General features: G+C 29.3%; 105 protein-coding genes and 2 tRNA genes (1 of these 107 cut by a window edge). 40 read left to right on the forward strand and 67 right to left on the reverse strand.

Translation table 11 applies throughout. From position 1 onward, the window contains the following. The first annotated feature begins 86 nt into the window (after positions 1-86). Together HALO113_RS12130 and HALO113_RS12135 are read left to right on the forward strand one after the other, a co-directional pair. Entirely contained in the window at positions 87-449 is a 363-nt protein-coding gene (locus HALO113_RS12130; protein WP_159779264.1) for a DUF2200 domain-containing protein, read from the forward strand. 44 nt (positions 450-493) lie between these two features. Then, positions 494-1,036, forward strand: a complete 543-nt coding sequence (locus tag HALO113_RS12135; protein WP_159779265.1) for a DUF1003 domain-containing protein — start codon at positions 494-496, stop codon at positions 1,034-1,036. An 82-nt stretch (positions 1,037-1,118) separates the two neighbouring features. On the opposite strand, the gene HALO113_RS12140 is transcribed toward HALO113_RS12135, so the two are convergent. The 6 genes from HALO113_RS12140 to HALO113_RS12165 form a co-directional block, all read right to left on the reverse strand. Further along, complete coding sequence (locus tag HALO113_RS12140) at positions 1,119-1,355, reverse strand: YdcH family protein (protein WP_159779266.1); 237 nt, start codon at positions 1,353-1,355, stop codon at positions 1,119-1,121. 136 nt (positions 1,356-1,491) lie between these two features. Continuing rightward, positions 1,492-2,481, reverse strand: a complete 990-nt coding sequence (locus tag HALO113_RS12145) for a metal-dependent hydrolase (protein ID WP_159779267.1) — start codon at positions 2,479-2,481, stop codon at positions 1,492-1,494. Between the two features lie 6 nt (positions 2,482-2,487). Continuing rightward, a complete protein-coding gene (locus tag HALO113_RS12150) occupies positions 2,488-3,015 on the reverse strand; it encodes a hypothetical protein (RefSeq protein WP_159779268.1) in 528 nt (175 codons plus the stop codon). A 17-nt stretch (positions 3,016-3,032) separates the two neighbouring features. Then, positions 3,033-4,346, reverse strand: coding sequence for a 30S ribosomal protein S12 methylthiotransferase RimO (gene rimO / locus HALO113_RS12155; protein ID WP_159779269.1), 1,314 nt, complete (start codon positions 4,344-4,346; stop codon positions 3,033-3,035). A 221-nt stretch (positions 4,347-4,567) separates the two neighbouring features. Then, complete coding sequence (locus HALO113_RS12160) at positions 4,568-6,049, reverse strand: OmpP1/FadL family transporter (protein WP_159779270.1); 1,482 nt, start codon at positions 6,047-6,049, stop codon at positions 4,568-4,570. A 114-nt stretch (positions 6,050-6,163) separates the two neighbouring features. After that, on the reverse strand, positions 6,164-7,183 hold the full coding sequence (locus HALO113_RS12165; RefSeq protein WP_159779271.1) for a hypothetical protein: 1,020 nt from the start codon (positions 7,181-7,183) through the stop codon (positions 6,164-6,166). 99 nt (positions 7,184-7,282) lie between these two features. On the opposite strand from HALO113_RS12165, the gene proS reads away from it, so the two are divergent. The 6 genes from proS (at position 7,283) to HALO113_RS12195 (ending at position 11,842) form a co-directional block, all read left to right on the forward strand. Next, entirely contained in the window at positions 7,283-8,761 is a 1,479-nt protein-coding gene (gene proS / locus HALO113_RS12170) for a proline--tRNA ligase (protein ID WP_159779272.1), read from the forward strand. Positions 8,762-8,840: 79 nt separating this feature from the next. Beyond that, positions 8,841-8,912: transfer RNA gene (locus HALO113_RS12175), tRNA-Glu, on the forward strand. 15 nt (positions 8,913-8,927) lie between these two features. Next, positions 8,928-8,999, forward strand: a tRNA-Glu gene (locus HALO113_RS12180). A 159-nt stretch (positions 9,000-9,158) separates the two neighbouring features. Then, the gene (rpsT, locus tag HALO113_RS12185; protein ID WP_159779273.1) at positions 9,159-9,410 is read left to right on the forward strand and encodes a 30S ribosomal protein S20; all 252 of its coding nucleotides are present in this window, start codon (positions 9,159-9,161) and stop codon (positions 9,408-9,410) included. Between the two features lie 146 nt (positions 9,411-9,556). Then, entirely contained in the window at positions 9,557-11,353 is a 1,797-nt protein-coding gene (gene typA, locus HALO113_RS12190; protein WP_159779274.1) for a translational GTPase TypA, read from the forward strand. Between the two features lie 48 nt (positions 11,354-11,401). Continuing rightward, the gene (locus tag HALO113_RS12195; RefSeq protein ID WP_159779275.1) at positions 11,402-11,842 is read left to right on the forward strand and encodes a hypothetical protein; all 441 of its coding nucleotides are present in this window, start codon (positions 11,402-11,404) and stop codon (positions 11,840-11,842) included. 30 nt (positions 11,843-11,872) lie between these two features. Here HALO113_RS12195 and HALO113_RS12200 read toward each other — a convergent pair whose 3' ends face one another. Genes HALO113_RS12200 through HALO113_RS12210 form a run of 3 tightly spaced genes read right to left on the reverse strand, consistent with a single transcriptional unit; the run spans position 11,873 to position 15,372 of the window. Next, the gene (locus HALO113_RS12200; RefSeq protein ID WP_159779276.1) at positions 11,873-12,862 is read right to left on the reverse strand and encodes a tetratricopeptide repeat protein; all 990 of its coding nucleotides are present in this window, start codon (positions 12,860-12,862) and stop codon (positions 11,873-11,875) included. A 51-nt stretch (positions 12,863-12,913) separates the two neighbouring features. Continuing rightward, complete coding sequence (locus tag HALO113_RS12205) at positions 12,914-14,740, reverse strand: chloride channel protein (protein WP_159779277.1); 1,827 nt, start codon at positions 14,738-14,740, stop codon at positions 12,914-12,916. Positions 14,741-14,787: 47 nt separating this feature from the next. Then, on the reverse strand, positions 14,788-15,372 hold the full coding sequence (locus tag HALO113_RS12210) for an ACP phosphodiesterase (RefSeq protein WP_159779278.1): 585 nt from the start codon (positions 15,370-15,372) through the stop codon (positions 14,788-14,790). Positions 15,373-15,479: 107 nt separating this feature from the next. Here HALO113_RS12210 and glmM point away from each other — a divergent pair, with 107 nt between their 5' ends. Continuing rightward, positions 15,480-16,880 (forward strand): phosphoglucosamine mutase, encoded by a 1,401-nt coding sequence (gene glmM, locus HALO113_RS12215; RefSeq protein ID WP_159779279.1) that lies wholly within the window; start codon positions 15,480-15,482, stop codon positions 16,878-16,880. A 139-nt stretch (positions 16,881-17,019) separates the two neighbouring features. Here the strand turns inward: glmM and HALO113_RS12220 are convergent, their stop codons facing one another. Then, a complete protein-coding gene (locus tag HALO113_RS12220; protein WP_159779280.1) occupies positions 17,020-17,406 on the reverse strand; it encodes a hypothetical protein in 387 nt (128 codons plus the stop codon). A 182-nt stretch (positions 17,407-17,588) separates the two neighbouring features. Between HALO113_RS12220 and HALO113_RS12225 the strand changes: the two genes are divergently transcribed. The 5 genes from HALO113_RS12225 (at position 17,589) to HALO113_RS12245 (ending at position 22,531) form a co-directional block, all read left to right on the forward strand. After that, on the forward strand, positions 17,589-18,455 hold the full coding sequence (locus tag HALO113_RS12225; RefSeq protein WP_159779281.1) for a T9SS type A sorting domain-containing protein: 867 nt from the start codon (positions 17,589-17,591) through the stop codon (positions 18,453-18,455). Positions 18,456-18,587: 132 nt separating this feature from the next. Further along, positions 18,588-19,589, forward strand: coding sequence for a glycosyltransferase family 2 protein (locus HALO113_RS12230; protein WP_159779282.1), 1,002 nt, complete (start codon positions 18,588-18,590; stop codon positions 19,587-19,589). Beyond that, entirely contained in the window at positions 19,586-20,173 is a 588-nt protein-coding gene (gene coaE, locus HALO113_RS12235; RefSeq protein ID WP_159779283.1) for a dephospho-CoA kinase, read from the forward strand. The genes HALO113_RS12230 and coaE overlap by 4 nt, the downstream gene beginning before the upstream one ends. Before the next feature lie 71 nt (positions 20,174-20,244). Then, positions 20,245-21,828: a sensor histidine kinase KdpD gene (locus HALO113_RS12240; protein WP_159779284.1), complete on the forward strand. Its 1,584-nt coding sequence runs from the start codon at positions 20,245-20,247 to the stop codon at positions 21,826-21,828. A gap of 4 nt (positions 21,829-21,832) precedes the next feature. Next, positions 21,833-22,531 (forward strand): response regulator transcription factor, encoded by a 699-nt coding sequence (locus tag HALO113_RS12245; RefSeq protein WP_159779285.1) that lies wholly within the window; start codon positions 21,833-21,835, stop codon positions 22,529-22,531. A 95-nt stretch (positions 22,532-22,626) separates the two neighbouring features. Here HALO113_RS12245 and HALO113_RS12250 read toward each other — a convergent pair whose 3' ends face one another. The 9 genes from HALO113_RS12250 to HALO113_RS12290 all read right to left on the reverse strand — a co-directional run bounded on the left by HALO113_RS12250 (position 22,627) and on the right by HALO113_RS12290 (position 31,497). Further along, positions 22,627-23,007 (reverse strand): response regulator, encoded by a 381-nt coding sequence (locus tag HALO113_RS12250; protein WP_159779286.1) that lies wholly within the window; start codon positions 23,005-23,007, stop codon positions 22,627-22,629. 133 nt (positions 23,008-23,140) lie between these two features. Then, the gene (locus tag HALO113_RS12255) at positions 23,141-23,884 is read right to left on the reverse strand and encodes an acyl-[acyl-carrier-protein] thioesterase (protein ID WP_159779287.1); all 744 of its coding nucleotides are present in this window, start codon (positions 23,882-23,884) and stop codon (positions 23,141-23,143) included. Beyond that, a complete protein-coding gene (miaA, locus tag HALO113_RS12260; RefSeq protein ID WP_159779288.1) occupies positions 23,885-24,805 on the reverse strand; it encodes a tRNA (adenosine(37)-N6)-dimethylallyltransferase MiaA in 921 nt (306 codons plus the stop codon). Between the two features lie 122 nt (positions 24,806-24,927). Continuing rightward, on the reverse strand, positions 24,928-25,764 hold the full coding sequence (locus HALO113_RS12265) for an ion transporter (RefSeq protein WP_159779289.1): 837 nt from the start codon (positions 25,762-25,764) through the stop codon (positions 24,928-24,930). Positions 25,765-25,781: 17 nt separating this feature from the next. Next, positions 25,782-27,143, reverse strand: a complete 1,362-nt coding sequence (locus tag HALO113_RS12270; protein ID WP_159779290.1) for an exonuclease domain-containing protein — start codon at positions 27,141-27,143, stop codon at positions 25,782-25,784. A gap of 59 nt (positions 27,144-27,202) precedes the next feature. Next, complete coding sequence (locus HALO113_RS12275; protein ID WP_159779291.1) at positions 27,203-27,883, reverse strand: YggS family pyridoxal phosphate-dependent enzyme; 681 nt, start codon at positions 27,881-27,883, stop codon at positions 27,203-27,205. 51 nt (positions 27,884-27,934) lie between these two features. After that, positions 27,935-29,161, reverse strand: a complete 1,227-nt coding sequence (locus HALO113_RS12280) for a DUF1015 domain-containing protein (RefSeq protein WP_159779292.1) — start codon at positions 29,159-29,161, stop codon at positions 27,935-27,937. Positions 29,162-29,226: 65 nt separating this feature from the next. After that, a complete protein-coding gene (locus HALO113_RS12285) occupies positions 29,227-30,120 on the reverse strand; it encodes a 3-hydroxyacyl-CoA dehydrogenase family protein (RefSeq protein ID WP_159779293.1) in 894 nt (297 codons plus the stop codon). A gap of 405 nt (positions 30,121-30,525) precedes the next feature. Continuing rightward, a complete protein-coding gene (locus HALO113_RS12290) occupies positions 30,526-31,497 on the reverse strand; it encodes a Gfo/Idh/MocA family protein (RefSeq protein ID WP_159779294.1) in 972 nt (323 codons plus the stop codon). A gap of 132 nt (positions 31,498-31,629) precedes the next feature. On the opposite strand from HALO113_RS12290, the gene HALO113_RS12295 reads away from it, so the two are divergent. Next, the gene (locus HALO113_RS12295) at positions 31,630-32,271 is read left to right on the forward strand and encodes a protein-L-isoaspartate(D-aspartate) O-methyltransferase (protein WP_159779295.1); all 642 of its coding nucleotides are present in this window, start codon (positions 31,630-31,632) and stop codon (positions 32,269-32,271) included. On the opposite strand, the gene smpB is transcribed toward HALO113_RS12295, so the two are convergent. Continuing rightward, complete coding sequence (gene smpB, locus HALO113_RS12300; protein WP_159779296.1) at positions 32,268-32,720, reverse strand: SsrA-binding protein SmpB; 453 nt, start codon at positions 32,718-32,720, stop codon at positions 32,268-32,270. The two genes, HALO113_RS12295 and smpB, sit on opposite strands and share 4 nt — an antisense overlap. Before the next feature lie 169 nt (positions 32,721-32,889). Here smpB and HALO113_RS12305 point away from each other — a divergent pair, with 169 nt between their 5' ends. Both HALO113_RS12305 and HALO113_RS12310 read left to right on the forward strand, forming a co-directional pair. Further along, a complete protein-coding gene (locus HALO113_RS12305; RefSeq protein WP_159779297.1) occupies positions 32,890-34,407 on the forward strand; it encodes a S8/S53 family peptidase in 1,518 nt (505 codons plus the stop codon). 128 nt (positions 34,408-34,535) lie between these two features. Then, complete coding sequence (locus HALO113_RS12310) at positions 34,536-34,817, forward strand: hypothetical protein (RefSeq protein WP_159779298.1); 282 nt, start codon at positions 34,536-34,538, stop codon at positions 34,815-34,817. A 41-nt stretch (positions 34,818-34,858) separates the two neighbouring features. On the opposite strand, the gene HALO113_RS12315 is transcribed toward HALO113_RS12310, so the two are convergent. From HALO113_RS12315 to HALO113_RS12395, 17 genes are all read right to left on the reverse strand, one after another. Beyond that, positions 34,859-35,707, reverse strand: a complete 849-nt coding sequence (locus HALO113_RS12315; protein WP_159779299.1) for an aldose 1-epimerase family protein — start codon at positions 35,705-35,707, stop codon at positions 34,859-34,861. A 1-nt stretch (position 35,708) separates the two neighbouring features. Beyond that, the gene (locus HALO113_RS12320) at positions 35,709-37,208 is read right to left on the reverse strand and encodes a hypothetical protein (RefSeq protein WP_159779300.1); all 1,500 of its coding nucleotides are present in this window, start codon (positions 37,206-37,208) and stop codon (positions 35,709-35,711) included. Between the two features lie 12 nt (positions 37,209-37,220). After that, entirely contained in the window at positions 37,221-38,363 is a 1,143-nt protein-coding gene (locus tag HALO113_RS12325; protein ID WP_159779301.1) for an ATP-binding cassette domain-containing protein, read from the reverse strand. Between the two features lies 1 nt (position 38,364). Beyond that, positions 38,365-38,928, reverse strand: a complete 564-nt coding sequence (locus tag HALO113_RS12330) for a GNAT family N-acetyltransferase (protein ID WP_159779302.1) — start codon at positions 38,926-38,928, stop codon at positions 38,365-38,367. 189 nt (positions 38,929-39,117) lie between these two features. Continuing rightward, positions 39,118-39,498 carry a hypothetical protein gene (locus HALO113_RS12335; RefSeq protein WP_159779303.1) on the reverse strand — a complete coding sequence of 127 codons (381 nt, stop codon included), beginning with the start codon at positions 39,496-39,498 and terminating at the stop codon, positions 39,118-39,120. A 261-nt stretch (positions 39,499-39,759) separates the two neighbouring features. After that, positions 39,760-41,649, reverse strand: a complete 1,890-nt coding sequence (locus HALO113_RS12340) for a DUF349 domain-containing protein (RefSeq protein ID WP_159779304.1) — start codon at positions 41,647-41,649, stop codon at positions 39,760-39,762. A 256-nt stretch (positions 41,650-41,905) separates the two neighbouring features. Then, positions 41,906-42,667 (reverse strand): shikimate dehydrogenase, encoded by a 762-nt coding sequence (locus tag HALO113_RS12345; RefSeq protein ID WP_159779305.1) that lies wholly within the window; start codon positions 42,665-42,667, stop codon positions 41,906-41,908. 6 nt (positions 42,668-42,673) lie between these two features. Next, positions 42,674-43,642, reverse strand: a complete 969-nt coding sequence (locus tag HALO113_RS12350) for a DUF368 domain-containing protein (RefSeq protein ID WP_159779306.1) — start codon at positions 43,640-43,642, stop codon at positions 42,674-42,676. A gap of 70 nt (positions 43,643-43,712) precedes the next feature. Next, positions 43,713-45,107 (reverse strand): lipopolysaccharide assembly protein LapB, encoded by a 1,395-nt coding sequence (locus HALO113_RS12355; protein ID WP_159779307.1) that lies wholly within the window; start codon positions 45,105-45,107, stop codon positions 43,713-43,715. Between the two features lie 167 nt (positions 45,108-45,274). Beyond that, positions 45,275-46,453, reverse strand: coding sequence for an aspartate aminotransferase family protein (locus tag HALO113_RS12360; RefSeq protein ID WP_159779308.1), 1,179 nt, complete (start codon positions 46,451-46,453; stop codon positions 45,275-45,277). Between the two features lie 27 nt (positions 46,454-46,480). Next, the gene (locus HALO113_RS12365; protein WP_159779309.1) at positions 46,481-48,184 is read right to left on the reverse strand and encodes an OstA-like protein; all 1,704 of its coding nucleotides are present in this window, start codon (positions 48,182-48,184) and stop codon (positions 46,481-46,483) included. 104 nt (positions 48,185-48,288) lie between these two features. Continuing rightward, the gene (locus HALO113_RS12370) at positions 48,289-49,560 is read right to left on the reverse strand and encodes an adenylosuccinate synthase (protein WP_159779310.1); all 1,272 of its coding nucleotides are present in this window, start codon (positions 49,558-49,560) and stop codon (positions 48,289-48,291) included. 39 nt (positions 49,561-49,599) lie between these two features. Beyond that, positions 49,600-50,049 carry a Fur family transcriptional regulator gene (locus tag HALO113_RS12375; RefSeq protein WP_159779311.1) on the reverse strand — a complete coding sequence of 150 codons (450 nt, stop codon included), beginning with the start codon at positions 50,047-50,049 and terminating at the stop codon, positions 49,600-49,602. 127 nt (positions 50,050-50,176) lie between these two features. Next, complete coding sequence (locus HALO113_RS12380; RefSeq protein ID WP_159779312.1) at positions 50,177-52,396, reverse strand: bifunctional (p)ppGpp synthetase/guanosine-3',5'-bis(diphosphate) 3'-pyrophosphohydrolase; 2,220 nt, start codon at positions 52,394-52,396, stop codon at positions 50,177-50,179. A 135-nt stretch (positions 52,397-52,531) separates the two neighbouring features. Next, positions 52,532-53,320 carry an RNA methyltransferase gene (locus HALO113_RS12385; protein ID WP_159779313.1) on the reverse strand — a complete coding sequence of 263 codons (789 nt, stop codon included), beginning with the start codon at positions 53,318-53,320 and terminating at the stop codon, positions 52,532-52,534. Positions 53,321-53,432: 112 nt separating this feature from the next. Continuing rightward, entirely contained in the window at positions 53,433-54,728 is a 1,296-nt protein-coding gene (locus tag HALO113_RS12390) for an amidohydrolase family protein (protein WP_159779314.1), read from the reverse strand. A gap of 20 nt (positions 54,729-54,748) precedes the next feature. Then, positions 54,749-57,772 (reverse strand): amidohydrolase family protein, encoded by a 3,024-nt coding sequence (locus HALO113_RS12395; RefSeq protein ID WP_159779315.1) that lies wholly within the window; start codon positions 57,770-57,772, stop codon positions 54,749-54,751. 272 nt (positions 57,773-58,044) lie between these two features. Between HALO113_RS12395 and HALO113_RS12400 the strand changes: the two genes are divergently transcribed. Continuing rightward, a complete protein-coding gene (locus HALO113_RS12400) occupies positions 58,045-60,642 on the forward strand; it encodes a T9SS type A sorting domain-containing protein (RefSeq protein WP_159779316.1) in 2,598 nt (865 codons plus the stop codon). A gap of 122 nt (positions 60,643-60,764) precedes the next feature. Here the strand turns inward: HALO113_RS12400 and HALO113_RS12405 are convergent, their stop codons facing one another. The 16 genes from HALO113_RS12405 to HALO113_RS12480 form a co-directional block, all read right to left on the reverse strand. Further along, a complete protein-coding gene (locus tag HALO113_RS12405; RefSeq protein WP_159779317.1) occupies positions 60,765-61,292 on the reverse strand; it encodes a hypothetical protein in 528 nt (175 codons plus the stop codon). Continuing rightward, positions 61,289-62,407 (reverse strand): acyltransferase, encoded by a 1,119-nt coding sequence (locus HALO113_RS12410; protein WP_159779318.1) that lies wholly within the window; start codon positions 62,405-62,407, stop codon positions 61,289-61,291. The genes HALO113_RS12405 and HALO113_RS12410 overlap by 4 nt, the downstream gene beginning before the upstream one ends. 90 nt (positions 62,408-62,497) lie before the next feature. Further along, positions 62,498-63,091, reverse strand: a complete 594-nt coding sequence (locus tag HALO113_RS12415) for a hypothetical protein (protein ID WP_159779319.1) — start codon at positions 63,089-63,091, stop codon at positions 62,498-62,500. Beyond that, positions 63,088-63,588: a hypothetical protein gene (locus HALO113_RS12420; RefSeq protein WP_159779320.1), complete on the reverse strand. Its 501-nt coding sequence runs from the start codon at positions 63,586-63,588 to the stop codon at positions 63,088-63,090. The genes HALO113_RS12415 and HALO113_RS12420 overlap by 4 nt, the downstream gene beginning before the upstream one ends. A gap of 334 nt (positions 63,589-63,922) precedes the next feature. Beyond that, complete coding sequence (locus HALO113_RS12425) at positions 63,923-64,468, reverse strand: hypothetical protein (protein WP_159779321.1); 546 nt, start codon at positions 64,466-64,468, stop codon at positions 63,923-63,925. 233 nt (positions 64,469-64,701) lie between these two features. Then, complete coding sequence (locus HALO113_RS12430) at positions 64,702-65,115, reverse strand: VOC family protein (RefSeq protein ID WP_159779322.1); 414 nt, start codon at positions 65,113-65,115, stop codon at positions 64,702-64,704. A 175-nt stretch (positions 65,116-65,290) separates the two neighbouring features. After that, positions 65,291-65,869, reverse strand: a complete 579-nt coding sequence (locus HALO113_RS12435) for a hypothetical protein (protein WP_159779323.1) — start codon at positions 65,867-65,869, stop codon at positions 65,291-65,293. Positions 65,870-66,015: 146 nt separating this feature from the next. Next, positions 66,016-66,693, reverse strand: coding sequence for a DUF4919 domain-containing protein (locus tag HALO113_RS12440; RefSeq protein WP_159779324.1), 678 nt, complete (start codon positions 66,691-66,693; stop codon positions 66,016-66,018). A gap of 23 nt (positions 66,694-66,716) precedes the next feature. After that, positions 66,717-67,007, reverse strand: a complete 291-nt coding sequence (locus tag HALO113_RS12445; RefSeq protein WP_159779325.1) for a hypothetical protein — start codon at positions 67,005-67,007, stop codon at positions 66,717-66,719. Between the two features lie 329 nt (positions 67,008-67,336). Beyond that, positions 67,337-68,176, reverse strand: coding sequence for a hypothetical protein (locus HALO113_RS12450; RefSeq protein ID WP_159779326.1), 840 nt, complete (start codon positions 68,174-68,176; stop codon positions 67,337-67,339). 285 nt (positions 68,177-68,461) lie between these two features. Continuing rightward, positions 68,462-69,796 carry a DUF58 domain-containing protein gene (locus tag HALO113_RS12455; RefSeq protein ID WP_159779327.1) on the reverse strand — a complete coding sequence of 445 codons (1,335 nt, stop codon included), beginning with the start codon at positions 69,794-69,796 and terminating at the stop codon, positions 68,462-68,464. A 32-nt stretch (positions 69,797-69,828) separates the two neighbouring features. Next, positions 69,829-70,827: an AAA family ATPase gene (locus HALO113_RS12460; protein WP_370519383.1), complete on the reverse strand. Its 999-nt coding sequence runs from the start codon at positions 70,825-70,827 to the stop codon at positions 69,829-69,831. Positions 70,828-70,984: 157 nt separating this feature from the next. Then, a complete protein-coding gene (locus HALO113_RS12465) occupies positions 70,985-72,163 on the reverse strand; it encodes a DUF4350 domain-containing protein (protein WP_159779329.1) in 1,179 nt (392 codons plus the stop codon). Continuing rightward, the gene (locus tag HALO113_RS12470) at positions 72,163-72,942 is read right to left on the reverse strand and encodes a DUF4129 domain-containing protein (protein ID WP_159779330.1); all 780 of its coding nucleotides are present in this window, start codon (positions 72,940-72,942) and stop codon (positions 72,163-72,165) included. Before HALO113_RS12470 ends, HALO113_RS12465 begins: the two co-directional genes overlap by 1 nt. Then, the gene (locus HALO113_RS12475) at positions 72,935-73,876 is read right to left on the reverse strand and encodes a hypothetical protein (RefSeq protein ID WP_159779331.1); all 942 of its coding nucleotides are present in this window, start codon (positions 73,874-73,876) and stop codon (positions 72,935-72,937) included. The genes HALO113_RS12470 and HALO113_RS12475 overlap by 8 nt, the downstream gene beginning before the upstream one ends. Before the next feature lies 1 nt (position 73,877). Next, positions 73,878-74,840 carry a stage II sporulation protein M gene (locus HALO113_RS12480; RefSeq protein WP_159779332.1) on the reverse strand — a complete coding sequence of 321 codons (963 nt, stop codon included), beginning with the start codon at positions 74,838-74,840 and terminating at the stop codon, positions 73,878-73,880. Between the two features lie 21 nt (positions 74,841-74,861). On the opposite strand from HALO113_RS12480, the gene HALO113_RS12485 reads away from it, so the two are divergent. Further along, positions 74,862-75,602, forward strand: a complete 741-nt coding sequence (locus HALO113_RS12485) for an RDD family protein (protein ID WP_159779333.1) — start codon at positions 74,862-74,864, stop codon at positions 75,600-75,602. Here the strand turns inward: HALO113_RS12485 and HALO113_RS12490 are convergent, their stop codons facing one another. Next, complete coding sequence (locus HALO113_RS12490) at positions 75,603-77,342, reverse strand: gliding motility-associated C-terminal domain-containing protein (RefSeq protein ID WP_159779334.1); 1,740 nt, start codon at positions 77,340-77,342, stop codon at positions 75,603-75,605. Between the two features lie 168 nt (positions 77,343-77,510). Here HALO113_RS12490 and HALO113_RS12495 point away from each other — a divergent pair, with 168 nt between their 5' ends. The 6 genes from HALO113_RS12495 (at position 77,511) to HALO113_RS12520 (ending at position 84,992) form a co-directional block, all read left to right on the forward strand. Further along, positions 77,511-78,458, forward strand: coding sequence for a FemAB family protein (locus HALO113_RS12495; RefSeq protein ID WP_159779335.1), 948 nt, complete (start codon positions 77,511-77,513; stop codon positions 78,456-78,458). Beyond that, positions 78,455-79,594 carry a DegT/DnrJ/EryC1/StrS aminotransferase family protein gene (locus HALO113_RS12500; RefSeq protein ID WP_159779336.1) on the forward strand — a complete coding sequence of 380 codons (1,140 nt, stop codon included), beginning with the start codon at positions 78,455-78,457 and terminating at the stop codon, positions 79,592-79,594. Before HALO113_RS12495 ends, HALO113_RS12500 begins: the two co-directional genes overlap by 4 nt. A gap of 2 nt (positions 79,595-79,596) precedes the next feature. After that, complete coding sequence (locus tag HALO113_RS12505) at positions 79,597-81,045, forward strand: oligosaccharide flippase family protein (RefSeq protein ID WP_159779337.1); 1,449 nt, start codon at positions 79,597-79,599, stop codon at positions 81,043-81,045. After that, complete coding sequence (locus HALO113_RS12510) at positions 81,042-81,770, forward strand: transferase (RefSeq protein WP_159779338.1); 729 nt, start codon at positions 81,042-81,044, stop codon at positions 81,768-81,770. The genes HALO113_RS12505 and HALO113_RS12510 overlap by 4 nt, the downstream gene beginning before the upstream one ends. Before the next feature lie 166 nt (positions 81,771-81,936). Beyond that, positions 81,937-83,175: a hypothetical protein gene (locus tag HALO113_RS12515; RefSeq protein ID WP_159779339.1), complete on the forward strand. Its 1,239-nt coding sequence runs from the start codon at positions 81,937-81,939 to the stop codon at positions 83,173-83,175. Positions 83,176-83,186: 11 nt separating this feature from the next. Then, complete coding sequence (locus tag HALO113_RS12520; RefSeq protein WP_159779340.1) at positions 83,187-84,992, forward strand: T9SS type A sorting domain-containing protein; 1,806 nt, start codon at positions 83,187-83,189, stop codon at positions 84,990-84,992. Positions 84,993-85,088: 96 nt separating this feature from the next. On the opposite strand, the gene HALO113_RS12525 is transcribed toward HALO113_RS12520, so the two are convergent. Then, positions 85,089-85,964 carry a glycosyltransferase gene (locus HALO113_RS12525; protein ID WP_159779341.1) on the reverse strand — a complete coding sequence of 292 codons (876 nt, stop codon included), beginning with the start codon at positions 85,962-85,964 and terminating at the stop codon, positions 85,089-85,091. A 52-nt stretch (positions 85,965-86,016) separates the two neighbouring features. On the opposite strand from HALO113_RS12525, the gene HALO113_RS12530 reads away from it, so the two are divergent. The 3 genes from HALO113_RS12530 to HALO113_RS12540 are packed head-to-tail and all read left to right on the forward strand — an operon-like array spanning position 86,017 to position 88,480. Next, the gene (locus tag HALO113_RS12530) at positions 86,017-87,096 is read left to right on the forward strand and encodes a glycosyltransferase (RefSeq protein WP_159779342.1); all 1,080 of its coding nucleotides are present in this window, start codon (positions 86,017-86,019) and stop codon (positions 87,094-87,096) included. Beyond that, on the forward strand, positions 87,075-87,485 hold the full coding sequence (locus tag HALO113_RS12535; protein WP_236554676.1) for an FdtA/QdtA family cupin domain-containing protein: 411 nt from the start codon (positions 87,075-87,077) through the stop codon (positions 87,483-87,485). The genes HALO113_RS12530 and HALO113_RS12535 overlap by 22 nt, the downstream gene beginning before the upstream one ends. Continuing rightward, complete coding sequence (locus HALO113_RS12540; protein WP_159779343.1) at positions 87,485-88,480, forward strand: bifunctional 2-polyprenyl-6-hydroxyphenol methylase/3-demethylubiquinol 3-O-methyltransferase UbiG; 996 nt, start codon at positions 87,485-87,487, stop codon at positions 88,478-88,480. Before HALO113_RS12535 ends, HALO113_RS12540 begins: the two co-directional genes overlap by 1 nt. Here HALO113_RS12540 and HALO113_RS12545 read toward each other — a convergent pair. The 4 genes from HALO113_RS12545 to HALO113_RS12560 are packed head-to-tail and all read right to left on the reverse strand — an operon-like array spanning position 88,477 to position 91,718. Beyond that, complete coding sequence (locus HALO113_RS12545; RefSeq protein WP_236554678.1) at positions 88,477-89,418, reverse strand: glycosyltransferase family 2 protein; 942 nt, start codon at positions 89,416-89,418, stop codon at positions 88,477-88,479. The two genes, HALO113_RS12540 and HALO113_RS12545, sit on opposite strands and share 4 nt — an antisense overlap. After that, entirely contained in the window at positions 89,415-90,146 is a 732-nt protein-coding gene (locus HALO113_RS12550; protein ID WP_159779344.1) for a bifunctional 2-polyprenyl-6-hydroxyphenol methylase/3-demethylubiquinol 3-O-methyltransferase UbiG, read from the reverse strand. Before HALO113_RS12550 ends, HALO113_RS12545 begins: the two co-directional genes overlap by 4 nt. Then, the gene (locus HALO113_RS12555) at positions 90,139-91,035 is read right to left on the reverse strand and encodes a glycosyltransferase (RefSeq protein ID WP_159779345.1); all 897 of its coding nucleotides are present in this window, start codon (positions 91,033-91,035) and stop codon (positions 90,139-90,141) included. Before HALO113_RS12555 ends, HALO113_RS12550 begins: the two co-directional genes overlap by 8 nt. Beyond that, positions 91,035-91,718, reverse strand: a complete 684-nt coding sequence (locus HALO113_RS12560; protein ID WP_159779346.1) for a cell division ATP-binding protein FtsE — start codon at positions 91,716-91,718, stop codon at positions 91,035-91,037. Before HALO113_RS12560 ends, HALO113_RS12555 begins: the two co-directional genes overlap by 1 nt. A gap of 189 nt (positions 91,719-91,907) precedes the next feature. Here HALO113_RS12560 and HALO113_RS12565 point away from each other — a divergent pair, with 189 nt between their 5' ends. From HALO113_RS12565 to HALO113_RS12610, 10 genes are all read left to right on the forward strand, one after another. Then, positions 91,908-94,919: a tetratricopeptide repeat protein gene (locus HALO113_RS12565; protein WP_159779347.1), complete on the forward strand. Its 3,012-nt coding sequence runs from the start codon at positions 91,908-91,910 to the stop codon at positions 94,917-94,919. A gap of 61 nt (positions 94,920-94,980) precedes the next feature. Then, the gene (locus tag HALO113_RS12570) at positions 94,981-96,738 is read left to right on the forward strand and encodes a TonB-dependent receptor (RefSeq protein WP_159779348.1); all 1,758 of its coding nucleotides are present in this window, start codon (positions 94,981-94,983) and stop codon (positions 96,736-96,738) included. Positions 96,739-96,855: 117 nt separating this feature from the next. After that, complete coding sequence (locus HALO113_RS12575; RefSeq protein WP_159779349.1) at positions 96,856-97,248, forward strand: hypothetical protein; 393 nt, start codon at positions 96,856-96,858, stop codon at positions 97,246-97,248. Positions 97,249-97,300: 52 nt separating this feature from the next. Then, a complete protein-coding gene (locus HALO113_RS12580) occupies positions 97,301-97,750 on the forward strand; it encodes a GreA/GreB family elongation factor (protein ID WP_159779350.1) in 450 nt (149 codons plus the stop codon). A 238-nt stretch (positions 97,751-97,988) separates the two neighbouring features. Continuing rightward, entirely contained in the window at positions 97,989-99,671 is a 1,683-nt protein-coding gene (gene asnB, locus HALO113_RS12585) for an asparagine synthase B (protein WP_159779351.1), read from the forward strand. A 278-nt stretch (positions 99,672-99,949) separates the two neighbouring features. Then, positions 99,950-101,890, forward strand: a complete 1,941-nt coding sequence (gene gyrB, locus HALO113_RS12590; RefSeq protein WP_159779352.1) for a DNA topoisomerase (ATP-hydrolyzing) subunit B — start codon at positions 99,950-99,952, stop codon at positions 101,888-101,890. Further along, positions 101,891-102,889 carry a DUF6588 family protein gene (locus tag HALO113_RS12595; protein ID WP_159779353.1) on the forward strand — a complete coding sequence of 333 codons (999 nt, stop codon included), beginning with the start codon at positions 101,891-101,893 and terminating at the stop codon, positions 102,887-102,889. Positions 102,890-102,914: 25 nt separating this feature from the next. After that, positions 102,915-103,847, forward strand: a complete 933-nt coding sequence (gene mdh, locus HALO113_RS12600) for a malate dehydrogenase (protein ID WP_159779354.1) — start codon at positions 102,915-102,917, stop codon at positions 103,845-103,847. A 179-nt stretch (positions 103,848-104,026) separates the two neighbouring features. Further along, positions 104,027-106,993 carry a protein translocase subunit SecDF gene (gene secDF, locus HALO113_RS12605; RefSeq protein WP_159779355.1) on the forward strand — a complete coding sequence of 989 codons (2,967 nt, stop codon included), beginning with the start codon at positions 104,027-104,029 and terminating at the stop codon, positions 106,991-106,993. Between the two features lie 75 nt (positions 106,994-107,068). Next, on the forward strand, positions 107,069-107,521 hold the full coding sequence (locus tag HALO113_RS12610) for a hypothetical protein (RefSeq protein ID WP_159779356.1): 453 nt from the start codon (positions 107,069-107,071) through the stop codon (positions 107,519-107,521). 1 nt (position 107,522) lies between these two features. Here the strand turns inward: HALO113_RS12610 and HALO113_RS12615 are convergent, their stop codons facing one another. The 3 genes from HALO113_RS12615 to HALO113_RS12625 all read right to left on the reverse strand — a co-directional run bounded on the left by HALO113_RS12615 (position 107,523) and on the right by HALO113_RS12625 (position 110,171). Beyond that, positions 107,523-108,176 (reverse strand): response regulator transcription factor, encoded by a 654-nt coding sequence (locus tag HALO113_RS12615; RefSeq protein WP_159779357.1) that lies wholly within the window; start codon positions 108,174-108,176, stop codon positions 107,523-107,525. Next, on the reverse strand, positions 108,145-108,825 hold the full coding sequence (locus HALO113_RS12620) for a sensor histidine kinase (protein WP_236554679.1): 681 nt from the start codon (positions 108,823-108,825) through the stop codon (positions 108,145-108,147). Before HALO113_RS12620 ends, HALO113_RS12615 begins: the two co-directional genes overlap by 32 nt. Positions 108,826-109,655: 830 nt before the next feature. Beyond that, the gene (locus HALO113_RS12625; RefSeq protein ID WP_236554681.1) at positions 109,656-110,171 is read right to left on the reverse strand and encodes a hypothetical protein; all 516 of its coding nucleotides are present in this window, start codon (positions 110,169-110,171) and stop codon (positions 109,656-109,658) included. Positions 110,172-110,320: 149 nt separating this feature from the next. Between HALO113_RS12625 and HALO113_RS12630 the strand changes: the two genes are divergently transcribed. Both HALO113_RS12630 and HALO113_RS12635 read left to right on the forward strand, forming a co-directional pair. Beyond that, positions 110,321-111,100, forward strand: coding sequence for a hypothetical protein (locus HALO113_RS12630; RefSeq protein WP_159779359.1), 780 nt, complete (start codon positions 110,321-110,323; stop codon positions 111,098-111,100). Positions 111,101-111,153: 53 nt separating this feature from the next. Then, positions 111,154-112,011, forward strand: a complete 858-nt coding sequence (locus tag HALO113_RS12635) for a neutral zinc metallopeptidase (RefSeq protein WP_159779360.1) — start codon at positions 111,154-111,156, stop codon at positions 112,009-112,011. 66 nt (positions 112,012-112,077) lie between these two features. Here the strand turns inward: HALO113_RS12635 and HALO113_RS12640 are convergent, their stop codons facing one another. From HALO113_RS12640 to HALO113_RS12660, 5 genes are all read right to left on the reverse strand, one after another. Continuing rightward, on the reverse strand, positions 112,078-112,392 hold the full coding sequence (locus HALO113_RS12640) for a potassium transporter KefB (RefSeq protein ID WP_159779361.1): 315 nt from the start codon (positions 112,390-112,392) through the stop codon (positions 112,078-112,080). A gap of 10 nt (positions 112,393-112,402) precedes the next feature. After that, the gene (gene creD / locus HALO113_RS12645) at positions 112,403-113,764 is read right to left on the reverse strand and encodes a cell envelope integrity protein CreD (protein ID WP_370519371.1); all 1,362 of its coding nucleotides are present in this window, start codon (positions 113,762-113,764) and stop codon (positions 112,403-112,405) included. 338 nt (positions 113,765-114,102) lie between these two features. Continuing rightward, a complete protein-coding gene (locus HALO113_RS12650) occupies positions 114,103-114,402 on the reverse strand; it encodes a hypothetical protein (RefSeq protein ID WP_159779362.1) in 300 nt (99 codons plus the stop codon). Further along, positions 114,392-115,042 (reverse strand): DUF1361 domain-containing protein, encoded by a 651-nt coding sequence (locus HALO113_RS12655; protein WP_159779363.1) that lies wholly within the window; start codon positions 115,040-115,042, stop codon positions 114,392-114,394. Before HALO113_RS12655 ends, HALO113_RS12650 begins: the two co-directional genes overlap by 11 nt. Position 115,043: 1 nt before the next feature. Next, a protein-coding gene (locus HALO113_RS12660; protein ID WP_159779364.1) for a hypothetical protein crosses the window boundary here: on the reverse strand, positions 115,044-115,343 show its 3' portion. The gene runs 156 nt beyond the window's last position; only the last 300 of its 456 coding nucleotides appear in the window; its start codon lies off the right edge, out of view; the stop codon is at positions 115,044-115,046.

Below are 115,343 nucleotides of genomic sequence, written 5' to 3' on the forward strand. Positions count from 1 at the left end.
TACCAATGTTTTTTAGTTTAATTATTTAAAATAAGAATTAAATAGCTAAATTATAATTTATTGTAGTAAAATAAAATCACGCAATTATGAATACTACACCAGAACACGATCAGAAAATTGCCAAATTAACATTAGCATCAGTATGGCCACATTATATTACAAAAATTGAAAAAAAAGGAAGAACGCTTTCCGAATTATATGAAGTTACGAATTGGTTAACTGGCTTTTCAAAAGAAGAAATAGATAATTATATTGCAACAAAAGTAACTTTTGAGGTTTTTTTTAAAGAAGCAAAAATCAATACAAAGGCAAATTTAATTACAGGTGTTATTTGTGGTTATCGTATTGAAGAAATTTCCACACCTTTAACCCAACAAATTCGCTATTTAGATAAATTAGTGGATGAATTGGCTAAAGGCAAGAAGATGGAAAAAATACTAAGAAAATAATAATCCCTTTTTTGTAATATAACAAAGAATAAGATATAAATTATATGGATCAAGACATAGAAAAGCTGTTAAATGCTGAAAGCGAACAAATCATAAAATTACAGCAAATAGTAAAGAAAACGATTGAAGATGAAAATCTGATTATTCAAAACCTGTTGCATCCTCCAAAAGAGATTGTCACCAAAGGTCAAAATATATCTGATAAAGTAGCTCGTTTTGGAGGTAGTTGGCTTTTTATAATTTCGTTCTTATCACTTTTAACTGTTTGGATTCTTTTTAATGTATTAGTACCAAAAGGCGATCAATTTGATCCCTATCCATTTATTTTAATGAATTTAGTTTTGTCTTGTGTAGCTGCGTTACAAGCTCCCATAATTATGATGAGTCAAAATAGGCAAGAAGAAAAAGATCGCAAAAGAAGTGAAAATGATTATCTTATTAATTTAAAAGCAGAATTAGAAATTCGTTCTTTAAATCAAAAATTAGATTTATTAGTTCAGGAACAAATTAAAGTGTTATTTGATAGTCAAGCCAAACAGATGGAAATCTTAAAAAAGATTGAAAGCCATTTGGAAAAACACAAATAAATCAACAATAAAAAAGCAAAAACCCTATTGTTTTCATAAACAAAAGGGTTTTTTAATCAAATTTTAGTTAGTTATTGATAAATTAATTGTTATTCAAATAAGTGTAAATCTCATCTTTTTTGTGTACACGTTCCATTCGTAAACTATTTAAAACGTCATCTGAAGCTGGTTCAGCTTCTGATTCTATACGATAAATTTGATGATCTACCGAATCATATTCTTCAAAAAGCTTTTTAAAATGAGCATCAGAAGATTTTAAATCGTGTATTTTAGTTTCAAACTCTGGAAAATCAACCACTAATTGATGTTTTGTAATCATATTTTTCTTTTTTATTATCTATTTTCAAAATTAGATAGTATCAAGCATCTTTCATATGATATTTGTCATAAGAAAAAGAAATAAATAAAGTTAAATTAGTAGATTGTAAAATTAAATATTGCCGCATAAAGAATTTTTAATTCCCTTTTAGACGAATAAAAAGTTTTTTAAATATTTCACTAAAATTGTCTGGTCTTTTTTGCTCTAAAACATAAGTGCCATCATCATTAAAAGTTAAGGGAAATAGAAATATTGCCTTGTCATTTTCAATAGCTAAAGGTCCAAATTTCGTACCATATATGCTCATTTTTCCATCTTCCTCACGCGCTAATGCGAATCCTTCTGTAAAATTAAAAAACGGCTCTAATTCTTTTAGATTTTGTTTACTCTCTAAGAAAGCTATATTGTTTTTTTCATAATGAAAGTCAAGTGTTTTTTTGGAATCAAGTAAGCTATAATCGGCAAAATAAAGTCCTTCATTAGTTTTTACAATGCCTTGCCAAAGTATTGTGTTAAAAGGTGTTGGAACGATTTTTAATTGGTTATAACTAATTTGTTGTCTTTCTAATTCATTTTTAAAATGATTTCGCACATATAAGTTAGCTACTAATCCAAAAATTAAATAGGCTGTTGATAAAGTTAAAGCCCATTTTATAACTAAATCTCTTTTAGGGTTTTGATTCTTCATGAAGAGCAAAACAATACATCCAATTAAAAGCCAAATAGTATATAATGGATCAATTACAAATACATTGTCTAAACTGTAAAAAGAGCTACTTAAAGGGTATAAAATGCGAGTTCCATAAGTAGTGCAAATATCTAATAAAGGATGTGTAAATAAGGCTAAAAAGCTAGCCCAAAACCAAGATAAATAGGATGTTTTGTATTTGTAAGAAAACCATTTAGCAAAAAGTAAGCTAAGTAAAAAAGAGAAAAAGATAGAATGTGAAAATGCTCTGTGAATAGCTAATTGTTGAATAGGATCAAAAAAAGAGTTAAGCACTACATCTAAATCTGGAATTGTGCCTAAAATAGCTCCATAAAGCAAAGCTTTTTTACCAATTTCTTTATCTTTTACTAAAGCGAAAGTAGCAGCGCCTAAAACAATTTGTGATAGTGAATCCATAATTTTTTATTTTATCCAAAAATAAAATTCTCTTTCAATTTCCAATTTGAAGTTTTTTACAGATGATTTTATCATAAAAAAAGGAATTGTAAACATTAGGGTAGCATGAATAATTATAAATGGAAATGCAATTAAAGAAAATAAACTATCTATAAAGCTAATAGAAAGTATGGCAAGAATAAAAATAGAATAGAAGAAAATTAAAAAGCCATAAAAAAATTTCATTATTGGCGAAATGCCATTAATTTCCATAGTAACAGTAATACCATTTATATTTTCTATTATCTTTCCAGTAGCAATAGGATGAGTTTGTTTTGCAGCAAATAATTTTTTCTTTTTTTGAATTGTAAAGATGTTTTCTAATATATTTCCTTTATAAATATAAGGGCTATTAGATAAAGCTTCAAAAGGAGTAAATGACAAATCAGAAGGTTCTACATTTTCCTTAAATTTTTCAATAAATTTTGCTTTATTGCTTGGTAAGGATAAACTTAAACTATCAATTAATTTGTTTTTTCTTAAAAAAGATTGCATAAATTGCTTTAGTGTTTTTAATTTACAGGTTCAGCATACAAGTCAAACTCTGTTGCATCAGTAATTTTTAATTGTACAAAATCACCCGTCTTTAAATAGTGTTTGGAAGCATCAACTAATACTTCATTATCTACATCTGGGCTATCAAATTCTGTTCTACCAATAAAATATTCTCCTTCTTTTCTATCAATCACACATTTAAAAATTTTACCTATTTTCTCTTGATTTAATTCCCAAGAAATCTGTGCTTGAATATCCATAATTTCCATAGCACGTTGTTGTTTTACTTCATCTGGAATATCATCAACAAGACTATATGCATGCGTATTTTCTTCATGAGAATAAGCAAAACAACCTAAACGTTCAAAACGCATTTCAGTTACCCAATCTTTTAAAATTTGGAAATCTTCTTCTGTTTCTCCAGGATAACCAACGATTAATGTGGTACGTATAGCCATTTCGGGAACCGTTTTTCTAAAATCTTTTAATAAGTTGGTCGTTTTTTCATAGGTTGTACCTCTTCGCATCGATTTTAAGACATTATCAGAAATATGCTGCAACGGAATGTCGATGTAATTACAAATCTTTGGTTCCCGTTTCATCAAATCTAAAACTTCCATTGGAAAACCAGTTGGGAATGCATAATGTAAACGAATCCATTCAATTCCTTCTACCTTTATTAAAGCTTCAAGTAACTCCGCTAAGTTTCTTTTTTTATATAAATCCAGCCCATAATAAGTTAAATCTTGAGCAATAAGAATTAATTCTTTAACACCGTTTTTGGCTAATTTTTCAGCTTCAATTACTAGTTTTTCAATAGGAGTGGATATGTGTTTACCTCTCATTAATGGAATGGCACAAAAACTACAAGGGCGATCACAACCTTCCGATATTTTTAAATAGGCATAATTCTTTGGTGTAGTCGTTAAACGTTCTCCAATTAATTCGTGTTTATAATCAGCACCTAAAGCTTTTAATAACAAAGGGAGTTCAGTAGTTCCAAAAAACTGATCCACATTTGGGATTTCTTTTTCTAAATCGGGTCTGTATCTTTCAGATAAACAGCCTGTAACAAATACTTTATCAACTAAGCCTTGTTCTTTTTTTTCAGCATATTCTAAAATCGTATTTACCGATTCCTCTTTAGCATTGTCAATAAAACCACAAGTATTAATTACAATAATATTTCCTTCATCATTTGCTGCTTCATGAGTCACTTCTTTGCCATTAGCTTTTAATTGTCCCATTAGAACTTCACTATCATACACATTTTTAGAGCATCCTAGTGTAATGACATTGATTTTATTTTTCTTTAACGATTTGGTTCTCATATACTTAAAATTCACCCGAAGATTAGGGCGCAAAATTACATAAAATTATTCATTAGAAGCATTAGCATTCGGGAGTTTTTTTAAAGTTTCTACCTGCTTTCCGTTTTATCTCTCGATAAATCGAGAGGATGTCACTACAATCAGGGCTAGCTGTAAGCATAAGGTAAAAAAAAATCCTTCTGTTAAGAAGGATCTGAATAAATACTTACTTTGTAGAGTTATTAAAAATTAATAGAGTAAGTAAGCGTTACATTATTTTGTCTTGTTCTAATCCTTGCAGTATCATTCATGCCAGAAGAAACAAAATTTTGATTGTAATTTCTATCAGTATGAGAATAAGCTAAATCTAATTTGCTTTCTCCAAAGTTAAATCCTACACCTCCTGAATAACCAGTTAAATCGCCAAGAGCATAATCTACTTTATAAGGACTTTCGTCAAAACGATAACCTGCTCGTAAACTAAATTGCTTAATTCTATATTCGCCACCTATACGTACTTCTAATGATGTTTTTAAATTATCAGCCATAAAAGAATTTAGATTCACATAAGCAGGATCATTAGTAGGAGAGAATCTAGTAATACTATAATCTTTTAAAGAAGCATCTATACTAATAAGCCCTTTTTTCTTAAATATATAAGAAGCGCTACCTGTAAGCTTTTGAGAGGTTTGTAATCTATAAGTAGGATATACATTCAATACGTTAGGATCAAAACTATCAACATAGGTATTTGCACCATCAATAGAAACGGCTCTTATTCTCTGCGATAATTCATCATTTAAACGATACCAAGTAGGAGATTCGTAAGCAACACCTAAACGTAATTCTTCAATAGGCTGAAAAATAGCACCCAAATTCATTGAAAACCCAGCACCATAAGTGTATAATTCGTTATCAAACTTAATCTCTGTAACACCAATATTTGGGTCATTATGATTTCTTTCTAAAACGGTTGATTTTCTTACATAGTCTGTAAAATGAGCATTTAGATTTAGCCCCAAATAAAGTTTGTCTTTATAAGAAGTAGCAAAGTTAAAGGCTAATTTACCGTTATAACCATTGCTAACAATATAATTTTCTTGATAAAAATTTCCAGGAGGAATATTACTAGTATAAGTGTCTGGAGAATCTGGGTCAAATAGATAGGTGTTGTAGCCTAAATAAGCTTGTTGTTCAGGGAAACTTAATTCTGCATAAGTATAATTATCTAAGACCGAAACAGGTATTCCTTGTGCAAAATTTAAAAAATAATTACCTATTGTGTTATTAGGATTTGTACCAGCAGAAAATAACCTATCATCTAAATTATTTGTATTTTCATAATTGATAGCCAAAGAAAACTTTTTCCAATCTGTTTTTCCACTTTGGTCGGCAAATACAAAAACAGCACCTATTTGGTTTAAATCCAAAATACTATAACTATCGGATGTTCTTCCACCAAAATAATTAGATTTATTATAAGTGTTGAAACTACTTGCTGTTATAGAAGCCATATTGTGGTTAAAAATGGCAGAACCTGCAGGGTTAATATTTATGGCAGATAAATCTCCTCCTAAGGATCCAAATGCTCCACTCATGGCTCTAAATCGTGCTGTTCCTGTAAGATTATCCATAGAATAACGTAAAGCGTCTTGTACTGTAGTTTCTTGACTCATTCCTGTATAACCAAAAGTGAGAAGAAGTAGCATATATATTTTTTTCATGAATTTTATTTTTAGCAATTTATTTTAACCTAAATTTAGTTTCTGCTTAAAAAAATGGCATACTTATCTAATCTAAAAATAGGCCTAAAAGTTATAACAATGTATAGGGAAATTTTATCCTCTTCCACCTCTTCCGCCTCCAGATCGGCCACCACCACCTCCTGATGATCTGCCACCACCAGACGATGAGCCACCACCATAAGAACCGCCTGAACTTCTAGAAGGAGTGTAACTTCCTCCAGAGCTTCTAGTAGATGAACTACTACTTCTTGTTGGAGAATTTGAATAGGAGTTTGAATTAGAATATGAATTATTTCTAGGCGTAGAATATGTATTTCTTGTGCTAGAAGAATTTCTTGTGTTAGAATAGGTATTTCTTGTTCCTGAATTTCTAGTTCCGTTGAAGTTGCTTGAAGTGTTAGATGATCTTCTTGCGTTATTGTAATTGGTTGAATAACGATTTCCATTAGTTGAATTGTAATAACTAGAACCGCCTCTTCTTCCAGAATTGTAAACTATATTTCTACCACCTCTATTATAATATCCATTGTAACCATAATATCCAGAATAGTAAGGGCTATAATAACCACTCCATCCTGGGCCATACCAAGAATTCCATCCCCATCCCCAACTAGGTCCGTACCAAGAATTCCATCCCCATGAAGCACCATAATAAGGATAACCCCATCCCCAACTTGAACCATACCAATTGTTCCAACCTATTCCCCAATATGGAGAATACCAATTATTCCAACCCCAATTGTCATAATAATTGATAGTGACATTGCTAGAATTGTTTCCCCATCCAGCATATTGGGAATTGGTATCATAATTTCTATATACTGTTACTACAGTATCATTTTCTTCTGAAGAGTAGTTGTCAACATCAGTAAAGTAAGTGTAATCGTTTTGCATGTTTCTAAATTGTTCTGAATATTTATTAGATTTCTCCATATTTTGTTCAGAATATTTATTTTCAACATTACTTTCGTTTCTTTGATTAGAACCATACACTCCATCATTATCATAATAAGAAGAATTTTGGTAAGAACCACATGAAACGAAAAGTACACTTAGAATTCCTGTTAAAGAAAACAAGTGAAATTTTCTTAAAAATGGTAAATTAACTTTCATAACGTTTTTTTTTATTGTTGGACATCACAAAAATAGTTAGTTTTGCGTAACTTTTTAGTTAAAATAAATATAAACAAAATTTATGCCAAAACCTAGATAATGAGCAAAAACTTAACAACAAGAGCAGAAGATTATTCAAAATGGTATAACGAATTAGTAGTTAAAGCTGATTTGGCCGAGAATTCAGGAGTTAGAGGATGTATGGTTATCAAACCTTACGGATATGCAATTTGGGAAAAAATGCAAGGTGAATTAGATAGAATGTTTAAAGAAACGGGTCACACAAATGCTTATTTTCCACTTTTTGTTCCTAAAAGTATGTTTGAAGCAGAAGAAACAAACGCAGAAGGTTTTGCTAAAGAATGTGCTATAGTAACTCATTATAGATTAACTAATGATCCTGATCATAAGGGAAAATTGATAGTTGATCCAGAAGCTAAGTTAGAAGAAGAATTAATTGTAAGACCTACTAGTGAAGCAATCATTTGGAGTACTTATAAAGGTTGGGTGCAATCTTATAGAGATTTACCGCTTTTAATAAATCAATGGGCAAATGTGGTGCGTTGGGAAATGAGAACCCGTTTGTTTTTAAGAACAGCAGAGTTTTTATGGCAAGAAGGACATACCGCACATGCTAGTAAAGCAGAAGCGATAGAAGAATCTGAAAAAATGATGAATGTTTATGCTGATTTTGTTCAAAATTTTATGGCAATTCCTGTTGTAAAAGGACTTAAAACAGAATCAGAACGATTTGCAGGGGCAGATGAAACGTATTGTATTGAAGCTTTAATGCAAGATGGAAAAGCCTTGCAGGCAGGAACTTCTCATTTTTTAGGTCAGAATTTTGCTAAGGCTTTTGATGTGAAATTTACAAGTAAGGAAGGAAAACTAGAACATGTTTGGGGAACTTCTTGGGGTGTTTCAACTCGTTTAATGGGGGCCTTGGTTATGACGCATTCAGATGATAATGGTTTAGTATTGCCACCAAATTTAGCGCCTATACAAGTGGTTATTGTACCTATTTATAAGAACGAAGAACAATTTGATGCGATATCGGAAGAAGTAAATAAGTTAGTTGTTTCGTTGCGAAAATTAAATATTTCTGTTAAATTTGATAATAGAGATACTCATAAACCAGGATTTAAATTTGCAGAATGGGAATTAAAAGGTGTTCCTGTGCGTTTGGCAATAGGTCCTAAAGACCTAGAGAATGGAACCTATGAAGTAGCGAGGAGAGATACATTAACAAAAGAATTAGTGACTAAAGAAGGTATTGAGTCTTATATTCAAGACTTGTTAGATACTATACAGAAGGATTTATTTACTAGAGCGGTAGATTACAGAGCGCTTCATATAACAGAAGTAAATACATTTGACGAATTTAAAGATGTTTTAGAAAACAAAGGAGGTTTTATTTCTGCGCATTGGGATGGAACAGCTGAAACTGAAGAAAAGATAAAAGATCTTACAAAAGCAACTATTCGTTGTATTCCTTTAAATAGAGTAGAAGAAGCTGGAAGCTGCGTTTTTACTGGGCTTCCGTCAAAAGGAAGAGTGCTTTTTGCTAAGGCATATTAAAAAAAAATAAAAATTTTTCTAAAGATGCTTGCAGGAATAAAAAAAAGTTGTAGTTTTGCATCCGCATTAGAGAAATAATGGTCCGTTCGTCTAGGGGTTAGGACGCCAGGTTTTCATCCTGGTAACACGGGTTCGATTCCCGTACGGACTACAAATTTTACTCAATGGCCCGTTCGTCTATCGGTTAGGACGCCAGGTTTTCATCCTGGTAAGAGGGGTTCGATTCCCCTACGGGCTACAAATTAGTTGTGAAATAGTTTTATAAAATAAAACTTTAGTGTCTCAAAGATTTATTTTATTAGTTAAAACCAAAGTGATTATTTAAAAGTAATTGTGGGAGGTTTTTCTTTTTTAACTAGTAGTTTATAATAATTATTACAATTAAAAAAAGTACAAAATGGCAAATCATAAATCTGCTTTAAAAAGAATTAGAAGTAACGAGAAAAAAAGAGTATTAAATAGATACCAACATAAAACAACTCGTAATGCTATAAAATCAATTCGTTTAGCTACTGACAAAGCAGAAGCTTCATCAAAGTTGTCTTCAGTAATCTCTATGATTGATAAGTTAGCTAAGAAAAATATTATTCATACGAACAAGGCTTCAAACTTAAAATCAAAATTAACTAAGCACGTAGCATCTTTATAATTTATAAAGTAAAAATATTTAAAAGCTCTCTAATTTGAGAGCTTTTTTTGTATGTTATATTTGTGTTATTTGTAATTTACTTATTTCATATATAGTGTTTTATCCAAAAAAATACCTTAATTTTGCACCTTCAAAAAAATAGTTAAATGACGTCTATTAGAAACATCGCAATTATTGCACACGTTGACCATGGTAAAACTACATTGGTTGATAAAATTATGTATCACTGTCAATTGTTTCGTGAAAACGAAAATACAGGTGATTTAATCCTTGATAACAACGATTTAGAGCGAGAAAGAGGAATTACAATTACGTCTAAAAATGTATCTGTAGTTTACAAAGGAACTAAAATTAATATTATTGATACACCAGGTCACGCTGATTTTGGTGGAGAAGTGGAACGTGTACTTAATATGGCTGACGGTGTTTGCTTATTAGTGGATGCATTTGAAGGACCTATGCCTCAAACGCGATTTGTATTACAAAAAGCAATCAGTTTAGGTTTAAAACCATGTGTAGTAATCAATAAAGTTGATAAAGAAAACTGTACTCCTGAAGAAGTGCATGAAAAAGTTTTTGACTTAATGTTTGAATTAGGAGCAGAAGAGTGGCAATTAGATTTCCCAACGGTATATGGCTCAGCTAAAAACAACTGGATGTCGGATGATTGGAAAAATCAAACTCAAAATATTGAACCATTATTAGATATGGTTTTAGAGAATGTTCCAGCACCTAAAGTTTCTGAAGGTACACCTCAAATGTTAATTACTTCGTTAGATTTCTCAAGTTTTACAGGCCGTATAGCTATTGGACGTCTGCAAAGAGGTGTTTTGAAAGAAGGTATGAACATTTCATTGGTAAAAAGAGATGGTAAAATTATAAAATCTAAAATTAAAGAATTACATACTTTTGAAGGTTTAGGACGTAAAAAAGTAGCTGAAGTTGTCGCAGGAGATATCTGTGCTTTAGTTGGTTTAGAAGGATTTGAAATTGGGGATACTGTTGCTGATTTTGAAAATCCAGAAGCTTTAGAAACTATTGCAATCGATGAGCCTACGATGAGTATGTTGTTCACTATTAATGATTCGCCATTCTTTGGTAAAGAAGGTAAATTTGTAACGTCTCGTCATATTAAAGATCGTTTGACTAAAGAGTTAGAGAAAAATTTAGCATTACGTGTACAAGAAACAGATAGTGCTGATAAATTCTTGGTTTTTGGTCGTGGAGTACTTCACTTATCGGTTTTAATTGAAACCATGAGAAGAGAAGGATATGAATTACAAATTGGACAACCTCAAGTAATTATTAAAGAAATTGATGGTGTAAAATGTGAGCCAATTGAGGAATTAACAATCGATTTACCAGAAAATTTATCGGGTAGAGCTGTAGAATTTGTGACCATTCGTAAGGGAGAAATGTTAAGTATGGAACCTAAAGGAGAGCGAATGATTATTAAATTTAATATTCCTTCTCGAGGAATTATTGGTTTACGTAACCAATTGTTAACAGCAACTGCAGGTGAAGCTATTATGGCTCATAGATTTATTGAATACCAGCCTTATAAAGGTGAAATTCCAGGACGTTTAAGTGGTTCTTTAATTTCTATGGAAAATGGTAAAGCAATTCCTTATTCAATTGATAAATTACAAGAAAGAGGTAAATTCTTTGTTGATCCTAATGAAGATATCTATGAAGGTCAGGTAATTGGTGAAAACTCTCGTGGTGATGATATGGTGGTAAACGTTACGAAGACTAAAAAATTAACGAACGTACGTTCTTCTGGAGCTGATGATAAAGCGAGAATTATTCCTGCAATAAAATTCTCTTTAGAAGAAGCGTTAGAATATATTCAAAAAGATGAATATGTTGAAGTAACCCCAAAATCGTTACGTTTGCGTAAGATTTATTTAAATGAAAACGACAGAAAGCGTTTTAAAATGTAAATAATATAAACTGCCTTGAAAGAGGCAGTTTTTTTATAATATATTAGTATGAAAGTAAAATTAAAATATGGAATAGATCAATTACTGTTTGGAATGAAGCAAAAAGATGTAGAAGCTATTTATGGTAAACCAAACAAACAATATATTGATGAAGAAGATAATATTGTATATGTATATAATACATATAAAATGCGTTTAACCTTTTATGACGAAGAGGAATTGCGCTTAGGATACATTACTTCAATAAATGAAGATTTGGAGTTATTTGACACTAAAATAATTGGTAAATCTTGGAATGAAGTAAATCAATTGTTGCAAAATAACAAGTTAAAAGATTTTGAAACAGAAATAGTAGATGGAACAGAAAATTATTTCTTTGAAGATTCTTGGCTTTTTGTAAATGTGGATTATGATCAGGTTTTTAAAATTGAAATTGGAGCAGTATTTACGAATCAAGATGAATTTGATTGGAAATTTTATACAAAATAAATAATTAAAAAGCCCTTATCTGGGCTTTTTTTAGTTCTGATTGATATTATTTTTTTCAAGTATCTTATTGAAAGTTTCTAAATTATTTTTGTTTTTAAATTCTGAATAGAGCATTTGTATTATTTTTTCGGCATCAGAACGATAAGGTGATTTTTGTTGAATGTAAATTATATAGGCTTTACACATATTGTCTAAAGCTTTCTCAAAATCATTTAGGTTTTGGAAATAAATTAGCCCAATACCATAAAATACTTCAGGATTATCGGGTTGAATATCTCTTAATTTTTCATAAGCTTTAATCGCTTTTTTATATTCTTTTTTATAAGAATAAGCGATGGCAATATTTTGTAAAGGTAATAGTCCATTTGGATCAATTTTTAAAGATTTCTCATATGCTTTAATCGCCTCATCAAATTGATTTAATTTCCTATATGAAACTCCCATATTGTCGTATGCAAAGGCAAAATTAGGATCAACTGTTACCGCTTTTTTATAGAAGTTAATTGCTTTTTCGTATTCTTCAGCTTCAGAGGCTTCTAAGCCATAGTTGTAATATTCTAAAGCTAATGTGTTGTTAGATAGTGAATTATTATTCAATTTGTCATTTGTAGCAATTTTACTTTTTAAAGCGACACAATTATTTAATAAATATCTTTCTAATTCATAATAGGCTTCTTTATATTGCTTTGATTCTGGATTAGAGGCGATAACTATGTTTACATCCTTCTTTTTTGTTTTGGTACTATCATTTGCCGGTTCTGTATCTATCTCAATATTTGCAATTTGTAAACCAAATTGATAAACTGTAACTTGTTTGTCTATACAAGTATTTATTTCAGAAGCAATCGAATCTTTAATTTTATTATAAGTACTTATTGAGTCAATACATTCGCATGCATTTTCTGATAATTCTTTTAAGAAGTTTTCCTTATTAAATTTAAAATTTTCTTTTTTCTTTTCTTGCGCAAAGTTTTCAGAGATGGTTAATAAGATAACAAGTAATAATAAATTTGATTTCATAATTGTAAGATTAGGATTCTAAATATATTATTAAAAAAGTTCAAAAAAAAATTATTCTATTACCATTTCTTTTAATTGACTTCTATATTTTTCTAAAATCATTATTTTGTTAATGAAACCGATAAAAATTCCATTTCTAAAAACAGGTAATATAGAGGTATCCGTTTTTTCAAATTTTTCCAAAACACTTTCAATACTTTCATTGTGTAATACAATCTCTTTTGGAGCTTGCATTATTTCATGTGTAGAAGTATATTTTACTTTAAAAGCAGAAAAAATAATAGTTCTTATTTTGTTGTCATCTAAATGAATTAAACCTAATAGTTCTTTCTTTTCATTTAAAACTGGAAAAATAGTATCATCTGAAAATTTAATAATTTCAACCAAACTTTCTAGTGAATTGGATTCGGAAATAGCTTTGTAATTAGTTAAGATAAAACTTGAAATATGTAAAGAAGTTAGTATGTTTTTGTCTTTATCATTGGTAAAAACTTCTCCCTTATCTGCTAAATGCTTAATGTCGAAAGAATAGGGTTCGAATCGTTTGGAAATTGCAAAACTTACCGAAGAAACAATCATTAAAGGCACCATTAAATTGTAACCGCTCGTTATTTCAGCAATTAAAAATATAGCGGTCAATGGGGCATGAAATAATCCACTTAAAACTCCAGCCATACCTACTAATGTAAAATTGCTTATTGATAAATTTTTTGTAATTCCTAGTAAATTACATAATTGAGCAACAGAAAAACCTAAGTAGGAACCAACAAATAAAGAGGGAGCAAAATTACCACCATTTCCACCTGAACCTAGTGTTAATCCTGTCGCAAAAACTTTTATCATCATCGTTAACCCTACAAAAAACAATAATACCCAATTATTAGAAGTGTATTCATGAAGTAAAGTGTTTTCTAATATTTTTCCTGGATTTGAATTGGCTAATGTTTTAATACTTTCATATCCTTCACCAAACAATGAGGGAAATAAAAAAATTAAAGCAGCTAAAATCGAAGCACCAAAAATTGCTTTTCGATATAATCCCATTTTTAGATTTGAAAAATAATGTTCTAATTTTCTAAAAATTCTAGCATAGTAAATAGATAAAAAACCTGATAATATACCTAATAAAATATAATAAGGTATATTATGATAATCGAAATCTTCACCTTTCTTGAAGACTAATAATATATCTTCATTTAAAATAATAGCCGATACTAGTGCTCCAGTTGCAGAGCTAATCATTATAGGAATGAAAGCTGTAATACTAATTTCGGCTAAAACAACTTCAATAGCGAAAAGAACACCAGCAATAGGAGCATTAAATGCTGCAGCAATTCCTGAAGCAACTCCACAGGCTAGAAGTAAAGATCGGTCTTTATATGTTAATCGATAATTTTGTGCATAATTACTGCCAAATGCTGCACCCGTTATGGTAATAGGAGATTCTAATCCTGCACTTCCACCTAAGCCAACAGTAAATGAACTCGTCAAAATTTGTGAATACATTTGCTTTATGGGCATGATACCTCCTTTTTTGGCTACAGCATACATAATATGAGATGTTCCTTTTTGAATAGAACCGTCTAATATTTTTTTTATTATAAAAACCGTTAATAAGATACCTAGTATGGGTAAAATACTATTACTGTAAGGAAGATGTAAAAGTTTATTTAGATATTGGGCAAAATTGTAAACAAAATGTGCAAACGTTTTTAGTATGATTACTGCTAATGCTGAAGATATACCTACTAAAACACACGAAAAATAAATAAACTGACGTGGAGTGAGTAGTGATTTAAGTACGAAAACTAATCTTTCTAATTTTTTGAAGTTTTTACTTAATGATTGAAATATAGTTTTTTTTTTAGCTGTAGACATTATCAAATCTAAATTTTTGCTAATTTAAACTATAATGAAAAATTACACTAATTATTATCTATTTTTTGTGAAACCATCTTTTGAATATCTTCAAAAAAAATAAAAAATTCAGATTCAAAATCTTCGTAATATTCTCGTAATTCATTTGTTGCATATTGCATTTTGGACTGAAATTGAGTTCTATAATCCATTTGGTACAAGATTTTATTTAAACCGTAAATGTCTGCATAACTAACTAGCCAATTTTCTTTTACCATAGAAGGAAACATTTTCTGGATTCGTAAAGTAAGAATATCAAAATTGTTTTCTAATAATTTATAAAAATTAAAGACATATTGCGATAAAGGTATATCCGAATATAAGGACCAATTTTTTGCTAGAAAATGATCATAAAAAATATCCATTATGACACCAGAATAATGTCCATAATGCTCATGTAAACGATGTTTACTTTTTCTAAAGATAGGATGCGAATCAGTATAGGAATCAATTGCTCTATGTAATAAAATTCCTTTCCTTAAGTCTGTACTATAATTTTTATAATCGTCACCTTTAATTCCATCTGCCATAAAATTCCCGATTTTTATTAAATCATTATCTCCAGAAAGATAAATGTGAGCAAGAAAGTTCATTATAATATGATTTGAAAATAGTTGATATGTGTAAATATAGGAAAATTTGTCAATTTTTTTTTAAAACATAACTGTCTTATCTTTGCTCATCAAAATTTAATAATAATATGACCTTAATAAAATCAATATCTGGTATTCGTGGTACTATAGGAGGAAAAGTGGGTGATAATCTTACTCCAGTTGATGCCGTAAAGTTTGCATCTGCCTATGGAACATTTTTAAAACAGACCATAGGATTAACATCTTCAAATAAGAAATTAAAAGTAGTGATTGGAAGAGATGCTCGAATTTCTGGATCAATGATACATAATTTGGTTCAAAATACATTAATAGGTTTAGGTATTGACGTTATCGATTTAGGATTATCGACTACGCCTACAGTAGAGATTGCAGTGCCTTTAGAAAAAGCGGATGGAGGTATTATTTTAACGGCTTCTCACAATCCAAAACAATGGAATGCATTAAAACTACTTAACAATAAGGGAGAGTTTTTAAATGGTGAAGATGGAGCTACTATATTGAATATTGCTGAAAAAGAAGCTTTTGATTTTTCCGATGTAGATCATTTAGGAGAAGTTACAGAGAATTCTTCTTATATGGATATCCATATTGATGAAGTTTTAGCATTACCTTTAGTAGATGTTGAAGCTGTAAGAGCAAAACAATTTAAGGTTGTTGTTGATGGTGTAAATTCTTCTGGAGGTATTGTTATCCCTAATTTATTAGAACAAATGGGAGTGGAAGTTGTAAAACTATATTGTGAGCCAAACGGACATTTTCCTCATAATCCAGAACCTTTGAAAGAGCATTTAGCAGACATTTGTAAATTGGTCGTAGAAGAAAAAGCAGATTTTGGAATTGTAGTTGATCCAGATGTGGATCGATTGGCTTTTATTTCAAATGATGGCGAAATGTTCGGTGAAGAATATACTTTAGTGGCTGTAGCCGATTATGTTTTAAGTAAAACCAAAGGGAATACAGTGTCAAACATGTCTTCTTCAAGAGCATTACGAGATATTACTGAAAAACATGGAGGAAAATACCAAGCAAGTGCTGTGGGTGAAGTAAATGTGGTTACCTTAATGAAAGAAACCAATGCAATAATTGGAGGTGAAGGAAATGGAGGCATTATTTATCCAGAAAGTCATTATGGTAGAGATAGTTTAGTGGGTGTGGCTTTGTTTTTAACACATTTGGCAAAACAAAATACTACAGTAGCTGAATTAAGAGCCAGTTATCCTCAGTATTTTATGAGTAAAAATAAAATTGAATTGACACCTCAAATTGATGTAGATTTAATTTTAAAATCAATGACTGATAAATATAAGAATGAAGATATTTCTACAATTGATGGTGTTAAAATAGATTTTCCTACAGAATGGGTGCATCTTAGAAAATCTAATACAGAGCCTATTATTCGTATTTATACAGAAGCTCCCTCTCAAAAAGAAGCCGATATACTTGCAGAAAGATTTGTTAATGAACTAAAAGAAATAGCAAGTATTTAGTAAAAGAAGCTGTCCAAAAAGTAATGATTTTTGTCAATCTGAACTTGTTTCAGATTCTAAATTAGACTAATAATCAATATTTTCAAATTCTATAATAAATTCAAAAGGGCACCTTTGTAGACTTTTTGGACAGTTTCTTTTAATGCTTATCGCCTTTCCCTTTTTTTTCTTTTTTCTCCTTTTTAGGTTTTTTATAAGCTATAATGTGTTTGTCATTATATTGGTAAGGTGTATGGCCTCCAATCTCTAACTCTACTTTACGTGCGTTGGTTAAATTTATATTCCCCAAAGATGACGGAATGCTTACTGATACAGACCAACTACCATTGCTTAAATACAAATATACTTTTTTTTCAATATCATAATAGAAATTTTGATCTGGGAAATAAATATGCTTTGTTTTAGCTCTATATCCATGTGCAGGTGCCCAAGGTGGAGGACCTTGTGAATACAAATCTTGAGGGATAAAAAATAGCAAAAATAATGCGATTACTAGTAAGTGTTTTTTTGTTATAAATGGGGACATTTTATTTATTCTTTTAATTAATGACAAATATATTAAAAACATAAAATTTATTATTAAATAATATTGTAATGTGTAAAATTTAAAATGAATTTAATTAGAACAATAAAATTTGAAAAGAGGTAGGGTAAATCTATTGTAAAATGTTTTATAAGAGTCAAACAAACAAAACAAACAAAACAAATATGAAAATAAAATTATTTCTAATTATTACATTTTTAATTTTAAATGCCACTTCCTTAATCGCTCAAGATTGTGAAGGATTTAAAACATTTACAATAGGAGGATGGGGAGCTAATTGTAATGGACAAAATCCGGGTTGCTACAGAGATGCCTTTTTTGAATTTGCATTTCCCAACGGATTAACAATAGGATGTAACGAAAATACTTTGTTATTTACTTCTTCGCAAGCTGTTAATAACTTTTTGCCATCAGGGTCAACACCAAGAGCATTAAATGAGGGAGTATTAATTAATCCAGGTAGAACTTATAAAAATGTATTGGCAGCACAACTGGTAGGTATAACTTTAGCAGTTTATTTTGATGAATATGATGAAGACTTTTCTTCCAATGCTATTTATTTGGGTAACCTAATAATTAATGAGGGTGTTTTTGAAGGTATGACTGTTTATGATTTCTTGGAATTAGCTAATAGTGCAATAGGTGGATGTATTACAGGGTATTCTTTTAGTGAATTGAATGCAACTGCAACTGCTATAAATGAAAACTTTGATGGAGGAAATACAGATAACGGTTTTTTAACTTGTTCTGATATAATTTATACAGAAAAATCAGCTTTAATAAATATTTACCCAAATCCAGTAATAGATGATTTTACAATAGAGTTATCTTTTAATTATCCAACAGATATAACTATTGAAATGTATAATATGCATGGGCAATTAATGAGAGATATGCAATTAGAAAATATAAATGCTGATACTACTCATAAATATAAAATGGATAAAAATTTTTTAAAAGCGGGAGTGTATTTTTTAAAAATAACAACAAATAAAAATAGTTTTACTAAGACATTAACAGTTACTCAATAATTACATGCTATTAGCCTTTTTTCATGTTTCTATATATTTCTAAATCTTTTACTTATTAATTATAGTAAGTAAAAAATTAATTTAGGATGTGTTCTTGAGTTTATAAAGAGTATCTTTGTTAAAAAAACAAAGATGCTTTTTTCTTTTATTATACCTGTTTATAATAGGCCTGATGAAATTGAAGAATTACTTGAAAGTATGACCCGCTTTAATTTCTCCGAAAATTTTGAAGTTGTAGTTATCGAGGATGGCTCAACGATTCCTTGTCATCATATTATACAAAAGTTTGAGTCGAAATTGTTCATTTCTTATTATTTTAAACCTAATTCTGGACCAGGGAATTCTAGAAATTATGGCATGGAAAGAGCAAAAGGAGACTACTTTATAATTTTAGATTCTGATTGCATCTTGCCTCAAGATTATTTACTTAATGTATCAACTTCATTAAAAAAAGAATTTGTAGATTGTTTTGGTGGTCCAGATAGTGCTTTATCATCTTTTTCTAATATTCAAAAAGCAATTAATTTTTCAATGACCTCTTTCTTAACAACTGGTGGTATAAGAGGTGGTAGTGAAAAAATAGATAAATTTCAACCTAGAAGTTTTAACATGGGATTATCTAAAAAAGCTTTTGAGGCTTCGAAGGGTTTTGGAAATATACATCCTGGAGAGGACCCTGATTTATCTATTAGATTATGGGAACTTGGTTTTAAAACCAAACTAATCAAAGAAGCTTTTGTGTATCATAAACGACGAATCGATTGGAATAAATTTTATATTCAAGTAAATAAGTTTGGAAAAGCAAGACCTATATTAAATTTTTGGTATCCAAAATATACAAAAATAACTTTTTGGTTTCCTACTTTGTTTTTATTAGGTTTTGTAATGAGTTTGTGTTTATTGCTGTTTTCATTCTTTTTACCTCTTTGCGTATATTTGTTTTATTTTGGAATGATTTTTGTAGTATCATTATTACAAAATAAAAATATTATTATCGCGTTTTATTCTATAGTGGCAACAGCTATTCAATTTTATGGCTATGGCATAGGATTTTTAAATTCATTCTTAAATATTTTCTTATTTAAATTGAATCCAGAAAAAGCGCATCCAGAACTTTTTTTTAAAATAAAATGACAAAAATAATTGGTTTGACAGGTGGTATAGGTAGTGGTAAAAGTACAGTAGCTAAATATATTGCTTCTAAAGGAATACCTATATATATAGCCGATGATGAAGCAAAAAAAATCATGTCTGAACAATTAGTTATTGATGAGATACAAAAAATGTTTACCGAAAAAGTGCTACTCGATAATGGGCAACTAGATCGCAAAAAAATAGGTGCCATTGTATTTAACAATCCCATTTTACTTAAACAGTTGAACGAAATTGTACATCCAAAAGTAAAAACTCATTTTATAGATTGGCTTCAAAAACATAAGGATTCTCCTTTTATTATTAAAGAAGTTGCTATTTTATTTGAAACAGGAGGGAACAAAGAATGTGATAAAATAATTCTAATTACTGCTCCTGAAGAAATAAAGATTGAAAGGATAATGAAAAGAGACAATATTAGTAAAAATGAAATAATAAAAAGGATGAAAAATCAACTTTCAGATGAAGAAAAATCAATGAAAAGTGATTTTGTTGTAACAAATGTTAAAATTAGCGACACATTTAAAGAGATTGATAAAATTCTTAATTTTTTAAATATATCGTAAAAAATGATATTAATGTTAATCTTTGGTTAATGTTTTAATTGGCTAAATGTTAAAATACTAATTTTGTATAGATGAACAAAAAAAGGTTTAGACTACTAGTATTCTTAATGAGTGTTTCACTCATTGGAATTATTTTAGTACAATTATACTGGATAAATACTTCTTTAAAGAAAAGTGAAGAAGAGTTTAAATTACATGTTCAACAGATAATTGTTAATGTTGCAGAAAATATAAACAATAAAGAATTATATTCTTTTTATAGGAAATATTATAAAATTAGAGATAGTATTGGTAAAGATCCAGAAGAAAAAACTTTGAAAGAATTTTTCTTTATGGAGCGAAATAAAAAAACAAATGAAACTATCATTTATACCAGTTCTTTAGTCTCACAGGATTATGGAATTAGTGGTTCGTTCTTTGATAAAAATGCAGATACAATTAAAGTTGGGAATATTTTAGCTAATAGGAAAACAGAAATTTATGCGGGTACTGCTTTAGACAATAGTTCTATTGAAATGAATAAAAAACCAGATATAACTATTGAAAAAAAAGGAAGTTTATCGACATTAGATGAAGCTAATTTTCAGTTGTTTTTTAAAGATATTGTTTCTCAAAGGCCTATTCAAGATAGAATTAGTAAAGAAGATTTAGATAAATTTTTAAAGAGTGAATTAGAAAAATATCAAATTAAAACACCTTATGAGTTTGCAATATATAGTAATGGTTTAGCAACGAAAATTCGTTCAGACCTTTTTAAATACGATAAAAAATCTACTTATGGAATTCCAGTATTTCAAGATAATGAAGGAATGAGTCAATATCAATTGCTGGTTACTTTTCCACAAAAAAGTAAGTTCTTTTTTTCATCTATTTTAAGTATAACGGTATTATCTATTTTATTTACATTAATAATTGTATTAACATTTTCAAGTGCATTAAATCAGTTAATAACTCAAAAACAAATATCTGAGATTAAAACTGATTTTATCAACAATATGACGCATGAATTTAAAACACCTATAGCAACGATTAATTTAGCACTCGATGCTATAAAAAATCCTAAAATTATTGAAGATAAAGATAAAGTTCAACGTTATCTTCAAATGATTAAAGATGAAAATAAACGTATGCATGCACAGGTTGAAAATGTGTTAAGAATATCTAAGCTTGAAAAAAAAGAATTAGATATTTCAAAAGAGCCAATGGATATTTTAAATATAATTGACAATGCTATTGAACATATAAGCTTAATTGTAGAAGATAGAAGTGGTCAAATAAAAAAGCATATAGATGCAAAAAGATCAACCATTTTGTTAAATGAAGTACACTTTACGAATGTATTGGTAAATATTTTAGATAATGCAGTAAAATATTCTCCAGGTGCACCAGTAATTGATATATATGTTGAAAATATTAAAGATTATATTGTTATAAAAATTAAAGATCAAGGTTCAGGAATGAGTAAAGTTGCTCAAAAAAGAGTATTTGAAAAATTTTATAGAGAACATACAGGAGATTTACATAATGTGAAAGGTCATGGTTTAGGTTTAGCTTATGTAAAACAAATTGTAGAAGATCATAACGGACAAATCTATGTTGAAAGTGAGAAAGGAAAAGGAAGTGTATTTGTATTAAAAATGCCCTTAATAAATTAGAAATATGGAAACAAGAAAAATTTTATTAGTTGAAGATGACCCCAATTTTGGTGCGATACTAAAAGATTATTTAATTATAAATGATTTTGATGTTACCCTAGCCAAAAATGGTATGGAAGGATTTGAAAAGTTTAAAAAAGACATTTACGATTTATGTATTTTAGATGTCATGATGCCTTACAAAGACGGGTATACTTTGGCTAGAGAAATTCGTGAAAAAAATCAGGAAGTCCCTATTATTTTCTTAACTGCTAAAACACTAAAAGAAGATGTTTTAAAAGGATATAAAGTAGGAGCTGATGACTATCTTAATAAACCTTTTGATTCTGAGGTTTTATTAATGAAAATTAAAGCTATTATTCAAAGAAAAGCTTCAGAAGTTAAACCAGATAATACAAAATTTGAATTTGAAATTGGTAAATTTCATTTGAATTCTAAATTACGCTTTTTGTCTTATCAAAAAGAAGAGCCTATTAAATTATCTCCAAAAGAATGTGAGTTATTAAAAATGCTTGCCTTACATGAAAATGATTTAATGCCTAGAGAATTAGCCTTAACAAAAATATGGAGAGATGATAATTATTTTACATCTAGAAGTATGGATGTTTATATTGCTAAACTAAGAAAATATATGAAACGCGATGAGAATGTAGAAATTTTAAACATTCATGGCGAAGGTTTTAGATTAGTAGTAAAAAAATAAAACCAAACCAAAAAAACAACAATAAAAAGCCCATTTGACAAAATAAAAAAAATGCTTCGAATTCTTTCGAAGCATTTTTTATAATTTTTCTTAATTCAACTTAAAATATCTCCTAAAATATTGGAAGTTAGTGGTTTAGTTATGTAGTCTTTTACTAAAAAATGATCTTTCGCTTTGTTTATATCTTCATCTTCAGTGGAAGAAGAGAGCATATATAACTTAATAGTGGTTGCATGACTTTCAAACTCTTGTTGAAATTCTTCCAAAAAATCCCAGCCACTTTTTATAGGCATAAAAATATCTATAAAAATGACATCTGGAATCCAAATATCTTTATTTTCCCTTAAAAATGTAATGGCATCAGATACATTATTTACAGACTTTACTTCTAAAGGTGTGCTACTTTGTTCAATTAATTTTCTATTTAAAAAATTGGTGACTTGATCGTCATCTATTAAAAGTATTTTTTTTATCATATATTTCTGGTTAAAATTAGGTAATAGAGTTAGATAAATTGATTATATTTAATATAACTTATTATAAATGTAAGATAAAATTGGTATTAAATAATTGTTAAGATATATATTTTACACAATTTTATTAACAATCCTAAGTGTTTTTTGTAGTAATTTCTAAAGTATAAGCTAACTTGTCTTCTTTGTAAATACTGTAAATAGCATTTTGATTTATTTCTTCTTTATAGATAATGGCTTCTTCATTCCAGTTGAACTCTTTTATAAAATTGATGTCTAAAGTAGCAATTTCTTGATTCAGTAATTTTTTTGGATTTTCAAAATCAAGACACCATTCCATATATTTTACATTATTTACATGATTTACAACATCTAAATCTGATAAAACCACTTTTCTTTTTCCAATAGTAGTTAAATTGAAACTAGAATCAATTTTTTTAGTAGGCACACGCGTTGCATTAGTATCAAATTTTTCAAAATGTTCATGTGGCAATGCTAAGGCTTCGGGTCTTCTACTTTGCGTATTGATCACAGCCCAAAAAGTTTCGCAACCTACAATTTTTTCATCATTCAGATACATTTCTAAACAACGAACCGAGCGTGAATTTTCTAAAGTTTTTATCCAAGTTTTGATCGTAACCACATCGCGCCATTTAGGAAGTTTTTTTATTTCCAAACGCATTCTGCTCATTACCCAAGCCTGGTTAAAGGCTTGCATATCTGTAAAACTAATGCCTCCCAAATCGGCATGAAGGCCAGCAGTTAATTGAAGTAAATTGCACAAATCGGTATATTTTAAATACCCATTAGGATAACAATGCAAAAATGTGATTTCTTGTTCTTGTTCTAAAATAGAGGTAAAGTTGGTTGAAATAGGCATTTATAATTGTAATTTGATGTAATTAATAATTTCCTGAACGTTGGTTTGGTAGGGAAACCATTTGGCATTTTCAGTTCGTTTAAACCAGGTAATTTGTCTTTTAGCAAAACGACGCGTATTTTTCTTAATTTCTTCAATGGCAAATTCTAAAGTTGTTTTCCCTTCAAAATAATCAAATAATTCTCTGTAACCAACAGTTTGTAGAGCATTTAGGCTTTTATAAGGTACCAATTGCTGTACTTCTTCTACTAAACCTTCATGTAACATCAAATCGACTCGCTTATTGATGCGTTCATACATTACCGCTCTGTCCGCTTCTAAACCAATGATAATAGGTGTAAAGTTTCTCGTATTCTTTCGTTTACCAATAAAACTCGAATAAGGTTGGCCACTTCCTAAACAAACTTCTATAAAACGTTTCATTCGTTGCGGATTTTGAAGGGTTTGTGGGTTTTCTGTTAGCAATGTATGGTAATAAGTAGGATCTAAGGTTTGTAATTGCTCTTGTAAATAGGAAATGCCTTCTTTGTCATAGTTCGCGTTAATTTGGTCACGAACAGTTGTTTCAATATCGGGAAAAGTATCAAAGCCTTTTAAAACGGCATCAACATATAAACCCGATCCACCCACCATAATTTGGATAGGATTCTTTTGAAAAAGTGTATCTAATTTGGCCAAGGCTTCTTCTTCAAATTCACCCACAGAATACGTTTCCTGTATGCTCTTATTTTGTATAAAATGATGTGGAGCAGCAGCTAATTCTTCCTTATTTGGAACTGCTGTGCCAATTCTCATTTCTTTAAAAAACTGACGGCTATCACATGAAAGAATTTCGCAATTAAAATAGTGTGCCAATTGAATGCTTAAGGCTGTTTTTCCAATAGCTGTGGGTCCTATGATAGTGATGAGGTAGTTTTTCAAAATATTACTGTTTAATTGTATTTAAAAATTATTGTCGTTTTAGCCCTGATGGGAACGGCATCCTGTCATTGCGAGGAACGAAGTAATGACAGATATAGTGTACAGCAGGATATAGCTCCAAATTAATCATCAGATAAGTTATTACCACAATTATAACAAAACTTGGCGTTTTCTTGATGCCCTTCAGCACCACAATCGGCACAAGGATTTTTGTTAACGAGAGCTAACTTTTGATCAGTTTTGGCTAATTCAGCCGAAACAATTCCTGTTGGTACAGCAATTACCCCGTAACCTAAGATCATAACTAAGGAAGCCAAAAATTGTCCTAAGGGTGTTACAGGGGAAATGTCACCATAACCTACTGTTGTTAAGGTTACTATGGTCCAATAAATACTGGTGGGTATGCTGGTAAAACCATTTTCTCGACCTTCTACCACATACATGATGGAACCAATGAGCACCGTACTGATTAAAACAAAATAAATGAATACCAAAATTTTACCTTTACTAGCTAGTAAAGCATCTTTTAATTGCTGGGATTGACCTGTAAACTGAGGATGATTCAATACTTTGAATAATCGTAATAAACGTAGGGAACGCACAATAGACAACACTCCTGAACCTGCGAAGACTTGAGCTAAATACATGGGTAACGTAGCGATAAGATCGATAATTCCGTAAAAGCTAAAAATGTATTTTAAAGGCTTGTTAATAGATATAATGCGCAAAAAATATTCTATGGTAAAAAAAATCGTAATTCCCCATTCTAATGCAATCCTGATGTCGTGATATTTGGTTTCAAAACTTTGGACTGTCTCCATCATGGTTAGCAAGATGCTGAGTAAAATAACACCTAATAAAATAAGATCAAATGCTTTGCCAGCTACGGTATTAGTACCATAAATAACTATATATGTTTTTTTTCTAAATGTTTGAAAAGTGCTTCTTTCTTTACTCATGATACAAATTTAATAGATTAAAAAGGAATCACTTTCATTACTTTATGTTTTCTTAAATAACCTTGAATAATATTTTTTGAATCGCGATTATTTTCCATGGGTATAATTATTTTTCTTAAAATATCTAAATTTGTTATTTGATAATTCAAATCATAAAAACAATACCCTTTGAGTGCTCCATTTTCTATTACAATTGCACTTCTTTCATCATGGGTTCTTCCTTTATCTATAATAATCATATTGCTTTTTCCAAATGTATTTTCCTGTATAAATAGGTTCACTCGAGTATTATATTCTTCAGGGTTTTCTTTATCGATACAAGCTCCATAGCATTGTTTCAAATCGTATTGGAAACAACCATTCTTAGTATCAAATAAACCGTTTATTTTTTGACAAAGGTTGTATTTTTCTGTAATTTTAAATAAGTAATTTTTGCCTTCTAGTAAGGAAGTAAAGTATGTGATTTCCTTTTTTCTACCATCAACTTTTTGAACGGTGATTTTGATATAGCCTTTTTCGTTTTTTTCAGCATACAAAGCCCAAGCAAATAAGGATTTTTTTAAGGATCGATTATAAGTAGGTTTATTAATTTTTATTTCTTCACTTTCTTTTAATAGTGCTATTAATTCGCTTCCTGTTTCTTCATAGGTAACTGTATATGCATCACGTTGAATTTTTTTGCTTTTATTTGAAGTTCCTGTAAAATGCTGATTGACTCTTTTTTTAATATTTTTACTTTTTCCAATGTAAATAAGGTCGCCTTTTTCATTATGTATGTAATAAATACCTGTTTTGGAAGGAACAGCTTCTACAATATCCAATAATTTAGGAGACATCCCTGCTTTAATTTCGGTTTTAATGAAACTTTTTAGGATTTCTTTTTCAGAATCTTTTGATTGTAAGAGTTTGAATAATTTTACTGTGGCCATAGCATCTCCATTAGCTCTATGTCTGTCTGCTATAGGAATGCCTAAGGAACGCACTAACTTTCCTAAACTATATGATGGTTGTTCTGGAATGAGTTTTTTTGCTAATTCTACTGTGCACAAGGTAGGTTTTTTAAAAGTATAACCTAATCTTCTAAATTCGGTGCTTAAAATACGGTAATCGAATGAAGCGTTATGTGCCACAATAATGCAGCCTTCAGTAATCTCAATAATTCTTTTGGCTACTTCATAAAATTTAGGAGCAGAACGCAACATAGCATTATTAATACCCGTTAATTTAACTACAAAAGGTTGTATGGGCTTTTCAGGGTTTACCAAGCTAATAAATTGGTCAATTACTTCGTGACCATCATATTTATAAATAGCAATTTCGGTAATACCTTCTTCATTGTATTGCCCACCAGTTGTTTCTATGTCGAGTATTGCGTACAAATTAAGTATTCAGTTGTTAATATTCAGTATTTTGAAAATTGACATATTTTCGCATTGACTTATTGATAATTTCGATTTCCAAATATACTACTTCCTATTCGAACCATGGTACTTCCACAAGAAATAGCCAATTCATAATCTCCCGACATGCCCATAGAAAGTATGTTCAAGTCCACATTATCACATGGAACAGCATCAAAATGCCTTTTTGAGCTATCGAAAAGCGCTTTTAAATGTTGAAATTCTTTTTGAATTTGAATTTGATTTTCTGTAAAGGTAGCCATTCCCATTAATCCTACTATTTTTATGTTCTCATACTTGTCATGCTGAACTTGTTTCAGCATCTCATTTAATTCCGTTTCATCTAATCCAAACTTCGTTTCTTCTTCAGCAATATGCATTTGTAATAAACAGGGAATAATGCGATTGTTTTTTGCCGCTTGTTTGTCAATTTCTTGTAATAGTTTTAAGCTATCAACACCATGAATTAGACTCACAAAAGGAGCCATATATTTCACTTTATTGGTTTGAACATGACCAATCATATGCCATTCAATATCTTTTGGCATTTGCTCATACTTTTCAGTCATTTCCTGGATTTTGTTTTCACCAAAAATACGTTGGCCAGCCTCATAAGCTTCCATTATATCTGAAACAGGTTTCGTTTTGGAAACCGCCACAAGTGTCACTTGTTGAGGAATCGTTTTTTTTATGTCGTTGAGATTAGTTGCTATGGACATTTTTACTATTTTGGATTAGTTGGACCGATGTTTTGCTTCGTTTTTCTAAAGTTACAATTCATACACAATCAAACCACTTCTAAATTTAGGTTCAATATACGTGCTTTTTGGAGGCATAATCAAATTATGATCGGCCAATGTTTTTATCTCTGAAATATCAGAAGGGTAGAGCATAAAACCTACTTCAAAATCTCCTTCATCAATCACTTGTTTAATTGTGGTAATGGATTGTTTTCCAGGGATGTATTCAATGCGTTCGTCATTACGTAAATCTCCAATTCCTAAAATAGGATGTAAAACCGTATTGTATAAAATTTGAGCATCTAAAGTATTCAAAATTGAATTTTCTGTGTTTTCTTGTAGGGGATGTTTGTAAAATAATGCATAAAAATTGCCATCCAAATACATACCGAATTCAAATTTATTTTCTGGTTTCCAAAGTTCTTGTTCTTTTGGCTTTACAATAAAATATTCTTCCAATAAAGTGAGAAAATTTGTTTTGGAATGTCCGTTTAAATCTCTAATAATTCGATTGAATTCATAAATTTTAACATTGCTTTCGGCAATTAAAAAACTCATAAAATATTCTAAATTTGGGTTGCCCAATTTCTTATCTTGCTCGTAAAGCATTTCAGCTGAAGCAGAGCGATGATGTCCATCAGCTATATATAGATTAGGTATATTCTCAAAATAGTCTTGTAGCCAATCGATATCACTTTGGGTATCTATTTTCCAAAGCGTATGTTTTTCTTTAGTAGTGGTCGTAAAAGCATAAATGGGTACGCTTTGTTTCTTTAATAACAACCAAGTATTAATTTCCACACTATCAGGATAGGTAATTAAGACAGGCTCGGTATTAAATTGGGTTTGATGTAAATAATCTTTGAATAATTCCACGCGATATTGTAAGGTGTCTTCGTGTTTTTTAATTACATCTTTTTGATAATCTTCAACAGAAGTTCCTGCAATTATACCTGTAAATGTCTGATTTTTTGTTTGAATTTCATAGACATAAAAAACCGCTTTTTCTTCTTGAATGAAGATGCCTTCGTTTTTAAAATCCTTGTATTTTAGAGCCACTCCTTTAAAGCGTTTGTCCCAACTAATTTTCTGCGAATGCGCATAGGCGGGATTAATTACATGCAAAAACGAATACGGATTGAAGTTCAGCCATGCGGCTAACTCGGCCGGACTATAATCGTCATAATTTCTGCAGGTAACCAAACCGATTTTATCCGATGCTGGTCTAACCGCTTTAAAAGGAATTATTTTACTCATAATTTAGTTAAAAATCAAAAGTCTAAAAGTCGAAAATGTAACTTTTAGACTTTTGACATTAGTCTTTACGACTTTATAAATTGTTTTGAAATTTTTTCTGCTTTTTTAACTTCAGCATAATCGTAGAAACCTTCTCCCGATTTTACACCTAATTTTCCTGCCATTACCATATTTACTAATAAAGGACAAGGTGCGTATTTTGGGTTTTTAAAGCCATCATACATAACGTTTAAAATAGAAAGACAAACATCTAAACCAATAAAATCGGCTAACTGTAAAGGTCCCATTGGATGTGCCATTCCTAATTTCATTACGGTATCAATTTCTGCTACACCAGCAACACCATTGTATAAAGTTTCGATAGCTTCATTAATCATTGGCATTAGGATACGATTCGCAACAAAACCTGGATAGTCGTTCACTTCTGTTGGTGTTTTTCCTAATTTTTCAGATAAGTTCATGATAATTTTGGTCACTTCATCAGAAGTATTGTAACCTCTGATAATTTCAACTAATTTCATGATAGGCACTGGATTCATGAAGTGCATTCCAATCACACGTTCAGGGTGTACTACTTGTGCTGCAATTTGTGTAATAGAAATGGAAGAGGTATTGGTAGCTAAAATCACATTATGATCACAAATGTCACTTAGCTGTTTGAAGATTTTTAATTTTAAATCTACATTTTCAGTAGCTGCTTCAACTACTAAATCACAACCCACAACACCATCTTTAGTATCGGTGTAGGTAATGATATTGCTTATCGTTTTTATTTTATCGTCTTCAGTAATACTGCCTTTGGCTACCATTCGATCTAAATTTTTAGCTATTGTGGTCATGCCTCTTTCAATTGCGGCTTCTGAGATATCTATTAATTTTACGGTAAATCCAGATTGTGCAAAAGTATGAGCGATTCCGTTGCCCATAGTTCCTGCACCTATAACTGCTATTTGTTTCATTGTATTAATTGAGTTTTGTTTTTTTAGTATATATTAAAAATGAGGTTAGGCCAGTAATTAACATCATGAAAAGTTCTAAAAACTTAGACTCTATTATAAGTTGAATGGTCAAGCCTAATAAAAAAAGTATACTTAAGATTTTAAAAAATAGTACTATTGAATTGACTATCATTTTAGCTTTTAAGGAGAGCTGATTTTTAATTTTTCTTACAAAAAATTGGACAGTCATGAATGCTACAATTATTCCAATACCTAAGCTGCATAAAATAAAAATGTTTCTTTCATTGCTGTCTTTATTAAATATAACTTGAATGAAAAAATAAATTACAACAAATAAAAAAGATAGAATTAAAAATGGTTTGATTCTTTTTGATATAAAAAATAAGAGAAAATCTTTTCTATTCATTATGATTTATTTTCCATCGATTCAATAATCATATAGGCTACACGTAAAGCTTCGGTACCATCTTCCAAGGTTACAATTGGTGTTGTATTATTGTTAATTGCATCTGCAAAAGTTTCTAATTCTTCTAAGATAGCATTATTAGCATTTACTTTAGGGTTGTCAAAATAGATTTGTTTTTTTATTCCTTCAGCATTTTGCAAAATCATATCAAAATCACCAGGTATTTCAGGTGCATCTTTCATTTTAACCACTTCACATATTTTCTCCAAATAGTCTACAGAAATGTAAGCGTCTTTTTGGAAAAATCGTGATTTACGCATGTTTTTCATCGAAATTCTACTCGAAGTCACATTGGCAACACAGCCATTTTCAAACTCAATTCGAGCATTAGCAATGTCTGGAGAATCCGATATAACAGCAACGCCACTAGCATTAACCGATTTTACTTTGGAACGAACCACACTTAAAATAGCATCAATATCATGAATCATTAAATCCAAAACTACGGGTACATCTGTGCCTCTTGGGTTAAATTCAGCTAATCGATGGGTTTCAATAAACATTGGGTTTTCAATTTTATCCTTTACAGCTTGAAACGCAGGATTAAATCGTTCTACATGACCTACCTGACCTTTTACATTATGTTTTTGTGCCAATGCAATGATTTTTTCAGCTTCTTCAACTGTATTTGAAATCGGTTTTTCTAAGAACACGTGCTTTCCAGCTTCAATTGATTTTACAGCACAATCATAATGAGAAAGGGTAGGAGTAACAATATCGACAACATCTACTTCGTTTATTAAGGCTTCAATAGAATCAAATTTTTTATAACCAAATTCGGTTGCTACTTTTTTTGCATTTTCTTCGAAAGGGTCAAAGAAACCAACTAATTGATATTTTGAAGATTGATTTAATAAACGCAAATGTATTTTTCCTAGATGACCAGCACCTAGAACTCCAACTTTTAACATAATAAAGTATTTTCAACAAAAATACATATTTGTTTGTAGTTTTTTAGAGACAGAATGTATTTTTTTTAAAGGTTATGACTTGTTTTTTGTGATTTTAACTCCTAATTTTACCCAAAACTAATAGCCTATAAATTGAAAGATACACCCAAACATCAAGGACTTAGAAATCAGCTTGCTAAATTATTAGAGCAAAAAGGAATAACAGATAAAAATGTATTGGATGCTATTAAAAAAATTCCGCGTCATCTCTTTTTAAATTCAAGCTTTGAAGATTTTGCTTATCAAGATAAAGCGTTTCCAATAGCTGCTGGGCAAACTATTTCTCAGCCTTACACCGTTGCGTTTCAAAGTCAGTTATTAGAAGTTAAGAGAGAACATAAGATTTTAGAAATTGGTACTGGAAGTGGTTATCAAACTGCTGTGTTGTGCACTATGGGAGCCAAAGTATATACCATAGAAAGACAAAACGAACTTTTTAAAATAACTTCTTTATTGTTACCAAAATTAGGAATTAGGCCCAAACATATTTCATTTGGAGATGGCTATAAAGGTTTGCCACAATATGCTCCTTTTGATAGTATTATTGTTACCGCTGGTGCACCTTATATTCCACCTGCATTAATGGCTCAGTTAAAAATAGGTGGAAAGCTAGTTATTCCATTAGGTGAAGAACATCAAATAATGACTTTACTTGTGAGAAAAAACGAATCTCAATTTGAAAAACATGAGTTTGGAGAATTTCGTTTTGTTCCACTTTTAGAAGATAAAAATTAGTATGATTTTTTAATTCGATCTAAATCTCTTTTGGTATCTCTTTCTTTCATCGTTTCCCTTTTGTCATAGTTCTTTTTACCACGACATAAAGCGATGTCTAGTTTGGCCAATCCTTTTTCATTAGTAAATAATCGTAAAGGAATAATTGTCAACCCTTTATTATCACTATCTTTTTGTAGTTTTTTTAACTCTTTTCTATTAAGTAATAGTTTTCTTTCGCTTTTTGCTCTATGATTGTAATGTGTTCCGTAAAGATATTCTTCAACTGTGGAATTAATTAAAAACAGTTCGTTATTATTAAATTCACAGAAACTTTCTGCAATAGAAGCTTTGCCTAAACGGATTGATTTAATTTCTGTTCCAGTCAAAACAATTCCAGCAGTATATCTATCGATTAATTCATAATCGAATTTGGCTCTTTTGTTGAGTATGTTTATCGTCTTTTGCATGGGATTGCAAATGTAATCCAAATAATTATATTAAGAAATTTTTGTATAAAATATTCCTGAGTATTGGTAATTGTTGTGTTTTTAAAAATAATTATAAAAAAATATTGAATATTTATTTTTTTATATTAAAAATTATTAAATTCGTAAACCTAACAACAAACAAATTAATATGAAAAAAACTATTTTCAGGATATGCTTTTTAGCATTTCTAGGTTTATCTATTTCTTGTACAGAAGATGCTGTTGAGAATAACACATTAGAAGAAGTTCAAAATTTCAATCAAGAATTGTTAACGACAAGACAAATTAATGATGAGATAAAAGCAACTTTACAAAGCACTGGAAAATTTTATTGGAAAAATGCTTCGCTTCAAATGTTATGGAGTGCTACTCAACACGGTCAAAATCTTGTTACGATAGGGTATGGAATTAATAATTCTGATTTTGAAAAATCTTCATCAAAATCTTCAGACATTGAGAAACAATTATTAAGTATTATTTCAAACAACGAAAATAATCCCTCTGAAAAAATATTAATCTATAGTGATCCAGTTTTAAATATTATAGATGTTATTGTTAAAGATCAAAAAACCTTATATGCGTTAAGAAATAATAAGAATGTAAGATATATTGAACCGGGAGATTATCATTTTTTTCAATATGAAGAAGAAAATGGAGCTATGAAAAGCTCAAGTTCAGGGTCTTCTGGATGCGGTTATGATGCTGCAACGTTAAGTTCAGCTGATTATACTACAGTTACTCCAAATGCTAAAGTTCCTTGGAGTTTTTATCAACATAACATTCCTAGTGCATGGAGCAAAAGCACCGGTTCAGGAGTTACAATTGGCGTAATAGATTCTGGTCTTTCTCCAAACCAATCTTTACTAGGAAGTAATTTCAATAATGGTGATTCAAGTGGTAGAACTGTTCAAAAATTTGGTACTTATGTTGATTCTATTTGGCCTTGGTCAACTTCTACAGATGGCCCTAACGATCAATGTGGTCATGGGACAAGTATGAACGCTACAGCTACAGCTCCGAGAAACAATAAAGGGTTACCAGTAGGAGTAGCTTATAATGCAAACCTAATTTCATATAGAGCGGCTGCAAATGTAGTTTTGGATGGTTATCATGAACAAAAAGGGGTGCAAAATGCCTTTACTGGTTTAGGAAATAACTCTTCTGTAAAAATTATTTCAATGTCTATGGGACATATTTTCTCTGTTGGAAGAATTGAAGATGGAGTTAAATATGCTTATGGGAAAGGAAAATTAATTTTCTGTGCAGGAGGAACTTCTACTAGTTTTACCAATTTTGTAGGTGTAATTTTTCCTGCTTGGATGAGTGAAACAGTTGCAGTCACAGGAATTAAAGAAGGATCGGGTTACAATAAATGTTCTAATTGCCATTCAGGTAGCGAAATCGATTTTACTGTGGTTATGGAAAGATCCAGTTCTGGAAATAATACCCCTGTATTAAGTTATTATGAAAATCAATCTGATTATGTAGGTGGATCTTCTGTAGCTACAGCAACTACTGCAGGAATGGCTGCATTAGTATGGTCAAAAAATCCAAGTTGGAATAAAGATCAAGTATTAAATAAACTAAAACAATCATCTTCTTTATACCCTAATAAGAGTTCTGAATATGGTTATGGCAATATAAATGCTTCGCTAGCAGTACAATAGTTTCATTCAATTATTAATTCTAAAAAGACCGTTTTAAATAAAATTAAAGCGGTCTTTTTTATTTGTTTTTGCAAAGTGATTGTTTTTTTTGTATATTTAATATTATTAACCCCAAATATTTTCTCATTATGACATTAGAATGCCAACAAATTGACAAAGAATTTATTAATTCATTGCATTTTCCTAATACAGAAGTATTACAAGAAAAAGAAGAAGTTGTTCAGCGTAAGAACGACCTTGAAAGAGCATTGGCTTTAGGGAATTTGGAACATCTTAAGATGAAAATTTATTTTGAAGATGATACCAGTTTAAAAATGACCGAGACAACGATTTGGGGAGTAACAGATAATCGAATTATTTTGAAGCAAGGAGTAGTTATACCTTTAAACCGAATTCACAAAATAATTTGATTAAATGGAAAGAGCTGTTTTAAAAAAACAGCTCTTTTTAGTTAGTATAGTTTTATAAAAAAGGAACATTCAAATTTGCTATTTGGGGGTAATAATTGAATGCCTGCTTTGTTTAATATATTACCATCAGTTTCTATATCATCTGCATGACCGTACCATGGTTCAATACATAAAAAAGGAGCGTTATCTTTGGTCCAAATGCCTAAATAAGGGAAACCTTCAAATGATATTTTTAACATAGGATTTCCTTGATGCATTACAATAACTTCAGAAGAATGTAAATTTTTAAATACTAATGCATCTTCTTTAAATAAATTATAATTTAGAGGAATAATTCCGTTATTTGATTGAATGGTTTTAGTTTTACCTGAAAACAAATCATTTAAAAGTAGATGACTTTTAAATGTATCGTCTTTATTAAAATGTAAATCATATTCTTCAATAGGATGGGATAGGGCAAAAGCGGGATGCGCTCCAATTGAAAAAGGTAAATCAAAAGTATTAGCATTATAAACTTTATAATTTACTTTTATACCAGTAGCAGTTACTAAATAACCAATTTGTAATTCAAATTGAAAGGGATACTTTTCCAAGGTTTCTTCATTATGTGTAAAAGAAAAAATAACTTCGTCCTCTTTTTGATGTACAATTGAAAAGTCATTATCTCTGGCAAAACCATGCCTTGAAAGTTTATATTCTTTATTACCATAAACATAAGTGTCATTTTTTAATCTGCCAACAATAGGAAACAAAACGGGAGATGTTTTATTCCAAAATTGTGTATCCACTTCCCAAATGTAATTTTTATCATCTTTGTAAAGTGTCACTAATTCTGCACCAAAAGTTGAAATGGATGCTGAAATGTTTTTATTTTTTAATGTTACTATCATCTTATTCTTCTGCTAACCCTTTCCAGTTTCTAATAGCTGTAGAAAGAAAGAAAAGTAAAATTACAATAAATACAAAGTTAAAACACCACATATCTAAAAAATGTTCTCTTAACCACTCACGCTCTTTTGAAGGATTAATGTAATTGTCATTTTTGTCATAATACGCTAATACTAGAATATAAATAATAGGAATAAAAAATGAAAATGACCAAAGTAGTATATTTAATACTATGCGACTTAATTTTACAGACTGGCGTGAATAAAGAATCGATAAAAAATAAATTGAAGATGCCATGATTATTAGTAGTATAAAAATAATATAAGTTATTTCACTACTACTTAATGCAGAAAAGATTCCAAAGATAATGTTTAGAATTCCAGTCGTTATTAAAGCGATTAACCAGCTTTTACCTGATGTGATTCTAAATGAAAAAACCAATAAAGATAAACCTAAACCTAAGTATAAATAAATAACAGTTTCTTTGCCATCAAAATAAGGATTCACATGAGCATCAGAAACAATATCATATTTTTCTTTTAATACATTTTGTTGGATGTAAAATTTTGAATATTTTGAATTCTCATATTTTTGATAAGGTTGCTGATAGCTTTCTTCATATCTATTATAAGGTTCATATTCACCATAATCTTTTAATTGAGGTTTGATATATTGAAATTTCACAAAATCGGGACTATTGTAAGTTATTTCAAACCATTTTTCTAAAGTTAGATTTGTTTCTAAATGATGTTCCTTTAAAATTTTTAAATGGCTTTCCATTAAGTTTTTAACAGCTACTATATCATGAGTATGTAGCCAATTTTGAACAGTAATTCTTTGAATGGAATCTTCTTCTTCTGTATTTATTTTAAAATCAAAAATATTACGATTCACTAATGAATATTGATTATATTTTTTGCCTTTGAAAAGAACATAATCGAAATAAATATAATCTTGCCTTCCTGTATATTGATTGTCTTTATATAAATCAACTTTATTCCCTAAACTGTCAATAAGACCTGAAGCTAAAGAGTCAATTTCAGTGGCTCCAAAACTGCCATCTATAAAAAAATCGGCATTACTGATGATGCGACATCTGTTTTTAGTTTCTTCTAAAGAGAAATAACTTTTTTGATGGAGTTGTTTTCCAAAATGGAAGGGCAAATAGAAAGAAGTTAATAGTAAACAAATGATAAAAATTTGAAGCCATTCATAAAAAATAGCTTCTTTCGATTTTTTATAAAATGATTTTAAGGCATTATTTTTAAAATAAAATACGAGCCAAAGAATAATAGTTATAATGCTGAATAATATACCAAATAAAACAGTAAAAGTTTCTAAATTAATATTTTGTTGATTAGAAAAATCTATCGTTCCATCAATATAACCTAAAGTAAAATAAAGTAAATGAAAGAGTATTCCAAGAATAAGCATAGGAATAAATTTTGTATTCCAAAGCAAAGGATATTTTAATAGAAGTTGTTTCTGTATGTTTTTTAACATGTGATTTAGGAATTAATTGACAAAGAAGCGACGGGTAGAATTAGATATATTTCGCATATAAGAAATAGAAACATGATGATGGATTAGGGTTTTCATGAACTCATTTATCGTAATATTTTCTGGGAATGTAGCAATGTATGTTCCTCCGTTTTGTTCCAATGAAATAATACTCAGGCTATTAAAAATAGTTTTTAAATCACTTATACTTGTGGGGCTTTCAAATTCAATAATGCAATTCTTGATATTATTATTTTCTGTGTTCAAATTTTTCTGAAAACCTTGCTTTAAAAATACGACTTGATTTGATGTTTTTTCTACTTCATACAATTGTTGGGAGCTTAAAACAATGGCAATAGGTCGAAAAGGAGAATTAGCAATATTTCTAAAATCATCTAATATCGTTTGCTGAGCCAAAATATCTAGATTTGCCAAAGGTTCGTCAATTAAAAGAATTTTGGGTCTTCTAAGTAGCATTCGAGCTAGTTCAAAACGCATTTTATATCCAGAAGATAATCCACTCCAGTTATGATTTCTAAATTTTCGTAACCCTAAACGAGTAATTATTAAATCGATAACAACATTGTTTTCTTCAGGTAAATAACCGTAGCAACTAGCAGTAAATTCTAGATTTTCATACATACTACCTCTCCATGTTTCTGTTCTTTGTGGAATATAAACTAGTTTTGTTCGCAAATCATACAAATCATCATAATCAAAATGGTACTTTATACTTCCTTCAGTAGGAGTAAGTTCACCACACAAACTTCTTAAAAGAGTTGTTTTTCCGTTACCATTTTCTCCAACTAGACCAATAATTTCACCTGTTTTAATTTCCAATTGAATAGGACCAAGTGAAAAACTTGAGTTGTATCTTTTTTTTAGGTTGTGGACCGTTATGATAGTTTGATGCTCTGAAATATTTTTAAGACTTAAAAAAGAATGTAATTCAAGTAGTAAAGTTTCTAACTTTATTTTTTTTTCAGTTAGATTATTTTCGTTAGTGTCTAACCAATTTAAAAAAGCCGTAGTTTTTTTATAAAAGATAATGTCTTCTGTGTCTAAAGTGAAATCGATAATTCTTTTTACCACAGCATTGAAGTCTTCAAATTGAAGCAACTCTTTTATTTCTTTGAATTGTTTTTCAAATACATTCATGTTATTTAGAAGTATGATGTTTTTTTAATAAACTATAATGTACACTATCTAAAAATTCGCCATTATGAAAGCAATTTTCAATAAAATGAGCTTCTTTTTTAAAGCCATTTTTCTCCAAAACTTTAGCTGAAGCAATATTTCTTGGGTCGATGATTGCTTCTACAGAATGTAATCCCATTTGTCCAAACCCATAATTTAATAGGATTTGGATAGCTTCAGTAATATAACCTTTGTTTTGATATTCAGGTAAAAGCATATAACCAATTTCAGAACGGTAATTGTCTAATTCTGTTCTATAAAACCCGATTAGAGAAATTAGTTTATCTTTTCCTTTTTCAGTTACAGCCCAATTGATTGCTTCATTGGCTTCAACTTTATCTTGAATCATTTTTATATGAGCCATCGCTTCTTCTAAATTGGTTACCAAGGGCCTTGGAATATATTGCATAAGTTCAGGATTGCTTCTTAAAGCAAAAATTTCGTTAACATCTGTTTGTTGAAGAGCTCTAAAATGTAATCGTTCAGATTCTAAAATAGGAAAAGGCGAGAAGTTAAGTTGTAGCATATTAGATGTATATTGTCTTAAGTAATTGAATTTTTAGTTGCTATTGTAAAAGTCTTGTTTTTTAAGTAAAAAAGTAAACTTTGGATTTAAACAATATTACAAAATAATTGATATATAAAGAAAAGTCACTTAGAAATTTATTTCTAAATGACCATTCAAACATAAATTATTTGGAGAGAGAAATCTTATTTACGATGCAACACTAGGGTAGAAATTATTTTCACAATAGGTTTTGTAAGCATTTCTAATCATTTTTTTAAACTCTAGTGGAATTATATTTTCTGGAATTCGTCTTAATTTTTTTAATGATAGATTTTCTTCAATAAGAAACTGTACATGATTGTCTTCATCTAATTGAGTACTCACAATAGTTATTTCATCCATATTGTGAACAACACTGTTCATTTGTACTCTTTTATTGTTTTGATAATTGATATCAAAACTTTGGTAATTTTGTGTTACTTTAGAGAAATCGAAAGTGATGTAAAGCCCGCTCATAATTTCTCTATCGACAAGAAAACCTGTCATCTTTCCGGCATTGTTTAGGATGCTAATTTTTAAATTTCTCATAGTGATTCATTTTAATTGGTTATTTGGTTAACTAGCAATAAAATGATACTCTTGAAAAGATTTTTACACCTTCATTACCAAAGTTAATTTATAGACAAGGATTTAGCAATACGTATTTATACGTATTTTTGGGCTTTTTTAGTACGTATTTATACGTATTTTTTACAAAATGCCTTCTAGTAAGGTGTTTTTTTGATAAAAAAAAAACTCCCATTTACATGAGAGTAATATGGGAGTGAAATTTTATAAAATGGAAATAAATTAGATGTCTCTAAGTTTAATTAATTTTTCTTTCCAAAGTTTTAATTCTTCTTTATGTCTTTCGATACTTTTTTGAACTTCTTTAATCAAAGGATTTTCTCCTTTTGAACTAGAACTTATGAATTGGATGTTGTTTTCTAATTGAAAAATTTCATTTTGAACTTCGTCAATTTTTTTTCTAATAAAGAATTGTTCTTTTTCTAAAGATCTATTATCTTCATTTTCAACCCATTGATCCAATTTAGCATTGAACTTCATCATTTCTGTGTCCTTTTTAGATAGACTTAATTTTTCAAATAAAGCATCTAAAATTTTATTAAATTTACCTTCAATGTGTCTTCTGTTGAAAGGAACTTTACCCAATGATTTCCATACTTCAATATGTGCTTTAATTGCTTCTAAATCTGTCTTGTGATTACCCGTTAATTCAAATGATTTTAAATTTTCTAGATATTCTTTTTTATCATCAAAAGCTTTAATTTCATCTTCATTTTCTGCATTTCTTACGGTATGCATACGGTCGAAATAATGGTTGCAGGCATCTTTAAAATCTTTCCAAATTTTATCCGAGAATTTGCGAGGTACATGGCCTATTTTTTTCCAATCTTCTTGAATTTGCTTCATTATTGGAGTAGTTGCTCTAAAGTCTTCACTATCTTTTAGAGCTTCTGCCTTTTCTACTAAAGCTAGTTTTTTGTTTAGATTTTCTTGTTGTTCATGCTTTATGTCCTTGTAAAAAGCATTTTTATTTACATTGAAATTTCTAACAGCTGTTTTAAATTCTGCCCAAGTATCTTCTGTAATTTCTGCAGGAACTTTTCCAGCTTTAAAGAAGCTTTCTCTTAGGGCTTCCATTTTTTTAATTTGAGATTGCCATCCATTGTGTGATTGAATTTCTTCATTCCCTAGACCAACAATTTGGGCAATAATTTCTTTTTTCTTAGCTAGATTTTCAACTTCTCTTTCTTTTGCTTCACCAAAAAAGGCTTCTCTTCTATCATGAATTTGTTTGGTAATTTCGCTAAATTCATTCCATACAGCTTCTCTATGTTCTCGATCTACTGGGCCAATTTCTTCTTTCCAAACACGATGTAGTAATTGTAGTTCGCGAAATGCTTTTAAGATGTCAGCTTCATCTAATAATGTTTTTGCACGTTCGATAATAGCTAGCTTTTGTTCTAAATTGTTTTTAAAATCTTGATCACGAGCCTCTTTATCTAAGTGAATCAAATCATAGAAACGTTCAATATGAAAATGGAAGTTGTTCCAAACAATGTTATATTTGTCTCTTGGTATTGCACCTGCTGCTTTCCATTGCTCTCTAATTTCGTTCAATTTCTTAAACATATCAGCAATAGAAAGTGTTTCATCAGTACCGTCAACTAAATTTTTTAGTTCTTCAATAATCTCATTTCTTACAGCTAAATTGTTTTTTAAATTCTTTTGTAATTGATTGTAATGATTATTTCTATTGGTTTTATAATCTTCGTAAACGGCATCAAATTTATTTTTTAGTGGAAAATGATATTCAAAAACTGCAGTTTCATCAGTATTAGATTCATTAAATTCATCTCTTTTTTCATCAATTAAATGATGGTATTGATTCATAAATGATTTTCTAATTTCTTCTACGTGATCTTTGATAGCCATTACTTTGTGATTATGAACTAACTTATCTAGTTCATTAGTTAGCTCTTCCATAGTAAGGGAATCATAGTCAAGCATAGGGATAATATGTTTATCCTGAATAGAGTCGTCTTCATTTTCTTCTGCATTAGAATTGTCAATTTCATCTAATGCGGATGTATTAATTGTGATTACATTCTCTTGAGACTCTTGCTCGTTTTTTCCGTCTGCGTTTTGCAGGTTATCATTCTTTTCTTCTAACATCTTTACATGCTTAAGGTTACTAATTGCGACCGAAGATACTAAAGGATGTGCAAAATTCAAAGAAAAACCTGTATTTTATGTGTAAGTACACTGTAGGTTTTTTTTGAGTACTATTTTTCTGTAATTCATTTAGAATGTAAGAGCAATTTAAGATAGCTTATAAATAAGGTGTTTTTTTAAAAGTGCAATAAAAAAATAGTGCTAAAATTATTTCTTAGATTTTTATAAAGAATCTTATAAATTTCTACTGTTGAGATTAACCATTCCAAATGCTCCAAGCTTTTTCTGCTTGAAAAACAAGCATCTCATAGCCATTTTTAGTTTTAGCTCCTTGCTCTTTTGCTTTTCTTAAAAAAGTAGTTTCTTCAGGATTGTAAACTAAATCAAAGGCAATGTGGTTTTTTGAAAAAAAGGAATAATCTAACGAAGGAGCATTGTCAACATTAGGATGAGTACCTATAGGGGTTGTATTAACAATGATTTGATATTCATCAAAAATATCTTTTGTTAATTCTTCATAAGAGAATTGAAATTCATTTGGGGTACGAGAAACAAAATCATATTCAATTTTTAATTTTTTAAATGCAAAAGCAACGGCTTTGCTAGCACCGCCAGTTCCTAAAATGAGTGCTCTTTTATGACCATCTTCTAGCAAAGGTTTAATCGCTTTTTTAAATCCATAATAATCGGTATTATGACCTTTTAGTTTTTTCTTTTTTGAAATAGTTATGGTATTAACCGCACCAATTGTTTTTGCATTTTTTGATAATTTATCTAAGTAAGGAATTATTTCTTCTTTGTAAGGAATAGTTACATTTAAACCCTTTAAACCTTTTATTTCAGATAAAAGCTTAGGGAATTCTTTTATATTTTGAATATCGAAATTTAAATATTCGCAATTGTCGAAATGAAGTAATTGAAATTTTTCAGTAAAGTATTTTCTTGAAAAAGAATAATTAATATTTTTTCCAATTAAACCAAACTTGATTTGTTTTTTGTTTTTCTTTTTTTTGGACATACTTCATTAATTTTTACCTAATCGAGTAGCTATCTTTTCTAATCCGAAAATTAGCATAAATCCACAAATTACCATAATTATAGCTGTTAAAATTTGTGGGTCACCTTGAAAGTTTTGAGGAAAAATACTTTTTTCTATAAAAGGAACCGTTTCCCCATGACTATTAGTTCGATACTCTAATATATCTTTCCAAGGCCATATTTTGTTTAAGGAACCAATCATGAATCCAATTAATAAAGCAAGTGTAGTATTTTTGTGCTTAGAAAACATCCATTTTAATACTTTTGAAAATAATTTTAGTCCTATAACTGCACCAATTGCAAATGTGATCAATTTTAATAATGCTTGACCAATGATTTCAAAATCCATATTTGAAATCCCTTCTCTAAATTGATTTATTGTACCAATGACAGTTTGATATGAACCCATAAGCAGTAAAATAAATGCGCCCGAAACTCCTGGTAAAATCATAGCTATTATGGCAATGAATCCTGATAAAAAGAGATACCAATGACTGTCAGGTGATTCTGTAGGTCTAGCAATGGTGATATAATATGAAATTGTGACACCAATTAAAAGTGAAAGAATGGCTTTCCATGACCAATAGGATACTTCTTTCCAAATAAATAAAATGCTAGCTAAAACTAACCCAAAGAAAAACGACCATACTAATATAGGCTTAGTTTCCAATAAATAGGTAATTATTTTAGAAAAAGTCAAAATACTTGTTCCAATACCTAGCAATAGAAAAAATAAAAAATTTCCATTTATAGCAGCCCAAGTTGCTTTTATGCCATTTTTTTTTATACTTTTTAAAGTAGAAAAATTAATTTTATCTATGCTGTCAATTAATTCTTCATAAATACCAGATATAAAAGCTATGGTTCCTCCAGAAACGCCAGGTACAACATCAGCTGCGCCCATAGCAAGACCTTTTAAAGCTACTAATAAATAATCGGGATAAAGTTTTCTCATATTGTCAAAATAAATGCCATTCAGAATATTATTTTTAAACTCTGAATGGCAAATTTATAGAAACTATTTTTTAGTTTCTATATTTTTCTATAATGTTTTGAACTGTTTTTTTCTTCCAAATGGTAGGAAAATTTTCTTCAATAATCGTATGATTCTTGAAATTAATTCTCAAACCATTATTTAGGTGAAAATTACCTTTTTTAGTATCTTTATTTAAATGATATAATCCACCTAGACGATATTCAATTTCAAATTCATCTGGAAAAACTTCTGAGGCTTGTAAAAGAATTTCTATAGCATTATCATATTCTCCTAATTCTTGTAACATTTGCGACCAAAGTATAAAAGTGTCTAAATGAATATCTCCATTTTCAAAGGCTTTTCTGTAACCAAGTTCTGCTTCCTCGTAAAATTGCAATCCTTGATTGATAGCTGCATATCTTTTCCAATATAGGCTATTATCACCATCTATTCCTAAAGCTTTATTAACATAATAAATGGCTTTTTGGAAATTTTTCTGACGAATATAAAAATCAGTAATGGCAATCCATGCTTTGTCTAAAAGTGGATCTTCATGCACTGTTCTAAGGTAATATTTTAATGCGATTTCTTTTTCACCAAGTTTCTCGTAACATTTACCTACTCTCAATAATGCAAAAGAGGTTGCATCATCTAACTCCATAGTTACGTTGTAGCATACTATGGCTTCTTCATATCTTTTTAATTTTTCAAGTCCTTTGGCTTTTTCAAGATAGGCACCTAAAAAAGATTCATCAATAAGGGTAGCATAATCAAAAGCCCAAACGGACTTTTCATAATTTTTTAAAGCATAATATTGTCTCCCTAATTGGTGCCAAGCTACTTCACTATAAGGTTTTTTATCAATAAAACGCTCTAGGTATTCAATAGCTTCATTATTTTGATCTAAAAAATCAAAGCAATAGATAATGTTATATAAAGCGGAATAATCCTCTGGATCTTCATCTAAACATTTAATAAAATATTCTTTCGCTTTTTCTAATTCATCCATGAAAAGATATTCCATACCAATCATAGAAAATACATCTGCGTAATCATCGGTAAATTCTAATGCTGTTTTTAAAGACTCTATTGCCTTTTCATGTAAATCTCTTTTCGAAAAAATATTGGCTTGTTGAATATAAATTTCTTCGTTGGTAGGTTCAATAGCAAATAATTCGGTGAGGATTTTTTCAGCTATATCTAATTTATCCTCATAGATTAGCATTTCTACTTGTACTAGCCTTAATCCTGTTGACTTTGGATGTTGTTCTTGACCTAATTTTAATGCTTTTTTAGCTAAATTCATTCGGCCTGTATCCATATAATGAAGAATAATATCTTCAAATTCTTCTGAATCAAAGAAAAAAACTTTATTCGTTTTTAGCATTGACTCAAATTTAGATAAGGATAAATTGTTTTCTTCTTCTTCATGACTCAATCTCATACCATTCAATTTTATAAGTTTTGTCTTATATTAAAGATAAGACTTTTAATTTTTTTTTGCAATTTTAATACGAATTGTTTTAAACAATTTAATTAACAATTACGACTAGGATACTAATAGATAAATTCTAAGTAATAGTTTTTTTAAATCTAGCCTATTATTTAATATTATTTAATATTATTTAATACTTCAAGAATGATGCCACATCCTTTTTCGATCTCTTCTTTTGAAATTGTAAGAGGTGGTGTGATGCGAATGGCCTTTCCTTCAAATAAAAGCCAAAATAAGATAAGTCCTTTTTTATGACATTCCAAAATGACTTGGTTCGTAATTTCAGGACTTTCTGTCATGGCAGCGAGCATTAAGCCTTTTCCTCTAATTTCTTTAATCAGAGGATGAACCAATAGTTTTCTAAAAAGTTGTTCTTTTTCCAATGCTTCTTCCATGAGATTACTTTCTGTAATTTCTTGGAGAGTAGCTAAAGCAGCGGCAGCAATAACTGGATGACCTCCAAAAGTAGTAATGTGTCCTAGTTTAGGATCATGACTTAATAAATCCATCATCTCGGATGATGCAGTAAAAGCCCCTACTGGCATACCGCTGGCCATTCCTTTACCCATAACAACAACATCTGGAACCATATTGTAGTTTTCAAAACCAAATAGCTTTCCTGTTCGACCAAAACCGGGTTGGATTTCATCTAAAATTAATACGGCACCTACTTCGTCACAACGTTTTCTTACCTTTACTAGATAATCGTTTTCAGGCTGAATAAAACCAGCTCCACCTTGTATCGTTTCAAGTAGTACACCAGCTGTTTTGGTAGTTATTTTTTGTAAATCAGCTTCGTTGTTAAAAGTGATAAAATCAACATCGGGAATTAAAGGTCTGAAAATTTGTTTTCTTTCTTCATATCCCATTACACTCATGCTTCCCATTGTATTGCCATGATAAGCATGATGACATGAAATCCATTGACTTCTTCCAGTAACTCTGCGAGCTAATTTTAATGCTCCTTCAATTGCTTCTGTTCCAGAATTTACCAAATAGGTTTTGTTTAAAGGATTAGGTAGGTGAGAAGCTAATAATTTACATAATTCTGTTGCTGGTTTTTGAGCATATTCTCCATATACCATAACATGAGAATATCGATCTAATTGGTTTTTGATTGCTTCATTTACTCTTTTAGGCTGGTGTCCTAATGTATTAGCTGAAACACCTGCAACAAAGTCTAAATAAGGCTTTCCTTGAGAATCATAGATATAACTTCCTTCAGCATAAGAAATTTCTAAAGCCAAAGGGTGAGGTGAAGTTTGTGCTTGATATTTAAAAAAATCGTCTATCATTTTAAGTTGAATAAATCGAATGGTTTATCACTTTTTTTCTTTACTTTTTTCTTTAGGTTTTGGATTTTTTTTGTCAAAATCTAAAGTTTCTGGAAGAATTTCCATAGGTGTGTCTTCTTCCAAGCTTTTCTTTTTACTTTGGATTAATATTTCTTCATGGATTTTATTTTCATCTTCTGGAAAAATATCATCTTTAGATTTGATACGTTCGTCTCCTCTCCATATAAATCCTCTGAGTTTTCTGGCATTTTCTGGAAATTCACTTTCAGGATAAGTAAAAGCCTCCACATTAGTAAAAGCAGTTTGAGAGACTATTTGGTTATTTTCAAAAACAAAATTGAGTTTACTGCATTTCTTTTTGTCAATGCCTACTAGTTCATTTTTATCATTATACATATAGTATATCACTTCGGTGTTTTTGATAACATCAACTTCGCTCAATTTGTTTTCTTTAAATTTGCCATAGAGATATTGTCCTTTAATTTGGTTATATCCATTTTCACTTAAAGAATCTTTTTGTACAATAAATGCATTATTAATCACTTTAAGAGAATCCAATTGCTCACTAGTATTGTTTCCGATAAGATGCATTACATCTCCTGTCATCTGATTATCATTATTCCATAAAACAGGATTTCCAATGAGTTGGGTAAGAGCAGTTTTGTTATTCGAATGAATTGAATCGCATTTTCCACTCATGTCTGTTTTATAAAAACGAACGTTGTTAAAAGCTCTTATATTTCGATCTTCAGGAGGACCTGTTACTAATATTTTTTTTCCATGCATATATAAAGAATCATTTTCTACTTTAGTAATAACCACGGCTCTTTTGGTTAAAATAATGGAATCTTTTCTAGTAGTAGTATTTCGATACATTTCAGCATAGTGTCCTTTGGCAACCATATTATTAATGGTGTCCGTTATCTTTACATTGTTAATGCCTCTTGAAAAATTTCTTTTTTGATCATAATATAAATCATCTCCTTCAATAATCTTATTGTCATAAGTTATTTTGCTGTTTTTTTGAAGTTTTCCAATATCTTTATTGGTATCATAAAAACCATTTTCGGTATAAATTATATTGTCTTTACTTGTAATAGTTGATGGTCCAAAAACATAGGCATGGCCTGAGTTTTCATAAAAATCTAAATGATTTGTCTTTATAACTGCCTTAGGGTTTGTAACAGTTACTGAAGAAGTAAATTGGTATTTTTTTGAATCTAGATAATAACGACCTGATTTACTTTTTAATGTATTTTCTTTATTTACAATGGTACCATAGCTATTGTAAAATGCTACTTGTTTTTTCTTGTCAAAAAAAATGGTATCAGTTGTTAAAGTTGATTCAGGAGATCGTAAGTAAACGTCTCCAGTTGCAAAAGCAAACTCGTCTTTTCCATCATATTCTGCATAACGACTGTTCATTGTAATGGAATCGCCTTGATTAATTTGCACATTACCAAATGCTTTTACATAATTTTCATCTGTAAAATAGTAGGCTTTATTGCAGTTTATTTTCGTACCTTTATGAATAACTCTTACATTTCCAGTGAATACTGTTGCACCAGGAATTTCATATTGATTCATGTCAATAAAATCGGAGTGCTCAATAATAATTTTATCTGATTCTTGAGCAATGTTTTTACTCTTAGATTCAGAAGTGTTTTTTTGTGCAAAGGCAACTATTCCTAAAAGGAAAAAACTTAAAATAAAATAAGTGAATCTTTTCAAACTATTAATTTTGGTTCAAAAATAAGTAAAAAGAAGAAGAAGCGAATCGTATTAAGAATTTTTTATAATAAAAAACGCTTTCATAAAGAAAGCGTTTCAATTTTTTATTTTATAATGGTCTGTTTTCTATCTGGACCTACAGAAATTACGCTAATAGGTACTTCAAGTTCTTTTTCAATAAATTCGATATACTCTTTTAATTCAATAGGAAGTTCTTCATAAGTTGTCATACCAGTTAAATCTGCTTGCCAACCTTTCATAGTTGTAAAAATAGGTTCTACATTTTCTGGTTCAATATTATAGGGTAAGTGTTGTATTTCTTTACCTTTGTATTTGTAAGAAGTGCAAATATCTAGCGTTTCAAAACCAGATAATACATCTCCTTTCATCATGTACAATTGGGTTACACCATTTACCTGCACTGCGTATTTTAAAGCTACTAGGTCTAGCCATCCACATCTTCTTGGGCGTCCAGTTACTGCACCAAATTCATTCCCTACACGTGCCATGGTTTTTCCTTCTTCATTAAAAAGTTCGGTAGGGAAAGGACCACTTCCTACACGAGTTGTATAGGCTTTAAAAATACCATAAACTTCTTTTACTCTATTAGGAGCGATTCCTAAACCTGTACAGGCACCTGCGGCTGTAGTATTTGAAGAAGTTACAAATGGATACGTTCCAAAATCTACATCTAATAGTGAACCTTGTGCTCCTTCTGCCAGAATTGATTTTCCCTCTTTTAAAGCTTTGTTTAAATATTCTTCACTGTCAATAAAAGTAAGTTTTTTTAATCCTTCAATTGCATCAAAAAATTCTTCTTCCATTTCTTTTAGGTCATATTCTAAAGCAACATCATAAAATGCAATCATAGCTTCATGTTTATCAGCTAATGCTCTATAACGTGTTTTGAAATCTTCTAATTCAATATCACCTACACGTAAACCATTTCTTCCAGTTTTATCCATGTAAGTGGGTCCAATTCCTTTTAAAGTAGAACCAATTTTTGCTTTTCCTTTTGATGCTTCAGATGCTGCATCTAAAAGACGATGAGTAGGTAAAATAAGGTGTGCTTTTCTTGAAATAAATAATTTAGATTTTACATCCATATTGAATTTTTCAAGACCTTCTAATTCTTTTTGGAAGACCACTGGGTCAATTACAACACCGTTTCCAATAATATTAATTGCATTTTTATGAAAAATTCCAGATGGAATGGTTCTTAAAACATGCTTTATACCATCAAATTCTAAAGTGTGGCCAGCATTTGGTCCACCTTGAAAGCGAGCAATAATATCATATTTTGAAGTTAATACATCGACGATTTTTCCTTTTCCTTCGTCACCCCATTGAAGCCCTAATAATAAATCTACGGTCATTGTAATCTTAGTTGTTTGTCGTTTAGTTTATTTAAGCAGTTATTTAATTTCTGTTTCTTTTTTTGTACCATAGAAATATAAAGAATGATTTTGGATGTTTATTCCAAACATGTCTTCCATGGTTTGTTTAATTTGTTGTATTCTAGGATCACAAAACTCAATTACTTCGCCAGTATCGGTTAAAATAATATGATCATGTTGTTTGTCGAAATATGATTTTTCATAATGCGCTTGGTTTTGGCCAAATTGATGACGTCTAACTAAACCACATTCTAAAAGTAATTCAATAGTGTTGTAAAGTGTCGCTCTACTTACTCGATAATTTTTATTTTTCATTTTGATATAAAGTGATTCAATATCAAAATGTTCTTTTGAATTGTATATTTCCTGAAGAATGGCGTAACGCTCTGGGGTTTTTCTATGTGCTTTTTCTTCGAGGTATTTGGTAAATACGTTTTTTACAATTTCTTGATTTTTATTGTTTTCCATTTGGTTAACTAAATAAATGCAAAGATAGGCAAACTTAAAGGTTACTACCTATTAGTTAAGATTTTTTTTTAACAAAACTTCTTGATAAGTTTGAGAAAATCTATTCCTTTGTTTTTTTATTTGAGGGTTAATTTTGATAAATGCGAGTTACTTTATCAATTCCATCCACTTTTTTAATGTTGTCAATAAGTCGTTTTAAGATCGTGTTATTGGGAACAATTACGGTAATTTTACCATTAAAAACACCTGCTTTTCCACTAAGAGCAATGTTTTCTATGTTTACATGCATTTGATTAGAAATGACTTTAGTAAGTTCATTAGTTAGCCCCAAAGTATCCATTCCGGTTATATTTAACATGGCTCTAAATTCTTCTTGACTTGAATCTATCCATTTGGCTGGAATAATTCGGTAGGCATAATTAGATTGTAAACTAATTGCATTTGGACAATCTTTACGATGCACTTTAATACCTTCACTAATTGTGATAAAACCAAAAACTTCATCTCCAGGAATCGGGTTGCAGCAAGAAGACAATTTATAATCGAGTTTTTCTTGATCCACACCAAAAACCAGCATATCATATTTTTTGCTGATTTCATTTTTCTCGATTTGTTCTGGTTTAGAATTGTTAGTTCTATTGAAAGGTTTTTTTAAAAAGTTTACTAAAGTATTGCTTTTTTGTGCCGCATAATCTTTTAATTTCTGATTTTCAATAGCTCCAATTCCTACACGGTAGAATAAATCTAAACTAGTTTGTAATTTAAAATAATTAACTAACTCGTTTACTGTAGTTTCGTTTAATGTTATTTTAAGGTGACGAAGTTTACGATTTAATATTTCTTTTCCTTCTTCAGCTACTTTTTTAGTATTTTCATTGAGTGAATTTTTAATTTTGTTTTTCGCTCTAGAAGTGGTTACATAATCTAGCCATTGAACTGTAGGTTTTTGGTTGGGTGAAGTGATAATTTCAACCTGGTCACCGCTGTTTAAAACATAGTTTAAAGGAACCAATTTACCATTTACTCTTGTTCCTCTTGTTTTGGAACCAATATCTGTATGAATACTAAAAGCAAAATCAAGAGTTGTAGCCCCTTTTGGAAGTGATTTTAAATCACCTTTAGGCGTAAAAACATAAATTTCCTTAGAATATAAATTGAGTTTGAAATCTTCTACAAAATCTACAGCATTGGCAGCCTGACTTTCGAGTGCTTCTTTCAATTGGTTTAGCCAAATTTCTAATCCGTGTTCTTCAGCACCTACACCTTTATATTTATAATGAGCTGCATATCCTTTTTCTGCAATCTCATCCATACGTTCACTTCGAACTTGTATTTCAACCCATCTTCCTTTTGGTCCCATCACCGTAATGTGAAGTGCTTCATATCCAGTTGATTTTGGAGACGAAATCCAATCGCGCAAACGACTAGGACTAGGTCGGTAATGATCGGTAACCACAGAATATATTTTCCAAGCTAAAAATTTTTCATCATGAGGATTGGATTTATAAATGATACGTAAAGCAAATTTATCATATACTTCATCAAAAGTTACTCCTTGAGCTCTCATTTTTCGACGAATGGAATAAATTGATTTTGGTCGTCCTTTAATGGTGAAATTAATCCCTTCCTCTTCTAAAGATTTTGATAGCACATCAGAAATAGTTTTTATATAGGCATCTTGTTCTTGTTTGGTTTCCTTAATTTTGCTTACAATTTCTTTGTAAATTTCTGGTTCTGTATATTTTAAACCTAAATCTTCCAATTGTGTTTTTATATTATATAAGCCTAAACGATGGGCTAAAGGAGCATAAATATATAGCGTTTCAGAAGCGATTTTGGCTTGTTTGTATTCTGCCATACTATCCATAGTCTGCATATTGTGCAAACGATCAGCAATTTTTATCAATATTACTCTAACATCATCATTAAGGGTAAGTAACATTTTACGGAAATTTTCTGCTTGAACAGAAACGTCTTGATCCGTTTTTACTTTAGCAATTTTGGTTAATCCTTCTACAATTTTTGCAATATTAGGATTAAACATTTTGGTAATATCTTCAACGGTTATGTCTGTATCTTCTACTACATCATGCATTAGAGCTGCAGCGATTGATGTGGCACCCAAACCAATTTCTGAAGCTACAATTTTAGCCACAGCAATAGGATGGAAGATATAGGCTTCACCAGATTTTCTTCTTTGGTCTTTATGTGCGTCTACGGCAACATCAAAAGCTTTTCGGATTAACTTTTTATCTTCTGTTGTAAGTGTTTGATAACTAATGCGAAGTAGTTCTTTGTACTCTTGAGCAATAGCCTTGTTTTCTGCTTCTAAATCAATCTCAGTCATAGGGCAATTTAATAACAGTTAAAGTTAAGACAAAGTTATGGATTGTGCAATAGGGAATTTTGAAATCAGAATTTAGTTAAAAGTTTACCTTTTACTAGCAACCAACAACTACTCACCAAAATACAACCACTTTTGTTAAAACCCTCTTTGTCTTTTGGCTTCAAAAAGTAAAATGGCTGCTGCTACAGAAACATTCATGGAATCAATTTCCCCTTGCATAGGTATTATGATATTTTGAGTACTTTCTTTTCTCCAAGTTTCTGTTAAGCCTGTTGCTTCTGTACCTACTACAATTGCAGTAGGAGTAGTATAATCTACTTTATGGTATTCGTTAGAATTTTGTAAAGTAGCACTATAAAAGGCAATCTGATTTTCTTTTAGAAAGGCAATCACTTCTTCAGAAGTTCCAGTTGCTATTTGTCGGGTAAACAAACACCCTACGCTAGAACGTACAATATTTGGATTGTATAAATCACTTTTTGGATTGGCAATAATTACCGCATCAATATTAGCCGCATCTGCGGTTCGTAATAAGGCACCTATATTGCCAGGTTTTTCTGGAGCTTCTGCAATTAATACTAAAGGATTTTTACTTAATTTTAAATCGGATAGATGCAATGATTTGGATTGGGCTACAGCCAAAATACCTTCGGTGGTGTCTCGATACGCTAATTTTTGATATACCTCTTTAGAAATTTCAATTCTTTCAATATTAGAACTTTCGAAACTTTGATAATCTGTATTTTGCATTACATCAGGACAAAAAAGTAAGGTGTTTAAGACATAACCTCCTTTGATGGCTAATTCAATTTCTCTTTTTCCTTCAATAAGAAAAGTACCTGTTTGCTTTCTGGTTTTGGCTTTTTCTTGTAATTGAACTAATGATTTAATATATGAATTTTGTGCAGAAGTAATTTGTTTCATCAAAGAAATTATTTGAATGCAAAATTACAAAAGATAATTGTATTTTCTATAAATGAAAAAATCTCACTTCAAGAATGATAGTGAGATTTTTAATATTTAAATCTAGTTATTTTTACTTTTTGTTTTGAGCTTCAAACTTTTCTTTATAACGATCGTATAACTCGGTTTGATGACTTTCTAAACTAATGTTTCGGCCATCAATAAAAGCTTGAGTAACCTGATTGGAAGTCATATCTAGTGCATCTCCTTCAGAAATGAATAAGGTAGCACTTTTTCCTACTTCTAAAGTACCATATTGTATATCGATACCTAGAATTTTAGCTGTATTTGAAGTGATTAATTGCAATGCTTTTTCTTTTTCCATTCCCCAAGCTACGCAAGTTCCTGCATAAAAAGGTAAATTTCTAATTTGCATGCGCTCCATATCACCTGCATTTTGAAGTCCCACTAAAATTCCTGCATCGTCTAATAGCTTAGCGTTTTTGTAAGGTAGATTTACATCTTCATCTTCTAATAATGGTAAGTCGTGAACCCTTCTTAATAAAACAGAAACATTATTTTCTTTTAATAATGGAATGTTTTTAAAAGCGTAATAACCACCTACTAAAGTCATTCTTTGAATGTTATTTTTCTTTTTAAATACAATGGCATCCACAATTTCTTTTTCTCCATCAACATGTACAAAAAGTGTTTTATCTCCTGTGTCTAATCCTTTCATAGCTTCGTAAGGAATATCTCTTACAGCAGGATTGGCTACAAAATAAGCTTTCGCATCATTAAAGAAATCTTGAATTTCAGTAACTTGTTTGTCATAATTTTTATTAGGTTCGATACCTCCTGGTTCTGCCCACCAACCTGATCTAGAGAAACTTCTTGGCCAACTTAAGTGAATTCCATCATTTTCTTTAATAACAGCATCTTCCCAGTTCCAAGCATCTAATTGTACTACTGATGAAGTTCCAGAAATGCGTCCGCCTCTTGGCGCAATTTGTGCTAATAGCACACCATTAGGTCTGGCAGCTTCCACTAAACCGGATTCTGTATTATAAGCAATAATACTCCTAATATGAGGATTCATTTCGCCCATTTCACTTTCATCATTAGAAGCTTTTACAGCGTCAATTTCAACGAGACCTAATGTAGCATTGGCACCAATAAAACCGGGATAAATATGTTTTTTTGATGCATCAATATACACATCATGCTTTTCTGGTTTGAAATTGGTTCCTTCTTGGATCATTGCAATTTTCCCTTCTTTGATAGAAATAATGCTGTTTTCAATTATTTTTCCATTACCTAGATGTGCCTTTCCACCGGTAATTAAAATCGTTTGGGTTTGTTTTGGAGCAGGTGTTTGTTGGCCAAAGGCAAAACAACTGACTGCTAATAGAAATATATATTTTTTCATAAGATTTCGTACTTTACAAATTATTGATATTTAGCATGAGAAACCACGCAGTTTTCACCTAAGGTATCACAATGGTAATGCCCCACATCTTTTTTCTTAGGAGCTTGAGTTTTTAAACCTTTATTTTTAGCTTCTAATAAATTGTTAGTCAATTCGCTTCTTTGTTTCTGAATAGAGGCTAGTGTTGCTTTTTCTTTTTCTAAATCGTAGAAAATAATTCCGTCTACTATGGTTTTTTCTGCTTTGGCATAAATAGATAATGGATTTGCGGTCCAAAGTACCACATCGGCATCTTTACCGACTTTAATACTACCTACTTTATCATCTACTTGTAATAATTTAGCAGGATTAAGCGTTACAAATTTCCAAGCTTCTTCTTCTGAAACATTCCCATATTTTACTGCTTTTCCTGCTTCTTGGTTTAAACGTCGAGACATTTCAGCATCATCAGAATTGATCGAAACGACCACACCTTGACCGTTCATTAAAGCAGCATTGTAAGGAATTGCATCTTTTACTTCATATTTATAACCCCACCAATCTGCAAAAGTAGAACCACCTACACCATGTTCTGCCATTTTATCAGCCACTTTGTAACCTTCTAAAATGTGAGTAAACGTTTGGATTTTGAAATTAAAACGTTCTGCAAGTTTCATTAACATATTAATTTCAGATTGTACATAAGAGTGACAAGTAATAAAACGTTTTTTATCTAAAATTTGTCCTAAAACTTCCATCTCAATATCAAAACGAGGCGCTACTTTATTTTTTGCTTTGCTTGCATTGTAGTTTGCCCATTCTTTTTTGTATTCTAAGGCTCTTGAAAAATAATCTTCATATACTTGTTCCACACCCATTCTAGTTTGTGGAAAACGACCGCTTCCCCAATTGGATTGTTTTACATTTTCTCCCAAAGCAAATTTGATGTATTTAGGAGCGTCTTTTACTAGCATTTCATCTGGAGTGTAACCCCATTTTAATTTTATGAATGCCGCACGACCTCCAATTGGATTGGCAGAACCATGTAATAGATTCGCTGAAGTAACACCACCAGAAAGGTTTCTGTATATATTAATATCATCAGAGTTTACAACGTCTTCAATCGTTACTTCTGCTGAGGAATTTTGGCCACCCTCATTTACACCTCTAGAAATAGCAATATGCGAATGTTCATCAATGATACCCGCTGTTAAATGTTTACCAGTTGCATCTACGATTTTTGCATTTGGAACTGAAATATTCTTGCCAATTTGCGCAATCTTACCGTTTTGAATTAATACATCCGTTTCTGTAAGCGTTCCTTCTTTTTCACCCGTCCAAACCGTTGCGTTTTTAAACAAAATGGTTTCTTGCGTTGGTTTTACTGTATTTCCATAGGCGATATTTGGATAGGTAACTGGAACCATTTCTGGAACTTTTTTATCGTCTTTTTTGTCTTCTTTTTTGTCTTCTTTTTTATCTTCTTTACCTTCTTTTTTTGTAGCTGTCCAAGCGGTTTCTACACCATTTTCAAGCACTGCCTTTCCATCTAAAGTAGTTTTGTTTTTTATTCCTGATAAGCGATAAAAAGAAGTTGTAGTCGTATCTTTCGTTTTAATAACTAAAGTAATCCAAGGTTCTTTATAGGTTAATTTCGTTCCGTAGTTGATACTGTCTTTGCTAATTTTTGCATCTAATTTGTCTAATTCACCTGTGATAGCAAGCTCAAATGTTTGTTGGTTAAACACCAAATCATAAGTACCACGAATATCGTCCACATTCATTTTGTCTAAGATATTTCTATTTCCTTGCACCCAATTTTCATGAATGGTACTTTTATCGTCGAAAATATCTCCAGAAGCAATGATAAAGTTAGCTAAAGCTCCTTTTTTCAAGACACCCAATGCATCTGATTGATTTAAGATTTTTGCAGGTGTTTCCGTTAAAGCTGCTAAGGCTTTTTCTTTGGGTAAACCATATAAAACAGCTTTTCTAAGATTATCTAAAAAGTCTTTTGGTTTTTTATTATCGTTAGCTGTCAACACAAAATTGATATTGTTTTCGGCTAATATTTTTAAGTTGAAAGGGGCTTGGTTCCAAAATTTCATATCACTTAAACTCACTTGCTGTGCCAAATAAGGATCAGAAACATCATACGCTTCGGGGAAATCTAAAGGAATAATATAGGTTGCTCCTGTTTTTTTAATTTCGGCAATCTTTTCGAATTCGTCTCCGCTACCTTTGATGATATAGTTTACACCAAATTCTTTTCCAATTTTATCTGCTCTTAATTTGTTTAAAATATCACCTGCGTCAAAAATTTGAATTAAGTTTTTATTGGCATTGAAACTTTCTAACGATAAATCTTTCGTTTTTGAAGCACCTGTTGCATACCATTTTGCATCGTGGTACACTTGGCGAATTAAAGCCATACTTCCCATTAAAGAAGAAGGATAACTTTGATTGCTTAATTTACTTCTATCGAAAGTAAAGTGTTGCGAAACTTTCGTATTTAAAATTCGTTTCGAATTATTATCGGTATCATTTAAAGTCCAAAGTAGTCCGGTTCCTGCAATGATACCATCATTGGAATGACTTAGAACAGTTCCAAAACCAACTTCACGAAGTGAACCAGCGGCTTTATCATCGTATTTTAAATTTTCATACGCATTGAATTCTGGTTTGATATGGTCGTTCCAATAGTAACCTTCTCTAGAAGCATCGTATTGGGTTACGAAACCTCTTCTTGGAGCAGGTTGCGGTTTATCGATACCAAATTCGCTGTAGATGTCGATGAAAGAAGGGTAAATGGTTTTACCAGTAGCATCAATGATAGTTGCGTTTTTAGGAAGGGTAACATTGGTACCTACTTCAATAATTTTACCCTCTTTACATAAAAGCGTGGCATTTTCCAGTTTTTGTGTGGGTGACACATAAATAGTTGCGTGGGTAATGGCAACATGGTTTTTAAAAGATTGTTTTACACCATCATTTTTAGGAAAGTAATCTTGAGCGTTTCCAAAAAAGGATAATAATAAAACAAATAAGAACGTATAGATTCTCATAAGTCTATTTTTGATTAGGTTTGGTTTAGGGATTAAATATAGGAAGAATTACCTTTTAGCTGATTAAAGGGGTTTTATTTTTAGATTTTTTTAACGTTTTTTGTTTTTATATCAATTTGCATATATTTTTTGTGAAAATATATTAAAATTAGACAATTTTCATTTATCTATAGATTGTGTTTGTTTAACGAAACTACCTTTTTACTTATCTAAAAATAAAGTTCATTTCCTATGGTTGATGTAATTTTAATTATAATTTAAAAGCAAAAGCCATGAAAAACTTTACTAAACTTTTTTTACTACGAGCATTAATTCTGGGATTTCTGTTTTTCAATACTAAAGTGGTTTCTCAAAATGAACCTTTTAATTGCGTTGAAAACGCTTATCTTTTCCAGATGAATGATATCTATGCCATAGATTTAGCATCAGGTATTTCAACCCTAGTGGCAACAGATGTTACTCCTGGAAATATTAATGCAGCAGCTTATAATCCTACAGATGGCTACATGTGGGGTTATCTAAGTACACCTTCTAATACTATTGTAAGAATTGGTAATGATTTTTCTGTCACAACTTATTACATACCTGAATTGACTACAGGAAGTAAATATGTTGGAGATATAAGTAGTAATGGTATATATTATTTTAAAGCTTCTGGTAGTACTTACTACAAAGTAGATTTGAATCCTTCTTCTCCAACCTATACGCAATATTTATCTACAGAAAGTCTTTCTTTAAGTTTAAATGTTCATGACTGGGCTTTTAATGCTGTAGATGGACAATTATATAGTGTAGAACAAGCTACCAATATTTTATATCGAATAAATCCGAGTAATGGAGTGGTAACTTCTTTAGGAGAAGTTCCTATTTTAGCTGGAATGAATTATACTTATGGTGCGGTTTATTTTGATTCAGATGGTGCATTTTATGTATCTTCTAATCAAACAGGAACAATATATATTATTGATCAAGTTCAAAACTTAACAGGTTCAAATTCGATTAGTTCTAATTTATTTGCTTTTGGACCTTCTAGTTCGAGTAATGATGGAGCACGTTGTCCAACAGCCTCAGTACCTAAGGAAGATTGTTCCAATGGAATTGATGATGATGGAGATGGATTAGTGGATTGTGATGATCCTTCTTGTTCGGGATTTGGTTCTTGTCCTGTCATGGATGCTGTGAGTGGTGGAAATGAAGGAGGTTTAGAAAGTAATAATCGTTTAGTAGATTTGATTAAAAAGCGTAATTTTAATCGAGTAAAATCTAATTATTCTTTTGACTATACCAATGCAGAAAGGCTAACAAAATCTAGTAATTATTGTGTTAGAAGAGATGCAAATGCCGATTTTCAATTGATAGATTTTATACCGTTAGGAAGTATGGATGAAGATGAAGTATTAGAAACGACTCCAAATGATTTATTAGGAATTACGAATGCGACTGAAGTTTATGCAGCTGATTATTTAAAAAATAATAAACTTATTGCTTCAGTTTTGGCTTTAAAAACGGATAATGGGGTTTATGAGCATACTAAATATATTTGCGACCGATTAATTGGAGCAGAATTACTCAATGTTTCCACCATAGAAATAAATGACCAACCTTTTATTCGATCTATTATAAAGAATGCAGATGGTTCTATTGAATATGTATTGAGTTTGTCAGCAAAATTAACTCAAAATGAAACTAATTTTGGGATTGAGAGTCATTGGAATTTAGATAAATATGAATCGAATGTGAGTTTTTATAATTTCCAAATTTGGACTAATTCTTTAGATAATTTATTTTATATGGGTACTGAACTTTTGCATCTAATAGATGTACAAAGACCTATAACAACTTATAACAATTCACCAGCGCCAACCGTATTTGTAAGAAAAGGTAAGTATATGAATGGTGTTTTACAATTAGATATTGTAAATACCAATGAGACTGAACAAGTTATTTTTGATGCAGGTATTCGCACTTCGGAGACCAATGCAGTTAATTTAGTTTCAAATCCTATTTTGTTACAAAATAATACTATTTCATCTGTAAGTATTACAACAGGTAATTTATTTGATGTAGGTTTTAGAATAGGTGACGGCATACACACTCCAGATGATTTATTTTTATCTGATGGACCATGGGGTGTAGATGATGCTGCTTCAAGCACTCAAATAAATTCATTTCTAGTAGTACCGCAAACGACTTCTTATGAAAATGATGCTTTTGGAATTGAAAGAAATATAATTTTGTCTGCTAATACTAGTGAATATGTTGCGGTTTACAGAGGACTTACACCACGATTTAAAACTGTTGATTTGTCTGATTATGAGAGTTTTAAATTTACAGCAAAAGGAACAGGGAAAATGATGATTACTTTAGTAAAAGGAAGTATTAATACATGGGAATCACAATTTAGAACTACAATTGATTTGACAAATAATCTTGAAACTTATGCCTTGCCTTTATCTAGTTTTACTTCTACACTTGGTGGAACATTAGAATTAAATGATATTAAAACACTCGTTTTTACAATGATTTCTGAAAATGGCTCTTTAGTTACCAAAGAAATGCAGATTGAAAATGTACGTTTTTCAAAAGAGAAAGTAAAAATTTATAGTTTAGAAGATTTAGAAGAGGTGAGTTTGTATCCAAATCCAATGGATAATGCATCAGTAATTCAATTTGTAAGTCTTCAAGCAGAAAAAGTAACCTTATCTATATACAATCAGTTAGGTGCTTTAGTAAAACAATTACATGTTAATACAGTAGTTGGTAAAAATGAATTAATTATCGATAAAGATAATTTAAATACTGGTTTATATTTCTGTAACCTAGTTAGTTCTAGTTATGAATATAAAACGAGTAAGCTTCTTGTGAAGTAGTATTTTTTAGTTTTTATAGTTTTTTTGTTATTAGATTTTAACCCTTGTTTTTTATTAAAGCAAGGGTTTTTTTAGTCAAAAGTCAAAAGTCAAAAACTTCATATAATTAGCTATTCAAATTTTTAAAAACAAGGTTCTTTTCCGTATGGATTAGCTTCATGGTCAATGGTAAATTGAAACTGCTTTTTATCTTTTTCTCTGGTATAGCTCACATAGTCCCAAACACCTGAATGCGTTAGTATATATGTGCCATTTTTAGTTCCGTTATATACTTCATCATAAATAGTCTCTATGGTTGGATGAGCTCCTTCTTCGGTTATATCTTCTGAAACAAAAGTTAAGTTAATCGCTTCTTTTTGTCCTTTATATTTTATTTGAATAGCTTTTCCATCTTTGGTAAAACTAATCCAAATAATTCTAGAAGGTACTTCATTATCTTTGTAGCAGATATAATGGTTAACAATAGGATCATTAGATGTATTTAACGTATCTTTTATACCTTCTTCAACCATTTCATTTAGAACCTGGTTTTTTTCTTCCACAGGTTCAATAAGCGTAGAATTGTTTATTTCAAGAGTTGGTTTGTCAACTGTTTTTTCTTTACAAGAAAAAAGATAAAATAAACAGAATAGGATAATAACTTTTTTCATATTTTTTTTGAATTAATAATTTTATTTCGAATTTTTATAAAAGGCTTTTCAATAGATATATATAATAAATAAGCAAATACAATACAAGCTACAGTGCTTATTAATAACAATAAATTATCATCTACATTGTATGAAACCAATAATTGATGTGTACAATGAATAATTCCTTTATGAGTTAGATAAATACCATAGGAAAGTGTTGCAATAAAAGTGGTTATTTTAGATTTCCATTTATATAAAAATGTATTTGGACTAACTGCTCCTATAAGCATACATCCATATCCTATAGCAATTAAAGGAAAGCCAAAAATAGTAGCCAAAAATGTCATGGGGTCTAAACAAATAGAATAGGCTAGAGATAAAATAACGACACTTATGACTAAAAACGCATTGCCATATTTTGTGATTTTTTCCCAGAAAACAGGCAAGAATTGATATATTGCTGCTATTGAAACACCTACTAAAAGTCCATCTAAACGATTATAAGTAGGATAATAAATGTATTTGTACCAATATAACCAGTTATTTTCATCTTCTATTTTTGGGATAAAGAAATGATTGTAACTATAGAATCGTATTAAGAATCCAAATAGGAATAAAACTATTAATAAAAAATAGGATTTTTTAATCCAACCATTTAGTTGTAGAAAAATTAAAAGTAATGGTAAAAAAAGATAAAAATGTTCTTCAACGCAAAGTGACCAAGCATGTGAAAAAGTTCCAAAATCTTTTAAATTCAAATCGAAATTTTGGGTAAAAGTTATAAATTTCCACAATGGAGGAAGGCTTTCTTTTTCTCTAAAAAAAGGAATGGAAAAATAGAGTAAAAGAGTGAATGCATAAGCAGGAATTATTCTAAAAAAACGCTTGATAAAAAAATCTTTTAATGAAATGTCTTTTTTTGTTCTAATTTCTGCAAATAATTGGGAAGCAATTAAAAAACCACTTAAAACAAAAAACAAATCAACACCTGTCCATCCAAAACTAAAAGTATCTGGAAGCCATTTAGGTTTGCCACCACTTAAAATATAATAATGAAAAAAAAGGACTAATACTATTGCGAGAGTTCTTAAATGGTCTAAACCATAGAATTTAGGTGTGTTATTATTTTTCAAAGCTTACGGTTAATATGTAATTGATAAATTTAATTTTTAAATAAAAAAGTAGGATTACAGAATGGTTGAATCGTTTTTTAAGTTGGTATATTATTTTTCAATATAGTTTTTAAGATCTATAATGTATTGATTGTAAAAAGCTAAAAATAATTCTTTTATTTCTGGTCTTTGGATTACCGTTTTTCCCTTCTTAGTATAGATGTACATCGCTTCTGGAAATTCTTTAGCGTATTTTTCTGAAATTTGGAAATTATATATTCCAAAAGGTATATTATTTTCAGATGCAACATCATCATTTTCATTAATATATAATTTTGCACTAAAATAGGAGGAATATATTTCTTTTTCTAAAGTAATTTTTATCCATTGAGAATCATAATCTATAAAAAAAATATTTTTAGCAATAACATCAGATGTGCATTTTTCTTTGGTACAAATAAATCGAAAATCTCGAAAAGCAATTCGGTTATCATTAGAATAAAATGGTTTGAAAGTGTAATTTTTTTCTTTAATGAAAGCATGAATTTTTGTTTCGATATCTTGTTTTGAGAGATTATCAAAGTGTAAAACAATTGTTTTATTAGGAATATAAATGTCTATTTCATTACATTCAAAATACGATTCTTGACTAAAAAGGGAAAATAATATAAAACAAAAAAAGAGAGAAAGCATTGATTTATTCATCGGGTTCCAATTTTAACGTGAAGAATAATATTGTTTTTATCTACATAAAACTCATAATAATCTACAAAATTATAGGAATAAGTATTGTCTTGTGCAGCTTGTTGTTCTAATATATTGCCATATTGATCTGAAATGGTGTATCCCTCTCTATAGGTTCCACCACTACCAGAGAATCTCTTTTCATAAGTATATACTTTTAAACCATTTGGTAATTCTGTGCTATTTGAATAATTTCCCCATTGCTCAACAAGCTCATTAATATTGGCTCCAGCCCAACTTGTAATTGCGAAAGTTTTTCTATGCGTATCAGCAAAAGATTTTTCAAGATTGTATCGAGCTTGCGCTTTGGTATTATTACTTGCTAACGATTGACTCCAAAGCCATGCGGAGTTTAATAAAAAGGTTGAAAATATAATGAATAGATACCCGTTTTTCATAAAAAAATAATGATGATAAATATACAATTTATATGAATTCAAATCGAAACGAGCATTCATTTTTTAATACTGATTTAGGAAGTTTATCTCATCATTTATGTTATTTATCGAAACTTTTTTTTGATTCATCGAAAAGCATGAAATGATACTGGTAAGAAATGTAATTTTACTACAAGATAAGAAAATAACTTTTATTAAGAGTAAGAAAAAAACAAACTGTATTAACTAAAAAAGAAACTGCCTATGGATAAAAAAAGCTTTATAAAGCATAAATACTTATTGAATTTGAAATGAGAAATTGGCATTTAGAAATCAATACGTATGTTTTGCTGGTTAAATATGTAAATTTGGTTATTAGCAAATGAAACCTCTTTTAGAAAAACTAAGGGAGGTTTTATTTTTTTGTCTTTTGAAGAAAATATAAAACGGTTGTAAAACTACAGAATATAAAGAATTTTATGAACCAATCTAGAAAGAAAGCCCCAAAAAGTGGTTGGTGCATGGTCCATGAACTAGGTAAATAATCTCTATGTAAAGAAGTAATTATGATGACGACTCTTTCAAAATTAAGCATCAAGATACAACCTAAAATGAAGCGAATGATACTTTTTGTTTGGACAAATTTTAGGATGAATAAGAGTGAACAAATAATATAACTGAGTTGTTGTGCATATAACGAAAAACCATACGGACCTTTTAATCTAGAAAAGAGATGTTGATTTTCTTCAGATTCAGAATGGATGAAAATAAGAACCCAATCCTTTATGAAGACAAGTGTATAAATGATTCCTGCAATAATAAGGGTTGTAGTTGCTGCTTTGTCTATTGCAAGTAGATTGGTTTTCTTTTTTAAGAAAGGAACATGTTTGCAAAGTAGATAGATGAGGTTGTACACTCCAAAGCCAAAGAAACACCACTGTGTAATTAGATATAGGGACATTTAATTTTACTTTTTTCAAATCTATACTTTTTTTTTCAAATCTAGCAAGAATAATGTGTTTTGAAGATAAGGTTCTCGACTGCGTTAGAAGTGACAATGCTTTGCTTCAATTGATAGTGTTATATATTGGTTTTACTGATATTATAAATAAGCTTCTCGACTGCGCTCGAAGTGACAAGTTAGTTTGTACTTAAATTAGGTAAAAAGTACTTAAAAGTAGTACATATAAAACGTTATTTTCCCACACTTTCTTTAAATTTTTGGATATTTAAATAGAGGAGGCACCATTGGTTTCCATCTTGGTCTTTAATGTTTCTTCCTTGCATGAATGTTTCTGAAATAGGAGGAAATATTTCTGTTCCACCTGCTTGTAATCCTTTTTCCATGATGGTATTTATGGTTTCAAGTTTTTCAATAGGTAAAGTAAATGTTACTAGTGGATGTGTTTGGGTATCTATGGGGCTTTTTGTATGTTTTGAAAAGAACATTTCATAGGTTTGTAACATGATAAAGATTTGGTCTCCCCAATTCATGCTTATTTGGTTTTCAAATGTAAATAAAGGATTTAACGTAAAGCCTATTTGAGTATAAAAATGCTGTGCTATAGCTGTATTTTTAACAGGTAGATTGATGAAAATTTGTTTCATAATTTGTTATTTTAAAAATCTTAAAAATACGATTTCTAAAAGATTGTTTTAGGATGTAAATATGACAATAAAAAGGGGCTTTTGAGGCAAAATAGATCTAACTAGATTATTGATATAATAAAAGTATTTTTTTAAGAGGTTTCTAATATTGATCTTTTGAAATTTGATTTTTGACTTATCTTACTATTTGAGCTAAATAAACTATTCCAAAAATCCAACCAGTATAGAATAGTGTATAAATCACGGAATAAATTAATGAAATACCTAAGTCTCCTTTTGTTTGATTTGATTTGTTAAATACTAATTTTAATGCTCTAAAAAATACCCAATAGAGCATAGTTAATAGTATAAAAAGGGTAAACCAGAATATTGCTTCTAAAATTATAAGTAATATAACCATTACAATTGTCATTACAACCCATAATAATAGGGATATTATAAGTCCACCTATTCCTTCTCCAACTTCAGAAATGGGAGTTTCGATAGCAACAGAAGTAGTATCAATTAAACTTCCTCTTTTAAAATTTCGAAATTTGGGAAAGTTATTTATTATTTTAGTACCATTATATAGTCCGTAAGTCATAAAGAAAAATAGAACAGTGGCAATGCATCCTAAGGAGATATAAAAATTTGAAGTTATACTTCGATCATAATTTATTCCGGTTACATATACTGTAAAAATTGTTATACCAATAACTAATAGCGAAATGATAAAGATTGATTTTCCTTTAACATAATTGTATTTTGATTTCATTTTAGGGTATTAGACTGTTGTATATTTGTGTTTTCAAATCTAAGTTTTTCTTTTAAACCTTACAATTTTTAAGATTACACTCATACAAATAATTTTTATGGCTTATTTTCCAACTGCATTTTATTCTTTATCATAAGAACTAATAATTATTTAAGCATTTTTGCTAAATGATCTAAACACGGGCTTACTTCAAAATATAATCCTTTTAAATGGGCATCATTTTCTGCAAGAGTTAAGTAGTCGCAATTTTTAATTAAACTTTGTGAACCACCAAATTGAAATCCTAAAAGGTTTAATAGTTCATATTCATGAGAGGTATTGATAACATAGATAGGATCATCTTTTGTTATTCCTTTTCCAGAACTCACAATAGCATCTAAAATAATTTTTAATTGAATTAATCTTTTTTCAAATAGTTCTTTATTATTTAATTGTTCCAATGAAAATAATTGATAACTTATTGCTTTTATATCCAATGGATCTTTTTTTAAAATTTGATTTGTGTGCTCTTCTATCTTCTTGAAATCACTAATTTCTAATTGCTCTTTTTGAAGAACAACTCGTAAACTATCTTCATAATCTGAACGGGAATAGGGTGAATAATTTTTATCAAAAGTGTAACCATAATACAAATGTCTTTTTTCTTCAAGGGTCATTGTTGAATCTGCTTGTGTAAAACGATTCATTAAAGATTCATAAAAAAGATTGGAATTTTTTATTTTGCTGTTTTTCTCAATTTTTTTATAGTTTGGTTTTTCAGTATGATCTTGAGAAAAAGAAAAATTACAAATTAGTAAGAGTGTGTATAAAATTATTTTTTTCATTTTCTTATTAAAATATATAAATTCTATTTTATTTGCTTGAGTGTTTTTTTTTCTTTTTGAGAGGTATTTATTTCAGGTGTAGCGCTTATGTTGGATAAAAAAGAAATCGTTCCTTCATTTTTCCATTTTTTACTAGCCAAAATAATTCCTAAAATTAACCCTATAGTCGCAATCACTGTGCCTAATAGCATTCCTGTTATATTCGGAAAATAATAATAGGTAATACCACCAAAGCCTAATCCAATTAGAGTGGGAGAGAGGGCTATTTGTATCCAACCTATTATTTCAGTTATTATAAGGAAGAACTTATGCATAGAGGAAATTTTACTTCAATTAGATTACTAATTTAATGTTTTTATAGTTTAATAGGGCATCTTTTTTGTTTTTTTCTTCGTAAAAATAAATAAAAAATACCACGATAAGATATGAGTTAATTTACTGTTTATTAATAATTTCAACCGCTTTTTCGATATACAAATTTGGATTATAATTTGTAGCACTTTCTTTAATTTGATAATCCATCTTTAAGCCCTTTTTTTGCTTTTAAATTCTGCTCAAGTTAAGTTTATTGATGAAAAGAGATGACCATTTTGTAGTTAATCTAGCGTTAAACTTAATTTGTCTGAATGTAAAAATGAAAGTATTAACAACCTACACTAGTATGAGTAGCTATAGGAGTAATACAATGTCCTTCTTCTGCAGGTTTTGAGAGATATAATGTAGGACTTGTTACATTATAATGGTTAGAAGTATCGATAAGCAAATCGAGATTACCATCCTGATCGATATCACCTGCAAAAATAATGTTTATCATTGCATCATCAAAACGACCCTTGGCAACTAACAAATCAGTGTGTTCTATTCCATTATTTACAGTAGTTAAATATAATTTATAATTCCAAACGATATACCCATTAGAATTTTCCGATTCTTTTCTTTTACTACCCGTTGCGTAGATTATGTAATCTTTGTTTAAAAAATTAAATTTTAGAGTATCGTTAGGATAAATATATTGAGATAAAGCATAATTCTTAATTTTGCCTTCAGATAAAAAGGGTATATTTTCTATGAGAATAATAGATGTATCTTTTATTTCAGAACTAATATCCCAAGCCGTTTTGTCCTTTTCGTTTTCATCTAAAATGGGATCGTTTACTCGTTTTGTTATAAGTTTTGTTTTTTTTAGATAAAAAACATTTTCTTTAATAAATAGACCATACCAATCTTTCTTTATATCATTGATTTCTACTTCGTCTTCATGAAAAATGTTTTCAGCAAGAAGTTTTACACTTAAAAGTGAGTCGATAGGATAGTAGTTGTTATCATAAACTATAGTGTCTGTACTTTCTTCAAAAGTGGTTTCTTGTTCTGAAGGGATGCTTATCTGTATATTTTCTTCAAAAGGTTCTGATGTTGAATCTTGTTTTTTTTCATTACAGCTAATTAATAATAAAGCTGGTATAAATAGAAGTATAGCTTTCATTTTTTTAATTAAGAATTTCCAATAATTTCTTCTTTGATGATTTTTTCAATTTTATTTACAATTTCAATCCTTTTCGAATAGAATATTTTTGGGAAGTCCATTTCTGGATTTTCATACAATTTTTTATTCTCTATGAAATAGTCTAAGAGTATATTTAACTTATCTAGATTTTCTGCGTAGAGGTATCTATTACCTAATAAGAAGCTTTATGGGAACAATTTGAACATATTTTATAAAATGTTCTTTTATAAAGTCGAGGGCTTCTATTTCATTTAATGAATTCATTTACAAAATCCCTCTTGCTTTAATTTCTAAATATTTATTAATCGTATCTAGAGTTAAGTTTTCAGGTTGCGTTAAAACAGAATAAATACCATATTTTCTCAATTCGTTTACTATGAGTCTTTTTTCAAAGGCAAATTTTTCAGCGATTACTTTGTCATAAATTTCTTGAACCGTTTCTGCTTTTTTCTCAATTAAGTCATTTAATTCTGTATTATTAAAGAAAACAACAACAAGTAAATGGTTTTTAGCAATTCCTTTTAAATAAGGTAATTGACGATGTAAGGCATCTAAGGTTTCGAAATTAGTATATAATATAATCAAACTGCGGTGATTGATATGTTTTTTTATATCTACATACAAACGGCTGTAATCACTTTCAAAAAAGTCGGTTTTAATGTTGTAGAGACTCTCCATAATGTTTTGCATTTGGCTTTGTCTTTTTTCAGCAACAACACGATTTTCAACTTTTTTTGAAAAAGCAAACATTCCTGCTTTATCTTGCTTTTTAATAATTACATTCGATAAAACCAAAGTAGCATTTATTGCATAATCAAGCAAACTTAATCCATTAAAAGGCATTTTCATGACACGACCTTTGTCTATTACCATGTAAACATTTTGTGATTTTTCGTCTTGAAATTGATTAACCATTAATTGGTTTCTTTTGGCAGTAGCTTTCCAATTGATAGTACGTATATCATCACCTTGCACATATTCTTTAATTTGTTCAAATTCCATAGTGTGGCCAATACGTCTTATTTTTTTTAAACCATATTGAAACAACTGATTAGAAAAAGCCATTAAATCATATTTGCGTAATTGTATATACGAAGGATATGTAGGTACCATTTCATCTTTATCAAAGGTATATCTTTTAGCAACCAAACGTAAAGGAGAACTTACATAGCAATTGACATTTCCAAAAATATATTCACCACGTGCAGTAGGTCGTAAAAAATATTGGTATTCATCGGTAGATGAAGCTTTTATTTTTCGAATAACTTCAAAATTACGTTGTTGAAATTGCAGAGGAATTTCATCAATAATTTTTAGTGTAATAGGGAAGGTATATTTATTTTTTATTTTAATAATGATAGGATTTTCATCTCCATTCGAAAGCTTTTCAGGTGTAATTCGATTTGCATCTAGTTTTTTGTTTCCCACAAAAAGTAGAAGAATATCGATGATAAAAAAAACTAATAGGACATATAAGATGTACCAACAAGCATTATAAAGTACTGGAAACAAATAAGAAACAACAAATAGGGTAATATTACCTATAAGACAATAAAAAAGGAAATTATTAAGATAGAGTTGTTTTAAAAATTGTTTCATTCTGAACTTGTAATACGAGAGTTTATAATTGCTTATCTTGGAATTTCTACAGAATCTATAATTTGTTTAATAATAGCTGTACTTGTTACACCTTCCATTTCGCGTTCAGGTGTAACTACAACACGGTGTTGTAAAACTGGAATGGCAGCTTCTTTAATATCTTCTGGTGTTACAAAATCACGATTTTTAAGTGCAGCAAAACCTTTAGCAGCATTTAAAATTGCAATAGAAGCTCTTGGAGAAGCTCCTAAATATAAAAATTGATTTTGACGTGTATTTAATACAATTTTAGCAATATATTCTACTAAATGAGGTTCGATTAGAACTTGTTTAACGAGACTTTGAAATTGAAGTATGTTACTTTTTTCAATAATTTTAGCAATTGCAGCTAATTTATCATTGTTTTGTAATTCATTCTCCTTTTGAAGAATGGCAATTTCTTCTGTTAAATTTGGATAATCGATATTTATTTTAAACAAGAAACGATCTAATTGTGCTTCCGGTAAACGATACGTTCCTTCCTGTTCGATTGGATTTTGAGTTGCAATAACCAAGAAAGGTAAATCTAAAGTATAAGTTGTTCCATCTGCTGTAATTTGACGTTCTTCCATTACTTCAAAAAGTGCAGCTTGAGTTTTTGCAGGAGCACGGTTAATCTCGTCAATTAATACAAAATTTGAAAAAATAGGCCCTTTTTTAAATTCAAAAGAGGATTTAGATAAATCAAAAACAGACGTACCAATGATATCTGAAGGCATTAAATCAGGTGTAAACTGAATTCGGCTAAAATCTAAACTTAGTGTGCGTGAAAGTAGTTTTGCTGTAATTGTTTTTGCTACACCAGGAACTCCTTCTAGTAAAACATGCCCATTGGAAAGGACAGCCACTAATAATTGATCTATCATTTTAGATTGACCTACAATAACTTTTGCAATTTCTGCTTTTACTTTATCTACACTTTCTTGTAAAGGAGCTAAATTAATGCGAGTTTGAAAATTAAAATTTTCATTTACAGTTGAAGATTCTACTATATTTTGTTCAAAAGTGGGCTCCAATGATTGGTTTGACAAGTTTTCAGGAGTGTTTTCGTTTTGGTTTTCGTTATTTTCGAAATTATTTTCCATATGCTTTTTTATTACTTAATTCTATTTTTCTGGCAATTAAAACAACATTTTACTGTTCTCTAATTTATAAATTTAATTTTTCTAATGCTTTATTAAAAGTAACCAAATCATTTTCTGAACTCTCTAATTGATTTCTGTATTTTTTAATGAGTTGCACAATCGTATCGATTTCAGTTTTATTTTTTCCTGTTTTTTGATGCAAACGATTTACAAAAGTTTCATTTAAATCAAAAGTGTCTATGTAATATTCGTTACGTATTTTTTCAAGGAAAAATTTTATTTTTTTATTAATAATATCTTGATGATTTTTTTCTTGATAATATAAGTTACCTATGGTTTTAGTGAAATCTACTGTTGTATTTTTTATTGGCTCCACTATAGGTATTATACGTTGCTTCCTTTTTGCATTGAAGAAAAGAAAAACGATAAGACTTATAATTCCTATTTTCCATGCCCAATTTAAAGAGGGTTGACTAAAAATATACCCCATTTTATTTTTTATTTGATCTCGTGTGCCTTCTAAGTACCAAAAAATAGTATCGTCTTCAATATAGGAAAGTACTTGTTCTGTATATTTATAGTTTTGTTTTTTTAATAAGTAATAATTGGTAAAAGCTACAGGTTGGGTATGAAGATAAAAATAACCATTCACATGAGGAATTTTTATAAAATTAGCAACTGCATCTGATTTTTTGGTTCTTTGATGTCCAATGATTTCTGTTTTAGTAGAATCAAATTGTGAAAAATAAACATTATCTGTTCCTTTGAGATAACTAAATTCATTATTCTTATTTACAGATAAATATAAAGAATCTGAGTATATATTATTATAAGCATATTCAAATTGTAATGTATCTCTTAATTTGGCTGGAAAATGGGTAGCACTCATAAAAACAGTATTACCGTGAGAAACAAAATACAATAGTTCTTGAACAGATTCATCATCTAAATTTGAAGCGCCATCTATATATAATACATTTCCATTAGTGGTATATGTACTATCTTCATAAGAATATTTGTCGTCAAAAAATTCATAAGGAGTAACTCCAAAACGTTGGATTTTTTGATTTTTAAATAAAGAATCTATTTCTTGATTAAAAACAAATAGTCCAAATGGAATTTTGTCTTTTACACTATAACTTGGATTCCAATTAACAGGTTTTGGTTTATTTGCATCTATAGTTATTATTCCGATAAGAATAAGAACTAAGATAAAAATATATATTTTTATACTTTTCGGCATTACTTTTTACTTGTAATTGCTTCTTTAAAAGCTTTTTCAGCTTTTAAAAAATCGGTTTCATTAATATCAAATTCTCCATACCAAATATAATCATACAGATAAGATAAATATTTAAAATCATCCTGTATTACAGAAGATTGTATTTCATATAAATAATCTGAGTTTGTTTTTTCGATATCCCAATCAATTATTTGTTTGTCAGATAATGATTTTAATAACCATAAATAATAATAACGAATGGTTAAACGATATTCTTTATTTTCTTTTGCTTTAGAAATAATAGTATTAAAATCGATTGCATGGATATTTTCTTCAACCATTTCAGAAACAGTTATTTTCTTTTTATTTTTAGAGAAAACCCAATATGTTTCTTTGCCAATAATTACTCTTACAATTAAATAAATTACAAAACCAATGATTAAGAAAGCTATTATTTTCATGAAGATTTCAAATCCAGTTAGAGGACTGTCTGAATTTCTAAAATCGAATAGACGACTGAAAAAATCATCTACAGCTTTCCAAAAACGATCCCAAGCGGTTTGTTGTTTAGAATCGATTAGTGTTTCATATTTAAAATCATTTGAAGTATATTTTTCTTTGAAATTTGTTTCAAAATGTTTTGGATTGATATCTTCTATACTATCAATAATGATGGAATGTTCTTGATTATTTTTAATGGTATCATTTTCTACTTTAGTTTCTCCAATAGCTAAACTATCAGATTGTGCAAATCCAATTAAAGAAAAGAATAGAAAAGATAAACAGATTATTTTATTCACTTTCAGATCCAATTAAATCGATATCACTTTTAATAGAAATATTTTCTTTTTCATCTGTAACGCTATAAAAAATAATACCTTGATTAATAAAAATAAGATTTTGTAAAGTATAACTTGAAATAATTGAAATTACCATTACCATAGTAACAAGAATACTCATCATTGAAAGCGTTTCAGCTTGATTTGGTTTGCTATCTAAATCTGTAAAAAAGCTTAAAATACCAAACAAATAAGGAATCATTGTTATTGCAGAAGAAATAATATAGTAAATGATATACATTACGATAGTTGAACCTACAATTGGCCAAAATTTAGAACGCAATAAGTCAAAACCGTTTCCTACCGATTTCATATAACTATATTCTGATGAAATATAATCATAATAGCTGAGTTTAACCCAACTAAAAAAAGCAGGTATGACGATAAAAAATAAAGGGAAACCAATTATTATAAAGCACAAAAGGACAAGTAGTATACATGCAATTACTAAAATAGGCATAAAAATAACCAATGAGGCGAAAAAGAATACAATGGTTTTACCTATTTTTTCTTTCATTAAATCAAAAATGGTTTGTGTGGTAATTTCAGACTTTGTACCTACTAGTTTTAAATAACTAATAGGAAATGAGTAATTTATCATGCTAATGATGATAATTAATAAAAAAGACAATAATCCTAAAGTTATAAATAAAGGAATATTATTCATTAAGTCATTTAATAATCCATTTGAGTTAATATTATCGTTTATCATAGACGAGAAAACGGCTTCCATGTACACTTTAGTAAGTAAGTAAACACAAACAGATAAAATAAGTAATAAAGGACCATTTATAATGAAATAGTTTTTAAAATAATTTTTACCTTCTTCCTTCAGAAATGCAAAAGTATCGCTTATGAATTCGCTAAAATTTCTTTTTTGGTATAATTGAAACATCTTATTTTTTTATTTTTTTAAAGACAATAAATGGATAGATTAGGTAATAGAAACTAATTAAACTTAGCGTGGTTAAAATAATTCCAATACTTAAAAAATGAGGCATGTTTATAGAATATCTTGTAATAAAACCTTCAAGAAAGCCAGCCATAATGGTAAAAGGCATAGTGCTTAAGAAAATTTTAAATGTGTTTTTAAATCCAATGGTGAAAGAATTAAAGCGCGAAAATGTTTTTGGAAAAAGAATACTTGCTCCTAATGCAAAACCAGCTCCAGCTTCTATAATCATAGCAAAAATTTCCATTGAACCGTGAATCCAAATACCTCTTACACTTTCCCAAAAAACATTCTCATTATAAAACATAGTTTGAAAAGCACCTACCATAATACAATTTTCTATAAAAAAGTAGAAAGTACCTAAACCGATAAAAATACCAGAAAAGTATGATAAAGCACCTACTTTTAAGTTGTTCCATGTAATACCTATGTAACTACCCCAATTACTACCACTTTTGTAAACAGCAACTGGATTTCCTTCTTTAATGTTTTCTAAAGACATATTTACATAATCATCACTCAAAACTAAACGAACAAATGTGTCGTCGTTTAATGCAGAAACCACACCAATTGAAGTTAAAATAGTAAAAATGATAAAAGCATATAAAATATATCTTCTGTAATCATAAACAAGAAGAGGAACTTCGGTCTTAAAAAAATATAATAAACGATTTGTATCTTCTCTTTTTGTTTTATAAATTTTTTGGTAGGTTTGCGAAGCTAAATAATTTAGATAAACAGTAGTCTTACTTTTAGGATAGTAAGTTTGTGCATAAGCCAAATCATTAACCAAGTGTATGTATAAATTGGCTAATTCATCTGGATTTTTTTTAGATTTACCAAAAATAGCTTGTTCAAATTCAAGCCATTTTTCTTTATTTTGTTTAATAAATGCTACTTCTCTCATGAGGTGCTAAAATATAAAAATATGTCACAATTAACTATAACAACAACACAAAATGTTTCAATAAATTTTACAGCTGCTTCAGTTGGAGAAAGATTATTAGGTCAAATACTTGATTTTCTGGTAATGTTAGCTTATAGTATTGTTATGGGATATTTTATCGATTTAAGTGGTTTAGAAAGCTATTTGCTAAAATTAGATCACTGGTCAGCAATGGCTGTTTATATACTACTTTATTTACCTGTTTTTTTCTATACCCTCATTCAAGAAAGTCTATGGGAAGGAAGAACTATTGGAAAAAGAATTATGAAAATGAAAGTCATAAAAATAGATGGGTATCAAGCCAGTTTTGGAGACTATTTAATTCGATGGTTATTTCGTTTAATTGAGGTGGTTCCTCCTTTTTCTATTGTAGGATTGATAGCAATTATTTTTAATGGAAGAAATCAAAGATTAGGAGATATGGGTGCAGGAACTGCAGTTATTTCATTGAAAAATAATATCAATATTAATCACACTATCTTGCAAGAGGTAAATGAAGATTATATACCCACTTATCCTTTGGTTATTAAGTTATCGGATAATGATGTGCGAATCATTAAAGAAACTTTTGAATTGGCAATTAGAAATAGAGATTATAGTACTTTAATAAAATTAAGAGAAAAAGTAATTGCTGTAACAGGGATTAAAAATCAATCAGGAAATGATCAAGATTTTATTCGAACGCTATTAAAGGATTATAATTTTTATACACAAAATATGTAATTATTTACTCAAGTACAAAAATCCATTTATAGGTTCTGGATAACTAGAATCATTTAAATATAAGATATAATAATATGTGCCATCTGGAGCTAATTTAGTTCCTATACCTTCTTCTACATACCCATTCCAGTCGGGTTTGTTATTATTTCCCACCCAAAGTAATTTACCCCAACGATTGTATATTTCAAGTTTAAAATGGATGAAAACGTCTCTTAATCCATCAATAAAAAAAGAGTCATTTAAATTGTCATTATTAGGAGAAACAGCATTAAAAATATTAGGTGGACAATTTTCAACTTCAAGAAAGAAAGAAGTAATGGCTATGCAATTATTTTCGTTTTCTATTCTAATAAAAATCTCTTTAGGGGTATTTATGGCTTCATAATTTGCAGTATTGAATATTGGGTTAGTATTATTTAAAGCATCTTCGTAGGATTCATGAAAACTTACTTGATGCAATGGATTTGTTTTGACTTGTTCTTCATATTCAGAAAAATCAAATATTCCTCTAGTTAACCCTAAATTGCAACTCATTAAAGGTAGTAATGTATTAAAAGTAGGAGATAGCCACAAGTTGATATCAATAGAATCATTATTATTGGTTTCAACTAATTCTGTAATAATACCTGTACCATTTCCAATATCGTCCACTACTGCTGTTAAAGTAAAAGTGTTAGAAATTGAATTAGGTATATTTATTATTGCACTTCCAGTTTCATTTCCACCTATAGGAATAGTGTTTTGAGTTTGTGAAATCCCTACCAATACGCCATTTGCATAAAAAGCTATAGGAGTATTTGCTGCTAAAATTTCTGTGCTATTCACGTTATATACAGTAAAGGTAATGGGAATTTCCCGACTATTGCAAGCTAATTCATAATTGTCTATTGTAATGGTAGCATCAGGTAATTGACTATTTAATTTAGTTACTACAGTATTAATCATTATAAAGTCTTGAAAGGAAGACAAAGTTATATTTGCACTCGTATTCCCTATTTGGATATAATTTTCAATATCATAGATATCTAAATCAACATTGTATAAATCAGATGCTCCAGTTATAGAGTTGGTTCCATTAAAAACATTGTTGATTGGATTAGAAGCATTACTAATGACGGTTCCATTAATAGCAAAAGTTTCTGTAGGTAAAGAAGCATCACCTTCCCATGCTATGAATCCAGCTGTAGCATTATTATTATCAATAACATATAAATTGGTTAAATCAATACTTAAATTACTCGGAACACCTTGTAACCCATCATAAACATTAATTTGATTTAGGGGTAAATTACTGTTTTCATAAATAATTAAAATAGCCCAACCCGCAAAATTAGTAGAGATTTGCTTATGATATACTTCAAAAGCAGAGATGTCTAAATTTGATAAAGTGTAATCTCCATTTCCGTTAGTTTGTATGAATGTTGTAATATCTTTAAACGCACTAAAATAGGTGAAAGTTTGATTATTTCCTGAAATTCGAGTATGACTGAAAGTTCGATCAGGAGTCATAGTTGTGCTATTCAAATCAATACTAAAGTCACCATCACCTGAACCAGACCAATACAGAAAAGCTTTAATAACAGTATCATTTGCATCTAAAGCAAGAGTTGCAGTAGAAGAAGTACCTGTAACTAATCCTGCAGTTATATTATTTTCAGCTGAATTCATGGTATTACCAATGAACGTAAAATCGTAACGACCGTTAATTTGAGTATAAAGAGTGATGTCTTGCCCATTCATTAAAATTGGGAAAACTAGCAAAAAGAGGTAAATAAAGAAGTATTTTTTTTGCTTCACACGTTTTTAAACTTAAAATATGTCCTAAGATACTAATTAATTTAATAAAATGTTTCCAATTCAACACACATGAAGTAAAAAATTAGTAATTTTCGGGTTTAATTCAAGCATTTGAAAACGTATCAAGTAAAAAAATATACTACAGACTATTATTTAAAATGGAATGAATTTGTAGCTCAGGCTAAAAACGCCACCTTTCTATTCCATAGAGATTATATGGAATATCATAGTGATCGATTTGAAGATTTTTCTATACTTATTTTTGATGAAAAAGATAATTTAAAAGCCATTTTGCCTGGAAATAGAGTAGGTAATGCGATTTATTCTCATCAAGGATTAACTTATGGAGGTTTAGTTTTATATAAAAATCTAAAATTTGCGGAAGTAAAATTAATATTTGAAATGCTTTTTTCTTTTCTTAAAGAGAATAATTTTGTTAAACTTATATATAAACCCATTAATTCGTATTACCAGAGTTTGCCGTCAGAAGAATATTTATTTATTTTGAAACAATGGGAAGCTACATTAGTAAAGAGAGAATTAAATTTATGCATTCCATTTTATAAAGACTATAAAATTTCAAAAAGTAAACTCAAGCATTACAAGAGAAATGAAAAATTGGACTTAAAAATTAAAAAAGAAACCGATTTTTCCCTTTTTTGGAATCAAGTTTTAATTCCTAGATTAGAAACAAAACACAGTGTAAAGCCTGTACACACTTTAGATGAAATTATTTATTTAGCAAGAAAATTCCCTGAAAATATAATACAATATAACGCTTATTATAATAATCAAATAGTTGCTGGAATAACTCTTTTTATAACTAAAACAGGTATAAAATCTCAATACGGAGCCACAACTGATGCTGGAGAAAGAATAAGGGCTTTGGATTTTTTATATTTTAAATTAATTGAATTATATAAAGATTCATGTGATTTTTTTGATATGGGAACATGTACAGAGAACAACGAATTAGGTTTTAATCCTGGGTTGTTAAATCAAAAAGAAGAATTAGGATGCTCGTTATATAATCAAGATACTTATAGTATTACTTTATGATAAAATTTTTAGATCTGCATACAGTAAATCAACCTTATGAAACGTATTTTCAAAAGAAAATGAATGCTTTTTTAGCTAAAGGATGGTATATATTAGGGGAAGAAGTGAGATTGTTTGAAACTACTTTTGCGGAGTATTGTGGAACAAAATATTGTATAGGAGTAGGTAATGGTTTAGATGCGTTAGTGCTTATTTTTAAAGGATATATCCAATTAGGTAAAATGCAAAAAGGAGATGAAGTATTAGTTCCAGTAAACACCTATGTTGCCAGTATTTTAGCTATTTTACAAGCCGATTTAGTTCCAATTTTGATTGAACCAAAAGAGGAAACATTCAATATAAATCCTAGTTTAATTCCTGAAAAAATTACTTCTAAAACCAAAGCAATTTTAGCAGTTCATTTATATGGTCAGTTAGCTGAAATGGAAGCTATTAACAGTATTGCAGAACAGTATAATTTATTAATTATTGAAGATGCCGCTCAAGCACATGGAGCTGTTTTGGAAGTTAGAAGTCAGAAGTTAGAAGTTAGAAGTGAAAAAACTATAATTAAAAAAGCTGGGAATTTAGGACACGCAGCTGGTTTTAGTTTTTATCCAGGTAAAAATTTAGGAGCTTTAGGAGATGCAGGTGCCATAACGACAAACGATCAAACTTTAGCTGAGGTACTTTTTTCAATGCGTAATTACGGTTCGAAAGTTAAATATGAGAATGAAATTTTGGGAACCAATTCAAGATTAGACGAATTACAAGCTGCTTTTTTAAATGTAAAATTACCTGATTTAGAAAAAGAAAATGAAAAAAGAAGACAGTTGGCACAACGTTATTTAAGAGAAATAAAAAATGAAAAAATACAACTTCCTTTTTGGGATGGAAGTAATAATCATGTTTTTCATTTGTTTGTAATTCGAACAAAGGATAGAAATAAGTTGATGTATTATTTAAAAGAAAATGATATTGAGACGCTGATTCATTATCCTATTGCGCCCCACAAGCAAGAAGCTTTGCATGAATGGAATCAGTTGTCATTTCCTTTAACTGAAAAAATTCATGAGGAGGTGTTGAGTATTCCTTTAAATAGTGTTTTAGAAGAAGAAGAAATTCAAAAAATAATTAAAGTTTTAAATGAATTTTAAAAGTGAGTGAAGAAAAGAGTACATATAAAAGAATTCTATTGGCAACTTCTGTTTTTGGAAGTATGCAATTTGTAAATCTTTTCTTTTCATTTGTTAAACATAAACTGTTATCAATTTTCATTGGGGCAGAAGGGTATGGTATTTTTGGAATGTTGAATTCCATCGTTGATTTAATTAAATCCATTTCTGGTTTGTCTATAGATAATAGTGCCGTTAAAGCAATTGCGAGTCAGGAAAATAGCGATTTTAATGCACAAGTGGTTTTAAAATTATCGATTTTAACAGGTCTTTTAGGATGTTTAGCAACTGTTTTGTTTTCTCCAATCATAAGTAAATACTTATATTTTACGTATGACAATTGGTATCTTATAGCCTTTATAGGATTAGCTGTTTTTTTTAAACAGATTGCAAGTGCTTTTAATGCTATTTTACAAGGTAAAAGCCTCTTTAAGAAATTAGCCAAATCCAATTTATTATCTAACGGACTAGGGTTGTTTTTTACCGTTCCTTTTTTTTATTTTTTTAAAAAAGATTTTATCATTCCATCTATAATAATTACAGCTTTAGTCAATACGATGGTATGTTGGTTTTTTGTAAAAAAAATCAAAGTTTTTAATACTTTTTTAAGCTTTAAACAAGCTCTTTCTCAAGGAAAAGATATCGTTTATTTTGGTAGCTTATTAATGATGATGTCTTTTTTACCTTTGTTAGTCAATTATACATTACAAATCCTAATAAACAAACATGATGGTATTGAAAATGTTGGGCTTTTTAATGTGGCAAATATTATTTTAAATACTTATGTGGGTTTTCTTTTTAACGCCATGTCTTTGGAATATTATCCACGATTAGTAAGTTTAGAAAAAGATAATAGCAAAGTAGCCATTACGGTAAAACAACAAGCCATTGTTACTACTTTATTAATAGTCCCTGTTGTTATTTTTTTTATTGGTTTTGGTGAGTTTATTATCCAATTTCTGTTTTCAAAAGAGTTTCTAAAGGTAAATCAATTATTACAATGGGCTGTTATAGGTATTTTTTTTAAGGCGATTTCTTTTTCCATTGGATACTTATTTATTGCAAAAGCTGATTCTAAGGTTTTTATGAAAACTTCATTAGGTTTTAATATTTTGTATTTTTTAATGTTGTATTTTGGTTATCAAATAGGAGCATTTAAAGGTATGGGAATAGCCATTGCAGTTTATTTTTTTCTTCATTTAACAGGCGTTTATCTCATTGCTAAGAATAGATATCAAATGACTTTTTTTGAAAAAAAGGATATCGTTTTATTTGTGTCCCAATTTCTCACTTTACTAGTTGCACTTTTTATTATGCGCTTGTCACCTCAAATTCATTTATATTTGATTACTATTTTATTAATTTTAAGTATTAGTTATACATTTTATGAAATTAATAAATTAGTGGTTTTAAAAGATTTATTTAAGAAATGAAAATAGTATCAAAAATAAAAAGAGTATTACAAGTAAATTGGATCAAATCGGTTTATTTTAACTTTAAAAAATTTCCTTTTGCTATTGCTAAAAAGATGCCTGTTTTATTTTATGGTAGCGTAAAATTTCAAAATATATCGGGGAAAATAAGTATTAATGCTCCCATACAAACCGGAATGATTGGTTTTGGAAAACCCTATGAAATGAATACGCTTTCAAGTGGAATTGCAGAAATAATGTTTGCAGGAACTATTATTTTTGAAGGACATGTTCAGTTTGGGAAAGATTATTTTGTTTATGTAACAAAAGAAGCTGTTTTAAAAATGGGCGACATGTCATCCATTGCTTCTAAAGGAAAAATTATTTGTACCAAAGAAATTGTTTTTGGAAGGTATGCTAGGTTGGGTTCTGAATGTCAGGTTATTGATACGAATTTTCATGAAATGATGGATATAGTAACCCAACAAAAATTCCCTTTGCATGCACCTATTAGAATCGGAAATTATAATTTTATAAGCAATAGAGTTACGTTTTTATCCAAATCAATTACTCCAGATTATTGTACAGTTGCATCAAATAGCTTGTGTAATAAAGATTATACCTCTTTAGGGAATGCTATTTTAATTGGCGGTGTTCCAGCGCAATTAGTAAAAGAAAACATTACAAGAGATTGGGAAGGTGAAAAAGAAATTTTGGATAATTATTTAAAGAATAACTTTTTTTAATTACATTTTATTTAACAGTTTATTTTATTTAAAGAAACATTTATAATATAGTTTTGTTTCAACATTAAATAATAAAAACATGAAAAAAATTTATCTTGGATTAGTTTTCTTATGAACTTTTTCTTTTGCTCAAATTAATACATCTGTTGGTGGAGCTTCAAGTGTATTGCCAAATGCTTCGACTTCAAATACTAATGTCGGTATTGGCACAAACAACCCTGAATATAAATTAGATGTGAATGGAGATATTAGAGCACAAAAAGCTTCTTTTTCTAAATCTGTACCTAATGGAACTAACTTTAGCACAACAAATGAAGAAATTATTGAAACTAATGTTTTATCTGCAGGAACTATAGTGGATCCATTAAATAATTCAAAAACTTTCAACTTTTTTGATATGCCAAGTAATGCTTCAAGACCAAAACCATCCTTATGGTTTAGCCTTCAAAACAGAAATGACATAGCAAGATTAGTATATTCATGTCAACAAGATGGTGGTGGTGGATTACATATGAATAATAAAATTCAAGAAGAAATTTTTAAAGGATATGAAGACGGTAATAATTACACTTTTTTGCAGTTAGGAAAACCAAATTCAAAACTGATGATTGGAGGTTATGCAGATTATCCTAACAGCATAGGACATAAATTATTTGTACAAGATGGAAGTGCAAAAGTGGAAGGAGCAATAGAAAGTGAAAAAGGTATTTTTACTAGTGATTTACCAGATGGGAGTTCTTTTCAACCAGGTGAAAGAAATGACTTATGTACTTTTTTTGCAGCTGGATCTAAAATTGGTTCTGGGCCTGGTTATATTAATACAAGAATGGTTAATATTTTTGATTTTCCAGCTTCTAATTTTAATCCTCAATCAACTATTTGGTTTAACATTGTGGATAGAGGAGATATGGATAGATTTAGAATGTATGCAAGTACAGGTGGAGCGACAAATTTAATCATGTACAATAGATTACAACAAGAGATTTTCAGAGTTTATGAAGATGGAAATGATAATGTTTCTGTTCAATTAGCTAAATCTAACTCTTTTCTAGGAATAGGTACAACAAGCGCTACTGATGGTACTGACACTTTTAATTTATCAGTGAAAGGAAAAATGAGAGCAGAAGAAGTTAAAGTGTACACAACTTGGGCAGATTATGTATTTAATGACGATTATAAATTGCCTTCTTTAGATGAAGTTGAAAATCATATTAAAGAAAAAGGTCATTTAATAAATATGCCATCTGGACAAGACATTGAAGAAAAAGGACTTTTTGTTGGAGAAATTACAAAAATGCAACAAGAAAAAATTGAAGAATTAACACTTTATCTAATTCAACAAAAGAAAGAAATAGAAGAATTAAAAGCTCAGATGAAAATATTGCTAGAAAAGAACAATAAATAATATTTCAAATAATGATGAAAAAAATTATTTTTCTAGTATTAATGTTTTCTTGTGCCTTCGTATTTGCACAAAATTTAATTAATAATCATTGGAAATTAGGTCAAACTGATCTCAATTTTTCAAATGCAACACCAACGGCAGTAGTAACCAATAATGCTAATTATGCGTATGCAACTGCAAGTGATAGTAATGGGAATGTATTGTTTTCTACAAACGGTGTAGATGTTTGGGATAAGAATAACAATATTATGTATAATGGGGATGATATTTTGCAAGGATTAATTGTTTCTAATGGCTATAATGATGATATTTTAAACACAATAATCGTACAAAATCTAGGTAATATAAATCAGTATTATATTTTTACATCCTATAATATTTCTTGTCTTTGTAATACAATATTTCCAACTAAATATGTGTATTCTATTGTAGAATTTAATGCAAGTTATCCTAATGGGTATGTAGTTGATTTAGGTAATCAGGATTTACAATATGGTACTACAACATTTACAAAATTCTTGCAAGATGCTAATGGAGCTTCATTAGACGCATATTTATATTATGGATCTTTAACTGCTACAAAAGCTTCAGATGATAATAGTTGGGTTGTAGTTCAGTATAAAAATAAAATGTTGAGTTATAAAATAGATATTCAAGGATTAAATACTGTCCCTGTTGAATCTACATTTTCCAATAATCAAATCTATTCTCCTAGTAGTTGGAATAGTTCACAAGGTACATTAACAGGTAATAAAGGTGAAAAAATAAGAGTAGCGCCTAATACTAATTTTTTAATTGGGTTAGAATACAGTGAAACAAATGATGATCCTGCTCAATCTCCTTTTAAGTTTTATAAATTAGATTTTAATGTTAATACAGGTGCTTTTTCCAATTATCAAGTATTATCTGGATATGGCTACAGGATTTATGACTTTGAAATCTCAAATGATTCACAAAAATTATATTATGTAAGAAATCAGTTTACTAATATAGGACAAAACGTGAATGGGCAAGTACTTGTAAAGGACTTAACAAATAATGCCACTCCAGTAAGAGTATTAAATGAGTATCTAGCTTCAACAACACCTACTTCACAATTTGGTTATATTCAGAAAGATAGAAAAGGAAATATCTTATTAACATCATATGCTACTTCTTTTAATAAAAATAAATATGTGCATAAAATTGAAAATCAAGATAGCTTTAGTACTAGTACAGTTAATATAAATATAGTATATTTAAATGGGTTTTTAATTTCAAGACTACCACAACTAATACCGGAACTAGATATGTCCACCTGTGATCAAACTTTAGTATTAAATTCAGAGACCAATGCGAATTTTACATACATTAACTATGAAGGTATTATTAGTCAAACTAATTATAATTTGAATGCATCAAACAATATAACTATGTTAGCTAATAGTAGTATATTGCTTAAAGCGGGAACTACAATCAGTTTGGGAGCTAATTTTTTAGCAAGAATTCAGCCTTGTGATATTTATGTTTCAAAAGCAATGAAAAATTCTAATGCATTAGATAATTCATTTGATGAACCAATAGAAAGGAAGAATCATGTTTTACTTTATCCTAATCCTAATAATGGTAATTTTACCATAGATTTGCCTACTTACAAAATCGGAATAAGATATAATCTATCTATATTAGATTTAAGCGGTAAACTTGTGTACCAAAAAGGTTATAAATCCGACAAGATTAATATTCTTTTACAGGATATTGAAAAAGGTATATACTTCCTTAAGTTAATAGCTGAAGATGGTAGTTTAGTATTTGAACAAAAGTTTATTAAACAATAATCGTTTTTCAAAAAGTATGAAAAGGAATGTTTGTGAATTACAAGTATTCCTTTTTTATTTCTTGGAAGTTTTACTAATATTAAAAATGAAATGAATTTATAAAGATTTAAAAAATACTTTTATGTAAAAAAAGATATATTTCAAAATATAGTTATAATTTCTAGAATGAATATTTATTTTAAATTCATATTTTATCCTTTGAAGTAAAGCTTTATGTTCTTCTTTAGTTTGGTTTAAGCGATAAGCATTATGTAATATTTTATAGGATGATTCGTGTAGTTTTTTTGTTTTAGGATTGTTTCTTTTGTAAAAATGAGCCCCTAATGAGTTACTAAGTTCCCTTTTTTTGACAAGTATTTTGGGAATGTATTGAAAATCATATTTTCTTGAAACTTTTATCCATAAATCCAAGTCTTCATAAGACAAATTTTCATCATATCCACCTATGTTTTCTAAAACATCTTTTCGAATTATAGAGGATACCGAACAAATTTTAGGAGATAAACCAATTACCATTTTATAAATATTACCGCTTTGTGGATGCTCATTTGAAGCATAATGATATGAAATAAACTGATTTTTTTCATCTATTAATTCCAAATTTCCATATACCACAGCAAGATTTGAAAATTTTGTATTCTGAAAAGCTTTTATCTGCTCTTCAATACAGTTAGGAAGTAAAACATCGTCAGCTGCCAAGTCAATAATATATTCTCCATTTGTTTTTTTTAACATGTTGTTAAATGTCTTTGTATTGCCTAAATTTGTATGATTAGGGTAGAATGGTATACTTGGATTTTTTTTTATCCAGTTTTCAATTACTTCTTTAGAATCGTCTGTACTAGAATCATCTGCAATTAATAATTCAATATTAGGATAGGATTGTTGCAAAACAGAATTTAAAGATGCTACAATATATGGAGCATGATTGTAAGAAATACAGATTACACTTACTAAAGGTAAATTTTGCATATCAAATTTAAAAGAGTATTTTCGGCTAAATTAATAAATTGTAATGAAATAGATGGATTCTAATAATACAAATAGAAAAAGAATAGCGCTTATTGGTTATAAGTTTTGTTATGGAGGTTTGGAAAAGGTGATGAGTGATCTTTCTATTTTATTTGAAAATAATAACTATGAAGTGGTAACTATAGTGTTAGACAAAGAAGTTTGTTACCCAAATGGAGGTCAATTGATTACGTTAGGTAATCAGAACAAAATTTCAAAATATTTAAAATTAAATGCCATTCTTAAAAAAAATAAATTTGACTATATTATTGATTTTAGATATCGTTTGAATCCGTTCATGGAACTTTTATTTTTATATGTCTTCTATTCAAAAACCAAAGTTATATATACTATTCATAGTGCTAATATTAATGCCTATTTTACAAAATATAATTTCATTGCAAAATTAATTTTAAAAAAAGTAAATACATTTGTTAGTGTTTCAAAGAATATTAAAGAAAAGTTAGAAAATAAATTCCAAAATGTAGTTATTGAAGTAATTTCAAATGGATTTGATTTTGAAAAAGTGACGCAACTTTCATTAGCTGAAACGAGTAATATGCCACAATTTAATTTTATTATAGCTATAGGAAGATTAGCCAAAGAGAAACAATTTGATAAATTAATAGAAATATATGCAACATCTATTTTACCTATAAATAATATACATTTGCTTTTTTTAGGAGAAGGTGAGCAAGAGAAATTTTTAAAGGAAAAATGCAATACCCTTGGGATGAATGAAATGATTCACTTTTTGGGATTTCAAGATAATCCGTATGTTTACCAAAAGAAAGCAATGTTTTCAATTTTATGTAGTGCTTTTGAAGGATTTCCAATGGTTATTTTAGAGTCTTTGGCAGTAGGAACGCCTGTGATATCTTTTGATTGCCCAACTGGACCTTCAGAAATGATAGTTCACCATGAAAATGGATTATTAATTGAAAACCAAAATTTTTCTGAACTGCAAAATAAGATGGAATGGTTAATTCAACACCCTAAATTTATTGAATTATATAAAAAGCAAAGCATAAAAAGTGTCGCTAATTTTGAAAATAATGTAATACTAGAAAGATGGAATTCGATATTGAAATGAATAAAATAAAGTTTATTAAAATACCAAAAATAGAAGATAATAGAGGGAATTTATCGGTTATTGAAAAAGAAATTGTTCCTTTTGAAATAAAAAGAGTTTATTATTTATATGATGTCCCTGCAGGTGCTGAAAGAGGAGGACATTCTCATAAAAAAACGCAAGAATTTTTAGTTGCTTTGTCAGGAAGCTTTGATGTTATTATTACTGATGGAATAACCAAGCAAAGAATTACATTAAGTAAGCCTTACGAAGGGTTATTAATTGAAAATGGTGTTTGGAGAGAATTGGATAATTTTTCTTCTGGTTCCGTTTGTTTAGTTATCGCTTCTGATGTTTTTGATGAGGAGGATTATATAAGAGATTTTAACGAATTTTTACAAACACGCTAATGCTTTTAAATAATAAAACTTCTTTACTCAATTTGGGAGATTGTATCGATTTATATTTGAAAATTAAAAATAGTGGATTAAAAAAAGTTTTATTTAAATTGCTTAAAATCAATTCGTCAAGTCGAGTTTCTTCTAAATGGGATAATTATACTACAAAATCTGATTTTTGGATAATTCCAGAAATTAGAGCACATTGGAATCAAATTATCACTGGCAATGAGAAGATGGAATATGAAGAGTATGTATCTAAAAAATATTTTGATAAAAATAAATCGTATCGCTTATTATCTATAGGTTGTGGTGAGGGGAAACATGAAAGAAATTTTTGCAATTACATTCAATTTGATAGGGCTTTAGGAATTGATATTTCTGCTGAAAGTATAAAAAATGCACAAAAATATGCTTTGGAAGAAAAGAAACTAATAGATTATGTATCTTCTGATTTTTTTAAAGTTAATTTTCAGGATGAAAAATATGATATTATCTTATTTGATTCCAGTTTGCATCACTTTGAAAATATTAATCAATTCCTTCGGAATACAATTAAACCTTTATTAGAAAAAAACGGGCTTTTAATTGTTTTTGAATATGCTGGACCAAATAGACTACAATGGGAAGAAAATCAATTACAAAAATGTAATGAAATTTTAGGAAAAATACCCTCAAAATATAAATTTTTTCCCAATAGTAAATTGGAAAAAAAGAAAGTATATCGCCCAGGTATTTTAAGAATGTTTGCAGTTGATCCTTCCGAGGCACCCGATTCTATTAATTTGGTACCAGCATTACATTCCAATTTTAAAGTTTTAGAAGAAAAACAATTAGGTTGGAATATTATACAGCCATTATTGAAAGGAATTGCCCATAATTTTTTAAATAAAGATAAAGAAACGAAAGAAATAATTACTGAAATACTAAATGAAGAAAACACTTTTTTAGAAAGCAATAATCTAAAAAGCGATGCTGTTTTTGGAGTTTATAGCCATAGTAATTAATTATATGTTGAAAATTCTATTCCTAAATATTTCAATTTTTGTTTTATAAAATAGAGAGATTTAAGTAAGGCTGATGGTAAAAAAAATAGCAGTAAATTTTGTAATCCAATGTTTCTTTTGTCAATATTTTTAAATAATTCTTGAGCTTTTTTATTGTTCCCAATCGCTTTAAATTGAATTGCGTAAAAAAATCGATAAACATCTAAGAACTCTTTTAAATATTTATTTGTAAGTTCATCTTTTTCAAATTGAATAAAATTCATTAACTGAACAGAATCAATTCTCTTTTTACTTAAACTAAAAGGAATATGATAATTATATATTGCTGTTTTTTTATTGGATAATGCTACTGGATAATTTATACCTATGTGGGTCCATAACTCTATATCTTCACCTATAGTACTATTTTCATTGAATCCATTAATCAAATCCAAGATGTTTTTAGGGATAGCTAATGCAGATGTCCATGCTATTCTAAAAGGTTTACTTGAATAAAAATAATTAGGAACAATTCCTCTAAAATTTTTTTCAATTCCTCTAAAATTGATTTCTTGAAAATATTTTTCGGTTGTCTTAATTGTATATAAATTACAATATATTCCACAATTTGGGAAATCAGAATAAAGCAGAAATAGTTCTTCTAAATGATTAGGTAACCAATAATCATCGGCATCTAAAAAAGCAATTAGTTTACCTTTAGCTTGTTTTATACCTAAATTTCTTGCAGTTGAAACACCTTTGTTTTCTTGTTTAAATAGGGTTATTCTGCTATCAGTAATTTGATTTATCTTTTTAATACTTTCGTCTGTAGAACCATCATCAACAATAATAATTTCGAAATTCTGATATTTTTGTGCAAAGACACTTTTTAAAGTGGTATGAATATATTCAGCCTTATTGTAAACAGGAATAATTATTGAAAAAAAAGGCATGTTCATTTTTTTGCTATTAAAACACTTTCATTATCTGAAAAACCAAAGTATTCGTCTTTCTTAAATTGTGAAACTTCAATTTTAAAACCTACTTTTTGTAATCTTTCTTTTAATCCTAAAACAGAATATACTCTAACATGATCTTCTTGCCCAAAATGCATAAATCTTTCTTTTTCAGACGTAATGGTATAATCTTCATAGATTTCTCCTTCCTTGAAAGGAGTTTGTATTAGTATTGCTCCACAGGGTTTTAAAACTCTATATAATTCAGAAATGGCTTTTTGATCATCAATAACATGTTCCAAAATATGATAGCATAGAATTAAATCAAAAGAGTTTGTATCTTTAGGAATATTTGTAATATCGTATTTTGTATCAGCAATAAAATCCCCGGATAAATCACTTGTTAAATAATCAATATTTTTTTCTTTTTTCAATTTACGAAATAATGAACGTGAAGGAGAAAAATCTAAAATAGTATAATTTTTAGATAAATATTTTTCTTTTAGAATATAATACAGCCTTCGGTCTCTTGATAGACTTCCACAGTTAGGGCATAAATTATCTTGATTAGGTAATTGTACCCATTCTTTCATTTTAAAATTGCAAATGACACATAAATGGTTGTTTCCTTTTTTAGAATAGGAGTACAATTTTCTTAAAAACGGTTCAATTTTATAAACCAAACGTTTTGGAATACTATTTTTAATAATTCTTTTTACAATATTATACATCCCTATTTTTATTAATTAAGCAAAAATACCCTAGTTTATAAAAATCCAAATAAAATAAATTGGGATTTTTAGAATCTAATTTTTTTATTAAAAGGGCAGTTGATTTTTCAAATATACTTAAGAAAATTTTTCTTAAACCAAATAAGTATAGTAATCGATAGAATGTAGTAATTTTTGTATCCTTGTATTGTAAATTACCATTTTTAACCAACTCATTCAAAGTTCTTATAGCAGTTTCGGTTTTCTTTATAAAAGTTAAATTACATTCAGAATTATAATGAATTAATTGATTTTCAATATGATGAATTTTTAATTTATTTTTTTTTAAATCTTTAATAAACAAAACATCTTCATATCCATAATGTTTTATAGATGTTTGAAAAGGTATTTTAGAAATAATATTTTTTTGTAGAAGTAAATTCCATGAAAAAACAAAGCTATAGGGGGAACTTTTGCGTTTTTTTAGTGTTTTTATCTCTCTATTAACACCATATTTCCATCTTAATATTTTTTCATGACTGGGTTTTTCCAAAGGGTACGAAACTCCTCCAAAAATTATAGGTAAATTGGGTTTAATTTCGGAAACCAAAATTTTTAAATACTCTTTTTTTTCAGGAAATGCATCTGCTTCCATTATAAGCACATACTCATATTTTGCTTTAGAATTTAAAAGATTAATATTATTACCTCTACCTTGGTTTACATTATTCACATCAAAAAAACAATTACTTAACGCATTGATTTTCTCATTTTCTTCTAAAAATAAGTAACTATTATCATCTTGTACCAAGATTTCATAAGTAATCGCTAAAGTATCAGCCTGTTCTTTTAATTCTAATACTAATGGGTAAACATTATAGTTGTATGTTGGAATTAAAATGGACAACATTATACCGTTCTTTGTACCACTTCAAAAACCTGACCTCCTTCAAACTTTAGTGTTTTAGAAGGAAATTTTAATAATAACGCATAATCATGTGTTGCCATAATTATCGTTTTTCCTGTACTATTAATTTTTCTTAACACATCCATTACTTCTGCACTGGTTTGTGGATCTAAGTTACCAGTAGGTTCGTCTGCTAAAATTAATTCAGGATTGTTTAAAAGTGCTCTAGCAATGGCAATTCGTTGTTGTTCTCCTCCTGACAGTTGATGAGGCATTTTAGATTGGTAATTTTTCATTCCTACTTTATCTAAAACTTCATCTATTTTTACATTCATTTCTTCTGTAACTGTCCAGCCAGTTGCTTTTAGTACAAACAACAAATTTTCTTTTACATTGCGATCGGGTAGTAATTTAAAATCTTGAAATACAACTCCTAGCTTTCTTCTTAAATAAGGAATGTCTTTCTCTTTTAAATCTCTTAAATCGTAATCAACAATTGTTCCTTCACCTGTAGTTAACGGTAAGTCTGCATATAAAGTTTTTAAAAAACTACTTTTTCCCGAACCCGTTTTACCAATTAAATAAATGAATTCTCCATTTTTTACTTCTAAATTAACATTAGTTAATACAGGATTTTTTTCTTGAAAAATGGTAATATCTTTTAATGAAAGGATACTTTGCGACATAGTATATAACAGTTTTAAGTTGTAAAAATAAGAACTTACTTAACGCTTTCAAAATTTATAATCAATTAAGTTAAAAAATAGGCTTTCAAACATTATTTGTTTATAAATTATTTACAATAATATGTTAATATACTTCGTTATCTCTTTTAGATAACATTATCTTTGAAGTCTATGAAAAAAAACATTGAAATGATAAAAATCTTAAAAATTTCTTTCTTTCTATTTTTTGTGACCTTAACTAATTGGGCACAACAATCTACTATTTACACTCACGATTTAAAAGAGTTTGACCGTGCAGTGTCCTTGTATAAAGATAAACAATACCAATCGGCTCAAATTCTATTTGATAAGGTTAAAAATAGTGTTGGCAATGATGAAATAAAAGCGGATTGCGCTTATTATATTGCGAATTGCGCTATTCGATTAAATCAAATGGGAGCTGACGATTTAATTGAACAATTTGTTGAAGATTATCCCACAAGTACAAAACAAAATCAAGCTTATATTGAAGTTGCTCATTACTATTTTGATCAAGGAAGTTATGCAAAATCTTTAGAATGGTTTGATAAAGTAGACGATAGTGCTATGTCTTATGAAGATCAAGAAAAATATAATTTTCAAAAAGGATATGTATATTTTACTGCAAAAAATACTTCTGAAGCGTCTAAATATTTTAATAAAGTGATTAATTCTAAAACCTATGGTAGTCAAGCGAAATATTACTTAGGTTATATGTCTTATGAAACAGATGATTATGAGAATGCTAATCAATATTTTGACCAAGTACAAGACAAAGATAAGTACAAGGAAAAAATGGGTTACTTTCAAGCGGATATGAATTTTAAATTAGGCAAATTTAAAGAAGCCATTGCTTTAGGTCTAGAACAATTACCAAAATCTAATGCAGTAGAAAAAAGTGAATTGTCTAAAATTATTGGAGAAAGTTATTTTAATTTAAAAGAATATGATAAAGCACTTCCCTATTTATTAGATTATAATGGCAAAAAAGGAAAATGGAATAATACCGATTATTATCAGTTAGGGTATGCTTATTATCAACAAAAAGATTATGAAAACGCAATTGCTCAGTTTAATAAAATTATTAATGGTAATGACTTTGTTGCTCAAAATGCCTATTATCATTTAGCAGAAAGCTATTTAAAAACGGATAAGAAGCAACAAGCATTAAATGCCTTTAAAACAGCTTCAGAAATGGATTTTGATCTTAAAATTCAAGAAGATGCTTTTTTAAATTATGCTAAATTGAGTTACGAAATTGGTAACCCATACCAATCAGTTCCAGAAGTTTTGAATGCTTATTTGAATAAATATCCAAATACTTCTTACAAACAAGAAATTAATTCGCTTTTAATCAGTTCGTACATCACTTCAAAAAATTACAAAGAAGCTTTAAGTCTGTTAGAAAAAAATAAAGCACCAGAAAATAGATTGGCTTATCAGAAAGTACTTTTTTATAGAGGATTAGAATTATATACAGATAGTAATTATCAAGAGGCTTATGATTTGTTTAAAAAATCTATAGCAGAAAATAAAGAGGCTAAGTTTACTGCTCGTGCTACTTTTTGGAAAGCGGAAACAGAATACAATTTGGAACAATACAATGAAGCCATGTTGAGTTTCAAACAGTTTATCAACAACAACCAAGCGGCTTCAACTCCTGAAATAACCAATGTAAATTACAATTTAGCATATGCTTATTTTAAATTAAAAGAATATGAGAATGCTATAAATCATTTTACCAATTTTATTGGTGAAGTAAAAAATGATAATGTTAGAAAATCGGATGCGTACCTAAGATTAGGGGATTGTAATTTTATTTCTGCAAAATATTGGCCAGCTATGGAAGCCTATAATAAAGCGATTGAAATGAACAGTGTGAATTCAGATTATGCGGCTTTTCAAAAAGGAATTAGCTATGGTTTTGTTGGGAAAAATGATAAAAAAATTGAGGATTTAGAAAAATTTGTAAAAGCATATCCGAATTCTCAATATGCTGACGATGCTTTATATGAATTAGGTAATACTTATGTAAATGTTGAAAATGAATCTAAAGCTATTGCGACTTATGATAAATTAATTGCCAACTACAAATCAAGTTCCTATGTAGCTAAATCCATTCTAAAACAAGGGTTAATTTATTATAATAATAACAAAAGCGAACCTGCTTTGGTGAAGTTCAAAAAAGTGGCTGCTGAGTTTCCAAATTCTCCAGAATCATTACAAGCAGTTACTACAGCGCGTTTAATCTATATCGATAACGGTAGAGTAGATGAATACTCACAATGGGTAAAAACATTAGACTTTGTTGAGGTCTCAGATGCTGATTTGGATAATGCAACCTATGAATCAGCTGAAAAGCAATACTTAACAAATAATGCAAAACAAGCCATTTCAGGTTTTAGTAATTATGTGGCTAAATTTCCAAATGGTTTGCATGCTTTAAAAGCCAATTTCTATTTGGCGCAATTATACTACGCGGATGGATTAGAAAACAATACAATAAAACATTATGAGTATGTAATCAATCAGCCTAGAAATGAATTTACAGAACAAGCTTTAGCACGTTTATGTCAGGTGCATTTAAAAGCTGCAAATTATGACAAAGCTATTCCTGTTTTAAAACGTTTAGAATCAGAAGCAGATTTCCCTCAGAATATTACCTATGCACAATCTAATTTGATGAAGTCGTATTATGAGAAAGAGAACTATAATCAAGCAGTGGTTTATGCTGAAAAAGTATTAACAAATGATAAAATTGATAATCGAATTAAAAGTGATGCGCAAATTATCGTTGCACGTGCTGCCATAAAAGCAAACGATGAAGCAAAAGCAAAACAAGCCTATGCCGATTTATTAAAAATTGCCAAAGGGGAACTTGCAGCTGAAGCTTTATATTATGATGCTTACTTTAAAAATAAAGAAGGTAAGTTTGAAGCGTCTAATACAATTGTTCAAAAAATTGCGAAAGATTATTCGGGTTATAAATATTACGGAGCGAAAGGTTTAGTAATTATGGCTAAGAATTTCTACGGTTTAAAAGATAGTTTTCAAGCCACCTATATCTTAGATAGTGTGATTAAAAACTTTACTGATTATCCAGATGTTATTGAAGAAGCTAAAAAAGAATTAGCGATCATCAAAGCAGAAGAATCAAAAACCAATTCATCAATATCAAATTAATTCGTTTCTACTATTGTTTTATTTTGGGTAACCAAAGTCAGACAATTTAAAAATATAAAATATGAGCAAAATCAAAATATATTTTTCAACAACTATAGCTTTGTTCCTAACGTATGCTTCGTTTTCTCAAGTAAAAGACGAAAATATAGGTTCGGAAGTAGTGAATATTGTAAAAGCCTATACACCTACAATTTCTGATGCCTTTAAGGTGAAAGAAACTCCTGTTTTGGAAGATGAAGATAACATGCAAAAAGAAGAAATTAAATACAATATTTTTTCTTTTCCAGTAGCATCCACTTTTACACCAGCTAAAGGGAAAGCAGCAGCCGTTGACAAATCGGAAAGAGAAAAAAATTATAGAAATTATGCTACTTTAGGTTTTGGTAATTATGCTACGGCTAATGCAGAATTATTTATTACAGAAAACTTCGGAAGAAATAGTTATGTAGGCGGAATGTTACGTCATTTGTCTTCTCAAGGAGGTATTAAAGATGTTGTTTTAGATGATAAATATTATAATACAAATTTAGATGTAACGTACGGTTCTCGTGAGAGAGACATGAGTTGGAATGTAGATTTAGGCCTGAAAAACCAAATTTACAATTGGTACGGTTTGCCAACAGAAAATATTGTTTTTACGGATGATCAAATTAGAGTCATCGATCCACAGCAATCCTACAATACAATTGCTCTAGGAGGAAAATTAACGATGGATAAAAGCTTTTTAAATGAAGCAAGTTTACAATTCAAACGTTTTTCTGATGCTTTTGGTTCAGGAGAGAATCGCTTTTTGGTAAAACCAAATTTTGATATCGATGTAATGGAACAAAAAATTAAAGCCAATTTTATCGTAGATTATGTAGGTGGTACTTTTGAAAAGGATTATCAAGGTAATGAAGAAATCAAATACAGTCATGTTATTTTTGGAACAAAACCAAGTATTTTATACCAACAAGATGATTTATCGGTTAATTTAGGAGTGGGTGTTTTTTATACTACTGGAAAAATTAATGGTGAAAGTGATGGAAAAATATTTGTCTATCCAAATGTAAAAGCGTCATATCGTATTGTAGGTGACATTTTAGTGGGTTATGCCGGTGCTGAAGGAGGTTTAAACCAAAATTCCTATGCTGAATTTGTGGACCAAAATCCATTTGTTTCACCAACACTATTAGTTGGACCAACCGATAATAAATACGATATTTATGTTGGTTTAAAAGGTAAATTAGCCAATGCAGTCGCTTTTAATTTGAGAGGAAGTATTAAAAATGAAGATTACAAACCGTTATTTGTAAGTAATACCTATGTTTTTGGTAATGCAAATACAGAAGGGTATACCAATGGAAATTCTTTTGAAGTAGTGTATGATAATGTAAAAACAGCTAGTATTTTTGGAGAAATTAAAGCTGATTTTTCAAAACATGTCAGTTTCGGAATAAATGGTACTTATAATAATTATTCAACAGATAACCAGGCAGAAGCTTGGAATTTACCACAATTGAATATTGGAACAACCTTGGATTTTGATATTACAGATAAATGGTATGCGGGAGCGAATATTTTCTTTGTAGGAGAAAGAAAAGATCGCGTTTCTGTACAAGATATAAGTGCTGTTTTTCCACCAAATTTCCAATTGCAAGAAGTAACCTTAGATAGTTATTTCGACTTGAATGCGCATATTGGCTATAAATATAACGAACGATTAACAGCCTTTTTAAGAGGAAATAATTTAGCAAACCAGCAATACAACCGCTGGGCAAACTATCCTGTACAAGGAGTTCAAGTATTGTTAGGCGCAAATTATAAATTCGATTTTTAAAGTCATTGCGAGGAACGAAGCAATCTATATAATTCGTTATTCCGATTCTGAAACTTCGGCATTTGTATAACGAATTTTGATTTTAATAAAAGGATTCTTAAGTTTTAAATACTTTTTATGAGAAAGATTATTTACATATTATTTCTATTGTCTATCAGTTTTGTTTTTTCTCAAAATGAAAATTTTAATAAAAGTGATTCTATTGTTTGGAGAAAAGTTACTTGCGAAAATGGAACTGAACAAGCAAAAAATGATTTTAAAAATGGGATATACAATTGTTTTTCATATGGTTTAATTTTTGAAAGTAATCCTGAATTAAGCTTATATATCAAAAACTATATTAAGAACAAATACGGAATTAATACTAAAAATGTAAGTTGTGTAATTACTGAATTTTCTCAATGTTATTCAAAAACTATGAATGATTTGGTTTTGTATAAGTTTGGAAAAGATATTTTTAAAAAATACAAAAAAGAAGCTGAAGATTTATATTATAAGGATAAAAAATAATTCTTGCTTCTTTAGAGCCTTGTTTTTGAACTTTACGGTAATTATTCTAATTATGACATTAAAAGAAAAAGTTTATCAATACTATCACAGTTTAGTATTAGAAAAAATAAAAAGATTACAAGATACTATTGCCGATTTAGCAATAGATGCTCAAAACGATGCCAAAGGTTCAGCAGGAGATAAGCACGAAACGGCTTTGTCAATGATGCATTTGGAGCAAGAAAAATTAAGCCAAAAAGTGAAAGAGGCATTAGAACAAAAAGCCATTTTAGATAGTATTGATTGTTCCCAAAAGAATCTAGTAGTTAGTCTTGGAAGTCTGGTGTATACAAATTCTTTAACTTTTTTTGTTAGTTTGGCTTTACCAAAAATAAAAATAGAAGGAAAAGAAATAATTGCTTTATCTCCACAATCGCCTTTAGGGATACAGTTAATAGGAAGGAAAGTAAATGATGAAGTCCAATTTAATACTACAACTTATAGAATCTTAGATATAGAATAAATTTGAAACCATTCCTAGGAGTGGTTTTTTTATAAATTGTAACCTACTGCAATAAAAAACTTCCTTTTTACTTTTTATTTGTAATTAAATTACTGTTTTATATTTTATATTATAACTAATATTTTATTTATGGTTTATATTTTATAGTTAATATCTCAAATTTGCTTCATCAATAAAATAATAATCACGTTTAAGATTACATTTTTTAAACGTATCAACTTTATAAAATAGAAATAAAATGTGCGGAATTGTATGTGCTTTCGATTTAAAACAAAAAGCTGAGGTATTAAGACCTCAAGTTTTAGAAATGTCAAAAATTATTCGTCATAGAGGTCCTGATTGGAGTGGAATATATAGTAATGATAAAGCTATTTTAGCGCATGAGCGTTTGGCTATTGTTGATCCAGCTTCTGGAAAACAACCTTTATTTACAAAAGATAAAAGTTTAGTTTTAGCAGCTAATGGCGAAATCTACAATCATAGAGAATTACGCAAGCAATTTGAAGGTAAATATGAATTCTTAACAGAAAGCGATTGTGAAGTCATTTTAGCTTTATACAAAGAAAAAGGAGTACATTTTGTAGATGAAATGAATGGGATTTTTGGTTTTGCTATCTATGATGTGGAAAAAGATGAGTATTTCATTGCTCGTGATCACATGGGAATTATTCCTTTATATATTGGTTGGGACCAAAACGGAACGTTTTATGTAGCTTCAGAATTAAAAGCTTTAGAAGGATATTGTACTAAAATTGAATTATTTCCTCCAGGACATTATATGTCAAGTAAAGACGGAGAATTTGTAAAATGGTACCATAGAGAATGGACAGAATATGAAGCTGTAAAAGAGAATGCAACGAGTATTGAGGCTATAAAAACAGCTTTAGAAGCGGCAGTAAAAAGACAATTAATGAGTGATGTACCTTATGGGGTTTTACTTTCGGGAGGTTTAGATTCTTCCATTACTTCTGCTATTGCTAAAAAGTATGCTCAAAAAAGAATCGAATCAGAAGATAAAGCAGATGCTTGGTATCCACAATTACATTCTTTTGCAGTAGGTTTAGAAGGATCACCAGATTTAAAAGCGGCTCAAAAAGTAGCGGATCATTTAGGAACCATTCATCATGAAATTAAATTTACAATTCAAGAAGGTTTAGATGCAATACGAGATGTAATTTATAATATTGAAACCTATGATGTAACTACCATTAGGGCATCAACTCCAATGTATTTAATGGCGCGTGTAATTAAATCAATGGGAATAAAAATGGTTTTATCAGGAGAAGGTTCTGATGAATTATTTGGTGGCTATTTATATTTTCATAAAGCACCTAATGCAAGAGAATTCCATGAAGAAACGGTTCGTAAATTGAGTAAATTACATATGTATGACTGCTTGCGTGCTAATAAAAGTCTAGCCGCTTGGGGAATTGAAGGGCGTGTTCCATTTTTAGATAAAGAATTTATGGATGTTGCGATGCGAATTAATCCACAGGATAAAATGATCAATGGAGAACGTATGGAAAAATGGGTGTTGAGAAAAGCATTTGAAGACATGCTACCAGAAAGTGTAGCTTGGAGACAAAAAGAACAGTTTAGTGATGGCGTTGGATATAGTTGGATTGATACTTTAAAAGAGTTGGTTGCCAAAGAAATTACAGACGAACAATTAGCAAATGCGAAATATAAGTTTCCAATTCAAACACCTACTTCAAAAGAGGAATATTATTATCGCTCCATTTTTACCGAACATTTTCCAAGTGATGCGGCAGCTTTAAGTGTACCACAAGAAGCAAGTGTTGCATGTAGTACAAAAGTAGCTTTAGAATGGGATGAAGCATTTAAAAACTTAAATGATCCATCAGGAAGAGCGGTAGCTAACGTACATGATGATGCTTATGTAAAAATGGCTAAAGTTTAAAATCAGTAAGTTATATGTTATTGTTGAAAAAATTATATAGTTTTTTTGATAAAAAAAGAATTGAGATGTGATTTAAATATCTTGGTTATGGTTTGTTTTTAAAACGTCGACGGTATTTGTTGACGTTTTTTTGTTTTTAATCGCTTAAAACCATCTTAAAATAGATATTTTCAACATTTGTTAATAACTTCTAAGCAAAAACAAATGAATAGGAGTTGATTTTTTTTGATTATAGTTATATTTGTCTGTTAAACATAATGAGTTTTAAGAATTAAAATATGAGTGAAGAAATTAAGAAGAACAATTATTCGGCAGATAGTATCCAAGCATTAGAAGGAATGGAGCACGTAAGGATGCGTCCTTCTATGTATATTGGCGATACAGGAGTTAGAGGATTGCATCATTTAGTGTATGAAGTAGTTGATAATTCCATTGATGAGGCTTTAGCTGGACATTGTGATACAATATTTGTAACAATTAATGAAGATAATTCTATATCTGTAGAGGATAATGGTCGAGGAATACCTGTTGATATTCATAAAAAAGAAGGGATTTCTGCATTAGAAGTTGTAATGACAAAGATTGGTGCAGGAGGAAAATTTGATAAAGATTCTTATAAAGTATCGGGAGGACTTCATGGAGTAGGGGTTTCTTGTGTTAACGCATTGTCTGATCATTTAAAAGCAACCGTTTTTAGAGAAGGAAAGATTTGGGAACAAGAATATGAAAGAGGTAAATCCTTATATCCAGTTAAACAAATTGGAACTACAGATAAAAGAGGTACAATGGTTACTTTTAAACCAGATGGTACCATTTTTACACAAACTTTAGAATATTCATATGATACTTTAGCTGCTCGTATGCGAGAATTGTCTTTCCTAAATAAAGGGATTACCATTACGCTTACTGATAGAAGAAATGTTGATAAAGAAGGTAATTTTATTTCTGAAGTTTTTCATTCTAAAGAAGGTCTTAAAGAGTTTGTTAAATTCTTAGATGGAAATCGAGTGCCAATCATCGGACATGTGATTTCAATGGAAAACGAAAAAGGAGAGATTCCAGTAGAAGTGGCCTTAATTTATAATGATAGTTATTCTGAGAACATATTTTCATATGTAAATAATATTAATACCCATGAAGGTGGAACACATTTGCAAGGTTTCCGTATGGGATTAACGAGAACACTGAAAAAATATGCAGATTCTTCTGGGTTATTAGATAAATTGAAATTTGAAATTTCTGGAGATGACTTCCGTGAAGGATTAACAGCGATTATCTCTGTAAAGGTTGCTGAACCTCAATTTGAAGGTCAAACCAAAACAAAATTAGGAAATAGAGAAGTAGTTTCACCAGTTTCGCAAGCAGTTGCAGAAATGTTAGAAAACTACTTAGAAGAAAACCCTAATGATGCTAAGATTATTGTACAAAAAGTAATTCTAGCTGCTCAGGCACGTCATGCTGCTAAGAAAGCTAGAGAAATGGTACAGCGTAAAACCGTTATGGGTGGTGGTGGATTACCAGGTAAATTATCAGATTGTTCTGAGCAAGATCCAGCAAAATGTGAAATTTTCCTTGTAGAGGGAGATTCGGCAGGTGGTACAGCTAAACAAGGTAGAGATAGAATGTTTCAAGCTATTTTGCCATTAAGAGGTAAAATTCTTAATGTTGAAAAAGCGATGCAACATAAAGTGTTTGAAAACGAAGAGATTAGAAATATTTTTACCGCTTTAGGAGTTACTGTGGGTACAGAAGAAGATAGTAAAGCTTTAAATTTATCGAAATTGCGTTATCATAAAGTAGTGATTATGTGTGATGCTGATGTCGATGGTTCTCACATTTCTACACTTATTTTGACATTCTTCTTTAGATTCATGAAAGAGTTAATTGAAGGAGGACATGTTTACATCGCTGCTCCACCTTTATACTTGGTGAAGAAAGGAAATAAAAAAGAGTATGCTTGGAATGACGATCAACGTGATAGAATAGCTCAGCAAATGGGTGGTGGAGTAAATATTCAACGTTATAAAGGTCTTGGAGAGATGAACGCGGAACAATTATGGGATACTACATTAAATCCTGAATATAGGACTTTACGTCAAGTAACTATCGATAGTTTGTCTGAAGCTGATAGAATCTTTTCAATGTTAATGGGTGATGAGGTGCCACCACGTAGAGAATTTATTGAAAAAAATGCAGTTTACGCTAAAATTGATGTGTAAATGAAGCAATTCTTTATTTTTTTATTTGCAATCGTATTTTACTTAAAAATAAATGCGCAAAATTCTAATGATATAGAGAAAATAGGGTATCTGTTGACAGATGCCCTTTTCTATTCTGAGAAATATATTATTCCAATTACTGATGCAGCAGTCTATCAAGCTTCTTCTGGTTGGGTTTTGTCTCCTAAGAAAAGAGAGAAATGGAAATTAAATTTAGGAATTCATACTAATATGTTTTTTGTTCCTAATAATGATCGTAACTTTGAAATTAAGAATTCTGATTTTCAATTTTTCGAAATAGAAGGATCAAGTAGTGTTATTGTTCCCTCTGCTTTAGGGAATAATAATTCTAGTTATTTAATTGGTGAATTAGGAGGTGAACAAGTTCGATTTAAGACTCCTGGAGGTGTTAATCAAGAAACCATTATTTATCCTTATCTACAAGCTGGTTTGGAATTGCCTTACGGATTTGAATTTATCGGTCGATATTCTCCAAAAACCAAACTTAAAAAAGGAAATTATCAAGTATATGGAGCTGGCTTAAAATATAATCTAAGTCAACATTTTGAGAATTGGGAAACAAAAAAAATGCATTTAGCTGTAGCGGGTATTTATTCGAATGCAGATGTTAGTTTTGATTTCTTAGATATTAATACGGCTTATGGAAATTTAGGAATTAATAGAATAAATGGAATTGTGGATACTTGGCATTTGAATCTTATTTTTTCTAAAGAGTTTAAGAGATTAGATTTAAATGGTAATTTTATTGTTAATCATAGTACATTTAAATATCTTGTTAATGGACCTAAAGGAAGTATTGAAGAATTAATCCCAGTGCAACAAATAATTAATGAACTGCTCACTCGAATTGAAAAAGATAAGATAAATACTATTTTTGAAATTACAGGAGTGTATCATATAAATAAATTTGCATTGCAAAGTTCATTTGCTTTTGGTAAATTTGCGAATCTCAATTTTGGAGTACAATATCAATTTTAACTTATAAATAATCAAAAACAAAAAAATGAAAGTAACAATAGTAGGAGCAGGTAATGTTGGTGCAACATGTGCCGATGTTATTTCGTATAGAGGAATTGCTAGTGAAGTAGTTTTATTAGATATCAAAGAAGGTTTTGCAGAAGGAAAAGCCATGGATATCATGCAATGTGCAACAACTACTGTATTTAATACAAAATTATCTGGAAGTACAAATGATTATTCTAAAACAGCAGGTAGTGATGTGGTAGTAATAACTTCTGGAATTCCTAGAAAACCTGGAATGACTCGTGAAGAATTAATTGGTATTAATGCTGGAATTGTGAAATCGGTAGCTGATAATGTATTAACCCATTCTCCAAATGCTATTATTGTAGTAGTATCTAATCCTATGGATACTATGACTTACTTAACTTTAAAAGCTACTGGATTGCCAAAGAACAGAGTAATTGGTATGGGAGGAGCTTTAGATAGTTCGCGTTTTAAATATTATTTATCACAAGCTTTACAAAAACCAGGTAATGATATTCAAGGTATGGTTATCGGTGGACATGGAGACACAACTATGATTCCTTTAACTAGATTAGCTTCTTATAATGGTTCACCTGTTTCTCATTTCTTATCGCAAGAAGAATTAGATAAAGTAGCATCTGCAACAATGGTAGGAGGTGCAACCCTTACTGGTTTATTAGGAACTTCTGCTTGGTATGCACCAGGTGCATCGGTAGCTTATTTAGTAGATAGTATTTTAAATGATCAAAAAAGAATGATTCCATGTTCTGTTATGTTAGAAGGTGAATATGGACAAAATGATATTTGTATTGGTGTACCATGTATTATTGGTAAAAATGGAGTGGAAGAAATCGTAGATATTCAATTAAATGATGCGGAAAAAGCATTATTTGCTAAGAGTGCTGATGCAGTTAGAAATATGAATGCTGATTTGAAATCAGTACTATAATAGTTTCATTATCAGATGTTAAAACTGTCATTTCTATTTGACAGTTTTTTTATATTTAGTTATCAACAGGAAAATATTAATAAAAACCAATTTTATTAAGAAATAAAATTGGTTAATCCTATTGTAAATTATATATTTGTCCGTTTTTATAAAAAAAAGAATAATTAATTTTAGTAGTAATGCAGAATAAAGGACTAATTAAATTTTTCGCAATTATCTTTGCTTTGGTATGTATTTACCAATTATCTTTTACATTCGTAGCAAATGGAATTGAGAAAGATGCAAAGAGTTTTGCAAGTAAATTTCCACAAGAAATTCAAACTCAAAAAGAAGTATCTTATCTTGATTCTTTGGCAAAAAGTAAAGAAAAAGTATTTCTTTGGAACACTTATGAAGAAGTAAGAAACAACCAAATTAATAAAGGTCTTGACCTTGAAGGAGGTCTTAACGTAATTCTTCAAATATCTGTTAGAGATATTTTATTTGGTTTAGCTAATGAATCAACGAACAGAGACTTTTTAAAAGTTTTAGAAGATGCTAAAATCAATCAACAAGGAAATCAAGATTATATAGATGCTTTCTTTGAACAAGCAAATAAATCAGATCTTAAATTAGCTAATAATGATATCTTCGGAAACAGAAATTTAGAAGAAAAAATTAATAGAAATATGACCAATGCTCAAGTAGAGCCTATTATTAAACAAAAAGTTTCTGAATCAGTTGAAAGTGCTTTTGGAGTTTTAAGAAAGCGTATCGATCAATTTGGTGTAACGCAACCTAATATTCAATTATTAGGAAATTCAGGAAGAATTTTAGTAGAACTACCTGGTGCTAAAGATGTAGATCGTATAAAAAAATTATTACAAGGTACTGCAAAATTAGAATTTTGGGAAACCTATAAAATTGAAGAAGTAGGTGATTACTTAGTTTCAGCTAACGAAGTTTTGAAAAAAACAGAAACTGTTAAAAATGAAGTAGTTAAAGATACTGCAGTAAAAGATTCAACAGCAAAAGATTTAGATGCTTTATTAACTGATAAAGCAGATACAACTAAAGTTCAAGTAAATCCTTTATTTGATAAGTTTCAAATTACTCAACAACAAGGGTTTTCAGTTTTAGGTTATGCTAAAGTAACAGATACTGCTACTATAGGAAATTACCTAAGAAGAAAAGATGTAATGAAAACTTTACCAAATGCCTTAGCAAATGTGAAATTTGTTTGGGGTAAGGAAAATGAAAAAACACCTGGGATCGTTGAATTATATGCATTAAAAAGAACAGGTAAAGATGGTAAAGCACCTATTAGTGGTGGTGTAATTGTAGATGCTACAGATACATTCGATCAATTAGGTAAACCAGCTGTTTCTATGCAAATGGATGGAGCAGGTTCAAGAGAATGGGAAAAATTAACAGGTAAAGTTTCTCAACAAGGAAATGCTATTGCAATTGTTTTAGATAATATTGTTTATTCAGCACCTGGTGTAAGTAAAGGAGCTATAACTGGTGGACGTTCTGAAATTTCAGGAAGTTTTACAGTAACCGAAACAAAAGACTTAGCGAATGTATTGCGTGCGGGTAAATTACCTGCAGCAGCTGATATTGTACAGTCTGAAGTAGTTGGGCCATCTTTAGGAAAAGAAGCTGTTGATAGCGGTTTTATGTCATTCATCATTGGTTTCTCTTTAGTATTATTATGGATGGTAGTGTACTATGGTAAAGCTGGTTTCTATGCTAATTTAGCTTTATTGGTAAACATATTATTCATTTTTGGAGCTTTAGCTAGTTTTGGAGCGGTATTAACTTTACCTGGTATTGCAGGTATCGTATTAACCATTGGTATGGCAGTAGATGCTAACGTAATTATTTATGAAAGAGCGAAAGAAGAATTAGATTCTGGTAAAACAGTAGAAGAAGCAGTAAACTATTCTTATACATGGAAAGGTGCTATGTCTTCAATTGTAGATGCAAACGTAACAACTTTTATTACAGCGTTAATATTATTTTTACTTGGTACAGGTCCAATTAAAGGTTTTGCTACCACTTTATTAATTGGTATCATAACTTCTATGATTACGGCAATCTTCATTACAAGAATTTTCTTAGATTGGAGTCTATCAAGAAATGAAAATATTACTTTCTCTACATCTTTAACTAAGAATTTATTTAAAAATTTAAATTTCGATTTCTTAGGAAAAAGAAAAATTGCTTATGCGGTTTCAGGATTATTATTAATCTTAAGTATCGCTTCATTAACTATGAAAGGGTTAAATTACGGAGTTGACTTTGTAGGAGGTAGAACATATCAAGTTCGTTTTGATAAAGCTGTTTCAGCTCCTGAAGTAACAAAAGATTTAGTTGCTGTTTTTGAAAGTGCTGAAGCAAAAGTATATGGAAGTAACAATCAGCTTAAAATAACTACAAAATATAGAGTTGATGAAGAAGGAGAAGGAGTTGATAAAGAAGTAAATAAAATGCTTCACGATGCTTTGAAGAAATATTTACCATCTGACTTAACTTATGAAAAATTTGTAAACTTATACGAAGGAAAACAAGTAGGAATCATGTCTTCTTCTAAAGTTTCTGGAACAATTTCTAAAGATATTAAGACTAACTCTTTATGGGCGGTTTTAGGTTCTCTTTTAGTTGTTTTCTTGTATTTAATGGTTTCATTTAGAAAATGGCAATTTGGTCTTGGTGCTGTACTAGCGGTAGCACATGACGTAATTATTGTATTGGGTATTTTCTCATTCTTTTATACTGTATTACCTTTCAACATGGAAATTGATCAAGCTTTTATCGCTGCAATTTTAACCGTTATTGGTTACTCATTAAATGATACGGTAATTGTATTTGACCGCGTGAGAGAGTATTTAGATTATAATTCTTCACCAGATTTTAAAGGATTGGTAAATAAAGCATTAAACACTACTTTGAGTAGAACGATTAATACTTCTGCAACAACTTTAGTGGTATTGATTGCTATCTTTATCTTCGGTGGTGAAACGATTAGAGGTTTCGTATTTGCAATTTTAGTAGGTATTCTAGTGGGAACTTATTCTTCACTATTTGTTGCAACACCTATAATGAATGACACAATGAGCAAAGAAGAAGCTAAAAAAATGGCTGAATTTAAAAAAGAAGATTAATTTTTATCTTTAAAAATATTTTTTGAAAAGACCTGTTTATCAGGTCTTTTTTTTATTTTTATAAAAAATATAATCATGAAATTATTTGGTTTTTATTTGTTACTTACAATAGTGTTCCTTTCTTGTGACCAAAATAAGATTTATAGTGAATATACTTCTGATTTTGAAAATAACAGATGGGATTCTAATGACACTAAAAATTTTTCATTCACTATTGAAAAAGATGAAGTAGGAGACATACTTTTGCACTTAAGTCATATTTATGATTATAATTTTCAAATGATTCCTTTACAAATAAGTATAGCATTTCCAGATGGACATACAGAAGACATTCCAATTAATTTAGAAATAAAAGATGCAAATGGAAAAGAATTAGGAGAATGTAGCGGGGATATTTGTGATTTATATTATACTTTCAAAAGTAAGATACACTTAAAAAAAGGCAAGTATAATATTAGTATAGAAAATAAGAAAAATATTGCTTATTTACCTAATATACTTGGAGTGGGGATAAAAGTGAAAAGATAATTTATTCAATACAAACAATTTTATTTTTAATGGCATATAAAACCAGGCCTATACGCGTTTTAATTTCTAATTTACAAAATAAATGTTCTCGATAACCATCAATCGTTTTAGGACTTAAACACATTTCATCAGCTATTTCTTTGTATGTCTTTTCTGTACAAGCGTGTTTGATAAATTGTATTTCTTTGTCTTTTAATTCCAATTTTTGGTTATTATTATCTAAACGATTAACCAGTAGCCCAGAAACTAATTCTGTAAAGAAAAAACCCTTGTCTGAAACCGTTTTTAAAGCTTCTTCAAATATTTGCGGAGATGTGTCTTTCAAAAGATAACCTTTTGCTCCATGCTTAATCATTTTAATTATGGTTTCTTCATCATCATTAACAGATAATGCAATTACTTTTAAATCTTCTCTATTATTTTTAATCCATTCCATGGTTTTAAGTCCGTCTAAAACAGGCATGTTTACATCTAAAAGAATGAGTTCTATTTCATCTGTATTGATTTTGTTTGCCATAACACTATCAATAAAATCTTTACCGTTTTCATAATTATCAACTACCATGAAGTCGTTAAAACTATTAATTAAATATTTTAACGATTGTGAAAATAATAAGTGGTCATCAATTATTATTACTTTTTTCTTTGTTTTCATCTTGTTTGTTTAAGTTGTATTGTAAGAGAGTTTCTGTGCCGTTTTCGTTCGAATTTAGAGATAAATTTGCCCCAATTAATTTTGCTCTAAATTTTATGTTGTTTAATCCTAAACCTTTATAATTTTGATTGGAATCAAAACCAATTCCAAAGTCTTTCAATTGAATTGTAAGAATTTCGTCATCACAGCTAATGTTCATTTCTAATTTTTTACTTGAAGAATGTTTTAAGCTATTATGTATAGATTCTTGAAAAATACGATACAAAATTAATTCATGTTCTACATTAATTTTTGGGAAATTACAATTAAGATATAGCTTACATTCAATATTCTTTAACTTTTCAATCCTTTTAAAATCATTTTCAATTGACTCAATAAAATTAGTGTTTATTAAATTATCTTTATTAATAATTCGGGATAAAATTCTAATCTCATCTAATGATTTTGCCATAACACTTTTCACTTCTTCTAAATCTGTTTTGGTAACCGTTTCATCTCTTTGAGTATACATATTGAGCTGCATAATGGCTACCGAAATAATTTGTCCTATGTTATCATGAAGTTCTTTACTTATTTCAGTTAAAGTTTGATCTTTTATTTCTACTCTTGTCTTGATTAGTTCAGATTGGAAATGAATTTCGGATTCCATTTTATCGATTAAGAATTGTGTTTTCTTTTTTTGGAAGTAAAAAAAAAGCACAAAAAGGACTACTAGTAAAGTAAAAAATACGATACTTAACGAAATGACTAGTAATTGTATTTCTTCTCTGTCCATAAAAATCCGATTATAAAACAAGTGTTCATTATTAAATTTAATATAAAAAGCACAATCAAATAAATGGATGAAATGTACTCAATTAAAAACCACTCTAAGGAAAGCATGAATGGTAAAAAAGGTACATGAAATAATAAAACACCAATAATAAACCAAAAAAATATATTCTTTTTGTAATTTAAAACATTACTTGAATTAAACAACTCTATAAAATAAAATGTCGAGAGTATAATAAACATAAATACACCTAAGGAATACAAACCAGAATAGATGTCGTGACCTAATGTTTCTAACTGAAATATTAAATTTAAAATAAAACAAATTGTATAAATGATCATAAATAAAGACCCTAAAATTTTGCAACGATAATTTTTTAAAATCTTTACTAAAATATAAAAGTATAATTGAAATAAAATAAAAATGTAGATATTAAAGATATAGTAATTTAATAAGCCTGTCCAAAGGCTAAATAATGGACCTGAAATTTCTATGAATAGCGTTAAAGCTATAGTAAATAGCGTTAATTTAGATTTATAATTGGGTAATTTGGACCAATTTAACAAACCAATAATTGTTGAGATAAAGGCGAATAGACCTGGGAAGTATCTTAAATTTTCTAACATTAATTATTATAATATTAAAAATCAATAGAATTAAGTGTTATTAGGTTAATCCTTAATTCTATTGATTAATTATATAGGATTTTAATTTGATGGATAAATTGCTTTAGGAGGATGCCCCATTGTACCAAAGTTCATTGGACTAATTTCTTCAATATCAGCATTCTCTTCTGAAGTTTGCATCATCGCAGGTAAATTCAAAACACTTCCTTTTTGTACAGATGTTTTTTTACCTGTAGGAGTTAAAAATATAGTCGTCATATTGGCTTTAGTATCATATTCTTGTGTATCAGGATAGGCACCTAAATAGAAACGAATACCATCTACATCATATCCTTTTTCTTTACCTTGTTTTTTTACATAATAAATATAATTTTCTAATTCTTCTAAAGAATACCAAGCAGAATTTGCATCTTCTTTATTTATAGTCTGCGAAATTATGCTATGTCTTGTTCTATTGTAGTTTTGATTTAATTCTTTAGCCACCTTATTAGATATTAACTGGGTTGGTTCATCATGCTTTACTTCTACTTCAGTACATGATTGAAATAAAAAAAGAAGAAACAAACTAGTTAATAGAAGATTGTTAATTTTTTTCATAATGGGTTTATTTATTAAAGTTTATGAGGCAAAAGTATTTGTATTGTAAAAATCGTACAAGGGGAAAATCACCCTTTTTATATTCTATTTTTAATTTTAAATTTCTAATTGTGTTAAAAAAAATTATTTTTACAAAAAATAATTAAAACATGAATAACAAGATTAGCGAAAAAATTAGAAATGGTTATAATTTAGATTTAGGAAAATTAATAGAAGATTGCTTCGAAATTTATAAGAAAATTTTTCTAATTGCTGGTTTGGGATATTTATTAATAAGTATCTTTTTTGCAGCTTTGTACTTTTTTATCTTAATAATTGCATTTGGAGCATCTAATATGGCTCAATGGGCAATTGAATTGCAAGAAACGAGAACAAGTGCTATATATATAATTTCTATAAGTATTATTTCCATTATTGTTTCAGCAATAGTGGCACCTATAAATGCTGGTTTTTTGAAGTTATGCTTACAAGCAAAAAATAAACAACAACTGCAAATAAATACTTTATTTGAGTATTTTAAAAGTAAGTATATTAAGGATATTATTCTTGGTTCTATAGTGGTAACTTTAACCACGCTAATATTTAATTTATTTCTTGAAAGAATGGGATTAGTTCTCTTAGTCTATATTGTTCATTATATAGCAACTGTCTTTTTTATCTTATTTTTACCCTTAGTTATTTTTTCGGAGCAAAATTTTTCTGATGCATTAAAAAACAGTGTTCTATTAGTAGCCAAAAAACCATTACCTATATTTTTAGCTATTTTAATAGCAGTCATAGGGATGTTTGTTGGACTAATAGCCATTTGTATTGGAATTTTCTTTACCTTACCCATAATTAATGCAATGGCCTTTTCAATTTATGATAACATTGTAGGTGTAGAAGAGTACAATGTTTTAGATGAAATTGGACAGGTTGAAGGAGAATAAGAATACATTTTAAAATTTATTTCTAACTTTGAGAAAACATAAAACAAATTAATATGAAATGGCAAGGAAGAAGACAAAGCGATAACGTAGAAGATAGGAGAGGAATGTCCACTGGTGGCAAAGTAGTTGCAGGTGGAGGAGTAATAGGAATCATAGTTTTACTACTACAGATTTTTGGTGGCGAAACAGGACAAACTCTTGCTCCAATGCTAGAACAAATGAATCAATCTGGTGCACAACAAGAAACAGTACAAAGAGAATTGACTCCTGAAGAGAAAGCTTTGGGTGAATTTGTGAAGACTGTTTTTGCATTTACTGAAGACACATGGACTCAAGTTTTTAATGACAATCAACTAGGATACTACGAAAAGCCTAAAATGGTCTTATTTACCGATGCAGTGCAAACAGCTTGTGGTAGTGCAACCGCTGCTTCAGGTCCTTTTTATTGCCCTGCTGATAAAAAAGTATATATGGATCTACGCTTTTTTGAAGAATTACGAACTCGTTTTGGTGCCAAAGGAGGAGATTTTGCTATCGCTTATGTAATTGCTCATGAAGTAGGACATCATGTACAAACATTATTAGGAACTTCTCAAAAAGTCAGACAAGCACAACAAGGTAGAAGTCAAGCAGATGCTAATAAATTATCTGTTTGTTTAGAATTACAAGCCGATTTTTATGCGGGTCTTTGGGCCCATTATAATAAAAAATATTTAGAAGCAGGTGATATTGAAGAAGCATTAAGCGCTGCACACGCAGTAGGTGATGACGCTATTCAAAGTAAAATGCAAGGTCATGTAGTTCCTGATTCTTTTACTCATGGTACTTCTGAACAGCGTATGAAATGGTTTATGAAAGGTTATAATTCGGGAGATATAAGGCAACATGATACTTTTGCTGAAGAATTATAAATTCTAATTTTATTATAAAATAGATAAAATCCCGAACTAGTTTACAGCTAGTTCGGGATTTTAATTTTAATTCCATAAAGTGCCATCTAAGCCTAAAATAGTACCTATCCATAGAAAGAAAAGTAAGACAAAAATACTTATCATAAATAAAATAAAATTTAAAATTTTTGACGTTCTTTTCTTCGCATTAATGATATAAAAAAGGCTTCCACCTATTGAAGTTATAAATGGCGTTATGATTAAAGGCTTAATAAACCACATTTTTCCCCATTCAGGATTAGGGTTTGGGACACTAAAAATTAAAATTGAGATTAGCACTAAAGCTAAGATAGCACCAGCTATAGCAAATTTTAATACATTATATATTTCTATTTTATGCATAACTGTTCATTTAATTGTTGTTCCAATCAATTTTTCTCGAGAAATACATCACAGCACCTAAAATAAAGAATAAACCGATACTGCCAACTAATAGTGCGTAATTTTCTAATTGTATAATAACAAATATAAAACTATATAATACGGTTAGTGAAGTAGCAATAAATAGAGGAAATTTCTTTTCTTTTAATACTGAAATGGAATAGAGTAGTAACATAATGACTACTGCACTAGCTGCAATACTATATGCAATAGTAAAACTTGAATGTTCTGTAATAGATATTAATAGTGTATAAAACATAATTAAGGCTAAACCAATCATGGTGTATTGAAAAATATGTATGTTCTTTTTGCTGATGGTTTGAATTAGAAAAAATACCAAGAATGTAAGACCAATAACTAAAAAACCATATTTTGAAGCTCGTTCATTTTGCTGATATTCATCTACCGTTTCTATCAATTTAACACCATAGGAATAGTTCTTTAAATTTGGAATTTTATTATCATATTGTTGCGAAAATGGACGATTAATATGTAATATCTTCCAATCAGCATGAAATTTTTTAGAGGTAATTTCTTTTGTAGTATCATTGGCAGAAAAACTACCTATAAAACTAGGTGAATCCCAATTTGCATCAATACTCGTTGTAGTTGTTTTACCTAAAGGGATAAACTCAATATTATCACTACCATTGTAATTCATTTTAAAATTAAAATCTAGTATTTGACTTGGAGTATAAATAAATTTCTCTGTTTCCAATGTGCCAAAGTAATTATCTTCATCTGACTTCGATTCTAAGGTATACGTTTTTTTATTTAAACTTACTTTTAAGTCACTCTTGATGCTCTTTAAATTCGTCGTTTTAATAATAATTGAAGCTTTATCCCAAATTACATCTTCTAGTTTAATATTTAATTTCTCAAAAGCAGCATTTTCAAAAGTACCGTTAAATTGCATATTGGCTTTAAAAACAATTGGATTGTAAATACCTCTTTTAATATCATCCACTTTTTTTACTTGTGTTTTGTTTTCTAATGTTGTAGGAAAGAAATATGCATATTGGATAGTAGCTTTTTTCTGAATAATAGTTTCTCTACTTTTTTCGTCTACAATTGCTGTTTCTGAGTACGTTTTGTAAGGGATTTTAAGAATAGGACCATAAAAATGAATATTTTCTCCCCAAGATGCTGCCACATCATGAGTAACATCATTTTTGCGATCTGAACGTTCCCTAATCAGATCTTGTACTAAATTAAGCGGAATTAATAAGAATAGGGTAAGTATGCCTACCATAATCATTTTAGCGGTATTGCTTTGTAGAAAAGAAGGTTTTACAGTACTACTTGTTTTTTGTTGTTCTATTGAATTTTCCATAAAATTAAATTTTTAAAGATTGATATTTAAATTGTTAAGTAATAAATCCACATAAAAAATTGAAATAGGTATATTTAGAAGAAGAATTAAAATGGTACCTAATTGAAAAAGAAATAAATGTTTGTACACAATGAGATTGTATATCGTGTTTAATAGTAAAATTAGATTTAGAAAAAAAGCTATTATAACATAATAAAAGCCTATTACAATTAGAATTTCATAATGTGTAATTGTAAAGACTAAAAAAAGGACACTTCCAATTATAAATGAGCCTAATGCAAAAAATCTTGCAAACTTCCCATCATAAATAATTTTATTTTTATAATCTTCCATTTCGGTTATCTATTAATTATTATATAGGCATATAAGAAGGCAATAGGAATATTAGATAACAGAATTAGTATTCTAATGATTAAATCTTCCGTATTTTCTTCTTTGGAAAGAAGATAAATTAAATGCAAAAGCGTAATAAGATTAATTAATACAGCTAGAAATAAATAGACATAACCTATAATCATAATTACAAGTGCTTCCGAAAAAATAAAATACAATAAGAACAGAAAAGTACCTATTAAAAAGGATGTAATAGCTAATTGTGTTGAAAAGGGTAACTCTTTGAAATGAAAATTAGTTTCCATAAAAAATGTTTTTAAAAAGATAAATGAGATAGATAAAACTGCCATAAAGCATTGAAAACAATAAGGCTTCTGTAGAAAGTAAGCATTTAAAGGAATCTATAAAAAGCGGGAAAGGATTAGTAAGTATATCCCAACTATTAAATCGTAAAAAACGTCCTAGATAGATACCAAAACCATTTAACATACAAATGGCAGGAATGCTATATTGCAAGATTTTTGTCGAAATAAATAAAGAGAAGCAATTCTTAAATTCCTGAAGCGCTAATAATCCCAATAGGAAGCCTAAGAAAGAAAATGAAAACAATAAAATTAAATCAAACCAAAACAAATTTGAGTTTCCCTTTGGCAAATGAACAAAATCTGTAACAATATAGAACGAATTAGGTAAAAATAGCAACCATAATAAAAAGACTAGGATTCTTATTTTTGAATTTTCTAATAGTATAATTTTCTGTTTTGCTAATAACAAAATGAGATATGGAATTGTAGCCAAGAAGGCATTCCAAATCAAAAAGAAATAAAAAACCGATTGAGTTAATTTAGCTCTACAAAGTAATAAAAAAGCGCAATAGAGATATAATGTTAATAAAAAGCTATTGTTTTTTTTATTTGACAAATAAGCGTTGATTATGAGTTGCATATTAAATGATATTAAAAGTTTTTCTAAGATTTGTAACTGGAATTGTAAGCATTTTATAGAAATCTAAATCATAAAAGCGATGTGCTTTTTTCCCTTTTTGATACTGAATCAAATAGTAATCTATTTGTTTGGGATAAAAGAGAAATCCAGTAATGATAACTAAAAACAGATACAAGCTTTTTTTACCATTACCCAATAAATAATATTGCATACCAATTTCTTCCACGACAGAAATTCCGGTGTTAGTTAAAACATGTATTACATCATGATCTTCAAGTTTTTCTTGTATTTGAAAATTATA

The organism is Flavobacterium sp. 9AF (genome assembly GCF_902506265.1).
Classification (GTDB): Bacteria; Bacteroidota; Bacteroidia; order Flavobacteriales; family Flavobacteriaceae; genus Flavobacterium.

Bases quoted from the DNA above. Each gene is read 5' to 3' on its own strand.
- HALO113_RS12615 (WP_159779357.1), bottom strand. From the start codon at position 108,176: ATGAAAACAAAGAAAAAAGTAATAATAATTGATGACCACTTATTATTT.
- HALO113_RS12240 (WP_159779284.1), top strand. From the start codon at position 20,245: ATGAACAAAAAAAGGTTTAGACTACTAGTATTCTTAATGAGTGTTTCA.
- HALO113_RS12330 (WP_159779302.1), bottom strand. From the start codon at position 38,928: ATGCTACAACTTAACTTCTCGCCTTTTCCTATTTTAGAATCTGAACGA.
- HALO113_RS12310 (WP_159779298.1), top strand. From the start codon at position 34,536: ATGACATTAGAATGCCAACAAATTGACAAAGAATTTATTAATTCATTG.
- HALO113_RS12455 (WP_159779327.1), bottom strand. From the start codon at position 69,796: ATGAAACAATTTTTAAAACAACTCTATCTTAATAATTTCCTTTTTTAT.
- asnB (WP_159779351.1), top strand. From the start codon at position 97,989: ATGTGCGGAATTGTATGTGCTTTCGATTTAAAACAAAAAGCTGAGGTA.
- HALO113_RS12280 (WP_159779292.1), bottom strand. From the start codon at position 29,161: ATGAGTAAAATAATTCCTTTTAAAGCGGTTAGACCAGCATCGGATAAA.
- secDF (WP_159779355.1), top strand. From the start codon at position 104,027: ATGCAGAATAAAGGACTAATTAAATTTTTCGCAATTATCTTTGCTTTG.
- HALO113_RS12200 (WP_159779276.1), bottom strand. From the start codon at position 12,862: ATGAAATCAAATTTATTATTACTTGTTATCTTATTAACCATCTCTGAA.
- HALO113_RS12305 (WP_159779297.1), top strand. From the start codon at position 32,890: ATGAAAAAAACTATTTTCAGGATATGCTTTTTAGCATTTCTAGGTTTA.
- HALO113_RS12390 (WP_159779314.1), bottom strand. From the start codon at position 54,728: ATGAAAAAATATATATTTCTATTAGCAGTCAGTTGTTTTGCCTTTGGC.
- HALO113_RS12570 (WP_159779348.1), top strand. From the start codon at position 94,981: ATGAGCAAAATCAAAATATATTTTTCAACAACTATAGCTTTGTTCCTA.
- HALO113_RS12640 (WP_159779361.1), bottom strand. From the start codon at position 112,392: ATGCATAAAATAGAAATATATAATGTATTAAAATTTGCTATAGCTGGT.
- HALO113_RS12395 (WP_159779315.1), bottom strand. From the start codon at position 57,772: ATGAGAATCTATACGTTCTTATTTGTTTTATTATTATCCTTTTTTGGA.
- HALO113_RS12485 (WP_159779333.1), top strand. From the start codon at position 74,862: ATGTCACAATTAACTATAACAACAACACAAAATGTTTCAATAAATTTT.
- HALO113_RS12575 (WP_159779349.1), top strand. From the start codon at position 96,856: ATGAGAAAGATTATTTACATATTATTTCTATTGTCTATCAGTTTTGTT.
- HALO113_RS12210 (WP_159779278.1), bottom strand. From the start codon at position 15,372: ATGAACTTTCTTGCTCACATTTATCTTTCTGGAGATAATGATTTAATA.
- HALO113_RS12625 (WP_236554681.1), bottom strand. From the start codon at position 110,171: ATGAAAAAAATTAACAATCTTCTATTAACTAGTTTGTTTCTTCTTTTT.
- HALO113_RS12425 (WP_159779321.1), bottom strand. From the start codon at position 64,468: ATGTCCCTATATCTAATTACACAGTGGTGTTTCTTTGGCTTTGGAGTG.
- HALO113_RS12130 (WP_159779264.1), top strand. From the start codon at position 87: ATGAATACTACACCAGAACACGATCAGAAAATTGCCAAATTAACATTA.
- HALO113_RS12265 (WP_159779289.1), bottom strand. From the start codon at position 25,764: ATGAGTAAAGAAAGAAGCACTTTTCAAACATTTAGAAAAAAAACATAT.
- HALO113_RS12430 (WP_159779322.1), bottom strand. From the start codon at position 65,115: ATGAAACAAATTTTCATCAATCTACCTGTTAAAAATACAGCTATAGCA.
- HALO113_RS12290 (WP_159779294.1), bottom strand. From the start codon at position 31,497: ATGTTAAAAGTTGGAGTTCTAGGTGCTGGTCATCTAGGAAAAATACAT.
- HALO113_RS12500 (WP_159779336.1), top strand. From the start codon at position 78,455: ATGATAAAATTTTTAGATCTGCATACAGTAAATCAACCTTATGAAACG.
- HALO113_RS12335 (WP_159779303.1), bottom strand. From the start codon at position 39,498: ATGAGAAATTTAAAAATTAGCATCCTAAACAATGCCGGAAAGATGACA.
- HALO113_RS12525 (WP_159779341.1), bottom strand. From the start codon at position 85,964: ATGCAAAATTTACCTTTAGTAAGTGTAATCTGTATTTCTTACAATCAT.
- HALO113_RS12135 (WP_159779265.1), top strand. From the start codon at position 494: ATGGATCAAGACATAGAAAAGCTGTTAAATGCTGAAAGCGAACAAATC.
- HALO113_RS12340 (WP_159779304.1), bottom strand. From the start codon at position 41,649: ATGTTAGAAGAAAAGAATGATAACCTGCAAAACGCAGACGGAAAAAAC.
- HALO113_RS12195 (WP_159779275.1), top strand. From the start codon at position 11,402: ATGAAAGTAAAATTAAAATATGGAATAGATCAATTACTGTTTGGAATG.
- HALO113_RS12230 (WP_159779282.1), top strand. From the start codon at position 18,588: ATGCTTTTTTCTTTTATTATACCTGTTTATAATAGGCCTGATGAAATT.
- HALO113_RS12450 (WP_159779326.1), bottom strand. From the start codon at position 68,176: ATGAAAGCTATACTTCTATTTATACCAGCTTTATTATTAATTAGCTGT.
- HALO113_RS12650 (WP_159779362.1), bottom strand. From the start codon at position 114,402: ATGGAAACTAATTTTCATTTCAAAGAGTTACCCTTTTCAACACAATTA.
- creD (WP_370519371.1), bottom strand. From the start codon at position 113,764: ATGGAAAATTCAATAGAACAACAAAAAACAAGTAGTACTGTAAAACCT.
- HALO113_RS12510 (WP_159779338.1), top strand. From the start codon at position 81,042: ATGAAAATAGTATCAAAAATAAAAAGAGTATTACAAGTAAATTGGATC.
- HALO113_RS12220 (WP_159779280.1), bottom strand. From the start codon at position 17,406: ATGTCCCCATTTATAACAAAAAAACACTTACTAGTAATCGCATTATTT.
- HALO113_RS12655 (WP_159779363.1), bottom strand. From the start codon at position 115,042: ATGCAACTCATAATCAACGCTTATTTGTCAAATAAAAAAAACAATAGC.
- HALO113_RS12165 (WP_159779271.1), bottom strand. From the start codon at position 7,183: ATGAAAGTTAATTTACCATTTTTAAGAAAATTTCACTTGTTTTCTTTA.
- HALO113_RS12565 (WP_159779347.1), top strand. From the start codon at position 91,908: ATGATAAAAATCTTAAAAATTTCTTTCTTTCTATTTTTTGTGACCTTA.
- smpB (WP_159779296.1), bottom strand. From the start codon at position 32,720: ATGCAAAAGACGATAAACATACTCAACAAAAGAGCCAAATTCGATTAT.
- HALO113_RS12325 (WP_159779301.1), bottom strand. From the start codon at position 38,363: ATGAATGTATTTGAAAAACAATTCAAAGAAATAAAAGAGTTGCTTCAA.
- proS (WP_159779272.1), top strand. From the start codon at position 7,283: ATGAGCAAAAACTTAACAACAAGAGCAGAAGATTATTCAAAATGGTAT.
- rimO (WP_159779269.1), bottom strand. From the start codon at position 4,346: ATGAGAACCAAATCGTTAAAGAAAAATAAAATCAATGTCATTACACTA.
- HALO113_RS12150 (WP_159779268.1), bottom strand. From the start codon at position 3,015: ATGCAATCTTTTTTAAGAAAAAACAAATTAATTGATAGTTTAAGTTTA.
- HALO113_RS12345 (WP_159779305.1), bottom strand. From the start codon at position 42,667: ATGTCCAAAAAAAAGAAAAACAAAAAACAAATCAAGTTTGGTTTAATT.
- HALO113_RS12415 (WP_159779319.1), bottom strand. From the start codon at position 63,091: ATGAATAAATCAATGCTTTCTCTCTTTTTTTGTTTTATATTATTTTCC.
- HALO113_RS12445 (WP_159779325.1), bottom strand. From the start codon at position 67,007: ATGCATAAGTTCTTCCTTATAATAACTGAAATAATAGGTTGGATACAA.
- HALO113_RS12225 (WP_159779281.1), top strand. From the start codon at position 17,589: ATGAAAATAAAATTATTTCTAATTATTACATTTTTAATTTTAAATGCC.
- glmM (WP_159779279.1), top strand. From the start codon at position 15,480: ATGACCTTAATAAAATCAATATCTGGTATTCGTGGTACTATAGGAGGA.
- HALO113_RS12580 (WP_159779350.1), top strand. From the start codon at position 97,301: ATGACATTAAAAGAAAAAGTTTATCAATACTATCACAGTTTAGTATTA.
- HALO113_RS12550 (WP_159779344.1), bottom strand. From the start codon at position 90,146: ATGTATAATATTGTAAAAAGAATTATTAAAAATAGTATTCCAAAACGT.
- HALO113_RS12370 (WP_159779310.1), bottom strand. From the start codon at position 49,560: ATGACCGTAGATTTATTATTAGGGCTTCAATGGGGTGACGAAGGAAAA.
- HALO113_RS12145 (WP_159779267.1), bottom strand. From the start codon at position 2,481: ATGGATTCACTATCACAAATTGTTTTAGGCGCTGCTACTTTCGCTTTA.
- HALO113_RS12610 (WP_159779356.1), top strand. From the start codon at position 107,069: ATGAAATTATTTGGTTTTTATTTGTTACTTACAATAGTGTTCCTTTCT.
- HALO113_RS12255 (WP_159779287.1), bottom strand. From the start codon at position 23,884: ATGCCTATTTCAACCAACTTTACCTCTATTTTAGAACAAGAACAAGAA.
- HALO113_RS12375 (WP_159779311.1), bottom strand. From the start codon at position 50,049: ATGGAAAACAATAAAAATCAAGAAATTGTAAAAAACGTATTTACCAAA.
- gyrB (WP_159779352.1), top strand. From the start codon at position 99,950: ATGAGTGAAGAAATTAAGAAGAACAATTATTCGGCAGATAGTATCCAA.
- HALO113_RS12540 (WP_159779343.1), top strand. From the start codon at position 87,485: ATGCTTTTAAATAATAAAACTTCTTTACTCAATTTGGGAGATTGTATC.
- HALO113_RS12535 (WP_236554676.1), top strand. From the start codon at position 87,075: ATGGAATTCGATATTGAAATGAATAAAATAAAGTTTATTAAAATACCA.
- HALO113_RS12435 (WP_159779323.1), bottom strand. From the start codon at position 65,869: ATGAAATCAAAATACAATTATGTTAAAGGAAAATCAATCTTTATCATT.
- HALO113_RS12595 (WP_159779353.1), top strand. From the start codon at position 101,891: ATGAAGCAATTCTTTATTTTTTTATTTGCAATCGTATTTTACTTAAAA.
- HALO113_RS12630 (WP_159779359.1), top strand. From the start codon at position 110,321: ATGAATAACAAGATTAGCGAAAAAATTAGAAATGGTTATAATTTAGAT.
- HALO113_RS12380 (WP_159779312.1), bottom strand. From the start codon at position 52,396: ATGACTGAGATTGATTTAGAAGCAGAAAACAAGGCTATTGCTCAAGAG.
- HALO113_RS12405 (WP_159779317.1), bottom strand. From the start codon at position 61,292: ATGAAAAAAGTTATTATCCTATTCTGTTTATTTTATCTTTTTTCTTGT.
- HALO113_RS12635 (WP_159779360.1), top strand. From the start codon at position 111,154: ATGAAATGGCAAGGAAGAAGACAAAGCGATAACGTAGAAGATAGGAGA.
- HALO113_RS12360 (WP_159779308.1), bottom strand. From the start codon at position 46,453: ATGATAGACGATTTTTTTAAATATCAAGCACAAACTTCACCTCACCCT.
- HALO113_RS12440 (WP_159779324.1), bottom strand. From the start codon at position 66,693: ATGAAAAAAATAATTTTATACACACTCTTACTAATTTGTAATTTTTCT.
- HALO113_RS12315 (WP_159779299.1), bottom strand. From the start codon at position 35,707: ATGATAGTAACATTAAAAAATAAAAACATTTCAGCATCCATTTCAACT.
- HALO113_RS12480 (WP_159779332.1), bottom strand. From the start codon at position 74,840: ATGAGAGAAGTAGCATTTATTAAACAAAATAAAGAAAAATGGCTTGAA.
- HALO113_RS12140 (WP_159779266.1), bottom strand. From the start codon at position 1,355: ATGATTACAAAACATCAATTAGTGGTTGATTTTCCAGAGTTTGAAACT.
- HALO113_RS12285 (WP_159779293.1), bottom strand. From the start codon at position 30,120: ATGAAACAAATAGCAGTTATAGGTGCAGGAACTATGGGCAACGGAATC.
- HALO113_RS12560 (WP_159779346.1), bottom strand. From the start codon at position 91,718: ATGTCGCAAAGTATCCTTTCATTAAAAGATATTACCATTTTTCAAGAA.
- HALO113_RS12250 (WP_159779286.1), bottom strand. From the start codon at position 23,007: ATGATAAAAAAAATACTTTTAATAGATGACGATCAAGTCACCAATTTT.
- rpsT (WP_159779273.1), top strand. From the start codon at position 9,159: ATGGCAAATCATAAATCTGCTTTAAAAAGAATTAGAAGTAACGAGAAA.
- HALO113_RS12465 (WP_159779329.1), bottom strand. From the start codon at position 72,163: ATGCCGAAAAGTATAAAAATATATATTTTTATCTTAGTTCTTATTCTT.
- HALO113_RS12400 (WP_159779316.1), top strand. From the start codon at position 58,045: ATGAAAAACTTTACTAAACTTTTTTTACTACGAGCATTAATTCTGGGA.
- HALO113_RS12205 (WP_159779277.1), bottom strand. From the start codon at position 14,740: ATGTCTACAGCTAAAAAAAAAACTATATTTCAATCATTAAGTAAAAAC.
- mdh (WP_159779354.1), top strand. From the start codon at position 102,915: ATGAAAGTAACAATAGTAGGAGCAGGTAATGTTGGTGCAACATGTGCC.
- HALO113_RS12320 (WP_159779300.1), bottom strand. From the start codon at position 37,208: ATGTTAAAAAACATACAGAAACAACTTCTATTAAAATATCCTTTGCTT.
- HALO113_RS12275 (WP_159779291.1), bottom strand. From the start codon at position 27,883: ATGTCCATAGCAACTAATCTCAACGACATAAAAAAAACGATTCCTCAA.
- HALO113_RS12245 (WP_159779285.1), top strand. From the start codon at position 21,833: ATGGAAACAAGAAAAATTTTATTAGTTGAAGATGACCCCAATTTTGGT.
- HALO113_RS12385 (WP_159779313.1), bottom strand. From the start codon at position 53,320: ATGAAACAAATTACTTCTGCACAAAATTCATATATTAAATCATTAGTT.
- coaE (WP_159779283.1), top strand. From the start codon at position 19,586: ATGACAAAAATAATTGGTTTGACAGGTGGTATAGGTAGTGGTAAAAGT.
- HALO113_RS12530 (WP_159779342.1), top strand. From the start codon at position 86,017: ATGGATTCTAATAATACAAATAGAAAAAGAATAGCGCTTATTGGTTAT.
- HALO113_RS12420 (WP_159779320.1), bottom strand. From the start codon at position 63,588: ATGAATGCTCGTTTCGATTTGAATTCATATAAATTGTATATTTATCAT.
- HALO113_RS12355 (WP_159779307.1), bottom strand. From the start codon at position 45,107: ATGAGATTGAGTCATGAAGAAGAAGAAAACAATTTATCCTTATCTAAA.
- HALO113_RS12620 (WP_236554679.1), bottom strand. From the start codon at position 108,825: ATGGAATCCGAAATTCATTTCCAATCTGAACTAATCAAGACAAGAGTA.
- HALO113_RS12160 (WP_159779270.1), bottom strand. From the start codon at position 6,049: ATGAAAAAAATATATATGCTACTTCTTCTCACTTTTGGTTATACAGGA.
- typA (WP_159779274.1), top strand. From the start codon at position 9,557: ATGACGTCTATTAGAAACATCGCAATTATTGCACACGTTGACCATGGT.
- HALO113_RS12475 (WP_159779331.1), bottom strand. From the start codon at position 73,876: ATGTTTCAATTATACCAAAAAAGAAATTTTAGCGAATTCATAAGCGAT.
- HALO113_RS12555 (WP_159779345.1), bottom strand. From the start codon at position 91,035: ATGTTGTCCATTTTAATTCCAACATACAACTATAATGTTTACCCATTA.
- HALO113_RS12545 (WP_236554678.1), bottom strand. From the start codon at position 89,418: ATGAACATGCCTTTTTTTTCAATAATTATTCCTGTTTACAATAAGGCT.
- HALO113_RS12520 (WP_159779340.1), top strand. From the start codon at position 83,187: ATGATGAAAAAAATTATTTTTCTAGTATTAATGTTTTCTTGTGCCTTC.
- HALO113_RS12350 (WP_159779306.1), bottom strand. From the start codon at position 43,642: ATGAGAAAACTTTATCCCGATTATTTATTAGTAGCTTTAAAAGGTCTT.
- HALO113_RS12490 (WP_159779334.1), bottom strand. From the start codon at position 77,342: ATGAATGGGCAAGACATCACTCTTTATACTCAAATTAACGGTCGTTAC.